Raw genomic sequence first — 109,325 nt, forward strand, 5'->3', positions numbered from 1 at the left:
GGTTTTCACCACGCAGCCGTCCAGGGCGATGTTGCCGTAGAGCACGGCCAGGCCGCCTTCTTGCGAGTAGGCGTGTTCGACACTGCGGATGCAGCCGTTTTCACGGTCGTCGTCCAGGGTTTCCCAACGGGTCGACTGGCTGAACGCGGTCTGGGTCGGGATGCCTGCGGGGCCGGCCTTGAAGAAGTGATGCACGGCTTCGTCGCTGGTCTGGGTGATGTCCCACTTGGCGATGCCTTCGGCCATGGAGGCGCTGTGCACGGTCGGCAGGTCGGTGTGCAGCAGGCCGCCACGGGCCAGGGAGCCGAGGATCGAGAAGATCCCGCCGGCGCGGTGCACGTCTTCCATGTGGTACTTCTGGATGTTCGGCGCGACTTTGCACAGTTGCGGCACGTGGCGCGAAAGGCGGTCGATGTCGCGCAGGTCGAAATCGATCTCGGCTTCCTGGGCCGCGGCCAGCAAGTGCAGGATGGTGTTGGTGGAACCGCCCATGGCGATGTCCAGGGTCATGGCGTTTTCAAACGCCTTGAAGTTGGCGATGTTGCGCGGCAGCACCGACACATCGTTGTCGCCGTAGTAGCGCTTGCACAGCTCGACGATGGTACGGCCGGCCTGCAGGAACAGCTGCTCGCGGTCACTGTGGGTGGCCAGTGTCGAGCCGTTGCCCGGCAAGGCAAGACCCAAGGCTTCCACCAGGCAGTTCATCGAGTTGGCGGTGAACATGCCGGAGCACGAACCGCAGGTCGGGCAGGCGCTGCGCTCGTATTCCGCGACCTTCTCGTCAGAAGCGCTGGAATCGGCGGCGATCACCATGGCGTCGACCAGGTCGAGGCCGTGGCTGGCAAGCTTGGTCTTGCCGGCTTCCATCGGGCCGCCGGAGACGAAGATCACCGGAATGTTCAGGCGCAAGGCGGCCATCAGCATGCCGGGGGTGATCTTGTCGCAGTTGGAGATGCAGACGATGGCGTCGGCGCAGTGGGCGTTGACCATGTATTCCACGGAGTCGGCGATGATCTCGCGGCTCGGCAGGGAATACAGCATGCCGTCATGGCCCATGGCGATGCCGTCGTCCACGGCGATGGTGTTGAATTCCTTGGCCACGCCGCCGGCACGTTCGATCTCGCGGGCAACCAGTTGGCCCAGGTCCTTCAGGTGCACGTGGCCCGGGACGAACTGGGTGAAGGAGTTGGCAATGGCGATGATCGGCTTCTTGAAGTCGTCATCTTTCATCCCCGTGGCGCGCCACAGTGCGCGGGCGCCGGCCATGTTGCGGCCGTGGGTGGATGTTTTCGAGCGGTAATCAGGCATGGAGCACTCCGGGCGGCTAATCAGGTATCAAAAGGGGAGTGAGCTTCTATTGACCTTGGGAACACTCAGAAATGGCCGTGTGTCCTAAAGCTGCCGATGACACTGCGGGATCGCCGCGCGCCTCAGCCTGAGCTCATAAACCCGCCGGGGGATGACTGGCGATGAATCTGGCGATTCTACACCGCTGGCGTCAGGAAGGAACGTTGTGGCCGCTCTGCGGCGTGCGATTGCCTGCTGCCGGGCGATAGGGCGCTGGGTTAGACTGCGCGCCCTTCGATCACTCTCCAATGGAACTGGAATGTCTGCGACCCTTCGAACCTTGAGATTTTACCTGGCGGTGGGGCTGGTGCAGGGCCTGCTGTTGATGGGTATCTGGCTCTCCAACACCGTATCCGGCGAGGTCATGATCGCCAGCAGCGCGGGGCTGTTGATGGGCGGCAGCCTGTTGCAACTGCTGCCGGAACGTCGCGGGCAAGGGCTGACCTGGCTGGCGACGGCGGTCCTGGGTCTGGTGGTGACGGGCCTGGTCCTGGCGTGTCGCGAGCTGCCGTTGACCTCACTGGTGCTCAACAGCGTGGCGGCGGTGCTGGTCCTGCTGACCCTGATCAGTGCTGCCGTGTTACCGGGGCTGGCGCACTTCTGGCGGCGCTTCTTCGGTCATGGGCTAGAGGTGGCGCTGGCCTTGCCGTTGCCCTGGATCGCCCAGGCCCTGTTCAAAGCCTGGACCAGCAGCCATTACCGCGACCCGTTCAAGGGCGGTTGGGAGGCGCTGGTGTTCTTTGCCGGGCCGACCCTGGCGTTCTCCCTGGGCCTGTTCCTGATTGGCCTGTGCATAAAGGCTCTGCTACGCCGCACCACCATCGCGGCGGCCTGCTAGCGCTGCCTGTCTCCACAAAAGGATGTGCAATGCCCGTGTTGAATCGCTCGTTGTTGTTCTATATCGCCATCGCTCTGGTCCAGGGACTGCTGCTCAGCGCCAGCCTGTTCTATCACCAGGCTGAGCTCTACACCTTCGCCCGCACCCTGGCGGTGGTGGCCGGGATCAACCTGCAACTGCTTGGCCGTGACGTGCGCGAGCGTGGCACCTGGGTACTGGTGGTTGGCTTGAGCCTGTTGCTGGCCGGGATGTCCAGCTGGGTACTGATGCGCGATGCCTACGGCTGGATGTGGAGTCTGTGGCCGTTCACGGGCCTGGTGCTGGCCTATATCGGCACCGCGTTCGTCCTCAGTTGGCCGACTCGCGAAGGCAGTCGCCCGCGCTATCAAGACCTGTTCCGCCACGCCTGGAATAACGGGTTCATTGTGCTCCTGGCCTTGCTGGTGACCCTGGCCTTCAGCCTGCTGCTGTGGCTGTGCGGTCGTCTGTTCAGCATTCTCGGCATGCCCCAGCTCGGCGACCTGTTCACCTCGTCGTACTTCCTCTGCTTCAGCCTGCCGCTGTTTTTCTCCCTGGGTATGCGCATGGGCCGGGAAAACGAAAAGGTCATCGGCCTGCTGCGCGGCATCTTGCTGACCGTGTGTCGCTACCTGCTGCCCTTGTGTGCGCTGATCACCGTGGTCTTCACCTTGGCCCTGGTGTTCACCGGTCTGCAGCCGATCTGGAGCACCGGCTACTCGACGCACATTTTGCTGAGCCTGGTGGCGTGCACTCTGTTTTTGCTCAATGGCGTGTTCCAGGACGGGCAGCAGGATGCCGGCTACGCCAAGGCGCTGAAAATCCTGATCAACGCCAGCCTGTGCTGTCTGCCGTTGCTGGTGGCGATGGGGGGCTACTCGAGCTGGTTGCGGATCGATCAATACGGCCTGACCCCATGGCGTTTTCTGGCGATGCTGCTGGTGGCCGTGGCCCTGGTCCACAGCCTCGCGGCGTTGTGGGCAGTGTTTGCCCGGCACTCGGTGTGGCTCGGCAGCCTGAGCCGCAGCAACCCCTGGATCGCCCTGTTGAGCTTTGTGGTGCTGTTGTTGATGTTCACCCCGCTGCTCGACCCGCAGGCCTTCAGTGCCCGTAACCAGGTGCAGCGTCTATTGGATGGGCGTACGCCGGTGGCCGAGTTCGATGCCAGGAGCCTGCGCCAGAAGCTGGGCGCACCGGGTCGCGAGCAGTTCGACGGGTTGCTGGCGCAGGTGCGCCAGGGGCAGATCCTGGATGAGCCGGGCAGGGCGCAGTTGCTGGAGATGCTGGAGTCGGTCTCGATCAAGGACCAGCCGCACGATTACCTGACGCCGAAACTCTATTGGTTGGGCCCGGTGCCCGAAGGCAGCCAGCAACTGATCGAGCTGCTGACCACCCATAACGACTGCAATCCACCCGGCTGCGCAGCCTGGGCAGTGGATCTGGATGACGATGGCGTCGACGAAGTGCTGCTGATCCAAAAGCAGAGTTGGGCGTCGTCGGCGGCGATGTACACCCGTGAGGATCAGGGCAAGGGCGAATGGCGGCATGCGGGAGTGCTCTCTGGCATCACCGATGCGCCGCAGCTGATCCGGCAGATTCGCGAGGGCAAGGTCAAACCGGTGCGCCAGCGCTACAAGACCCTGCGGATCGACGGCGTGGAACTGGACTGGCGGCAGATTCCCGGCCGTTGATGGGCCGACGGTGAACGCTCTATCTGTGGCGAGGGAGCTTGCTCCCGATGGGGGCGTCCGGCGTCCCGGGGCTCCGGCTATAAAGCCTGATTCCGCGATCTGTCTGAGCGTTCGCGGTGGCGGATTCTGGGGCCGCTTCGCGGCCCAGCGGGAGCAAGCTCCCTCGCCACAGGGCGGGTTCAGGCCTGAATAAAAAATCCCGGCACATGGCCGGGATTTTTGTCTTCACTGCACTCAGCTGTTAGGCAGCAGGCGGCAGGTGATGCTCTTGATGTAGCGGGTTTCGGCGATGGCTGGGTGCACCGGGTGGTCCGGGCCCTGGCCGCCGCGCTCCAGCAGCTGGATATTGCGGTCCAGGTGGCGGGCGCTGGTCAGGAGGATGTTCTGCAGGTCGTCCTCGGGCAGGTGCATCGAGCACGAGGCGCTGATCAGAATCCCGTCCTTGCTCAGCAGGCGCATGGCTTGCTCGTTCAGGCGGCGGTAGGCGCCTTCGCCGTTCTTCATGTCTTTCTTGCGTTTGATGAAGGCCGGTGGGTCGGCCACGATCACGTCGAAACGCTCTTCGCTGGCTTTCAGTTCTTTCAGGGCTTCAAAGACGTCGCCTTCGATGCAGGTCATTTTCTCGGCAAAGCCGTTCAGCGCGGCGTTGCGCTCGACGCCGTCGAGGGCGAAGGCCGACGCATCGACGCAGAACACTTCGCTGGCGCCAAAGGCTGCCGCCTGCACGCCCCAGCCACCGATGTAGCTGTACAGGTCGAGCACGCGCTTGCCCTTGGCATAAGGGGCCAGGCGGGCGCGGTTCATGCGGTGGTCGTAGAACCAGCCGGTTTTCTGACCCTGGATGACCGGGGCTTCGAACTTCACGCCGTTCTCTTCGAGGGCGACCCATTCCGGGACCAGGCCGAATACGGTTTCGACGTAGCGCTCCAGGCCTTCGGCGTCACGGGCCGCGGAGTCGTTCTTGAACAGAATGCCGCTGGGCTTGAGCACCTGGGTCAGGGCGGCGATCACGTCGTCCTTATGGGCTTCCATGGTGGCCGAAGCGATCTGCACCACCAGGATGTCGCCGAAACGGTCGACCACCAGGCCTGGCATCAGGTCGGAGTCGCCGTACACCAGGCGGTAGAACGGCTTGTCGAACAGGCGCTCGCGCAGCGACAGGGCGACGTTCAGGCGGTGCACCAGCAGCGACTTGTCCAGGGGCAGCTTGACGTCACGGGACAGCAGGCGCGCGCAGATCAGGTTGTTCGGGCTCATGGCGACGATGCCCAGGGCCTTGCCGCCAGCGGCTTCCAGCACCGCCTGGTCACCGGCCTTGAACCCGTGGAGCGGGGTGGCGGCTACATCGATTTCGTTGCTGTAGACCCACAGGTGGCCGGCGCGCAGGCGGCGATCGGCGTTGGCTTTGAGGCGCAGGCTTGGCAGGGACATGACGTCGCTCCGGAAAAAAGGGCGCGAGTATAACCCGTCAGCGTGCTTGCGCGGGTTTGGCTGGACCTGCGGCGTGTCACAGCTATGTAAAGATCCTGCCCAAGTGGCCAAATTCGTCTTTTTAGAGGTTAGAATCGCCGCCTAGTCCAGAGTGTGCACTCATGTCTCCAGAACTCTCCGAAGAACAGATTCAGCAGGCCCTGCAAGGCATCAGCGTGCCGCCTCAACCGCAGATCATGGTGGATCTGCAGATGGAGCAGTACATGCCCGATCCGGACCTGGAGGTGATCGCCAAGCTGATTTCCCAGGACCCGGGGTTGTCTGGCGCACTGCTGAAAATCGTCAACTCGCCGTATTACGGCCTGAGCAACAAGATCGCCTCGATCCAGCGCGCGGTGAACCTGCTGGGCAGCCGCTCGATCATCAACCTGATCAATGCGCAGTCGATCAAGGGCGAGATGAGCGATGAAACCATCGTCACCCTCAATCGCTTCTGGGACACCGCCCAGGACGTGGCGATGACCTGCCTGACCCTGGCCAAGCGCACCGGCTCGCAAGCGATCGACGAAGCCTACGCCCTGGGCCTGTTCCACGATTGCGGGGTGCCGCTGATGCTCAAGCGCTTCCCCAACTATATGGCGGTGCTCGAACAGGCTTATGCCCACGCCGGCCCCGAGAGCCGGGTGGTCGATACCGAAAACACCGCGTTCAACACCAACCACGCGGTGGTCGGCTATTACACCGCCAAGTCCTGGCGCCTGCCGGAACACGTGACCAACGCCATCGCCAATCACCACAACGCCCTGGCGATCTTCAGCGACGAGTCTTCGCGCAACAGCCAACTGAAGAACCTGCTGGCGATCCTGAAGATGGCCGAGCACATCTGTTCCTCCTATCGGGTCCTGGGCAATCAGGTCGAAGACCACGAATGGAACAGCGTCGGCCATCTGGTGCTCGATTATGTCGGCCTGTCCGACTACGACTTCGAGAGCCTCAAGGCCACCGTTCGCGAAATGGGCGCGCACTGATTTTTCATCCCGTATCGAGCACCTGAGGCGACCATGCCCGAATTACCCGAAGTCGAAACCACCCGGCGCGGTATCGCGCCGCACCTGGAAGGGCAGCGTGTCAGCCGGGTGATCGTGCGCGACCGGCGCCTGCGCTGGCCGATCCCGGAAGACCTCGATGTGCGCCTCTCGGGCCAGCGCATCGTGCTGGTGGAGCGGCGCGCCAAGTACCTGCTGATCAATGCCGAAGTCGGCACCTTGATCAGCCACCTGGGCATGTCGGGCAATTTGCGGCTGGTGGAAGTAGGCTTGCCGGCGGCCAAGCATGAGCACGTGGACATCGAACTGGAGTCCGGGCTGGCCCTGCGCTACACCGACCCGCGGCGCTTTGGCGCAATGCTCTGGAGCCAGGACCCGCTCAATCACGAACTGCTGCTGCGCCTGGGGCCCGAGCCCCTGACCGACCTGTTCGATGGTGAACGCCTGTTCCAGCTGTCGCGCTCGCGCTCGATGGCGGTCAAGCCGTTCATCATGGACAACGCGGTGGTGGTCGGCGTCGGCAACATCTACGCAACCGAAGCGCTGTTCGCCGCCGGCATCGACCCGCGCCGCGAAGCCAAGAGCATTTCCCGGGCGCGCTACCTGAAGCTGGCAATCGAGATCAAACGCATCCTGGCCGCCGCCATCGAGCGTGGCGGCACCACCTTGCGCGACTTTATCGGCGGTGACGGCCAGCCGGGGTATTTCCAGCAGGAGCTGTTCGTCTACGGGCGCGGTGGGGAAAACTGCAAGGTCTGCGGCACGGGCCTGCGCGAGATCAAGCTCGGCCAGCGGGCCAGCGTCTATTGCCCGCGTTGCCAGAGCTGAGCCATTCGGCAGCCGAGGTTTTTTGCTGTGGCGAGGGAGCTTGCTCCCGCTCGGGCGCGCAGCGGCCGTAAACCCTTAACCTGCAATCCGCCTGAAGAAAAAGGCGGGCGGTGATGGCGGGCTCAGCTCACGCCTTGCCGGTAATCTGCCGGTACTTTGCCATCAACTGTTCTTCAGTCTCGGGGTGTGCCTCGTCCAGCGGGATGCAGTCCACCGGGCACACTTGCTGGCACTGAGGCTCGTCATAGTGGCCAACGCATTGGGTGCACAGGTTGGGGTCGATCACGTAGATCTCTTCGCCCTGGGAGATGGCGGCGTTCGGGCACTCGGGTTCGCAGACGTCGCAATTGATGCAATCGTCGGTGATGATCAGGGACATGGGGCACTCCGGCCGGGGCGGCTGGCCCAGGCATTTGAAAAACCAATGGGCGCAATTGTGCCGCATTGGCGCCCGCAGTGCACGCGGGCGCGATGGGGGGCGCCGGGTTACTTCTTGAAGCGCAGGGTCAGCGCGTCGGCGACGACAGGATGGACGAACTTGGTGATATCACCGCCCAGGGCTGCGATTTCACGGACCAGCGTCGAGGAAATGAACGAATAACGCTCCGACGGCGTGAGGAACAGGCTCTCCACATCCGGCGCCAGCTGGCGATTCATGTTGGCCAGCTGGAACTCGTATTCGAAGTCCGAGACCGCCCGCAAGCCGCGCAGGAATACGTTGGCGTTCTGCTCCTTGGCGAAGTGCGCAAGCAGCGTCGAAAAACCGACGACTTCAACGTTCGGCAGATGTTTGGTGACCTCGCGGGCCAGCTCCACACGCTGTTCCAGGGGGAATAGCGGGTTCTTCTTGGGGCTGGCGGCGACGGCAATGATCACATGGTCGAACAGGCGCGAGGCGCGTTCGACCAGATCGCCATGGCCCTTGGTAATAGGGTCGAAGGTACCTGGGTACAACACTCGGTTCATCGCGTCGTCCTGGCGGGAATCCGTTGGGGAGTCGGATGGTATCGCAGCCTTTCCGGTCGGCCAAGTCGCCTGTCACGGAAGAAAGCACTATAGACGTGGCGAATAATCAGCTTTTTCACCCGGTTTTCAAGCGTTCGGCCAGGGCCGTGGCCAGTTGCGCGGTCAGCCCATAGACCGACAACTGGGGGTTGGCGCCAATGCTGGTGGGGAACAGCGAGCCATCGTGGATCGACAGATTGGCCAATTGATGATGGCGCCCGAGGCTGTCGGTGACGGCAATTTTCGGGTTTTCGCCCATGGCGCAACCACCCATCACGTGGGCGCTGCCCAGGCGCGTGCGGTACAGCGCCAGGTCCAGGCCGTCGATCTGGGCCTTGGTCTCGGCCAGGCTCTTCGCATAGCGCGCGTCACTGTGCAGCGGCATCACCGCCTTGGCACCGCCGGCGAACTGGATCTCGGCCATGCTGTGGAAGGCCCGGCGCAGTCCGTCCCAGGCATAGGGCGAGACCTGATAGTCGAGCACCGGGGTGCCGTCGCCGCGCAATTCGACGTTGCCGCCCGTGCTGTCCGGGTGAAAACCGTCACGCAGCAGCGCGAGCATGGCGTGGGTGTGGGGCAGTTGTTCCATGTTCAGCGCGCTTTGCGGGCCGAAACCGCCCAGCAGGGTGCTGGCCAGCGCCGGTTGCAGTGGCGGCACTTCGAGTTTGTAGGACATTTTGCCGGTGGTGCCGTCCAGCCACTGGAAATGGTCGGAGTAGATCGACTGCGGCGCCCCGTAGAACGGGTTGATCACCTCATCGAACAGCCCCGCGGAAAAATTCACCAGGTGCAGGAAGGTACGCTTGCCCAGGCGCGAATGGGGGTCGGGTGCATCGGAGCGCAGCAGCAAGGCCGGGCTGTTGATGCCGCCGCCGGCGAGCACGTAATGCCGGGCCTTGACCGTGATGACGCGGCCGGTAGGGGCCACGCAGCGCTCGTCCATGGCCACGCATTGCAGGCCCGTGACCTGGTCGCCCTTGATCTGCAAGCGCTCGGCGCGGGCCAGGTACAACAGCTCGCCGCCGTGCTCCAGGGTGGATGGGATGGTGGTCACCAGCATCGATTGCTTGGCGTTGGTCGGGCAGCCCAGGCCGCAGTAGCCGAGGTTCCAGCAGCCGCGCACGTTGCGCGGGATCACGTGCCAGCTATAGCCGAGCTTCTCGCAACCGTTGCGGATCACGTCATTGTTGGCGTTGGGCGGCATGGCCCAGGGCGCGACCCCCAGGCGCTGCTCCATCTTTTCGAACCAGGGCGCCATGTCGCTGGCGCTGTGGCCTTTGACTTCGTGCTCGCGGGCCCAGTGTTCCAGGGTCGGGTCCGGGGTGCGAAAGCTCGAGGTCCAGTTGATCAGGGTGGTGCCGCCCACGGCACGACCTTGAAGAATGGTGATGGCGCCGTCCTTGCTCATGCGCCCGATACCTTCCTGATAGAGGCTGGTATAGGCCTGGTCTTCGAGCATCTTGAAATCGCTGCTGGTTTTCAGCGGCCCTTCCTCGATCAGCAAGACCTTGTAGCCGGCGGCGCTGAGGATCTCTGCAGTGGTGCCGCCGCCTGCGCCGCTGCCGATGATGGCGACGTCGGCCTCCAGGGTCAGGTCCTGCTCCAGCTGTGCGCCGTTGTAGGTTTTCCAGCCGCGGGCCAGGCCTTCGCGGAACAGATCGGGTACGGGCATATCAGGCTCTCTGTCGTTTCTTATTATGGAAGGGCGCGGCGGCAGCTACGAGGGGCGATCAGACCTTGGGCGGGCCGGGGTAACCGCAGTGGGCCCAGGACTCGGCGCGGGTGTACCAGGCCATCATCACCAATTGCAGCAATGAGGCATGGCCCATGCGCAGCAGGGACAGCAGGCTGTTTTCCCAGCGCCTGAGGAAGTGGCGGATATCGTCGGCGCTGGCGTTTTCCCAACTGCCCCAGACCCCTGTCAGCGGGCCACGGGTAACGGCCATGCCCAGTACGTCGAACAATTGCTGGGTGAGCTTGAACATCTCCGGCGACAGGTGATTGAGGGCGTTGTCCAGGCTGGCCAGGGTGCCGTCGATGGCGGCAGGCATCTTGTCGGCGGCCACGGCGCCTTCGAGCATCACCGGGATCAGCGCCCGCAGGAATGGCAGGTCGTTGCTGCGCAATATCGCAAAGCCGCTGGCCGGGGTACTGGTAGAACAGCCGCTGAGGCTGGCGCCCAGACCGGCGGTGGCGAGGAAGGCACTGGCGCAGAGGCCGATTTTCAGCAAGCCGCGCCGTGACAGCGCGGGTGATTCAGACAGGCTAGGGGTCATTGTTATTGTTATCCGGCGATCGACTGGTTAGCGGACGAACATCTTCTGAATCAGTTTCTGGATCGATTTTCCGTAGGGTGGATAAATCAGCCGGGCCGCGTTCAGCCGCTGCTTGATCAGCACGCCCTTGGCCTTGCTGAAGGTCAGGAAGCCTTCATGCCCGTGGTAGTGACCCATGCCGGACGGGCCGATGCCGCCAAAGGGCAGGTCGTCCTGGGCCACATGCAGCAGGGTGTCGTTGAGGCACACGCCACCGGAATGGGTGTGTTCGAGCACGCGGTTCTGTTCGGCCTTGTTGTAGCCGAAGTAGTACAGCGCCAACGGACGCGGCCGCTGGTTGATGTAGGCAAAGGCCTGGTCGAGGGTCTGATACGGGACGATGGGCAGGATCGGGCCGAAGATTTCATCCTGCATCACGGTCATGTCGTCGCTGACATTGAGCAGCAGGCTGTGGCCCATGCGCCGCTCCTGGCCCTGGTCGAACAGCGGGATCAGCAGCGCGCCCTTGCTGGTGGCATCGCTCAGGTAGCTGTTGAGCCGCGCCACCTGGCGTTGATTGATGATTGCGGTGTAGTCGGGGTTGTCCGCCAGGGTCGGGAAGAACCCGCGCACGGCCTGGCGGTAAGCCTCGACAAAGGCGCCGATGCGCTCCTCCGGCACCAGCACGTAATCGGGGGCGACACAGGTTTGCCCGGCGTTCAGGGTCTTGCCGAAGGCGATGCGTTCAGCGGCGTCCTTGAGCGGTACGTCGCTGGAAACAATGGCCGGGGACTTGCCGCCCAGCTCCAGGGTCACCGGCGTGAGGTTTTCCGCCGCGGCGCGCATCACATGCTTGCCGATGCTGGTGGCACCGGTGAACAGCAGGTGATCGAAACGCAACTTGGAGAAGGCCATGCCCACTTCAGCCTCGCCGAGCACCACGCACACCAGGTCTTCAGGGAAAACCCGGGCCAGCAATTGCTTGAGCAACCGTCCGGTGGCCGGCGTCGATTCGCTGAGCTTGAGCATCACCCGGTTGCCGGCGGCCAGGGCGCCGACCAAGGGGCCCATGGCCAGGTACAGCGGGTAGTTCCAGGGCACGATCACCCCGATCACCCCCAGCGGTTGGTAAACCACCTTGGCCGAAGCAGGCTGGAAGGCCAGGCCGACTTTGCGCCTGGAGGGTTTCATCCAGCCCTTGAGGTGTTTACGCGCGTAATGAATGCCGTGCAGGCTCGGCATCAGCTCGGCGAGCAGGGTTTCATCGGCGCTGCGGTGGCTGAAGTCCTGGCTGATGGCCTCGATCAGTGCCTGGCGCTCGTTGCTCAGCAGCTCCAGCAGGCTCTTGAGCCATTGCTGGCGCTGGGCAGCGGGCGGCATCGGGTTGGCGGCATAAGCCTGGCGCTGGGCGCAAAACAGCTGTTGAAGCTCGTCCAGTTGCGAGTGGGATTCCTGCAGGTAGGCGATCTCGGCGGACATGAACGGCTCCGATTATTATGGGGTGGCTAGTTTTTAGAGCTTATACTCTAAATTGTCAAATGCCATCCCGGCCGGCTTTGATTTATCCCGCTTCGGATAGGTCGTAAGATGCCGGCCAGCCTTTTCAATGATTAAAGCCCAAGCCCATGGCCCCACGTATAAAAACCCGCGAACGGATTGTTCAGCACAGCCTCGACCTGTTTAACCAGAGTGGCGAGCGTAACGTCAGCACCAACCACATCGCGGCGCACATGGAGATTTCGCCGGGGAACCTGTACTACCACTTCCCGAACAAGCAGGCGATCATCGCCGTGCTCTTCGCCGAATACGAAACCCTGGTCGACAGTTTCCTGCGTCCGCCCCAGGGGCGCCCGATGACCGTTCAGGACAAGCGCTATTACTTGCAGGCACTGCTGGCCGCCATGTGGCGCTACCGCTTCCTGCACCGCGACCTCGAACACCTGCTCGACAGCGACAGCGACCTGGCTGCGCGCTATCGGCGCTTCTCCCAGCGCTGCCTGATTCAGGGCATTGCCATCTATCAGCGCTTTGTCGAAGCCGGGATCCTGCGCATGGACCGGGTGCAGATCGAGTCCCTGACCCTCAACGCCTGGATCATCCTCACGTCCTGGGTGCGTTTTCTCTGCACCACCCGGGAAAACTCCGCGCATTTGAGTGAGGAAGCCGTCAAGCGCGGGGTGTATCAGGTGCTGGTGCTGGAGGCCGGGTTTGTCACCGATCAGGCGCGGGAGGCGGTCGATGGCCTGTTCGACGAGTTTTATGTGCCACTGGCCCAGGCCTTGGAAGAAGTGCAGTAGGATCTACCACCGACTTGAATCACAGGAGCCCGCTATGCCCCTCGCGCAACTGATCAGCCCGCTTGCTCTGGACCTGCGAAAAGAGCAGCCCGGCCTGGTGATAGTGGATTGCCGTTTTGCCCTCGAAGACCCGGATTACGGGCAGCGCAGCTATGCCGAGGGGCATATTGCCGGCGCGCATTTTGCCGACCTTGAGCGTGACCTGAGCGGGCCGGTGGTCAAGGGCGTGACCGGGCGTCACCCCTTGCCGGAACCTGCGGCGTTGCAGGCGCGGTTGCAAGCCTGGGGCATCGATGCCGACAGCGACATCGTGCTCTACGACGACGGCCCTGGTTCTTATGCCGCTCGGGCCTGGTGGTTGCTGGCCTGGCTCGGCAAGCGCGAGGGCGTGTTCATTCTGGATGGTGGCCTCAAAGCCTGGCACGCCGCTGGACTGCCCCTGAGCCTGGATGCGCCGCCGAGCACCCCGGGAAGCTTTGTCGGCAGCCCCGACCACTCGTTGCTGCTCAGTGCCGAGCAGTTGCAGCAGCGCCTGGGCCAGCCCAGCCTGACCCTGCTCGATGCCCGGGCCCAGCCGCGCTTTCGCGGTGAGGTCGAACCCATCGATCCGGTGGCCGGGCATATTCCCGGCGCGCAATGCGCGGCCTTCAGCGAAAACCTGGGCAGCGACGGGCGCTTCCTGCCGGCCGAGCAACTCAAACAGCGTTTCGCCGCGCAATTGGGCAGCCGTTCTCCGACCGATCTGGTGGCGTATTGCGGCAGCGGTGTCACCGCCTGCCACAACCTGTTTGCCCTGAGCCTGGCCGGTTATCCCCTGGGCAAGCTGTACGCCGGCTCGTGGAGCGAATGGATCACCGATCCGACGCGGGCCGTTGCCAAGGGCGACTAAGCCTCAGCCGGACCGCGAATCCGCTTGTGGCGTGCGCTGCTTCAGCCCTCCAGCAGTGCACTGCGGTACGCCGCCGGCGCCACTCCATACACCTGCTTGAATTGCCGGCTGAGATGACTCTGGTCGGCAAACCCCAACTGAGTCGCCACCTCCAGCGGCAGGCAGCCCTCGCGCAACAGCGCCCGGGCCTTGGCGATACGCTGCTGCATCAGCCAGGTATGGGGTGGAATGCCGGTGGCCCGGCGGAACACCCGAGCAAAGTGGAACGGTGACAAATTCACCGCCGTCGCCAATTCTTCCAGTGACGGTGGTGCCGCCAGCTGTGAACGCAGCAGTTCCTTGGCCTGGACAATGGCCCGGTGTTCCTGCCCCGGTGCGCCGGGCGCCTTGACCCCGGCGTGGCGCTGCAACAGCAGGAGCATCATTTCCCGCCACTGGGTCTGCTGCTGCAGGGCGGTGGCCGGGCTTTCCAGCAAGTGGTGCAGGCGGGCGAAGCCGCTGACCAGGTCACTGTCGCGGTACAGGGTCGCGCCAAACGCCGGCAGGCTGCCGCTGGGCAGCTCCAGTTCGTCGAGCAGGGTCAGGATTTGGCGGTTATCCGGATAAAACGCCCGGTACAGCCAGCCGTCCTCGGCGCCCTTGGCCCCGGTGTGCAGCTCGTCGGGGTTGATCAGCACCAGGGTGCCGCTGGCCGCCAGGTGTTCGGCGCCGCGATAGCGGTAGCGCTGGGCGCCGGCCATGATCATGCCGATCACATAGCCATCGTGCACATGGGGCACGAAACGCTGCTCGATGTAGCGCGCGGCCAGCAGTTCGACCCCGGCCAATGGCGCGGTCTGCCAGAAACGGATTGATTCGCCGCCGGAGGCTGCCATGGCTATGGGCGATCCAGGGCGGTCAGCCAGCGCGGAATGCGGCGTTCGAGGTAATAGCCGGGGCGCTTCAGCGAGCCCTCGACAAACCCCACGTGCCCGCCCTTGGCTTGCAGCTCGAAATGGGTGCAAGCCGACAGCTCGGCGGCCTGCGGCAGGCTGTGGGTGAACACGAAGGGGTCGTCGGCGGCCTGGATAATCAGGGTCGGGGTGCGGATCTCGCCGAGAAAGTAGCGACTGGAGGCGCGGCGGTAATAGTCCTCGGCATCGGCAAAACCATGCAGCGGCGCGGTGACCCGGCCGTCGAACTCCCAGAAGGTGCGCATGTTCTCCAGGGAGCCCAGGCCCTCCAGGGTGGCCAGGCCTTCATGGCGCTCGTCGAGCCGGAACTGCCGCTGCTTGTGCTTGATGTAGGCCAGCATCTCGCGCATGAAGTGCGCCTGGTAGACCTTGGAGAACCCCTGGCCGATACGGTCGGCGCACTGGTCCAGGCGAAACGGCACCGACACCGCCACCGCGCCCTGCAACTGGCTGGCGCTGCCGCTTTCCCCCAGGTACTTGAGCAGCACGTTGCCACCCAGGGAGTAACCCACCGCATACAGCTGCGCCAATGGGCGCTTGGCGCGCAAGTGGGCAATGGCGGCGGCCAGGTCTTCGCTGGCGCCGGAGTGGTAGCTGCGCGGCAGCAGGTTCGGTTCGCCCGAGCAGCCGCGCCAGTTCAGCGCGGCGCTGGCCCAGCCCTGTTCGGCCAGCACTTTCTGCAGCCCGGCCACGTAAGGCGAATTGGAAGAACCGGTCAGCCCATGCAGCACCAGCACCAGCGGGGCCTGGGCGTTATGGGGGCCATGCCAGTCGAGGTCGAGGAAGTCGCCATCGTCGAGCCAGAGGCGCTCGCGTTCGCGTTCCAGGTGTGTGGTTTTGCGCCACAGCGGGCCCCACAACGTTTGCAGGTGCGGGTTGCCGAGGCCGAAGGCGGGGGTGAAGCGATCTGACGATGTAGGCACGCTGATTCTCGATGCAGCGCTGCGCAGACGGGCTGCGCAGCGTGTTCAGGCCGGTGCTTTAACCGGCGATCTCTGCCATACGGTGCCACAACGCGTAATGCACTTGCCCGGATTTTTGTTCACGGTGCAGGCGCCAACTGGCCGGCAGGCCCAGGGTCGAGGGTGCGCTTTCGCTTTCGGTGTAGATCCAGGCCTCGGCGGCCAGCCAGTTGCGCTCTTCAAGCAGGGCGCAGGCGGTCGGCAGCAGGTTCTGGTGGAACGGCGGGTCGAGGAACACCAGGTCAAAGGCGCTGGCCGGCTGGCTTTCGAGGTAGCGCAGGGCGTCGGCGGTCTGCACCTGGCCGACGCTGCAGCGCAGAGTGCCCAGGTGTTCGCGCAGGCTGGACACCGCGACATTGCTGCTGTCCAGGGCCTGGCCCATGGCGGCGCCACGGGACAGGGCCTCAAGGAACAGCGCGCCGCTGCCGGCGAACAGGTCGAGCACCTTGGCCCCGGCAACATAGGGCGCGAGCCAGTTGAACAGGGTCTCGCGCACACGGTCCGGGGTCGGGCGCAGGCCCGGCACATCGGGGAAGCTCAGGCGCCGGCTGCGCCATTCACCGCCAATGATGCGCAGGTGGCCGACGCCGTTGTGCTGGTTGTGCACGGGTTTTTTGCTGGGACGCGATGGGCTGGCCATTAATGCTCCGGAACCCCGAGCGGTTGCTCGGCGGGTTTGTCAGTGGGGGCCGGCAACGGCTTTTGCGGGACGGTCGGGCCAGCGCTGACGATCACCATCTTGTCGGCGCTCAGGTGTTTGTTCAGGGCGGTCTTGACCTGTTCCACGGTCAGGCTCTGGGACTGCTGCATAAAGTCTTCGAGGTAGCTCAGCGGCAGGTCATAGAAGCCCATGGCCCCCAGTTGCCCGACGATGTCGGCGTTGCTGGCGGTGGACAGCGGGAAGCTGCCGGCCAGTTCACGCTTGGCGTCTTCGAGCTCTTTCTCGGTCGGGCCGGTCTTCAGGTAGTCGGCCAGCACGTCCTGCACCAGTTTCAGGGTGCCCTCGCTCATTTCGGCGCGGGTTTGCAGGTTGATCATGAACGGACCGCGGGCCTGCATCGGGGTAAAGCCCGAGTAGACGCCGTAGGTCAGGCCACGTTTTTCGCGGACTTCGCTCATCAGCCGGGTGCCGAAGCCGCCGCCACCGAGGATCTGGTTACCCATGGACAGCGCGGCGTAATCCGGGTCGGCGCGGTCGATGCCCAGTTGGGCCAGCATCAGGTTGGTCTGGCTCGACGGAAACTCGATATGGCCGGTGCTCGCCTTGGGCTCGCTCGGTTGTGCGATCTTCGCCAGCGCCGGGCCTTTGGGCAGGGCGCTGGAGACTTGCGCGGCAATTGCCTCGGCGTCGCTGCGCGAAAGGTCGCCGACCAGGGCGATCACCACGTTGCCGGCGGCATAGGCCTTGGCGTGGAAAGCACGCAGTTGTTCCAGGGTGATCGGCGGGATGCTCTGGGCGTTGCCGTCGCTGGAGTGGGCGTAAGGGTGCTCGCCGTACAGGCGCTTCATCAGTTCCAGGCTCGCCAGCTTGCCGGGGTTCTGTTTCTGGTATTCGAAGCCCGCGAGCATCTGGTTCTTGATCCGTGCCAGGGAGTCGGCAGGGAAGGTCGGCTTGCCCACCACTTCGGCGAACAGCTTCAGCGCCGGTTCGCGTTTATCCACGGCGCTCAGGCTGCGCAGCGAGGCCACGGCCATGTCCTTGTAGGCGCCATTGCCGAAATCGGCCCCCAGGCTTTCAAAGCCCTGGGCAATCGCCCCCACATCCTTGCCGGCCACGCCTTCGTTGAGCATGGCATTGGTCAGCAGGGCCAGGCCCTGGGCCTTGCCATCCTGGCTGCTGCCGGCGGAGAAGATCAGGCGCATGTCGAACATCGGCAGTTCACGGGCTTCGACGAACAGCACCTTGGCGCCTTCGGCGGTGTTCCAGGTCTGCACGTTGAGGCTGCGGTGGCTGGGGGCCTTGCCGTCCAGTTCGGCCAGGGATTGCAGCTTCTGGCTCGACTTGGCCTGGTCCAGGGCCTCGCTGGCCTTGGAATCGCCTTGCGGGTACAGGTAGACGCCGGCGGCGCCGACCAGGGCAACGAGCACCAGGCCGATCAGGGCCGGGCGTGAGTTCTTGCGCTTACTCATGAGCGGACTCCTCAGGCAGTACGTGCGCAACGCTCAGACGTTCGCGGGTGAAGTAGGTACGGGCGGCTTTCTGGATATCTTCCGGGGTCACGCCCTGCAATTCGGCCAGTTCGGTGTCCATCAGCTTCCAGGACAGGCCGACGGTTTCCAGCTGGCCAATGGCGGTGGCCTGGCTGGTGATCGAGTCGCGCTCGAAGACCAGGCCGGCAATGACCTGAGCCCGCACGCGCTCCAGCTCCTCGGCGCTCGGCGGGGTGGTCTTCAACTGGTCCAGCAGGCGCCACACCCCGGCTTCAGCCTGGGCGATGGTCTTTTTCTTCTGGCTGTTGGGGGTCGCGGAGAGCATGAACAGGCTGTCGCCGCGGGTGTAGGCGTCGTAGTTCGACGAGCCGCCGGAGACCAGCTCTTCGCCGCGCTCCAGCTGGGTCGGAATGCGACCGCTGTAGCCGCCGTCGAGCAGGGCGGAGATCAGGCGCAGGGCATGCACCGAGCGTTTGTCTTCAGCGGTGGCGATGCTCGGCACGTTGAAGGCCAGCATCAGGCTCGGCAACTGGGTCTTCACGTGCAGGGTGATCTGCCGCTCGCCCGGCTCGGCCAGTTCCAGGGGGATCTTCGACGGTGGCACGTCACGCTTGGCGATCGGGCCGAAGTAACGCTGGGCCAGGGCTTTCACCTCGTCCGGAGTCACATCGCCGACCACCACCAGGGTGGCGTTGTTCGGCACATACCAGGACTGGTACCAGTGGCGCAGCTCCTCGACCTTCATCCGGTTGAGGTCGGCCATCCAGCCGATGGTCGGCGTGTGATAACCGCTGGCGGGGTAGGCCATGGCCTTGAACCGCTCGTAAGCCTTGGACATCGGCTTGTCGTCGGTGCGCAGACGGCGTTCTTCCTTGATCACTTCGATCTCGCGGCTGAACTCGTCGGGCGGCAGGCGCAGGCTGGCCATGCGGTCGGCTTCCAGCTCGAAGGCCACGCCCAGACGGTCGCGGGCCAGGACCTGGTAATAGGCGGTGAAGTCATCGCTGGTGAAGGCGTTTTCCTCGGCGCCGAGGTCCCGCAGGATCAGCGAGGCTTCGCCGGGGCCGACCTTTTCGCTGCCCTTGAACATCATGTGTTCCAGGGCGTGGGACAAACCGGTCTGGCCCGGGGTCTCGTAGCTGGAGCCGACCTTGTACCAGACCTGGGACACCACGACAGGCGCACGATGGTCTTCGCGCACGACGACCTTGAGGCCGTTGTCGAGGGTGAATTCATGGGTCGGTTGTGGATCGGCAGCCAGGGCTGAAAGGGGCAGACAAACTGTGCTGAGCAGCAGGCCTGCAGCGCGGCGGGCTAGAGCATTCATTCGTTTTTAAACCTGTTGGACTGCCCGCTTGGTCTTAGCCTGTACGGGCGAGGAGGTGCTAGGATACTGATCCGTTTTAGCGGCGGCCACGCCTATCGGGCCTTTGTGCTGGATCAGGTTGTATGGGTTTGCTGCGGAAGGTCGGTTTTTATCAGCTAAACTTCGCTTTTTCGCCGATTTTACCGTTCCAGTCCTGAGTGAAATCGTTCTTTGATGTGCGTGTGGGCACTTCAACAAAATGTTGCGCGTGAACAAGCTGGGTGAAACGCAGTCTGTTCTGCATCGAATATTTATTTACCGAGGCGCCACCTTGGCGCGTCGCTACCTTGAGATAGCCGTCCTCCATGTTTGGTTCCAACGACGACAAGAAGACCCCAGCCCCGGCTGGCGAGAAAAAAAGCCTGTTCGGATGGCTGCGCAAAAAACCGCAGGAAACCGTCGTCGAACAGCCGCAAGCCCTTCCTGAAGCCGCTCCCGAGCCGCTTGCCCAGCCCGCAGCAGAGGTTGAAGCGCCGGCGGCCGTGATCCTGCCGCTGGCCGAGCCGATTCTGCAGCCGGTGGCCGAACCTGCCCCTGAGCCTGCCCCCGCTGCCGAATTGCCGCTGACACCCGCCCCCGAGCACCAACCCTGGCTGACCCTGCCGGTGGCGGAAGAGCCGGTGGCCCTGGTGGAAGACGAGCAGGCCATTGATGTCAGCCCGCCGATCCCGGCCCCGGCGTCCAATGTTGCCCCTGCATTTGAATCAGAGCCGGTGCGGTCGGCGCCTGAAGCGGCGCTGCCGGAGCCGGTTGCACCGGTCTTCGTTGCCCCGCAACCTGCTGCACCTGCACCTGCACCTGCACCTGCACCTGCACCTGCACCTGCACCTGCACCTGCACCTGCACCTGCACCTGCACCTGCACCTGCACCTGCACCTGCACCTGTCGTTGAAGTCGTGGCCGCGCCTGTGGAAATTGCGGTTGCGGTCGAGCCCGCAGCCAGCCCGGCAGAAACCAAAGTCGGTTTCTTCGCCCGCCTTAAGCAGGGCCTGTCCAAGACCAGCGCCAGTATCGGCGAAGGCATGGCTAGCCTGTTCCTGGGCAAGAAAACCATCGATGACGAGCTGCTCGAAGACATCGAGACCCGCCTGCTGACGGCCGACGTGGGCGTTGAAGCCACTTCGGTGATCATCCAGAACCTGACCCAGAAGGTCGCGCGCAAGCAGTTGACCGACGTCGATGCGCTGTACACATCCTTGCAGGCCGAGCTGACCGCCATGCTCAAGCCGGTCGAGCAGCCGTTGCAGATCACCTCGCAGAACAAGCCGTTCGTGATCCTGGTGGTTGGCGTCAACGGCGCCGGCAAGACCACCACCATTGGCAAGCTGGCGAAGAAGCTGCAGCTGGAAGGCAAGAAGGTCATGCTGGCCGCCGGCGATACCTTCCGCGCCGCTGCCGTCGAGCAATTGCAGGTCTGGGGCGAGCGCAACAAGATCCCGGTGATTGCCCAGCACACCGGCGCCGATTCGGCTTCGGTGATCTTCGACGCCGTCCAGGCCGCCAAGGCCCGGGGCATCGACGTGCTGATCGCCGACACCGCCGGCCGCCTGCACACCAAAGACAACCTGATGGAAGAGCTGAAGAAAGTGCGCCGGGTCATCGGCAAGCTGGACGCAGACGCGCCCCATGAAGTGCTGCTGGTGCTTGACGCCGGCACCGGGCAGAACGCCATCAGCCAGGCCAAGCAGTTCCACCAGACCGTGGAATTGACCGGCCTGGCCCTGACCAAGCTCGATGGCACTGCCAAAGGCGGGGTGATCTTCGCCCTGGCCAAGCAGTTCAACCTGCCGATCCGTTATATCGGGGTCGGTGAAGGCATCGATGATTTGCGTACCTTTGAAGCAGAACCCTTTGTCCAGGCACTGTTTGCCGAGCGGGAGCGTTCATGATTCGTTTCGAACAGGTCGGTAAACGCTACCCGAACGGTCACGTCGGCTTGCATGAGCTGAGCTTTCGAGTGCGACGTGGCGAGTTTCTGTTTGTCACCGGCCACTCCGGGGCCGGTAAAAGTACCTTGCTGCGCCTGCTGCTGGCCATGGAGCGCCCGACCACCGGCAAATTGCTGCTGGCCGGACAGGACCTGGGCACCATCAGCAATGCACAGATTCCTTACCTGCGCCGGCAGATCGGCGTGGTGTTCCAGAATCACCAGTTATTGTTCGATCGCACGGTGTTCAACAACGTGGCCCTGCCGCTGCAGATCCTCGGGCTGTCCAAGGCCGAGATCGCCAAGCGTGTGGATTCTGCCCTGGAGCGCGTGGCGCTGTCGGACAAGACCGATCTGTACCCCGGCGACCTCTCCACCGGTCAGCAGCAACGCGTCGGTATTGCCCGCGCCATCGTCCATCGCCCGGCCTTGCTGCTGGCGGACGAACCCACCGGTAACCTCGACCCGCGTCTGGCCGCTGAAATCATGGGTGTGTTCGAAGACATCAACCGCCTGGGCACCAGCGTGCTGATCGCCAGTCACGACCTGGCGCTGATCGCCCGCATGCGCCATCGCATGTTGACCCTGCAACGTGGCCGATTGATCGGCGACGGGGAGGCCGGGGTATGAGTGCCACTCGCAGTCCGAAAGTTGCCGAGCGTGTGGCGCCTAAAGCCTCCGATCCGCAACCCTCGAAGAAAAAGCGCGATGAAGACGACGGCCCGGATTTCGGCACTCAGCTGCATGCCTGGATCGAAAACCACCGCGCCAGCCTGCTCGATAGCCTGCGACGCCTGGGCAAGCAGCCAATCGGCAGCTTTTTTACCTGCCTGGTGATGGCGGTGGCCCTGAGCTTGCCTATGGGTCTGTCGCTGCTGCTGAACAACGTCGAGCGCCTCGGTGGCTCGTGGCAGCGGGCGGCGCAGATTTCCCTGTACCTGCAACTCGACGCCAGCGCCACCGAAGGCGAGAAGCTCAGCGAGCAGATCAAGGGCTTGCCGGGCGTGGCGGATGCCGAGTTCATCAGCAAGGACCGCGCCCTGGAAGAGTTCCAGCAGCAGTCTGGGCTGGGCGATGCGCTCAAGGAGTTGCCGCAGAACCCGTTGCCGGGCGTGGTCCTGGTGACGCCGAATGAAGTCGACAAGGCCACCCTGGAAGCCCTGCGTCAGCGCCTGGCGGATATGCCCAAGGTGCAATTGGCGCAACTGGATCTGGTGTGGGTCGAGCGTCTGGCGGCGATCCTCAAGCTGGGCGACCGGTTTGTCTTCGGCCTGACGGTGCTGCTGGTTTCCGCATTACTTTTGGTGATAGGCAATACCATTCGTCTTCATATTGAAAACCGCCGCACAGAGATAGAAGTGATTAAACTCGTCGGCGGCACTGACAGCTATGTACGGCGTCCCTTCCTTTATATGGGCGCGTTGTATGGCTTCGGTGCGGGGCTTCTGTCCTGGGGGGTGCTGGCGTTTGGCCTTGATTGGCTGAACGATGCAGTAGTCGGGCTTGCCGGTTTGTACGGCAGTGATTTTGCCCTGGCGGGTGTACCGCCCGCCGACGGTCTGTCTCTCTTGCTTGGCGCGGTGCTGTTAGGGTATATCGGTGCATGGATTGCGGTCGCTCGACACCTCAGGGAACTGGCGCCGAAGTAGTGTCTTTTTGCTTGTATTGACCTTTCAGCATTTATGGGAACTTGTTCTTCGGTTTCTGGTCAATTTTCGCAGTGCTGAACTGCACGAGTTATGTAAGTCGGAGGTTTTTTCGTATGACCACTTCTTTGCAACCTGCTTATGCCCTAGTCCCAGGCGCAAACCTGGAAGCCTATGTGCACACCGTGAACAGCATTCCATTGCTGACACCGGAGCAGGAGCGTGAACTGGCCGAGAGTCTCTACTATGAGCAGGATCTTGGGGCGGCTCGGCAGATGGTGCTCGCCCACCTGCGTTTTGTTGTACATATCGCCCGTAGCTATTCCGGCTACGGTCTGGCCCAGGCTGACCTGATTCAGGAAGGCAATGTGGGCCTGATGAAAGCGGTCAAACGCTTCAACCCGGAAATGGGTGTGCGCCTGGTGTCCTTTGCCGTGCACTGGATCAAGGCGGAAATTCACGAGTTCATCCTGCGCAACTGGCGCATCGTGAAAGTCGCGACCACCAAGGCCCAGCGCAAGCTGTTCTTCAATCTGCGCAGCCAGAAGAAACGTCTGGCCTGGCTGAACAATGAAGAAGTGCATCGTGTAGCGGAAAGCCTCGGCGTCGAGCCGCGGGAAGTGCGGGAGATGGAAAGTCGCCTGACTGGCCAGGACATGGCGTTCGACCCAGCCGCCGAAGCGGATGACGACAGCGCGTTCCAGTCGCCAGCCAACTACCTGGAAGACCACCGCTACGACCCGGCGCGGCAACTGGAGGATGCGGATTGGAGCGACAACTCCAACCACAACCTGCACGAAGCCCTGGAAGTGCTGGACGACCGCAGCCGCGACATCCTCTACCAGCGCTGGCTGGCAGAAGAGAAAGCCACGCTGCACGACCTGGCGCAGAAGTACAACGTGTCGGCCGAGCGGATTCGTCAGCTTGAGAAAAGCGCGATGAACAAGCTGAAGCTGTCGATTGCGGCGTAAGCCCTGGCGCAATAAAAAACGCCCCGGTCATTGATCGGGGCGTTTTTGTTTGTGGGCGAGGGTCATCCTCATGGCCTTGGGTTACTGCTCCCAGGGCGCCTTGCGCGTGGTGTTGAGGCCGTTGAGGTAATCGACGCCGCCCAGTTGGCTCATCTGCCGGCGAATCCAGCCTGCGCGCTGCGACACATAAGTGGTCGGGTGACTGGCGCTCCAGACTCGCGGGTTGGGCAGCACAGCGGCCAGCAGGCTGGCCTGCTGGCGTGACAGCGAACCTGCGCCGATGCCGAAGTGATGACGCGCCGCGGCTTCAGCGCCGAACACACCTTCATCCCACTCCACGCTATTGAGGTACACCTCGAGAATGCGCTGCTTGGGCCAGAAAATCTCGATCAGCCCGGTAAACCAGGCTTCCAGCCCCTTGCGCAGCCAGCTGCGCCCGGACCACAGAAACAGGTTCTTCGACACCTGCTGGCTCAAGGTGCTGGCACCGCGAATCGAGCCGCCCCGTTCGTTATGGGCGAACGCCGCCTGAATGGCGCCGATATCGAAACCCCAGTGCTCGGAGAACTTCTGGTCCTCACCGGCAATGACCGCCACCTTGAGGTCGTCGGAGATCTCGGCCCAGGGTTTCCAGGTGCGTTGCAGGTCGATGGGCTCGCCGTCGACCCAGGATTCGATCTTGCGCTCGATCATCAGCGCCGTGCCGGGGGGCGGCACCACGCGAAATACCAGCACCAGCAGAACGCTGCCGCCTGCGAACCAGAGCAGGGCTTTTGTGACGCGACGGAAAAGTAAACGCAGCATAGAGATGGCTTGGCCGAACCCGTTGAGCGGGCCATTATACAGACCCTGCCCGATGATTCTGACTGGAGTTCCTCATGCTGCGTGGCTTCCTGATGCTGGCTGCCTTTTTCGGCTTTACCGGGGTCGCCCTTGGCGCCTTTGCCGCCCACGGCCTGAAAAACCGCCTGAGTGCCGACTACCTGGCGATTTTCCACACCGGCGTCACTTACCAACTGGTGCATACCCTGGCCCTGTTCGGCGTGGCCCTGCTGGCCGCGCATATTCCCGGGCGCCTGGTGAGCTGGGCCGGAATCTCGTTCGTGGTCGGCATTTTGCTGTTCTCCGGCAGCCTGTATCTGCTGACCCTGACCGGCGTCAGCAAGCTGGGAATCATTACCCCGTTTGGCGGCCTGGCCTTCCTGCTGGGCTGGTTTTTCCTCGGCCTTGCCGCCTGGCGCATGCAGCTTGCCGTCTGACGCTTGTAGCTGACCTTTGGGGCTCGATCGGGCTAGAATGCTGGCCCCTAAAAATGATGGCGGCCTTGAGCATGCGCATTCAGTTGAACGGTGAGCCCTTTGAATTGCCCGACGGTGCAACCGTCGCGGCCCTGCTGACCCGTCTGGACCTGACCGGACGCCGGATTGCGGTCGAACTCAACCAGGACATCGTTCCGCGCAGCCAGCACGCCGAGACCTCCCTCAATGAAGGCGATCAGGTCGAAGTGGTGCACGCCATTGGCGGCGGCTAGCCGTTAAGGTCCGACCCGCGCACCCCAGAATTCTGCAAGAACCTCACCCCAACAGAGGATTTCCGATGAGCAATGTTCGCAGTGACAAGCCCTTCGTCCTGGCCGGTCGTACCTACCAGTCGCGACTGCTGGTAGGCACCGGCAAGTACCGTGACATGGAAGAAACCCGCCTGGCCATCGAGGCCTCGGGCGCCGAGATCGTCACCGTTGCCGTGCGTCGTACCAACATCGGGCAAAATCCGGGTGAGCCGAACCTGCTGGATATCCTGCCGCCGGATCGCTACACCATCCTGCCCAATACCGCCGGTTGCTATGACGCGGTTGAAGCGGTGCGCACCTGCCGTCTGGCCCGTGAGCTGCTCGACGGCCACAACCTGGTGAAGCTCGAAGTCCTGGCCGACCAGAAGACCCTGTTCCCCAACGTCCTGGAAACCCTCAAGGCCGCCGAAGTGCTGGTCAAGGAAGGGTTCGACGTGATGGTCTACACCAGCGATGACCCGATCATCGCCCGCCAGCTGGCGGAAATGGGCTGCATCGCGGTCATGCCGCTGGCGGGCCTGATCGGCACCGGCCTGGGGATCTGCAACCCGTACAACCTGCAGATCATCCTCGAAGAAGCCAAGGTTCCGGTGCTGGTGGATGCCGGCGTCGGCACCGCTTCCGACGCCACCATCGCCATGGAACTGGGCTGCGAGGCGGTGCTGATGAACTCGGCCATCGCCCACGCGCAACAGCCGATCCTGATGGCCGAAGCCATGAAACACGCGATTGTCGCGGGCCGCCTGGCGTACCTCGCCGGTCGCATGCCGAAGAAACTCTATGCCAGCGCCTCCTCGCCGCTGGATGGTCTGATCAAGTAAGAGCCATTGATGACTGAATCAAACGACACGCCTATCCAGCCGCAAGAAGGCGAAGAACGCCAACACCGCCGCATCAAGAGCTTCGTGATGCGCGCCGGGCGCATGACCGAAGGCCAGCAGAAAGGCCTGGAACAGGGCACGCCGCTGTTTGTGCTGCCCCTGGCCGATGCGCCGGTGGACTTCGACCAGGTGTTCGGCCGCTCCGCGCCGCGCTCCCTGGAAATCGGCTTCGGCATGGGCCACTCGCTGCTGGAAATGGCTGCCGCCTCGCCAGAGCAGGACTTCATTGGCGTCGAGGTGCACCGTCCGGGTGTCGGTGCGTTGCTCAATGGCGTGCTGACTCAAGGCTTGACCAACCTGCGGGTCTACGATTGCGACGCGATCGAAGTGCTCAACCGCTGCATCGCCGACAACAGCCTCGATCGCCTGATGCTGTTTTTCCCAGATCCGTGGCACAAGAGCCGCCATCACAAGCGGCGCATCGTCCAGGCCTCGTTCGCGGAGCTGGTGCGCAGCAAGCTCAAGGTGGGCGGCATCCTGCACATGGCCACCGACTGGGAACCCTACGCCGAGTACATGCTGGAAGTGATGGACGTCGCGCCGGGCTACCGCAATCTGGCCGAAGACGGCAAATGCGTGCCGCGCCCGGCCGAACGCCCGATCACCAAGTTCGAACGCCGCGGCGAGCGCCTGGGGCATGGGGTGTGGGATCTGAAGTTTGAAAAGCTGAACTGAACAGCTTGAGTGGATCAGGCTCCCTTGCCACAAGGGAGCCGCTTTCCTACAGGGGTTTGATAAAGCTCACCGGCACCTGCTCGGTCAGCCACACCCCATTCTCCGCCTGATAGAACGTGAAGCCCTGGGCCTGCATGTCTTGCGCGGCAATCTGCAAAATCACCACCTTGCCGTAACGCTGGCCCACTGCGCTGGCGGTTTCCAGATCCTGAGACAGGTGCACGTGATGACGTGAACCCGGGATCAGCCCCTTCTCATTGATCGACTCCATGAACCGCGTGGCAGTGCCGTGGTAGAGGATCGCGGGTGGCTGTCTGGCTTCGAGCTGCAGATGCACGTCTTTGTTGGAGTGGCCTTGGACGGCGCGGATGCGCTGGCCATCGGCCGACAGGGAAAAGCGCTTCTTGTCGTTGCTGTCGACCACCTGCGCGATCAGTTCCCGGCTCAGTTGCCGCCCGTCCCGGGCCGCGCCGCTGATCAGTGCGTCGATATCGCCCCAGCCTTCAGTGTCCAGTTCAAGTCCTATGGCCTGGGGCTCATGGCGCAGCACGTAGCTGAGAAACTTGCTGGTTTCATCGATGACTTTCTTGCTCATATTCATCCTTGTTTGCGAACCCGGCTCAGCGGCGATCCGCCACCACCCCGATCAGCACCAGCACCACCAGCAGCACCGGCGCCAGGCTGTAATTGTTGAATTGACTCAGGCCGCGAATGATCCAGGGCGTGGCGTAGATCAGCGCCAGGCCGCTGCCGATCATGCACAGCAGGGCCATCAATGGCACACGCAGGGCGCCGGCCAGGCCGCCCAGGCGTTGCTCGACCCAGCCCTTGATGTCGGCGCCAAACAGCACCAGCAGGCAGCCCACCAGTGCCAGGGCGATTTCCGAGAGGTTGCTGCGACTCCAGCGGGACACCGTGGCGAGCAGATCGAGTACCAGATCCATGGGGTTTCCTTAAGTCAGAAAGTATTGCAGCAAGTCATTGAGGAAGAGTTGTCCGCGGGCGGTTGCCGCCAGGCGTGACGGTTCGACCTGCAACAAGCCACTTTGTTCTGCCTGGCGCCGGGCGTCGGCGAGGCTTTCCAGGCTGAGCCCGGTGCGCTGCGCATAGAGCGCTGCATCGACGCCCTGGGTCAGGCGCAGGGCATTCATCAAGAACTCGAACGGCAGCTCCTCGTTGGCCAGGAGTTTGTCGCCGGCCTTGAACTGTTTGGCCGGGTTCAGGTAGTCCTTGGGCAGGCGGGTTTTCCAGGTGCGCACGATGCGCCCGTCCGGGTGGCTGAGCTTGCCGTGGGCGCCGGCGCCGATGCCGATGAAGTCGCCGAAGCTCCAGTAGTTCAGGTTATGCCGCGCTGCGCGGCCCGGCTGGGCGTAGGCCGAGACTTCGTACTGGGCGTAGCCATGCTCGGCGAGCAAGGCCTGGCCGGCTTCCTGGATATCCCACAGGGTGTCGTCTTCTGGCAGCACGGGTGGCTGGTTCCAGAATACGGTGTTGGGTTCCAGGGTCAGCTGGTACCAGGACAGGTGGGTCGGCTGCATGGCGATGGCCTGGCGCAGGTCGCCCAGGGCATCGTCCAGGGACTGATCGGGCAAGCCGTGCATCAGGTCCAGGTTGAAGTTGTCGAAGCCGGCCAGGCGTGCCATATCGGCGGCGCGGATCGCTTCGGCGCCGTTGTGGATCCGTCCCAGGGCCTTGAGCTTGGCCTCCTCGAAGCTCTGGATGCCGATCGACAGCCGATTGATGCCCAGGGCGCGGTAGGCGATGAACTTGTCCTGCTCGAAGGTCCCGGGGTTGGCTTCCAGGGTGATTTCGATATCGGCGGCAAAGCGGATGCGCTGCTCCACCCCCTTGAGCAAGCGGCCCAGGGCTGCGGCGCTGAACAGGCTCGGCGTGCCGCCGCCAAAGAAGATCGAACTCAGCTCGCGGCCGTAGACGGCGTGCAGGTCCTGGTCGAGGTCGGCCAGCAGGGCGTCGACGTACTCTTCTTCCGGCAGCACGGGGCTGGCGGTGTGGGAGTTGAAGTCGCAATACGGGCATTTGCGTACACACCACGGGATGTGGATGTACAGCGCCAGGGGCGGCAACAGGGGAAGGGCCGCCCGAGGCGTGGGCGCAGTGCCGAGAATCAGCGGCTGCGCGGGTGTCTGTGGGGTCATTTCAGGCCCAGACGCTGGCGCAGCAGATCCATTGCACGGGCGCGGTGGCTGATCTGGTTCTTGTCGCCCGGGCTCAGTTCGGCGCTGGAGCACTTGCGCTCCGGGACCCAGAACAGCGGATCGTAGCCAAAACCGTGCTCGCCGCTGGCCGCATGCAGGATGCTCCCGTGCCACAGGCCTTCGCAGAGGATCGGCAGCGGGTCGTCGGCATGCCGCACCAGCGCCAGGACGCAGACGAACTGCGCGCCGCGCTGTTCCTCGGGGACATCCTTGAGAGCCTCGAGCAGCTTGGCGTTGTTCGCCGCGTCGCCTTGGCCATCGGCATAGCGCGCCGAGTAGATGCCCGGTGCGCCGCCGAGGAAGTCCACCGCCAGGCCCGAATCGTCGGCCAGGGCCGGCAGGCCGGAAATACGCGCGGCATTGCGTGCCTTGAGAATGGCGTTCTCGACGAACGACAAACCGGTTTCTTCCGGCTCGATGCTGCTGAACTCGCCGATCGAGCGCAATTGCACCGATGCGCCGAGCATGGCCTGCAGTTCCTTGAGTTTGCCGGCGTTATGGCTGGCCAGTACGAGTTGCGTGAGGTTCATTATTCGCCCGGGAAAAGCTCTTGGTTAAAACTGAAGCTGTTGCTGTCGCCGCCAGTTTGAACGTTGATGGTGAAGGTTCGGGTTTCCTGCTGCTCGACCGGGAACTGGGCGATGTAGTAGATCGCGCCTTGTTCGGTGATTTGCTTGAAGCTCAGCGGGATGCTCTTGCTGGTCAGGTCCTTGACCGTGCCACTGACCTGGGCGACCAGCGGTTTGCCGGCCTTGATCACGGAAACGTTGATCACGCCCTGGTTCTTGCTGCGGATCAGCTCCGCGCTTTTGGCGATGTCCGGTTGCAGGTAGGTCGAGTTGAACGTGTTGTAGTGCACGGTGACGTCACCGAAGACTTCCTTGCGCTCGCCCTTGATGGCCTCGGCGCCCACGGCGGTGAAGCTCAGGCAGGCGGCCAATAGAAAAGTAACCAAGCGACCCATGATCGTTCTCCTTGCTGTGACGTGGATTAAACCGCGACCTTGTGGTCCGCAAGCCCCGGACTGCTGACGCGGTAGATGCCGATCTCTCCTAAGAGATTAGGCCATAGCTTACTGGCCCACCCATGGCGGTGTTGTTGATCGACGGCAAGCCGATCGATGACCCGGGCTTCGCGTTCACGGCACAGCTCTTCGAAATCCTCGAAGGTGCAGAAGTGAATGTTCGGCGTGTTGTACCAGGTGTAGGGCAGGAACTCGGACACCGGCATCCGGCCTTTGCTCGCCAGGTACCAGCGGCAGCGCCAGTGGCCGAAGTTGGGGAAGGTGATGATGCACTGGCGGCCGACCCTGAGCATTTCGTCGAGGATCCGGTCCGGGTAGTGCACGGCCTGCAGGGCCTGGGTCATGACCACTACGTCGAAGCTGTTGCTGGCGAAGTTGCCCAGGCCCTTGTCCAGGTCCTGCTCGATGACGTTGATGCCCTTGGCCACGCACTGGGCAATGTTGTCCGGGTCGTTTTCCAGGCCGTAGCCGGTGACTTGCTTGTGGTCGCGCAGCCAGGTCAGCAGTTCGCCGTCGCCGCAGCCGAGGTCGAGCACGCGGCTGCCGGCGGGGATCCATTCCTGGATGATTTCCAGATCGGCTCTCATGCCGTCCTCCCCAAGTGATAGCGGCTCATATAAGCGCAATCCGATTCATGTAGTTGCTGAAGGCCTGCAAGTAACGCGGGATCGGGATCAAGAAGGCGTCGTGGCCCTGGGGCGCATCGATTTCCAGGTAGCAGACGTCTTTTTTCGCCGCCATCAACGCGTCCACCAATTCCCGGGAGCGGGCCGGGGAGAAGCGCCAGTCGGTGGTGAAGGACATCACGCAGAACTTGGCGGTGGCGTTGGCGAAGGTTTTCGCCAGGTTATCGTCGAAGTTCGCCGCAGGATCGAAGTAGTCCAGCGCCTTGGTCATCAACAGATAGGTGTTGGCGTCGAAGCGTCCGGAGAACTCCTCGCCCTGGTAGCGCAGGTAGCTTTCGACCTGGAACTCGACACTGTGGAAGTCGTAGTTGAGCTTTTCGCTCTTCAGGCCACGGCCGAATTTTTCGCCCATGGAGTCGTCGGACAGGTAAGTGATGTGCCCGACCATGCGCGCCAGCATCAGGCCGCGCTTGGGGATCACCCCGTGTTCCTGGAACGATCCGCCGTGGAATTCGGGGTCGGTGAGGATCGCCTGGCGCGCCACTTCGTTGAAGGCAATATTCTGCGCCGACAACTTGGGCGCCGAGGCGATCGCCAGGCAGTGGCGTACCCGATCCGGGTAGGTGATGGTCCATTGCAGGGCCTGCATGCCGCCCAGGCTGCCGCCGATCACGGCGGCCCATTGCTGGATGCCGAGACGGTCGGCCAGCCGGGCCTGGCTGTGTACCCAGTCTTCCACGGTCAGTACCGGGAAGTCGGCACCGAAGGGCTTGCCGGTTTCCGGGTTGATGCTGCTGGGGCCGGTGGAGCCGTTGCAGCCGCCGAGGTTGTTCAGGCTGACCACGAAGAACTTGTTGGTGTCGATGGGCTTGCCGGGGCCGATGCAGCTGTCCCACCAGCCCGGCTTACGGTCTTCGGCGCTGTGAAAGCCAGCAGCGTGATGATGGCCGGACAGGGCATGGCAGATCAGCACGGCATTGCTGGCCGTGGCGTTCAGTTCGCCATAGGTTTCGAAGATCAGGTCATAAGCCGGCAGCGAGCGACCGCAGGCCAGGGCCAGGGGATCGCTGAAGTGCGCCAGTTGCGGCGTGATCAGACCAACGGAATCGGGGGGAAAGGCAGTTGGCATCGACCCTGCTCTCATTTAAATGAGGCGTAAGTCTAAAGACCGCTGCCCCCAGCGGCAAGCAAAGGCCGGGCCTGATTATTTCGTGCGTTGTAGCCCCTGCCGAAGGCTCGGGCCGGGATCGGGCGCTGGCTGTAACTGGTGTCGCGGGTGTGTCTGGCAAATTGAGGGTGTTGGTGCGGGCCAGCGCAGTCTCGCGGGCTTGGCAACGGCTACAGGTGTGGACGCCGGAATCGAGGGTGCTGCGCAGAAACCGTACAGATCAGGTCGGGCGGGTCAGGTCGGGCAGGTCCGGGAGCTTTTTGGGGGCGTTGATCCGGACCCGCTTTTGCCGGTTCAGCTCGCCGCTGATCAGGCTGACCTGGCTTTTCGAGACGCCGAACGCCTTGGCTAGGAACGCCATCAGGTAGGCGTTGGCCTTGCCCTCGACGGGCGGCGCGGTCAGGCGGATTTTCAGCCGGTCACCATGCAGCCCGGCGAAGTCATCGCTGCGGGCCGCAGGTTGCAAGTGGCACTCCAGAATCAGGTCGTCACCGTCCCAGCGAAAGTAGCTCACCGGGTCAGATCAGCAGGCGCAGGATGTCCGGCATCATGGTCATCGCCGCCAGGTTGTTGATCACCAGCATGTCCAGCAGCTTGAGCACCATGAACGCCAGGATCGGCGAGATATCCAGGCCGCCCATGCTCGGCAGGATCTTGCGGAACGGCGCCAGGGCCGGCTCGCAGATCTGGTTCACCAGTTCAGCACCCGGGTTATGGCTGCCCGGAGCGACCCACGACAGGATCACGCTGATGATCAGGGCGAAGAAGAAGATCTTCAAAAACAGCGCGGTCACGCCAATGATCGACCAGATCAGCAGTTGCAGCGGGTTGCCAGTGGTGCCGTAGGTCAGCAGCAGGGTCAGCGCCATCAGTGCCAGTTGCACGATGATCGCCAGTACCAGCGACGACATGTCCAGCCCAAACAGGCTCGGGATGATCCGGCGCAGCGGCTTGAGCAACGGCTGGGTGGCGCGCACGATGAACTGGCACAACGGGTTGTAGAAGTTGGCGCGGACCAGTTGCAGCACAAAACGCAGCAGCACGACCAGCAGGTACAGGCTGCCAAGGGTTTGCAGCACATACACCGCTGCAGTATTCAATCCAATCATCAGTGGCTCCTTTATTGGCCCAGTTGTTCGGCCATTTCGGCCGAGCGGTGCGCGGCGGCACCCAGTGCTTTTTCCACCAGGGCTTCGAAGCCCCCGGCCTGGAACGATTTGATGGCGGCTTCAGTGGTGCCGGCCGGCGAGGTGACACGGCGGCGCAGCTCGGCGGCATCGACCTCGCTGGAGACGGCCATGTGCGCGGCGCCCAGGGCGGTTTGCAGGGTCAGCTTGGCGGCAATTTCCCGAGGCAGGCCGAGCTTCTCGCCGGCGGCGGTCATGGCTTCGATCAGCAGGAAGAAGTACGCCGGCCCACTGCCGGACACCGCGGTCACCGCGTCCAGTTGCTGTTCTTCATCAAGCCACAGGGCAATGCCGACGGCCGACAGCAGCTCTTGGGCCTGCTGGCGCTGTTCGGCGCTCACCTGGGCGGTGGCGAACAGGCCGCTGACGCCCTGGCGCAGCAGCGCCGGCGTGTTGGGCATACAGCGCACGATGGGCTGGGCGCCGAGCCAGTTGTTCATGCTGGCGCAGGTGATGCCGGCGGCGATTGAAACCACCAGTTGCGAAGCGTGAAGGCTTGGGCGCAAGGCCTCGCATACGGCCTTCATGGCCTGGGGCTTGACCGCCAGGACGATGACGTCGGCGCCCTGGATGGCCTCGGCGTTGTCGGCGAACACCTCAATGCCGTGTTCAGCCTGGACCCGGGCCCGGGTTTCGGCCCCCGGGTCGCTGGCGCGGATCTGCGCGGCGTCCAGGCCCTTGGCGCGCAGGCCCCCAATCAAGCTGGCAGCCATGTTGCCGGCGCCGATAAAGGCGATACGAGTCTTGCTCATGTCAGGTCCTTATAGAGAGGTAAGTCAGCCACGTCAGGGCTGGCCATAGTCGCGGGCACCAAACAGCGCGGTACCGATCCGCACCCAGGTGGCGCCTTGGGCGATGGCCGCTTCGAGGTCGTGGCTCATGCCCATGGAAAGTGTGTCGAGCGGCAGATTCAAACGCTGTTGCAGGTTGTTGTTCAGTGCCTGCACGGCAGCAAAGGCAGCATCCTGGGCGGCACGATCTTCGGTCGGCTCGGGTATCGCCATCAGCCCGCGCAGTTGCAGGCGCGGCAGGGCGCTGATGGCGCTGGCCAGGGCCGGCAGATCGGCTGGGGTGCAACCGGACTTGCTGGCCTCGCCGCTGACGTTGACCTGAATGCAGATATTCAACGGCGGCAGGTGTTCAGGGCGTTGCTCGGACAGGCGTTGTGCGATTTTCAGGCGATCCACGGAGTGCACCCAGTCGAAATGTTCAGCGATAGGTCGCGTCTTGTTCGATTGAATGGGGCCGATGAAGTGCCAACACAAGGGCAGGTCGGCCAGTTCGAGCTGTTTGCCCAGGGCTTCCTGCAGGTAGTTCTCGCCGAAGTCGCGCAAGCCGGCAGCGTGGGCTTCACGCAGGGCAGCGGCGGGTTTGGTCTTGCTCACGGCGAGCAGGTGAATGCTGTTTACATCTCGTTGCGAAGCCTGCGCCGCAGCGCGGATCCGCGCGCCGACCAGTGCGATGTTGTCTGCTATCGTGGACATTCAATGTGCGCCAGCGGGTCTTGGGGTTGCGGCATTCTACTGGAATTGGGAAGCACTATGGACATCCCTGAGTTGCTGGCCTTGTGCGTTGCACAGGGCGCGTCGGACTTGCACCTTAGCGCAGGTTTGCCGCCGATGCTGCGGGTTGATGGCGAGATTGTCCGCAGCGAGATGGCGGTGCTTGAGCCGCAGCAGGTGCAGGCCGCGCTCCAGGGGCTGATGAGCGAGGCGCAGCGGGCGGAATTCGCGGCAACCCTTGACCTGGATTTTTCCTACGAACTGCCGGGAATCGGGCGTTTTCGGGTGAATGCCTTCCATCAAAGCCGCGGCGCTGCCGGGGTCTTGCGCGCCATTCCCGCGCAGGTGCCGAGTATGGAGCAGTTGGGGATGGGCGAAGTGTTTCGCCAGATTACCGCCGTACCCCATGGCCTGGTGCTGGTAACGGGGCCAACCGGGTCCGGCAAGTCCACCACCCTGGCAGCGATGATCGACCACCTCAATCAACACCGCCAACAACACATTCTCACCATCGAAGACCCCATCGAGTTCATCCATTCGCCCAGGCAGTGCCTGATCAACCAGCGCGAAGTCCTGCGTGATACCCGAAGTTTTGCCGCGGCGTTGCGCGCGGCCCTGCGCGAAGACCCGGATGTGATCCTGGTGGGCGAGCTGCGGGACCTGGAAACCATTCGCCTGGCATTGACCGCCGCAGAGACCGGGCACCTGGTGTTCGGCACCCTGCACGCCACCTCGGCGGCGAAAAGCATTGATCGGCTGGTGGACGTGTTTCCGGCTCAGGAGAAGGCCCTGGTGCGTTCGATGTTGGCCGAGTCGCTGCAGGCGGTGATCGCCCAGGTGCTGGTCAAGCGCATCGGCGGTGGGCGGGTGGCAGCGCACGAAATCATGCTCGGCAGCCCGGCGATCCGTAACCTGATCCGCGAAGACAAGGTGGCGCAGATGTATTCGGCGATCCAGACCGGCGGCGCGGTGGGCATGCGCACCCTGGACATGAGCTTGAAGGCGCTGCTGAGTGCGGGGCTGATCAGCCCGGAACATGCTCGGGAGAAGGCCCGGACGCCGCAGGGGCTGTGAGCGAGGGATTTTGTGCGGCGCCAGAAACGCCATCGCCGGCAAGGCGACCCCGACAAGGCCATGAGACCTGTAGGGGCCGGCTTGCCGGCGATAGAGGTGTTGCGTTCGGGCTGGCGGTCAGCGCTGAACCACACGCAGTGCATTCTGCTCTTTAGGCAGGACGCGCTTGGCAACCACGTAGTGGTTATCCCAGTACGGCTTTTTCAGGGTGTCGATCGACACGGCCTTGCCACGGCGCGGGGCGTGGATAAAGCGGTCATTGCCCAGGTAGATGGCAACGTGGTTGACCTTGCGGCTCTTGATGTTGAAAAACAGCAGGTCGCCCGGCTTGAGGTCCTTGCGCTCGACCTTCTGCCCGTGGCCGCTGGCCATGGCATTGGACGTGCGAGGCAGATCCACCGCTGCCACATCATTAAACGCGTATTTCACCAGCCCGCTGCAATCGAAGCCTTTACTTGGGCTGCTGCCGCCCCAACGATAGGGAGTACCCAGGACGTTGACGGCGCGACTCAGTACGTTGCTGCTCTGCTTGGTCGCCATTTGCGGGACCAGCTTGCTGTCGGCCTTGCTCAGGTGAGTCGGGCCCTTGATGCTTTGCTTGTTCTTGGCGGTTACCGGCGAAACATGGGATTTCGGGGTGTAACCGTTAATGTTGGGAAGACGTTGCTCACGGTTGGTGGCGTGGGCGGCCAGTGGCATTAATAGGCAAATGGTTAGCCATGTCTTGAAAAATGGACGCATTAGGCAAGGCTCTTATGGGTTAGCGCGCAACTTTATAACAGCTTTTTTGTCTGTTCCGAGGCCGTTTGTCGATTCAACCTGGAGGTCAACTTCTGCAAAGTAGCGGCAAATTGACGCAATTGTCCGTCAGAACTCAGGCGGTACGGGGCTTTGGCGGGAGGGACTTTAACATTTCCCATACGTCGGCAGCCTGTAAAAAAGTCACAAAGAATTAAAGAATATTTATCTATTGCGTGGAATGAGGTCATCAATGAACACCTATCGTCAGGATGTTTCACCGCAGGACACCCACAGCAAGGTGATTGGTTATCTGTTGTGGATTTTCGGTTTTACCGGTGCGCACCGCTTTTATTACGGCAAGCCGGTGACCGGTACGATCTGGTTTTTCACCTTGGGCTTATTGGGGATTGGCTGGCTGATCGACCTGTTCCTGATTCCGGCCATGGACCGTGAAGCGGACCTGCGGTTTACCGCCGGCCCGGTCGAATACAGCGTGGCCTGGGTGCTGCTGACCTTTCTCGGGGTGTTTGGCGTGCACCGCATGTACCAGGGCAAATGGATCAGTGGCCTGTTGTACCTGCTGACAGGCGGGCTGTTCTTCCTGGGTGTGCTCTACGACTTCTGGACCCTGAACGATCAGGTCTCCCTGGAAAACGCCAAGCGGCGTTAACCTGACTCAAACAGCGGCTACAACCTGTAGCCGCTGTCGAGTCGTGCGAGGCTGCGCTGGCCCTCTGCATCAACCAGCACCCACCTGCCACACCACCGCGCCTACAGTCACGCCTGGTAGCTGATGCGCCCATCCACCAGGGTGTAGCGCACCATGCCGGGCAGGCTGTGGCCGAGGAACGGGCAGTTTTCGCCTTTGGACAGCCAGTGTTCACCGGCCACGGTGGAGCTGGTCGGGTCGAACAGCACCAGGTCGGCCGGGGCGCCTACCGCGAGCTTGCCGGCAGGCAGGCGCAGGGCATCGGCCGGGCCGGCACTGAGGCGGGCGAGCAGGGTTGGCAGGTCCAGCAAGCCATCTTCCACCAGGGTCAGAGCCAGTGGCAGCAATAGCTCGACGCTGCTGATGCCCGGCTCGGTGGCGCCGAACGGCGCCAGCTTGGCGTCGCGCTCGTGGGGTTGGTGGTGGCTGGAAATGGCCTGGACCACCCCGGATTTCACCGCCTCACGCAGCCCGTCGCGGTCCGCCCGCGAACGCAGGGGCGGCTGTACGTGATACAGGCTGGAGAAGTCGATCAAGGCTTCATCCGTCAGGATCAGCTGATACAGCGCCACATCGGCAGTCACCGGCAGGCCGCGAGCCTGGGCCTGGGCGATCAGCGCCACACCCCGGGCGCTGGTCAGCTGGCTGAAGTGCGCGCGCACGCCGCTTTGCTCCACCAACAGCAGGTCCCGGGCCAGGGCCACGGTTTCTGCGGTCTCCGGAATCCCCGGCAAGCCGAGGAAGCTGGCGGTGGCGCCTTCGTGGGCCAGGCCGCCTTCGGCCAGGTCGCGGTCCTGGGAGTGGAAAATCACGGTCAGGTCGAAGGTTGCAGCATATTCCAGGGCACGGCACAGGGTGCGGGTGCTGCGAAAGCTCTCCAAACCATTGCCGAACGCCACGCAGCCGGCGTCGCGCAACGCGATGAGTTCTGCAAGCTGCTCGCCTTCCAGGCCTTTGCTCAGGGCGCCGATGGGGAACACCTTGGTATTGCCGGCTTCGCGAGCACGGTCGAGGATCAGCTCGGTCACCGCCGAGGTGTCCAGCACCGGTTTGGTGTGCGGTGGGCAGCACAGGCTGGTGACGCCACCGGCAGCAGCAGCCCGGGTTTCGCTGGCGATGCTGCCTTTGCGGCTGTAGCCCGGTTCGCGCAGGGCGACACTCAGGTCCACCAGCCCGGGGGCGGCCACCAGGCCTTTGGCGTCGATGCGTTGGGTGGCGTTGAAATCGGCCGGGGCAGCGCCAATGGCGACGATCTTGCCGGCTTCCAGGTGCAAATCAGTGACTTGATCCAGCCCGCTGCTTGGATCGATGACGCGGGCGCCGAGAATGCTGAGCTTCACTGGGCGTTCTCCTGCTCGAATTGTCGCTGGGCGGTCTGCCCGCTCATGGCCATGGACAGTACGGCCATGCGTACCGCGATGCCGTAGGTCACCTGGTTGAGAATCACCGAATGCGGGCCGTCGGCCACCGCCGATTCGATCTCCACGCCGCGGTTGATCGGGCCCGGGTGCATGACGATGGCGTCCGGCTTGGCTCCGGCCAGGCGCGCGGTGGTCAGGCCGAACAGGCGGTAGAACTCGCCTTCGCTGGGCAGCAGGCCACCCTGCATGCGCTCGCGTTGCAGGCGCAGCATGATCACCACGTCGACATCCTTCAGGCCTTCGGTCATGTCGGTGTAGACCTTGACCCCGTACTGCTCGATGCCGATCGGCAGCAGGGTCTTGGGCGCGATCACCCGGATGTCGGGGCAGCCGAGGGTTTTCAGCGCCAGCATGTTCGAACGGGCCACCCGCGAATGCAGGATGTCGCCGACGATGGCCACCGACAGGTTCTCGAAGCCGCCCTTGTGCCGGCGGATGGTCAGCATGTCGAGCATGCCCTGGGTCGGGTGCGCGTGCCGGCCGTCGCCGCCGTTGATGATCGCCACTTGCGGGCACACGTGTTCGGCGATGAAGTGCGCGGCGCCGGAGTCGCCGTGGCGCACCACGAACATGTCGGCGGCCATGGCTTCCAGGTTGCGCAGGGTGTCGAGCAGGGTTTCACCCTTGCTCGCCGAGGAGGTGGACACGTTCAGGGTGATCACGTCCGCCGACAGGCGCTGGGCCGCCAGTTCGAAGGTGGTGCGGGTGCGGGTGGAGTTTTCGAAGAACACGTTGCACACGGTCTTGCCGCGCAGCAACGGGACTTTTTTCACCGCCCGGGCGCCGACTTCAAGGAACGAGTCGGCAGTGTCGAGGATTTCTGTCAGCAGCTCGCGGCGCAGGCCGTCGAGCGACAGGAAGTGGCGCAGCTGGCCCTGATCATTGAGCTGCAGCGGGCGCTTGGCGTCTGGAGGCGTCATCGCAATGGACTCTTTAAAGGGGCGTGTCAAAGGGCGAGGTCTTGCAGTTCGAGTTGCAGTGGAGCGGGGCCGGACAATTTTACCCGCTCGTGGGCGGCCAGCGACAAGGTCGCACCCACCACATTCGGGCGGATCGGCAGTTCGCCGGCGTCCAGGTCCAGCAGGCAGACCAGGGTCACGCTGGCCGGGCGGCCGTAATCGAACAGTTCGTTGAGGGCGGCGCGAATGGTCCGGCCGCTCATCAACACGTCATCGATCAGTACCAGGTGCTGGCCTTCAATCTCGAACGGCAGCTCCGAAGGCCGCACTTGCGGGTGCAGGCCGTTCTGGCTGAAGTCATCGCGATAGAACGACACATCCAGCGTGCCCAACGGTGAGTCGCTGCCCAGCGCTTCCAGCAGGGCCTGGGCGACCCAGACACCACCGGTGCGAATGCCGATATAGCGCGGCTCGCTGATCTTGCGCTTGGCCAGGTGGGCGTTGAGATCAGCGGCCATCTGGCTGATCAGTTCGACGGGATTGGGCAGGCTCATGGTTGCTCCTTCGTGGGCCCGCGCCCGGCTGCGTGGAGCCGGGTGCGGAGTCTTACGGCTGGTGTTGTGGCCAGGAGGCGTGTGGCTGGGGCAGCCACGCATCTTCAGGATCGGGCGGTTCAGTGTTCGAGCAAGGCTGCGTTTTCGTCGAGCCAGCCTTGCAGCAGCAGGGCGGCGGCGATGGCGTCGACCGGGTTGTCGCGGTAGCTGCCCTTTTGCCCACCCCGGGTCAGGCGTTCGCCCTTGGCCTCGAAGGTGGTCAGGCGTTCATCGTGGGTATAGAAGGGCAGGTTGTAGCGGCCGTTGAGGCGCCGGGCGAACTTTTCGGCGCGCACACACATGTCGCTGGGGCTGCCGTCCATATTCAGCGGCAGGCCGACGACTACGGCGTCGGGCTTCCATTCCTTGATCAGGGCTTCGACCTGGTTCCAGTCGGGAATGCCGTTTTGCGCCTTCAGCGTGCACAGCTCGCGGGCCTGGGCGGTGATCGCCTGGCCGACGGCGACGCCGATCTGTTTGGTGCCGTAGTCGAAACCGAGGATCAGTCGCAAGGCCATCAGGCGTGCCCCGCCTGGCTGGTGAGCAGGTTGAGGTTGATCCCCAGGTGCCGCGCGGCCGCTTCCAGGCGCATTTCGCTGCTGGTGTTGAACAGGATGTCGGCATCGAACGGGCAGGTCAGCCAGGCGTTGTCGGCCAGTTCGGCCTCCAGTTGCCCGGCTTCCCAGCCGGCGTAGCCCAGGGCGATCAGGCTTTTCTGCGGGCCTTCACCGTCGGCGATGGCGAACAGCACGTCCTGGGAGGTGGACAGCGCCAGGCCTTCGAGCTCGACCGTGGCCTGGAAGGTCAGGCCGCTAGGGTGCAGGACAAAACCGCGATCGGTCTGCACCGGGCCGCCGCTGAAAATCGGCACGTGCTCGCACAGCAGTGGCGTTTCAACATCGGGGCGCAGTTGCTCGAGGATGTCGGCAAGGCTCAGTTCCTGCGGGCGATTGACTACCAGCCCCATGGCGCCATTGGCGTTGTGCTCGACGATGTAAGTCAAGGTGTGCGCAAAGTTCGGGTCGGCCATATGGGGCATGGCGATCAGGAAGTGATGCTTGAGGTAACTGGGGCTGACGTTTTTCATGTGCGCTAGTGTGGCGTTGGAGGGGCAAACTGACAAGCTGGTGATCATTGCGGTTGGCCCGGTGGCATGGGGCCAGCTGCTGCCTTCGGTCCGAAGTGCCGGGTCGATCGCGAGCAGGCTCCCTGGCCACGGACAGGGCGTCAGTTGCTGGAAAGCTTGTCGCCCCGGGCAAACTTCCAGGTGCGAATGATTTCCAGGCGGTCGATATCCGACAGGTCACCGGTAAAAGGGGCAAAAGGTGCGGCCAGGCGCACGATGCGTTGCGCCGCCTGGTCCAGCAGCGGCTGGCCGGACGACTCCAGCACCAGCACTTCATATAGCGAGCCGTCGCGGTTGATCGAGACCATCAGTCGCAGGTTGCCGTAAATCTGCTTGCGTCGGGCTTCCTCGGGGTAATTGAGGTTGCCGATGCGCTCGACCTTCTTGCGCCATTCGTCCTTATACCAGGCGCCCTTGTCGCGCATGGTCGAGGCCGCGCTCAGGCGGTGGATGCGCGGGCGCTTGGCATACAGCTGCTGCTCATTGGCCAGTTCGGCTTCGAGGCTGGAGATCTCGCTGGACAGCTGCGAGCTGTCGAAGGTCGGCGCCGCAGGCTTGGGCGCGGCTTCGGCCTTGACCTCTTCGCGCTTGGTGACGGTCTTTTTCGGTTTTGGCGCGGTGGTGGCGACGGCGGCCTTGGGCGCGGCTTCCTTGACCTCGGGCTTGGCGGCGGGCGGCGGCGTGACCTTGTTCACCTGGTTGTCCTGGAACGGCGCAACCTCGGTGGTCTTGGGGATCGCCTTCTTGTCCAGGGTGCCGCTGCCCTGCTGGTTGTCCTGGGCCAGGAAATCGGCCTTCTTCGGCTTGGTCTCGCTTTTGAAGGTGGCGAGGGTGATTTCCAGGGTCTTGGTGATCTGCTTGGGTTCGGCGAAGGAGAAGCCCAGGCCGAGAATCAGTGCCAGGTGCAGGAGGGCGGCGAGAAACAGTGTGAAACCGAGACGATCAGCCGCACGCACACCGCTATGCGCGAGCTCGGGAGGGAGGTCGAGGGGCAGGTCGGACGGGAGTGTCATCGGTTCAACATCACAGGAGGCATCACAAAACCAACATCGCGCGTTTCACAGGCGGCGCATGATAACGCAATGTTGGTTTCAAGCTGCGAGCTTCAAGCGACAAGCGACAGGCTGTACATGATCCACATCAAGCTTGTGGCTTGCGGCTTGCCACTTGCAGCTTGGCCTCGATGGCATCCATCAGCAGCGCACCGATGTTGGTGCCAAACGCATTGTCGATTTCGCGGATGCAGGTCGGGCTGGTGACGTTGATTTCCGTCAGGTGCTCGCCGATCACATCCAGGCCGACGAACAGCAGGCCTTTCTCCCGCAGGATCGGGCCGACCTGAGCGGCAATCCAGCGGTCCTTGTCGGTCAGCGGGCGGGCTTCGCCGCGTCCGCCGGCGGCAAGGTTGCCCCGGGTTTCACCGGCGGCCGGGATTCGCGCCAGGCAATAAGGCACCGGCTCGCCGTCGATCATCAGGATGCGCTTGTCGCCATCCTTGATCGCCGGCAGGTAGGCCTGGCCCATGATCTGCTGGGCGCCCAGGGCGGTCAGGGTTTCCAGGATCACCGACAGGTTCGGGTCGCCGGCGCGGTGGCGGAAGATCGAGGTGCCGCCCATGCCGTCCAGAGGCTTGAGGATCACGTCGCCATGTTGTGCGGCAAATTCACGCAGCACGTCCGCGCGGCGGCTGACCACGGTCGGCGGCGTGCACTGCGGGAACAGCGTGGCGAACAGCTTCTCGTTGCAGTCGCGCAGGCTCTGCGGCTTGTTGACCACCAGCACTCCGGCGCGCTCGGCCTGCTCCAGCAGGTAGGTGGAGTAGACGAACTCCATGTCGAACGGCGGGTCCTTGCGCATCAGGATCACGTCCAGATCGCTCAGCGGGCTGTCGATTTCGTCTTGCAGCTCGAACCATTTTTCCGGGTTGGCAAAGACTTGCAGCGGACGCATGCGTGCCCGTGCCTCGCCCGCGCCCTGGTAGAGGTCGCGCTGTTCCATGTAGAACAGGGTCCAGCCGCGGGCCTGGGCGGCCAGCAGCATGGCCAGCGAGCTGTCCTTTTTATAGGAGATGCTGGCGATAGGGTCCATGACAATCCCGACGCGAACGCTCATGGGCTGTTTCCTCGAAAATTTAGTGGGCGCAATGGCTTGAAAAAGTGGCGTCAGAGTGGCGCTCGGGCGGTTCCCGGTCAAGGAAAAACCGCCTTGCCGGTCGGCCGATAGATTGCATTCTGAGAGTATGCTAAAAAGGCTCGCATGCCGCGCCCAGGCCTTGAACATCAAGGGTTTGGGGCTTTACCAGGCGGTACCGGCATTAAATCGATTCGCTGTGGCGATGGTAGAGCAGAATATGGAACAGCATTCCAGCGCCTTGAAGGTGATGGTGATCGATGACTCGAAGACGATTCGCCGCACGGCTGAAACGCTGCTCAAGAACGTGGGCTGTGAAGTCATCACTGCGGTTGACGGTTTCGAGGCCCTGGCCAAGATTGCCGATCATCACCCCGGGATCATTTTTGTCGACATCATGATGCCGCGCCTCGATGGCTATCAGACCTGCGCCCTGATCAAGAACAACAGTGCCTTCAAGTCCACGCCGGTGATTATGCTGTCCTCCAAGGACGGTCTGTTCGACAAGGCCAAGGGCCGCATCGTCGGTTCCGACCAGTTTTTGACCAAGCCCTTTAGCAAGGAAGAACTGCTGAACGCGATCAAGGCCCATGTCCCGGGCTTCGCCGCAGTAGAACAAGCACATTGACGTTCAGCCAAGGGGCCGAACGCCTATTCGTATGGGGAAGACCATGGCACGTATTCTGATCGTCGATGATTCGCCGACTGAAATGTACAAACTGACCGGCATGCTGGAAAAGCACGGTCATGAAGTCCTCAAGGCCGAAAACGGCGCGGACGGCGTCGCCCTGGCCCGCCAGGAAAAACCCGACGCGGTGCTGATGGATATCGTCATGCCAGGCCTCAATGGCTTCCAGGCGACCCGCCAGCTGACCAAGGACGCCGAAACCAGCCATATCCCGGTGATTATCATCACCACCAAGGATCAGGAGACCGACAAGGTCTGGGGTACCCGCCAGGGCGCCAAGGACTACCTGACCAAGCCGGTGGATGAAGAAACCCTGATCAAGACCCTGAACAACGTTCTGGCCGGCTGACGGCCAGCGCCATGGCCGAGTCGCAAACCGCGTTCGAGCTGCTGCTCGATATCGATCGGCGCTGCCGCCTGCTGGCGGCGGACCTGCCGTCCCAGGAAACCCGCCAGCACAGCTGGAGCGGGATCGGCTTTCGCATCGGTGAGCAGTGGTACGTGGCGCCCATGGGCGAAGTCAGCGAAGTCCTGCATGAACCGCGCTACACCGTCCTGCCCGGGGTGAAATCCTGGGTCAAGGGCGTGGCCAATCTGCGGGGGCGGCTGCTGCCGGTCATGGACCTGTGCGGTTTCCTCGGCCATGAGCTCTCGGCACTTCGCAAGCAACGCCGGGTGCTGGTGGTCGAGCACAAAGAGGTGTTTGCCGGGCTGATGGTGGATGAAGTCGTCGGCATGCAGCATTTTGCCCAGGACAGCCTGCAAGCCAGCGTGACCGAGCCGGCCCAGGGGGCGATCGCGCCCTACCTGCAAGGCCGTTTCGAACGCGACCAGGTGTGGCAGGTGTTCAGCCCCTTTGCCCTGGCCGGTTCCTCGGGATTTATGGATGTAGCGCTGTGAACCGCCAGGCATCGCCGCCGCGGGGCCCGTCATGAGCGCTGTGCACTTACAACGCGGGCATGCTCGCTCGCCACAGGCCTGATCGATGATAAAAGCCAAAACCGCCAAGCCCGTGGAAGGTTCGCGCAGCCGCTCGCAGATCATCGTGCTGTTTATCGCGCTGATCATTTTCATCATGCTGCTGTTCGCCAACTTCGCTTACCTCAACACCCAGGCCACCTACGACAAGCAGTACATCGGCCACGCCGGCGAGCTGCGGGTGCTGTCCCAGCGCATTGCCAAGAACGCCACCGAAGCCGCCGCCGGCAAGGCTGCCGCGTTCAAGCTGCTGAGTGATGCGCGCAACGATTTTGCCCAGCGCTGGGGTTACCTGAAAAAAGGCGACCCGGCCACCGGCCTGCCCGGCGCGCCGCTGGCCGTGCGCGATGAAATGCACGCCGTGCAGCAGGACTGGGAAAAACTGCTGAAGAACACCGACGCCATTCTTGCCAGCGAACAGACCGTGCTGTCCTTGCATCAAGTGGCCGCGACCCTCGCCGAAACCGTGCCGCAACTGCAGGTGGAGTACGAGAAGGTGGTCGAAATCCTCCTCCAGCGTGGCGCGCCGGCGGCCCAGGTGGCCGTGGCTCAGCGTCAGTCGCTGCTGGCGGAGCGGATCCTGGGCGCGGTGAACACCGTGCTCGCCGGGGATGAGAATGCGGTCCAGGCCGCCGATGCCTTCGGGCGCGATGCGGCACGCTTTGGCCAGGTGCTGAACGGCATGTTGCAGGGCAATCCGGCGCTGAAGATCAGCCAGGTCGAAGACCGTGATGCCCGCGCCCGGCTGGCCGAGATCTCCGAGCTGTTCGAGTTCGTCTCGGGCTCGGTGGATGAAATCCTCGAAACCTCTCCCGAGCTGTTCCAGGTTCGCGAGTCCGCGAGCAATATCTTCAGCCTTTCGCAAACCCTGCTCGATGAAGCCTCGCGCCTGGCCAACGGTTTCGAGAACCTGGCCGGTGGCCGCTCCCTGGACACCATTGGTGGTTATGTCCTGGGGTTGCTGGCGCTGATGTCGATCATCCTGATCGGCCTGGTGATGGTGCGCGAGACCAATCGCCAACTGCGCGAGACCGCTGAAAAGAACGAGCGCAACCAGAACGCGATCATGCGCCTGCTGGATGAAATCGAAGACCTGGCCGACGGCGACCTGACGGTGACGGCCTCAGTCACCGAAGACTTCACCGGAACCATCGCCGATTCGATCAACTATTCCGTCGACCAACTGCGCGACCTGGTGGCCACCATCAACCTCACCGCCGGCCAGGTGGCCGGTGCCGTGCAGGAAACCCAGGCCACCGCCATGCAACTGGCCGAAGCCTCGGAGCATCAGGCGCAGCAGATTTCCGAAGCCTCCACCGCGATCAACGACATGGCCCAGTCCATCGACCAGGTCTCGGCCAACGCCGCCGAGTCGTCGGCGGTGGCCGAGCGTTCGGTGGAGATCGCCAACAAGGGCAATGAGGTGGTGCACAACACCATCCACGGCATGGACAATATCCGCGAGCAGATCCAGGACACCGCCAAGCGCATCAAGCGTCTGGGTGAGTCTTCCCAGGAGATCGGCGACATTGTCAGTCTGATCGACGACATCGCCGACCAGACCAACATCCTCGCCCTGAACGCGGCGATCCAGGCCTCCATGGCCGGGGACGCCGGGCGCGGTTTTGCAGTGGTGGCCGATGAGGTGCAGCGTCTGGCCGAGCGCTCTTCGGCGGCCACGCGGCAGATCGAGACCCTGGTGCGGGCGATCCAGACCGACACCAACGAAGCGGTGATCTCCATGGAGCAGACCACCTCCGAAGTGGTGCGCGGTGCGCGCCTGGCCCAGGACGCCGGGGTGGCCCTGGAAGAAATCGAAGGCGTGTCCAAGACCCTGGCGGCGCTGATCCAGAGCATTTCCAATGCGGCGCAGCAGCAGACCTCATCGGCCGGGCAGATTTCCCTGACCATGAACGTGATCCAGCAGATCACCTCACAAACTTCGTCCGGTTCCACCGCGACGGCTGAAAGCATTGGCAACCTGGCGAAAATGGCCAGCCAACTGCGGCGTTCGGTGTCCGGCTTCACCTTGCCGGCCTCTCGGGAACTCGCCCCGGGTGACAAACGCTAAGGCAGACGAAGACTTTGACTGGAGTGGTTATGGTTGATCGGCACGACTATGTGGCCCTCGAATGGGTCAAGGGCGAAATTGCCGAGACCCTGAAGCAGGCCTATCAGGCGCTGGAGCATCTGCTCGATGAGCCGTTGGCGGCCGACGCCATCGGCCAGTGCCTGGAGGGCATCCATCAGGTCCATGGCAGCCTGCAGATGGTCGAGTTCTATGGCGCGGCGCTGCTGGCCGAAGAGATGGAGCAACTGGCCCTGGCCTTGCAGCAGCACCGCGTGTCCCAGCGTGACGAAGCCATCCGCCTGTTGTTGCAGGCCATCACTCAACTGCCGCAATACCTGGACCGGGTGCAAAGTGCGCGGCGCGACCTGCCGCTGGTGGTGTTGCCGCTGCTCAACGACCTGCGCAGTGCCCGTGGCGAGAGTCTGCTCTCGGAAACCAGCCTGTTCAGCCCCCTGCTGCCCAGCCTCGCGCCGCTCGACGCGGCGGCCCTGGCCGAGCTGGATCCGGGGCAATGGCAGGTCTTGTTGCGCAAACTGCGGCATATGTTGCAAACCGCGCTGGTGGACCTGCTGCGGGAACAGGATGTGGAAAACAGCCTGTCCTATATGACCCGCGTGTTCGAGCGCCTTGAAGCCTTGTGCCAGAACGCGCCGCTGGGGCCGTTGTGGCAGATTTCCCTGGCCCTGGTGGACGGCATGCGCCATGAGGTGGTGGCCAACAGCCCGGCGGTGCGCAGCCTGCTCAAGGATGTCGACCGCCAGCTCAAGCGCCTGTTCGAGGAAGGCATCGCCGGGGTCAACCAGCCGGCGCCGGACGAATTGCTCAAGAGCCTGCTGTTTTACATCGCCAAGGCCCGTCATCCCACCCCGCAGATGCAGATCATGAAAGAACGCTACGCCCTGGACGACGCGCTGCCCGACAGCGCCCTGGTCGATGAGGAGCGCGCACGCATGGCGGGCCCCGACCGCGACGCCATGCGCTCGGTCCTGGCCGCGCTTTGCGAGGAGCTGGTACGGGTCAAGGAGCGCCTGGATCTGTTCGTGCGCAGCGACCGGCAGCACGCCGATGACCTGGACAGCCTGCTGGCGCCATTGCGGCAGATCGCCGACACCCTCGCGGTGCTGGGTTTTGGCCAGCCGCGCAAGGTGATCATCGACCAGTTGGCGGTGGTCCAGAGCCTGGCCCAGGGCCAGCGCGAACCCAATGACGCGGTGCTGATGGATGTGGCCGGCGCCTTGCTGTATGTCGAGGCGACCCTGGCCGGCATGGTCGGCACCGTGGAGCCTGAAAGCCGCGAAGAAAGCCGCCTGCCCACCACCGACCTGACTCAGATCCACCAATTGGTGATCAAGGAAGCGCGGCTGTGCCTGCAACAGGCCAAGGACCTGATCGTCGAATACATCGACGCCGATTGGGACCGCGAGCACCTGTTGTCCTTGCCCGAGCTGCTGACCCAGGTGCGCGGGGCGCTGGCGATGATTCCCCTGAGCCGCGCCGCGAGCCTGCTCGAAGCCTGCAACAGCTTTATCCGTGAACACCTGCTGCCCGACCCGGTCCGCCCCGAGTGGCAGCAACTGGACAGCCTGGCCGACGTGATCACCAGCATCGAGTATTACCTGGAGCGCCTGAGCGAAGACCCCGAGGCCCCCGGAGAGAAAATCCTCGATGTGGCCGAGCAGGGCCTGGCCGTGCTGGGTTATGTGCCGGTCGAACAGGTGCCACTTCTCGACGATGTGCTCAGCCCCGGCGAAGCCCTGGTGATGCAGGACCTGCAGGAACTCGACGACCCGCAGGTGGTGCAGTCCCTGGCTGATGTGCTGGCCAGCCCGGTGTCGGCCCTCAACCCGCCGGCGCTCAACACCCCGGGCAGCCTGCTGCCGCCGCCGCGGGACGAAGCACCGGTGGACGATGAGCTGCGGGAAGTGTTCCTCGAGGAAACCGACGAGGTGCTGGAGGTGCTGCGCGAGTACCTGCCGCGCTGGTCGGCCGATCCCGCGAGCAAGGCCGCGCTGAGTGAGCTGCGCCGCGCCTTCCATACCCTCAAGGGCAGTGGGCGCATGGTGCGCGCGCTGGTCCTGGGGGAGCTGGCCTGGGCCGTCGAGAACCTGCTCAACCGGGTGCTGGAGCGCAGCGTCGAGCCCGGGCCCCAGGTCTGGCAACTGCTGGGCGAGGTGGTGCAGCTGCTGCCGGAGCTGATCGCCGAATTCGCCGCCCAGGCCCAGCGTCAGCGTGACGATGTCGACCAACTGGCGGCCCGTGCCCATGCCCTGGCCAAGGGCGATGACGCCGAGCCGGTGGAGCACACGGCGAGCTGTGCTCTCGATCCGCAGTTGCTGGAGATTTTCCGCAATGAAGCGCAAACCCACCTCGACAGCATCAATCGCTTTCTCGACCACGCCGCCGAGCACCTGCCGTTGCAGGCCAGCGACGAGTTGCAACGGGCCCTGCACACCCTGAAGGGCAGTGCCTCGATGGCCGGGGTCTTGCCGATTGCCGAGCTGGCGGCGCCTCTTGACCAGTTGGCCCGGGAGTATCGCGCGCACCTGATCGCCCTCGACCTGGATGAAGTCGAGCTGCTGCTGGAGGCCGAGGGCCTGTTTCGCCGTGGCCTGAAGCAGTTGGGCAACGATCCCCAGGCGCCCATCAACGGGGCACGGTCATTGATCGACCGCACCCAGGCCCTGCTGGGCGAACGCCTGGAAAAACTCCTCAATTCCCCTACCAGCGGGCTGCGCATCAAGCGTGACCCGCAACTGATCAACAACTTCCTGGCCCAGGGCATGGACATCCTGCTGGACGCCGAAAACCTGTTGCGCCGCTGGCAGCAGCACCCCGGCGCGCGTCAGGAACTGAGCGCGCTGCTGGATGAGCTGACGACCCTGGGCGAGGGCGCGCACCTGGCCGACCTGCAACCGATGGATGAGTTGTGCGAAGCCTTGCTCGACCTGTATGGGGCGGTGGAGGAAAGCAGCCTGGCGGTCAGCGAGCGCTTCTTTCACGAGGCCGAAAGCGCCCATGAAGCGCTGATCAATATGCTCGACGAGCTGGCCGCCGGGCAGGTGGTCAGCCCGCAACCGGCGCGGGTCAGGGCCTTGCGCGAGTTGCTCGAGGAAGGCCTGGACCCGACGGCCACCGGGCTGATCCGCAGCGACGGCAGCCGCACCCTGAGCATCAGTGAACTGGGGGCTGCCACCGCCGAGCTGGGGCAGGCTGCGGACTTGCCGGAGCAGGACGATGAAATTGTCGCGATCTTCCTCGAAGAGGCAGTCGATATCCTGGAAAGTGCGGGCCAGGCCCTGCAACGCTGGTTGTCCGACCCGGACAACGGCGCGCCGCTGTTGTCCTTGCAGCGCGACCTGCACACCCTCAAGGGTGGCGCACGCATGGCCGCCGTCGGGCCGGTGGGCGACCTGGCCCATGAGCTGGAAAACCTGTACCAGGGCCTGGTGGACCGCCGTTACCAGCACAGCTCGGAACTGGCGCAGCTGCTGCAGCACAGCCACGATCAACTGGCAGTACTGCTGGAGCAGTTGCAGCGACAACAGCCGTTGGATGAACCGCAGGAACTGATCGAGGCCATCAGCCGTTTCCGCCAGCGGGCGAGTGTCGCCCCCGAGGTCGTGGAGCCATTGGCCGACAGTGATTCGGCCGCCCATGACCCGGAGCTGCTGGAGATCTTCCTCGAGGAAGGTTTCGACATCATCGACAGCTCTGCTGCGGCGCTGGTCCGCTGGCAGGCCGAGCCCCAGGGGCGGCAGGAGGTGGAAACCCTGCTGCGTGACCTGCACACCCTCAAGGGTGGGGCGCGGATGGTGGAAATCGCCCCGATCGGCGACCTGGCCCATGAGCTGGAGTTTCTCTTCGAAGGCCTGTCCTCCGGGCTGCTGCACGCCACCCCCGCGTTGTTCAGCCTGCTGCAAAGCAGCCACGACCGGCTGGCGCAGATGCTCGATGCGGCCCGCGCGGGGCAGCCGATCAAGCCCGCCGACAGCCTGATCGAAGCGATCCGGGCGTTTACCCATCCTTCTGTCGAGCCCAGCCCGCCGCCAGCGCTGCTCAGCCTGCCGCCGCCGAGCAAGCCTGAGACGCCTGTGCCGGTGGTCGAGGCTCCGGCCGGGGACATGGTCAAGGTGTCGGCTGAACTGCTGGATGACCTGGTCAACCTGGCCGGGGAAACCTCGATCTTTCGCGGGCGTATCGAACAGCAGGTCAACGATGCGCGGGTGGCCCTGAGCGAGATGGAGACCACCATCGAGCGCATGCGCGACCAACTGCGCCGGCTCGACACCGAAACCCAGGGCCGCATCCTCAGCCGCCAGCAGGTGGAGGCCGAGCGCCTGGGCTATGAAGAATTCGACCCGCTGGAAATGGACCGCCATTCCCAGTTGCAGCAGCTGTCGCGGGCCCTGTTCGAGTCGGCCTCCGACCTGCTCGACCTCAAGGAAACCCTCGACCGCCGCAATCACGACGCACACAACCTGCTGCAGCAGCAGGGGCGAATCAACACCGAATTGCAGGAAGGCTTGATGCGCACGCGCATGGTGCCGTTCGAACGCATGGTGCCGCGCCTCAAGCGCATCGTGCGCCAGGTCGCCAGCGAACTGGGCAAGGAGGTCGAGTTCGTCGTCGGCAATGCCGAGGGCGAGATGGACCGCAACGTGCTGGAGCGCATGGTGGCGCCCCTGGAACACATGCTGCGCAACGCCGTCGACCATGGCCTGGAATCGGCCGAGGCGCGGTTGGCGGTGGGCAAGCCGGCCCAGGGCCGGATCACCCTGGACCTGGCACACGAAGGTGGCGACATCGTTTTCGACATGCGTGACGACGGTGCCGGGGTGCCGCTGGAGGCGGTGCGCAGCAAGGCGATCAAGCGCGGGCTGCTGGACCCGAACCTCGAAATCAGCGACCGCGACGTGCTGCAATTCATCATGCAGCCGGGGTTCTCCACGGCGGAAAAAATCACCCAGATTTCCGGGCGCGGCGTGGGCATGGACGTGGTGCATGAAGAGGTGCGGCAGTTGGGCGGCACCATGAGCATCGACTCGATCCCGGGGCAGGGCGTGCACTTTCGGATTCGCCTGCCGTTTACCGTGTCGGTCAATCGGGCACTGATGGTGCAGTGTGCCGACGAGCAATACGCGATCCCGCTGAACACCATCGAAGGCATCGTCCGCGTACTGCCGGTGGAGCTCGACAGCTATTACCAGCTCGATCCGCCGCGTTATGAATACGCCGGTCAGCGCTACGACCTGTGCTACCTCGGCGAACTGCTGCACACCGTCGGCCGCCCGAAACTGCTGGGCCAGAGCCTGCCGCTGCCGGTGCTGCTGGTGCATTACAACGAGCACCGGATCGCGGTGCAGGTCGATGCCATGGCCGGTAGCCGGGAGATCGTGGTCAAGAGCCTTGGCCCGCAGTTCTCGGCGGTACAGGGGCTGTCGGGCGCGACCATCCTCGGCGATGGCCGGGTGGTGCTGATTCTCGATTTGCTGGCCCATATCCGCGTCCAGCAGAGCTGGTTGCCGCGCCAGCAGGTGGCGGGCAACGAGGAAGGGCCGGTAGAGGCCGAGCCGCAACGGCCGATGCTGGTCATGGTGGTGGACGATTCGGTCACGGTGCGCAAGGTCACCAGCCGCCTGCTGGAGCGTCACGGCATGAACGTGCTGACCGCCAAGGATGGGGTGGACGCCATGCTCCTGCTCGACGAGCACCTGCCGGACCTGATGCTGCTGGACATCGAAATGCCGCGCATGGACGGCTTTGAAGTGGCGATGCAGGTGCGCAGCGATCCGCGCCTGCAGCACCTGCCGATCATCATGATCACCTCGCGCACCGGGCAGAAGCACCGCGACCGGGCCATGGCCATCGGTGTCAACGACTACCTGGGCAAGCCCTACCAAGAGTCGGTATTGCTCGAAAGCATCGCCCTGTGGAGCAAACCCCATGCTTGACCACCGCGCCAGCAACCTGACCGGGTTGCTGTTGCCCCTGGCCGACCGGACCCTGGTCCTGCCCAATGTCGCGATCGCCGAACTGATCGATTACCAGCCCGGCTCGTTCGACCTGGATTCGCCGCCCTGGTACCTGGGCCTGGTGAGCTGGCGCGACCGGCAGATCCCGCTGCTCAGCTTCGAATCGGCCTGTGGCGGCAAGACCGTGATTGGCGACCGGGCGCGGATCGTCGTGCTCAACGCCCTGGGCGGGCGGCCGAACCTGGCGTTCATCGCCTTGCTGGTCCAGGGCATCCCGCGCTCGCACAAACTCGACAGCCAATTGAGCTACGTCGATGTGCCCTTGTGCGCCCTGGAAAAAGCCGCGGTACAAGTGGCCGAACAAGTGGCCAAGGTCCCCGACCTGCTGGGGCTCGAAGCCTTGCTGGTGGCGTCGGGGCTGGTGCCGGGAGAGGGCTGAGCCTGCTTAGCCGGCAAGCAGGGCGCTGCGCACTTCCATCAGGGCAAACCCCAGCAGATTGAGCCCGCGCCATTTCTCCGGCTGCGAGGCTTTCTTGTCCTCGGCGGCCAGGCCGATGCCCCAGATGCGGTCCACCGGGCTGGCTTCCACCAGCACCTGCTCGCCAGTGGCCAGCAGGAACTCAGCCAGTGCCGGGTGCTGGCTGAACTTGGCCAGGTTGCCGCGCACCACGATATCGAAGCACGCCGCGTCCCACTGTGCCCCGTCAAACCCCTGCACCTGACGCCCCAATTGCTTGGCATCGGCCGGGGTTGCCGCGACGAGGATCCGCTCCAGGGTCTGGGCGTCATCGAACAGACGGGCCTTGCCCGCCATCATGTAATGCTCGGCGCTGGCGTAACTCACCCCGTCGACCTCGAACGGCGTGGAGAACCACTGGCTGAAGCAGCTGTGGGTGACACGGCCATCCCGCGCCGGCTGGTGGCCCCAGAACATCAGGTACTCGGGCTTGAAGCCCTGCTGGAGTTGCCCCAGCAACTGCTCGACCGAGCGCACAGGAGGGAATGCGGTTTTTGCCATGAGAGTTCTCGTCACGTCGATGCCGGCCATTCATCGGCCGGGTGATTCGGGATGCAACTGTGGTGGGGTGGCAGGGTACTCCAACATCGGCGGTGCAGGCACTGCCTTCATGGCTGCGGCTTGAATCATTACTCTGAGCGTAACGATCCGCCGCTGGGCTTGATTGATGCCCCGAGCATTGCCTCCTAAGGTGGCTCCACGACAGCGAACCCGTGGAGTGAGCATGACAACAATAATATCCCCCGACTCGCGCTGGACGCGGCGGCGCAGCGAAAAGCAGCGGCGCCTCGAACAGGTGCGGGCCCTGGCCGATGGTGTGGTGTTGCCCACCGACAAGATCGTGGCGGCCCTGGAGGCGTTGATCCTGCCCGGGGACCGGGTGGTGCTGGAGGGCAACAACCAGAAGCAGGCGGATTTCCTGTCGCGCTCACTGGCCAAGGCCGACCCGGCCAAGCTCCACGACTTGCACATGATCATGCCCAGCGTCGGCCGTTCCGAGCACCTGGACCTGTTCGAGCGCGGCATCGCGCGCAAGCTGGACTTTTCCTTTGCCGGTACCCAGAGCCTGCGCATCAGCCAGTTGCTCGAAGACGGGCTGCTGGAAGTCGGCGCGATCCATACCTACATCGAGCTTTATGCACGGCTGGTGGTGGACCTGATTCCCAACGTGGTGCTCTCGGCCGGCTTCATGGCCGACCGCGCCGGCAATATCTACACCGGCCCGAGCACCGAGGACACCCCGGCGCTGATCGAGCCGGCAGCCTTCAGCGACGGTATCGTGATCGTCCAGGTCAACCAGTTGGTGGATGACGTCAGCGAGTTGCCGCGAGTGGACATCCCGGCGTCCTGGGTGGATTTCGTGGTGGTGGCCGACAAGCCGTTCTACATCGAGCCGCTGTTTACCCGCGACCCACGGCATATCAAGCCGGTGCACGTGCTGATGGCGATGATGGCGATCCGCGGCATCTACGAAAAACACAATGTGCAGTCGCTGAACCACGGCATCGGTTTCAACACCGCGGCCATCGAGCTGATCCTGCCCACCTACGGTGAATCCCTGGGGCTCAAGGGCAAGATCTGCCGCAACTGGACCCTCAACCCCCATCCGACCCTGATCCCGGCCATTGAAAGCGGCTGGGTGGAAAGCGTGCACTGTTTCGGCACCGAATTGGGCATGGAGCACTACATCGCCGCGCGCCCGGACGTGTTCTTCACCGGCCGCGATGGCTCCCTGCGCTCCAACCGGATGTTCTGCCAACTGGCCGGGCAGTACGCGGTGGACCTGTTTATCGGCGCCACCTTGCAGGTGGACGGCGACGGCCATTCTTCCACCGTGACCCGCGGGCGCCTGGCCGGTTTCGGCGGGGCCCCGAACATGGGCCACGACCCCCGCGGCCGACGCCACGGCACCCCGGCCTGGCTGGATATGCGCGTCGATCAGAGCGACGCGCCCCAGGCCATGCTCGAACGCGGCAAGAAGCTGGTGGTGCAGATGGTCGAGACCTTCCAGGAAGGCGGCAAACCGACCTTCGTCGAGACCCTGGACGCGGTGGAAGTGGCGCGCAAGAGCGGCATGCCCCTGGCGCCGATCATGATCTACGGCGACGACGTCACCCACCTGCTGACCGAGGAAGGCATCGCCTACCTGTACAAGGCCCGCTCTCTGGAAGAGCGCCAGGCCATGATCGCCGCCGTGGCCGGGGTCACCGTCATCGGCCTGCGACACAACCCCAAAGACACCGCGCGCATGCGCCGTGAAGGCTTGATCGCCTTGCCCGAAGACCTCGGCATTCGCCGTACCGATGCCAGTCGCGAGTTGCTCGCGGCGAAAAGCGTCGCCGATCTGGTGGAGTGGTCGGGTGGCCTGTACCACCCGCCCGCCAAGTTCAGGAGCTGGTAATGCACGCATTCAATCTGCACGCGAAACCCCTGAGCCTGGCCGAGCGCCTGGCGGACCTGGCGGTCGACGCACTGATCGACGAGGCCGACCTGTCGCCCAAGCCGGCGTTGGTGGATCGTCGTGGCAACGGTGCCCACAGCGACCTGCACCTGGGGCTGATGCACGCCTCGGCCCTGTCCCTGTGGCCGGCGTTCAAGGCCATGGCCGACGCCGCCATTGAACTCGGCGCGATCGGTTTGCCATTGCGCGAAGCCCTGGGCCGCATCGGCCGTGAAGGCGAAGCGGCGATGCTGGTCACCACCGGCGGGGTCAATACCCATCGTGGGGCTATATGGGCCCTGGGCCTGCTGGTGGCGGCTGCGGCGCTGGAGCCTCAGGCCAACCGCGCCGGCAGCCTGGCCGTTCGCGCCGCACGCCTGGCGTTGCTCGATGATCGCCATGCCCCGCGTGCCCTCAGCCATGGCGCCCAGGTGGCGCAGCGCTACGGTGCACTCGGTGCCCGCGAACAGGCGCAGTTGGGGTTCCCAGCGGTGCTGCAACATGGCTTGCCGCAGCTTCAGCGCAGTCGCGCCCAGGGCCATGGCGAGCAGAACGCCCGGCTCGATGCCTTGCTCGCCATCATGACCACCCTGGTCGACACCTGCGTGCTGTACCGCGCCGGCGAGCAGGGCTTGCAGGCCATGCAGCGGGGCGCGCGGGCGGTGCTCGAGGCCGGTGGCAGTGCGAGCCTGGCCGGGCGTCGCCGCCTGCATGAGCTGGACCAACAGTTATTGGCCTTGAATGCCTCGCCCGGCGGCGCTGCGGACCTCCTCGCAGCCTGCCTGTTGCTCGACCGGATCGAGTCCGGCGACGCCTTTATCCAGGGAGCAGTGTGATGGAAACCTTGTCTTTTGAATTTCCCGCAGGGCCACCGGCTCGCGGTCGGGCGCTGGTGGGCTGTGTCGGCTCGGGCGACCTGGAAGTGCTGCTCGAACCCGGTCCGGCCGGCAAGCTGACGATCCAGGTGCAGACCTCGGTGAATGGCAGCGGGGCGCGCTGGCAGCATCTGTTCGAGCGTCTCTTCGACGGCCAGGTGCCGCCGGCGCTGGCCATCGATATTCATGATTTCGGCGCCACGCCGGGTGTGGTGCGCCTGCGCCTGGAACAGGGCTTCGAGGAGATCGGCCATGACTGACAGCGACCGCCTGTTGCACAAGCACAGCTTCGTCGAACTCGGCGCTCGCCAGCGGGCCAGGGCCTTGCTCGATGCCGGCAGCTTTCGCGAGTTGCTCGACCCTTTCCAGCGGGTCATGTCGCCCTGGCTCGTCCGCCAGGGCGTGGTGCCCCAGGCCGACGACGGGGTGGTGATCGCCAAGGGCAGCATCAACGGCCTGCCGGTGGTGATTGCCGCCATCGAAGGCACGTTCCAGGGCGGCAGCCTGGGTGAAGTGGGCGGGGCGAAGATCGCCGGCGCCCTGGAACTGGCCGCCGAGGACAACCGCAACGGCATTGCCACTCGCGCCGTCTTGCTCCTGGAAACCGGCGGCGTGCGCCTGCAGGAAGCCAACCTGGGGCTGGCGGCGATTGCCGATATCCACGCGGCGATTGTCGATCTGCGCCAGTACCAGCCGGTGATCGGCGTGGTGGCCGGCAGCGTTGGCTGTTTTGGCGGGATGTCGATTGCCGCCGGCCTGTGCAGTTACCTGCTGGTGACCCAGGAAGCGCGGCTCGGGCTCAACGGCCCGCAAGTGATCGAGCAGGAAGCCGGCCTTGAGGAGTACGACTCCCGCGACCGGCCGTTTATCTGGAGCCTGACCGGCGGCGAACAGCGCTTTGCCAGTGGCCTGGTGGATCGGTATGTGGCCGACGATGTGGCGCAGATCCAGCAGCAGGTCGGTGAACTGTTGGCCCTGGGGTTGCCGGCGCAGCAGCGCAGCCGCCAGGCCGAACACTACCTGGGCTGCCTGGCGCGGCTGGATACCGCGCCGCAAATCGAACCGGCGACGGTTCGCGACCTGTATCAAGGAGACCGCTCATGAGTGCTTATTCCCTGCGCGGCTGGCACTGGTTTCAGGCCCTGAGTGCCGGCGCCACGCCCGTCACTGATGTGCCGGCATCGTTGAGCGTCGCGGACGGCCACCTGGCCGGGCAAGCGGTGCGTTTTATCGCCGTGGTGGCCGATCCGGACAACCGTTTCCCCCGGGCCCGCAACGGCGAAGTCGGGTTGCTGGAAGGTTGGGGCCTGGCTCGGGTGGTGGATGACGTGATCGCGGCCGATGCCGCGCACACCGAAAAACGCCCCCTGATCGCCATCGTCGATGTGCCGAGCCAGGCCTACGGTCGGCGTGAAGAAGCACTGGGCATTCACCAGGCGCTGGCCGGGGCGGCCGACAGTTATGCCAGGGCGCGGCTGGCCGGGCACCCGGTGATTGCCCTGCTGGTGGGCAAGGCCATGTCCGGGGCTTTTCTGGCCCACGGCTACCAGGCCAACCGCCTGATCGCCCTGCGTGACCCGGGGGTGATGGTGCATGCCATGGGCAAGGCTTCGGCGGCGCGGGTGACCCTGCGCAGCGTCGAGGAACTGGAAGCCCTGGCCGCCAGCGTGCCGCCGATGGCCTATGACATCGACAGCTTTGCCAGCCTGGGCCTGCTCTGGGAAACCCTGTCGGTGACTCAGATCGAACAACCCACGGCCCATGACCTGGCGCGGGTCAACGAGTGCCTGGTGCAGGCGATAGCTGATGTGCGCGCCACCGGGCATGACCTGAGCGGGCGGTTGGGCGCGAGCAATCGGGCAGCGTCGAGCCGGGTGCGCCAGCTGTTGCGAGAACAGTGGTGAGCCGCTTGCCACCCCAGCCCCATGACCTGCTTTGGGGCCTGACGCCCGAGCAATTGCCGGGCGATGCGCCAGCCTGGGTGGTGGCGGCCATGGCCGACGGCCAGCCGGTGGTGGTGCGCCGGGCGTTGACCGCGCCGGGGCAGGTGGCGGTGGGTGTGCGCGGGCGCCTGCGCGAGCAGCGTTATCCGACCCTGATGGCGCTGGCCTCCATCAGCCGTTGCGTCACGCCCGAAGCCCTGTGCGCAGTGGAGTCGGATCAGCCCTGGCCGGCGTTGCGGGCCCTGGCCCTGTTGCGCCCGCAGTTGGACGCGTGCGGCCTGGTGTGGGGCGTCAGCGGCAGCGCCGGGTTTGAACTGGCCAGCGGTGTGGCAGCGCTGCACCAGGGCAGTGACCTGGACCTGATTGCGCGCAGCGCCGAACCTCTGCCCCGGGCCCAGACCCGGCACCTGCTGGCGTTGCTGGACAGCGCGCCATGCCCGGTGGACCTGCAATTACAGACCCCCAACGGCGCACTGGCCCTGCGCGAATGGGCTGCCGGCGCCCGGCGTGTATTGCTCAAATGCGCGACGGGTGCTCGGCTGGTCGAGAACCCGTGGCAGGCCCTGGAGCATGTGGCGTGAGCAGCCTGCTGGTGTTTCCGGGCCAGGGCGCGCAGCAGCCGGGCATGTTGCAGCGCCTGCCGCCCAACCCGCTGGTGCAGGCCTGCCTGCAAGAGGCGGCGCAGGTGCTGGGCGAGGATCCGCTGACCCTGGACTCCCCCGCCGCCCTGGCCAATACCCGGGCCGTGCAACTGTGTTTGCTGATCGCCGGCGTTGCCAGTGCCCGACTGCTGCTGGAGCAGGCACCGGCGCCGGAGTACGTGGCCGGGCTGTCCATCGGCGCCTATCCGGCGGCGGTGGTGGCCGGGGCCCTGGAATTTGCCGATGCGTTGCGCCTGGTGAGCCTGCGGGGCGAGCTGATGCAGCGTGCCTACCCCGAGGGTTATGGGATGACGGCGATCATCGGTCTGCAACTGGCCACGGTGGAGGCCTTGCTGGCCCAGGTCCACTGCGAGCAGGCACCGGTGTACCTGGCCAATATCAACGCCGACAGCCAACTGGTGATCGCCGGCAGCGACGCCGCGATGCTGCGGGTGGCCGAGCTGGCCCGCGGTTGCGGGGTGGGCGTGGCCAAGCGCCTGGCGGTCAGCGTGCCGTCCCACTGCCCGTTGCTGGCGCAACCGGCCCAGGCGCTGGCCGAGGCCTTTGCCCAGGTGCCGATGCAGGCGCCACGCCTGGGTTACCTGAGCAGCAGCCGGGCGCGGCCGCTGCGCCAGGTGGAACAACTGCGCGACGACCTGGCGTTCAACATGTGCCGGGTGGTGGATTGGCGCGGCACCGTGCAAGGCGCGTATGAGCGCGGCGTGCGGCTACAGATCGAACTGCCGCCTGGTGCGGTGTTGACCGGGCTGGCGCGCCGGGTGTTCGAACAGGGCAGCGTGATCGCCTACGACGGTGCGCGCCTGGACACCCTGCAGGCGCTGTTGCATGAGGAGGTACGCCGCGACCGATAGAGCCCCGACTCAAGCTGGCGAAGCACAAAAACAACAACTTCGACGATGCACTTTGAGGACTACAACAATGATTATTTACGGTGTGGCGTTTCTGGCCTTTTGTACCCTGGTGGGTATTTTTATCGGCGAGCTGCTGGGCAAGATGATTGGCGTGCCGGCCAACGTCGGCGGTGTCGGTATCGCGATGCTGTTATTGATCGGCCTGGGCAGCTACCTGAATCGACGCGGCTGGCTCAAGGGCAAGTCCGAGCAGGGCGTGGAGTTCTGGAGTGCGGTCTATATCCCTATCGTGGTGGCCATGGCGGCCCAGCAGAACGTGTATGGCGCGCTCAAGGGCGGGCCCATGGCGATTCTCGCGGGAACCCTGGCGGTGGTGGTTGCCTTTGCCTTGGTACCCGTATTAGTGCGGATCGGCAATAAAGATCCCGAAGTGGTCCTGCCGCCGAAGACAGTAGGGTGATCGCCATGTACGAATCGATGATGAAAGTTATTACCGGTTACGGGCTGATCAGCGGTTTTGCGATTGTCGGCATCACCATGTGGGTCTCGTACTGGATCTCCAACACCTTTACCAGGGGCCGCCTGCATGGTTCGGCCATCGCCATTCTGCTGGGCCTGCTCCTGTCCTATGTCGGCGGCGCCTTTACCGGCGGGCAAAAGGGCGTGGTGGATATTCCGTTGCTCTCGGGGATAGGTTTGCTCGGCGGCGCCATGTTGCGCGACTTTGCAATTGTCGCCACGGCCTTCGGGGTCAGTATCGAAGAGCTCAAGCGGGCAGGCTTTGTCGGGGTGCTGGCGCTGTTTGTCGGGGTCGGCTCGTCGTTTATCGCCGGGGTTGGGGTGGCCATGGCGTTTGGCTACACCGACGCGGTCAGCCTGACCACCATTGGCGCAGGGGCGGTGACCTACATTGTCGGGCCGGTAACGGGTGCGGCGATCGGCGCGAGCTCTGAAGTCATGGCGCTGTCGATTGCGGCGGGGCTGATCAAGGCAATTCTGGTCATGGTCATGACCCCCTTCGTGGCGCCAATGATCGGCCTGAACAACCCTCGCAGCGCGGTGATTTTCGGTGGCCTGATGGGCACGTCGAGCGGAGTCGCGGGCGGCCTGGCCGCGACCGACCCCAAGCTGGTGCCTTACGGTTGCCTGACGGCGGCGTTCTATACGGCCCTCGGGTGCCTGCTGGGGCCGTCGCTGTTGTACCTGATCATGCGCGGTTTGCTGGGCTAAACGCTCTTGCCGGGCCGGCTCCTACAGGGGCGCGGCCTGGCGATTGGCGTACATCCGGCACTCGGCCAGCAGCGCCAGCAGGTTCGGATCACGCTCCTTGGCCTTGAGAAACACCACGCCGATATGCTGTTGCAGGCGATAACGCGCTTGCAGCGGGATCAGCTTGACCCGGTTCTCATACACCGCGGCAATTCTTCCCGGCAGCAAGGCATAACCCACCCCTGAACTGACCATGCTCAGCAGGGTGAAGATGTCGTTGACCTGCATCGCCACCTTCGGTTCGAACCCCGCCTGCTTGAACACCCGGACCCCGTCCTGGTGCGTGGCGAAACCCTGGGTCAGGGTAATGAAGGTAGCGTCGCGCACATCGCTGAGGTCGACTTCTGCCTGCTGGGCGAAGGGCGAATCGGCGGGGGTGGCGAGAAAGATATCGTCGGAAAACAGCGGGATCTGCTCGCAGTCCGGGTCACTGATGCTGTCATCCAGGGACACCAGGATCGCGTCGACTTCCATGTTCTTGAGCTTGTACAACAGGTCGATATTCGACCCCAGGATCAGGTCGATATTGAGTTCGCTGCGGCGGATCTTCAGACCCATGATCAACTGCGGCACGGTCTTCACCGTCAGCGAATACAGGGAGCCGAGCTTGAAGCGTTCGGCGGAGAACCCGGCGGCTTCACGGGTCAGGCGCACGCTTTCGACCACGTCGCCAATCAGCTTTTGCGCCCGTTCCTCGAGGACATAGGCGCTTTCCAGCGGCGTCAGGTTACGCCCCTCATGCTTGAACAGCGGGCAGCGCAGGGCACTTTCCAGGGAATGGATGGCCCGATGCACGCTGACATTGCTGGTGTGCAACTCGGCCGCAGCCCGGGTCAGGTTGCCGGTGCGCATGAAGGCGAGAAACACTTCGAGCTTTTTCAGGGTCAACTCTTCGTCGATCAGCATGGCGGCCACTCTTGTTCGATGGGCAGGATTGTGCCCGACGAACAGGGCCTTGGCTGGAGCTTTTTTTGCCCCATCTAGTGTGGGTAATGTTGCGCTTTCAGGCTCCAGGCCTGAGCCTTGCGTCCTGTTGTAACCGCTTGAGGGAAAGTGACACATGTATCACGGGGAAAAATTCAACGCCTGGACCCATTTGCTGGGTGCGGTCGCGGCGTGTATCGGGGGCGTGTGGCTGGTGGTCCTGGCCAGCCTCGACGGCAACCCCTGGAAGATCGTCAGCGTGGCGATCTACGGGTTCACCTTGCTGGTGCTGTACAGCGTCTCCACCGTGTACCACAGCGTGCGCGGGCCGAAGAAAAGCATCATGCAGAAGCTCGATCACTTTTCGATCTACCTGCTGATCGCCGGCAGCTACACGCCGTTCTGCCTGGTGACCCTGCGCGGGCCCTGGGGCTGGACCCTGTTCGGGATTGTCTGGGGGCTGGCGCTGATCGGCATCCTGCAAGAGATCAAGCCGCGCTCCGAGGCGCGGATCCTGTCGATCGTGATCTACGCCGTGATGGGTTGGATCGTGCTGGTGGCGGTGAAGCCGTTGCTGGCGGCCCTGGGCTCGACCGGCTTCGCCTGGCTGGCCTCGGGCGGGGTGCTGTACACCGTGGGCATCATCTTCTTCGCCCTCGACAGCCGCCTGCGCCACGCCCATGGCATCTGGCACCTGTTCGTGATCGGCGGCAGCCTGCTGCATTTCGTGGCGATTCTGTTCTACGTGCTCTAGGGCTTCATTGGCCGTTAACGTGCCTAGGCGTGCTGCAACAGCCGGTTCAATTGCTCCTGGGCGCGGTGGCTGAAAATGTCCAGCAGGCTGCCCAGGGTATGGGGTTGCGGTTCGCTGGTGCGGGTCACGGCATACAGGGTGATTGGCAGCGGGGGCGTCAGGGGGCGGATCTCGGTGCTGGCGGTCGAGGCGCCGAGGGCGGTGAAGGGGTCGATCACCGCCAGCCCGGCACCGGATTCGACCATGGCCCGGGCCAGGGAATAGGTCTGCACCGCAATGCTCACCCGTGGCGCCGGCTGCACCGCCTCCAGGTAGCTGTCGAGCCGGGCCGACAACGGGTCGGCGCTGGACAGGCCGATCAACGGCGCCCCCGCCAGTTCCATCAGCGCCAATGGCGTACCCCTGGCGGCAGCCGGCCAATAGTCCCGCGGCGCCAGGGCCACCAGCACCCCCTGGGCCAGGGCCTGGGCCGCCAGCCCCGGGTGATCCGGGCGTTGCAGGGTCAGGGCGACGTCGATCTCGCGCATCAACAGGTTCTGCACCAGCTCGCGGCTGTGGGCGCTGGACAGCTCGCAGACCAACTCCGGATAGCGCCGGGTCCATTCGCTGATCGCCGGCGGCAGCAACGACAGGGCCAGGGCCGGGGTCGCGCCGATCCGCAGGCTATGGCCCGGCTTGCGGCGCAGGCTCTGCGCCAGGCGCCGCACGCCTTGCAGGCTCTCGCTGACCTTGTCCACTTCACGCTCCAGTTCCAGGGCCTCCGGCGTGGCCTGGAGCTTGCCGCGTACCCGCAGAAACAGTGGGAAACCCAGTTGCAACTCGGCGTGTTGCAGGACCTTGGTCACCGCCGGTTGCGAGACGTGGAGCAGTTGCGCGGCGCCGCTGACCGAGCCGGTCTGGCGGATGGCCTGGAAGATTTCGATGTGTCGCAGTCGCATGGCAAGTCCATAACCTTTGTTTATGGGTGGTCGATCTTTATTCATTGTTCGGCGCCTGTCACCTGCTCCTAACCTGAAGGCCGTTCAATACACAGGTTAAGGACTGATATGACGCAGCGGGTTTGCATCGTCGGCGGTGGCGTGATCGGCCTGGCCAGTGCCTATGCCCTGGTCCGCGAGGGCTTTGAGGTGACCCTGGTGGAGGCGCAGCAGTCGTTCGCCAGTCAGACCAGCTTCGCCAATGGCGGCCAGTTGTCCTACCGCTATGTGGCGCCGCTGGCCGATGCCGGGGTGCCCTGGCAAGCCCTGGGCTGGATGCTGCGCGGCGACTCGCCATTGAAGCTGCGTCCGCGCCTGGACCCGGCCCAATGGCGCTGGTTGCTGGGGTTCCTCGGCGCTTGCCGCAGCTCGGTCAACCAGCGCAACGCCGGCCACCTGCTGCGCCTGGCATTGCTCAGCCAGGCCACCTTGCAGGCCTGGCGCGACGAGGATGGGCTGGACGGCTTCGACTGGCGGCGCAATGGCAAGTTGGTGACCTTTCGCCAGCCGGGCAGCTTCGAGCACGCCCGGCGCCATCTGGCGGACAGCCGCCAACAGCAGGTGTTGTCCCACGCCGAGTGCGCACAGCTTGAGCCGACGCTGCAGGACGCACCCTTTGTCGGCGGTATCTTCACCCCGGATGAAGAAGTGGCTGACTGCCACGCCTTCTGCCAGCAACTGGTGGCGCGGCTCCAGGCCTCGGGGCGCTGCGAGTTCCTGCTGGGGCGCAGCGTGACCGGGATCCGCCACAGTGCCGGCACGGTGCAGGCCATCGAGCTGGGGCGCGAGACCCTGGCGGTCGAGCAACTGGTGCTCGCCGCCGGCCACCGCAGTGCCGAGCTGGCGCTGCCGGGCCTGAAACTGCCGCTGTACCCGCTCAAGGGCTACAGCCTCAGTGTGCCGATTGGCGAGCAGCACCAGGCGCCGCAGATCAGCATCACCGATTACAACCGCAAGATCGTCTATGCACGGATCGGCCAGCAGTTGCGGGTCGCGGCGATGGTCGACATTGTCGGCTTCGACCCGGCGCTCGACCCTAAGCGCCTGGCCCTGATGCGCCGCCAGGCAGGGGAAACCTTTGCCGACGCAGGCGATTACGCCGCGGCCATTGAATGGGCGGGCATGCGCCCGGCCACCCCCAGCGGGGTGCCGCTGATTGGGGCCACGGCCTACCGCAACCTGTGGCTCAACCTCGGCCATGGCGCGCTTGGTTTTACCCTGGCCTGTGGCAGCGGGCGCCTGTTGGGCGAGCTGCTGGGCCAGCGACCTACCGCTATCGATATGCAGGGCCTTGCACCCCGCGCTGCTTGACCCCTGACCGAAGACCCCGCACAAGGAATGCCCCATGAGTATCAACCGCATCAGCAGCAACCCGCGCCTCAGCGGCGCCGTGACCTTCGCCGACCTGGTGTTTCTGTCCGGCCAGGTGCCGAGCGCGGCGACCGAGGTCGGCGCTCAGACCCGCGAAGTGCTGGAGAAGATCGACGTCTTGCTGGCCGAGGCGGGTAGCGACAAGGATCATCTGCTCAGCGCGACCATCTACCTCAAGGACATCGGCGAGGATTTTGCCGCCATGAACGAGGCCTGGTCGGCCTGGCTGACGCCGGGCCAGGCGCCGACCCGCACCACCGTCCAGGCCGAACTGGCACGGCCCCAGGTGCGGGTGGAAATCACCGTCATCGCCGCCCGGCGCTGACCCCATGACCCACAACGGAGAATAACAATGCAAAAAATCACGTTGCTCGGCTGCACCCTGGGCCTGCTCCTCAGCACCCAGCTCCAGGCCGGCGAAGCGCCGCCCGGCGGGACCCTGGGCAAGATCGCCAACAGCGCCAGCATCACCCTGGGCTATCGCGATGCGTCAGTGCCGTTCTCCTATGTGGGGGATAACAGCGGCAAGCCGATGGGCTATTCGGTGGACCTGGCGAGCAAGATCGTCGAGCGCATCCAGCAGCAATTGGCCCTGCCGAAACTGGCGGTCAAGTACAACCTGGTGACGTCGCAGACGCGCATCCCCCTGGTGCAGAACGGCACTGTGGACCTGGAGTGCGGTTCCACCGGGGTCACCGCCGAGCGGCAGAAGCAGGTGGCGTTTTCCTATGGGTTCATCTACGTCAAAGGCCAGTTGCTGACGGCCCGGGACAGCGGCATCCAGCGCTTCGCCGACCTGCGGGGCAAGAACGTGGTGACCACCGCCGGTACCACCAATGAGCGCTTTCTCAAGAGCTATAACGTCGAGCACAAGATCGACATGTTCGTGATCAGCGCCAAGGACCACGGCGAGGCCTTCCAGATGCTGCAGACCGGCCGCGCCGCCGCTTTCTACATGGATGACGCCTTGCTCTACGGGGAACGGGCCAAGGCCCACGATCCGCACAAATGGGTGGTGGTGGGCGAAGAGCAGTCGCGGGAGATCTACAGCTGCATGGTGCGCAAGGACGATCCGCAGTTCCTGGCCCTGGTCAATGCCGCCCTGGGCGACCTGTACCGCTCGGGGGAAATCAACGGCATCTACCAGCGCTGGTTCCAGCAGCCGATTCCGCCCAAGGGCCTGAACCTGGAGTTCCCCATGACCAGCGAACTCAAGGCGATCATCGCCAAGCCGATCAGCGATCCAGTGGAGTAGCGCCAGGACGGGCCGGCCAGGGTTCTAGAAATCGCCCCACAGCTGCTGGGCCACGGCCAGGGCCACCACCGGTGCGGTTTCGGTGCGCAGGACCCTTGGCCCCAGGCGTGCCGGCAGAAAGCCTGCGCCGTGGGCCTGCTCGACCTCGGCGTCGGACAGGCCGCCTTCAGGGCCGATCAGGAATGCCAGGCTGGCCGGCTTGGCATGGCTCACCAGCGGCTCGGCCACCGGGTGCAGCACCAGCTTCAGCTCGGCCTGGGTCTGCTTGATCCAGTCCGCCAGCAGCAGCGGCGGGTGAATCACCGGCACCCGAGAACGGCCGCATTGCTCGCAGGCGCTGATTGCCACCTGGCGCCAATGCATCAGGCGTTTATCGGCGCGTTCGTCCTTGAGCCGCACTTCGCAGCGCTCGCTGAAGATCGGGGTGATTTCACTGACCCCAAGCTCGGTGGCTTTCTGGATCGCCCAGTCCATGCGCTCGCCCCGGGACAGGCCCTGGCCGAGGTGGATCTGCAACGGTGATTCAACCTGCCCGGCGAAGCTTTCATCGAGACGCACCGTCACGCGCTTCTTGCCGACTTCCAGCAAGGTGCCGCGAAACTCCATCCCCGAGCCGTCGAACACTTGCAGCGCATCGCCCTCGGCCATGCGCAGCACGCGCCCGATGTAATGGGCCTGGGCCTCGGGCAGTGGGTGTTCGCCGAGGCTCAGGGGGGCGTCGATAAAGAAGCGGGACAATCTCATGGGGGGTCTCTGTTGAAGATGAATCGGTGAACGGCGTTTCGCTGAGTGACCTGCTAGCCCGGATCGCGAAAGCCCGGATGGAAGTTTTCCGGCACCGCGACGCTCAAGGTGTCGCGGGTGGCGATATCGATGCCTTCGCTGGCCACTTCGGCGAGGAAGTCGATCTGCTCGGGGGTGATCACATAGGGCGGCAGGAAATACACCACGCTGCCCAGGGGCCGCAGCAGCGCGCCGCGCTCCAGGGCGTGCTGGAACACCTTCAGGCCACGGCGTTCCTGCCACGGGTAGGCGGTCTTGCTGGCCTTGTCCTGGACCATCTCGATAGCCAGCACCATGCCGGTCTGGCGCACCTCCGCCACATGGGGGTGATCCACCAGGTGCGCGGTGGCACTGGCCATGCGCTGGGCCAGGGCCTGGTTGTTTTCGATGACGTTGTCTTCTTCGAAGATATCCAGGGTCGCCAGGGCCGCCGCGCACGCCAGCGGGTTGCCGGTGTAACTGTGGGAATGCAGGAAGGCGCGCAGGGTCGGGTAGTCGTCGTAGAAGGCGCTGTAGACCTCGTCGGTGGTCACGCAGGCCGCCAGTGGCAGGTAGCCGCCAGTCAGGGCCTTGGACAGGCACAGGAAGTCCGGGCGGATCCCGGCTTGTTCGCAAGCGAACATGGTCCCGGTGCGGCCGAAGCCGACGGCGATTTCATCGAGGATCAGGTGCACCCCGTAGCGGTCGCAGGCCTCGCGCAACAGGGTCAGGTACACCGGGTGGTACATGCGCATGCCGCCGGCGCCCTGGATCAGCGGCTCGACGATCACCGCGGCGACGCTGGCGTGATGCTCGGCCAGGGTCTGCTCCATGGCGGCGAACATCGTGCGCGAGTGCTCCTCCCAGCTCACGCCTTCGGGGCGCAGGTAGCAATCGGGGCTCGGCACCTTGAGGGTGTCCAGCAGCAGGGCCTTGTAGGTTTCGGTGAACAGCGGCACATCGCCCACCGACATCGCGGCCATGGTTTCGCCGTGGTAGCTGTTGGTCAGGGTGACGAAGCGCTTCTTGGCCGGTGCGCCGCGGTTGAGCCAGTAGTGAAAGCTCATCTTCAGCGCCACTTCGATGCACGACGAACCGTTGTCGGCATAGAAACAGCGGGTCAGGCCTTCGGGGGTGAGCTTGATCAGGCGCTCGGACAGCTCGATCACCGGCTGATGGCTGAACCCGGCGAGAATCACGTGTTCCAGTTGATCGACCTGATCCTTGATGCGCTGGTTGATGCGCGGGTTGGCGTGGCCGAACACGTTGACCCACCAGGAACTGACCGCGTCCAGGTAACGCTTGCCTTCGAAGTCTTCGAGCCAGACGCCTTCGCCGCGCTTGATGGGAATCAACGGCAGCTGCTCGTGGTCTTTCATCTGGGTGCAGGGGTGCCACAGGACCGCGAGGTCGCGTTGCATCCACTGGTTGTTCAGGCCCATCGTTTATCTCCTCGAAGCGGTCCTGCGGCGGGCGCAGGCAAAACAGTCGCGCAAGCCTATGCAATGCCGGGCTGTGTCACAACCCATTGAGGTTCTGAAGGGCAAATTGGCAGTAAACGCAGGACGGTCTGTCACGTTTTTTGGGGATAGTCCTTAATCCATCGTTAACGTACTGTGCATACCCTTCAGATCATATTTCTCGATATTTCAAAGCGAAATTTTCCGCTTTAATTCGATAGGTAAATCGATAGTCTTGGGCAGCAGTTCTTACAGGATTCAAGTCATGCAGCTACGTAATTCCTCTTCGCGCTACGGTTGGGTAAGCATTGTTCTGCACTGGGGCGTGGCCCTGGTGGTGTTCGGCTTGTTCGCCCTGGGCCTGTGGATGGTCGGCCTCGACTACTACAGCACCTGGCGCAAAGACGCACCGGACCTGCACAAAAGCATTGGCCTGAGCCTCTTCGCCATCATGCTGCTGCGGGTGCTCTGGCGCTTTATCAGCCCACCGCCGCCGGCGCCGGCCAACCACGGGCGCCTGACTCGCCTGGGGGCCAAGTTCGGTCATGCATTCCTTTATCTCAGTCTGTTCGCTGTGATGATTGCCGGTTACCTGATTTCCACCGCAGACGGTGTCGGGATCCCGGTGTTCGGCCTGTTTGAAGTACCTGCACTGCTTTCCGGGCTACCGGACCAGGCAGATGTGGCAGGCGAGGTGCATCTGTACCTGGCCTGGATGGTCGTGATTTTCGCCGGGCTGCATGGCCTGGCCGCTCTGAAACACCACTTTATCGATCGTGATGCGACCCTGGTTCGTATGCTGGGGCGCAAAGCCTGATGTTCAACCTCGACTCAAAAGGAATAGAAGCATGTTGAAAAAGACTCTCGCCGCTCTGGCCATCGGTTCCGCCCTGCTGTCGGCCGGTCAGGTGATGGCTGCTGACTACGTGATCGACAAGGAAGGCCAGCACGCTTTCATCGACTTCAAGATCAGCCACCTGGGCTACAGCTACATCACCGGTACCTTCAAGGACCTGGACGGTAAGTTCAGCTTCGATGCCGCCAAGCCGGAAGACGCCAAGATTGAAGTCAATGTGCGTACCGCCAGCGTGTTCACCAACCACGCCGAGCGCGACAAGCACATCGCAAGCAAAGACTTCCTGGACGTGGGCAAGTTTGCCGACGCCAAGTTCGTCTCCACCAGCGTCAAGCCAACCGGCAAGAACGCCGACGGCAAGCTGACCGCAGACGTCGCGGGCGACCTGACCCTGCACGGCGTGACCAAGCCAGTCGTGGTCAAGGCCACTTTCCTGGGCGAAGGCAAGGATCCATGGGGCGGCTACCGTGCTGGCTTTGAAGGCACCACCAGCTTCAACCGCCAGGACTTCGGCAAGATGATGGACCTGGGCCCGGCGTCGAACAACGTCGAGCTGTACATCACCTTTGAAGGTGTGAAAGCGAAGTAATTTTCGCCGCGTGCCACAAAACGCCGACCTTGAGTCGGCGTTTTGCTGTGTGGCGATCTTCGATTGTCGGCCGTGCCCCTAGCGGTCCTGGCCGGTAACCGGCGCCCCATGCAAAACGCCCCCGATCTTGCGATCGGGGGCGTTTTTTTTACAGGCTCGGCTTAGCGATTACGCGTCAGCAGGGCCGGTTTTTCACCCCGTGGGCGGCTCGGCAGTTGATCGAGCTGCTCAGGTGTCGGGAAGCGATCGCTTTTCGACTCCTTGTGCATGATCTTCGGCTGAGTGCCACGTGGGTTCTGCACGGCCGGTTCCTGACGCGGCTGGTCATCGGAGCGAGCCGGGCGGCGATTGCGCGACGACTCTTCGCGACGGGCCTGGCCATCACGAGGAGCGCCGTTGCGTGGGCCGTTGCGCTTGGCCGGTGGGGTGCCGGTGGTCGCGCCGTTGCTGCTGCGCGGACCGTTCTGGCGACCTTGCGGCTGGCCGCCGCGCGGTGCTGCACCGGCGCCTGCACCTTGTGCCGGGGCGCCTGGACGGCGGCCGCGACCTTGAGCCGGCTTCTGTTGCGGGACGTAGTCGACGCGGTTACCGAAGTTATCGATATCGTCGTCCAGGAACTCGTCCGGTGCGCGGTCAGCGGCTGCACGTGGGGTTGGCTGGCGCTGTTCGCGGGCCGGGGTGCCTTCGCGAGGTTTCTGCTCGCGAGCCGGGCGGTCGCCACGAGCGGCAGGTTTGTCCTTGCCGCCCTTGTCCTTGCCCTTGTCTTTACGGCCACCGCCGCCGCCACCGCCGTTCGGGCCATCGCCACGCGGGCCACGGGCATTGCGCGGGTTGCGCACGTCCGGACGTTCACGCACTTCAGGCTTTTCGGCTTCTACGGCACTGGCGTCAAAACCCATCAGGTCGCCGTCGGCGATTTTCTGCTTGGTCATGCGCTCGATGCTTTTCAGCAGTTTCTCTTCGTCCGGGGCGACCAGGGAAATCGCTTCGCCCGAACGACCGGCACGGCCAGTACGGCCGATGCGGTGCACGTAGTCTTCGTCGACGTTCGGCAGCTCGAAGTTGACCACGTGTGGCAGTTGGTCGATATCCAGGCCGCGCGCGGCGATATCGGTGGCAACCAGGATCCGCACTTCGCCGGCCTTGAAGTCGGCCAGGGCTTTGGTGCGGGCGTTCTGGCTCTTGTTACCGTGGATCGCGACAGCGCTCAGGCCGTGTTTGTCCAGGTACTCGGCCAGGCGGTTGGCGCCATGCTTGGTACGGGTGAAGACCAGGACCTGTTCCCAGGCGCCGGCAGTAATCAGGTGCGCCAGCAGGGCACGCTTGTGGCTGGCGGCGAGGCGGAATACCCGTTGCTCGATGCGCTCGACCGTGGTGTTCGGCGGCGTGACTTCGATGCGCTCGGGGTTGTGCAGCAGCTTGCCGGCGAGGTCCGTGATGTCCTTGGAGAAGGTCGCGGAGAACAGCAGGTTCTGGCGTTTGGCTGGCAGGCGCGCGAGGACTTTCTTCACGTCGTGCACAAAGCCCATGTCGAGCATGCGGTCGGCTTCGTCCAGCACGAGGATTTCCACGTGGGACAAGTCGACGCTGCCTTGACCGCACAGGTCGAGCAGGCGGCCCGGGCAGGCAACCAGCACATCAACCCCACGGGCCATGGCTTGCACCTGTGGATTCATGCCGACGCCGCCGAAGATGCAGGCGCTGACGAACTTCAGGTCGCGGGCGTAGAGCTTGAAGCTCTCATGCACCTGGGCGGCCAGTTCGCGGGTTGGGGTCAGGACCAGGACGCGCGGTTGGCGCGGGCCGTGACGCTGGGATTTGTCCGGGTGACCGTTGGGAAACAACCGTTCCAGGATCGGAAGGGCGAAACCGCCGGTTTTACCAGTACCTGTCTGCGCCGCAACCATCAAGTCGCGACCTTGCAACACGGCGGGAATGGCCCGCTGTTGCACCGGAGTAGGCTGGGTATAGCCGGCGGCTTCGATCGCGCCGACTAAAGCCTCGGAGAGACCGAGGGAAGCAAAGGACATGAGTAATCCTGTTTTAGTTAGGGCTTGGCCCAGAGGGATAGTCTTGCCTGGCGCGAATGGCGTTTAAGAGGACGCAATCCCGTCCGGTCCAGCTTCAGTCCTGAAGACGTGCCCGAAAAAGCCCGCGCGGGCCGTATTGGCTGCGCTGTAGCGGTATCGAGATGCCTTGAACAGGAACGAGCGTCCGGGCGTGAGCCTGGCGGAAAGGCCGGAGTATAACAGAGCAATCACTGTGCGCTGCTTTCCTGCTGCTCAACGGTTTTATCGGAGGTGGAGTGCAGGGTCGCCTTCGAAGGTCCCGGGGCGCGAGCGCCGCCGTAGCGGGCATTGAGCTCGGCGTAGGCCGGTTCCTGCTTGAAGCGTTTGAGTTCGGCGGCGAAGCGCTGCACCAGCAAGTCCATGCCGGCGTTGCGGCGCACGGCCAGGAACTGCCCCTGGCGCACCAGCACCAAGGGGTTTTCGGTGATCTGGTCGCGCACTTTCAAGGTGTCGAGCAAGTACTGGCCGACCCGGCGATCGGTGATCACCAGGTCGATCCGTCCCAGCAGCAGCTTGCCGAAGTTGGCCTCCTGGGTGGGCGCGGGCTCGCGCGTGAACAGCGGTGAGTCGTTGAATTCATCGGTGTACAGGTACCCGGGGGAGGTGCCGATGGTCAGGCCGCTCAAGGTCTCCAGGCGGCTGAACGGGTGCGGGCGCTGGTTGGCGTAGAACATCACGAACTCCACTTCCGACAGCGGTTCGCTGGGGTAGAGCAGGCTTTTTTCCCGTTCTTCGCGATGAAAGATATCCAGCACCGCGTCGGCCTGGCCCTGCTCCAGCATGGCCAGGCAGCGTTTCCACGGCAGGAACTGCCATTGCACTTCGATCCCCAGGCGCTGGAAGACAATGGCCGTGGCCTCGTAGTCCAGGCCCATGGCCTTGCCGTTTTCCTCGTAGGCGTAGGGCGGCCAGGGATCAGTGACAATGCGCAGCTTCTCGCCATGGGCCGCAAGGCTCAGGCAAGTACAGAGGAGGGCGGTCAGCAACCGGAAGATGACAAACATGGCGCGAGATTACGCCGTGACCCGCTGAAATAGCTAGAGGCAGTGCAGACCGCTCTAGCTCAAGGACCCGGCATGAAAAAGGGCCCTGGTTTCGCCAGGGCCCTTGGGTGTTCAACCTGCGTCGATCAGCGTGGTAGCTTCAGGTTGTTCCACACTGCCAGGCTCGGCTCGGCCTGGTTCAGGGTATAGAAGTGCAACCCTGGCGCGTCGCCTTGCAGCAGGCGTTCGCACATTTCGCTGATCACCTGCTCGCCGAAACCCTGAATGCTCTGGGTGTCGTCGCCGTACGCTTCCAGCTGCTTGCGGATCCAGCGTGGGATCTCGGCGCCGCAGGCGTCGGAGAAGCGCGCCAGCTTGCTGTAGTTGGTGATCGGCATGATGCCCGGCACGATCGGAATGTTCACACCCAGCTTGCGCACGCGCTCAACGAAGTAGAAGTAGCTGTCGGCGTTGAAGAAGTATTGGGTGATCGCACTGTCGGCACCGGCGTTGGCCTTGCGCACGAAGTTGTTGAGATCGTCTTCGAAATTGCGCGCTTGCGGGTGCATTTCCGGGTAGGCAGCGACTTCGATATGGAAGTGGTCACCGGTTTCCTGGCGAATGAACTCCACCAGGTCGTTGGCGTGGCGCAGCTCACCGCTGGCCATGCCCATGCCGGAAGGCAGGTCGCCGCGCAGGGCGACGATGCGCTTGATCCCGGCAGCCTGGTACTGGTTGAGCAGGCCGCGCAGATCGTCCTTGCTGTCGCCGACGCAGGACAGGTGCGGTGCAGCGGGGACTTTTACTTCGCTCTCAAGCTGCAGCACGGTGTTGATCGTGCGATCGCGAGTCGAGCCACCGGCACCGTAGGTGCAGGAGAAGAAATCGGGGTTGTACGTGGCCAGCTGACGGGCAGTGGCGAGCAGTTTTTCATGCCCAGCATCGGTCTTGGTCGGGAAGAACTCGAAGCTGTAGCGACGGTCTTGGGACATGGAGGGGGCCTCCAGCCGCAAGCCTCAAGCTGCAAACTGCAAGCAGGCGGTGTGCCTGTTCTTGTAGCTTGCAGCTTGAAGCTCACAACTGCTTAAAGAGAGCAATGAAGGAGCAAGCCCCTCACCACAAGCCGCAAGTCAGCCAACCGCTCTAACTTGCTGCTTGCAGCTCGAAGCTCGGCGCTGCTTAGTACCGGTAAGCGTGCGGCTTGAACGGACCTTCGACGGTCACGCCGATGTAGTCGGCCTGGGTCTTGGTCAGTTGAGTCACGACGCCGCCGAAGCCGCGAACCATTTCCAGGGCCACTTCTTCGTCGAGTTTCTTCGGCAGTACTTCAACGGTCAGGCGCTCGGCTTTCTGGGCTGGCGACAGGTCGGCGTACTTCTGGCCGAACAGGAAGATCTGCGCCAGAACCTGGTTGGCGAACGAGCCATCCATGATGCGGCTTGGGTGACCGGTAGCGTTACCCAGGTTCACCAGGCGGCCTTCGGCCAGCAGGATCAGGTAGTCGTCGTTCTGGGCGTCGAACGCGCCAGGGCCGGTACGGTGGATCTTGTGTACCTGAGGCTTCACTTCTTCCCATGCCCAGTTCTTGCGCATGAAAGCGGTGTCGATTTCGTTGTCGAAGTGGCCGATGTTGCAGACAACAGCGCGCTTCTTCAGGGCTTTGAGCATGTTCGAGTCGCAAACATTGACGTTGCCGGTGGTGGTCACGATCAGGTCGATCTTGCCCAGCAGTGCTGCGTCGATGCAGGCGGAGGTGCCGGTGTTGATACCGTCGATGAACGGCGAAACCAGTTCGAAACCGTCCATGCAGGCTTGCATGGCGCAGATCGGGTCAACTTCGGAAACCTTGACGATCATGCCTTCCTGACGCAGGGACTGGGCCGAGCCCTTGCCCACGTCACCGTAGCCGATGACCAGCGCTTGCTTGCCGGACAGCAGGTGGTCGGTACCGCGCTTGATCGCATCGTTCAGGCTGTGACGGCAGCCGTACTTGTTGTCGTTCTTGCTCTTGGTCACCGAGTCGTTGACGTTGATGGCCGGGATTTTCAGCTCGCCCTTGGCCAGCATGTCCAGCAGGCGGTGCACGCCGGTGGTGGTTTCTTCGGTAACGCCGTGGACGCGGTCCAGGATCGCCGGGTATTTCTTGTGCAGCAGCTCGGTCAGGTCGCCGCCGTCGTCGAGGATCATGTTGGCATCCCACGGCGCGCCATCCTTGAGGATGGTTTGCTCCAGGCACCACTCGTACTCTTCTTCAGTCTCGCCTTTCCAGGCGAAAACCGGGATGCCGGCAGCGGCGATGGCAGCAGCGGCCTGGTCCTGAGTCGAGAAAATGTTGCAGGACGACCAACGCACTTCGGCACCCAGGGCAACCAGGGTTTCGATCAGCACGGCGGTCTGAATGGTCATGTGGATGCAGCCAAGAATCTTCGCGCCCTTGAGCGGCTGCTCGGCGGAGTACTTGCGGCGCAGACCCATCAGGGCCGGCATTTCCGATTCGGCGATGATGGTTTCGCGACGGCCCCAGGCAGCCAGGGACATGTCGGCGACTTTGTAATCGTTAAAATCTGCAGGCGTGATAACAGCGCTCATGAAGAGCCTCCATTCGTAGTTATGCGAATGGGCGCCGTTGTGCGTTTGGTATCTGGCCGACTGTGGCCAGCAACGCCCCATCCGAGCCTGACAGGTAAACCTGCTGCAGCGCCCCTCGGACAGGTGGCGGGAAAACGGTATCCGATACAGATGACCGTTTTGAAACGGTGGCGATTATAGCTGGGTTTGAGCGCCAAGTGGCAAGCTGCAAGTCAGCGCGGACCGGCTTTTAACTTGCAGCTTTGAGCTTGAAGCTAGAAGCTGGGGCCCATCCACAGTCATCACTAACCCCCCCTCCCAACCCCGGAGCCCCCCCATGAACTTCCACACCCGCAAATGGGTAAAGCCCGAAGACCTCAACCCCAACGGCACGCTGTTCGGCGGCAGCCTGTTGCGCTGGATCGACGAAGAGGCGGCCATCTACGCCATCGTCCAGCTGGGCAATCAGCGCGTGGTCACCAAGTACATCTCGGAAATCAACTTTGTCAGCGCCTCGCGCCAGGGCGACATCATCGAGCTGGGAATTACCGCCACCGAGTTCGGTCGCACCTCGATTACCCTGACCTGCGAAGTGCGCAACAAGATCACCCGCAAGAGCATTCTCACGGTCGAGAAGATGGTGTTCGTCAACCTCGGCGAAGACGGCTTGCCGGCCCCCCACGGGCGCACCGAAATCAAGTACGTGAAAGACCAGTTCCAGGACGACGCCGCCGTCGAGTGAAGCCTTTGCGACAAAACACCTGGTGCCACTGAACAGCCCTGAACCGCGCAGGTCGTAGCTAAATGACCCGCCTGGTTCAGGAGCCTTATGGACACCCAAAAAGACGGCAAGACCCCCGGCCTGTCGGCCGAAGAGCAGCACGACGTCGACCGCAACCAACCGCCTCGCGCGGCGGTCCTGCATGAAATCATCCGCACCCAGGGCGACCAGGAACTGGAGCGCAGCGTCGCCGCGCTGTGGTGGTCGGCCCTGGCTGCCGGCTTGACCATGGGCCTGTCATTGATGGGCATGGGCCTGCTCAATTCGCGCCTGCCCGACACCGAGGGCTTCAAGGTGATCGCCAGCTTCGGTTACTGCGCGGGCTTTCTTGCGGTGATCCTGGCGCGCCAGCAACTGTTTACCGAAAACACCCTGACCGCGGTGCTGCCGGTGATGAGCAAGCCGACCCTGAACAACTTCGGGCGCCTGCTGCGGCTGTGGAGTGTGGTGCTGGTGGGTAACCTGTGCGGCACCCTGCTGGTGGCCTACGTGATGCTGCACCTGCCGATTTTTGACAGCAAGACCGATATGGCCTTCCTCGATATCGGGCGCAAGGTCATGGAAAACGACAGCAGCCAGATGTTCGCCAAAGGCATTATTTCCGGCTGGATGATTGCCACCATGGTCTGGATGATCCCGTCCATGGAGAGCGCCAAGATCTGGATCATCGTCCTGATCACCTACCTGATGGCCCTGGGTGACTTCACCCATATCGTGGTCGGTTCGGCCGAGGTCTCGTACCTGGTGTTTGCCGGCGAGTTGCCGTGGAAGGATTTCTGGCTGGTGTTCGCCGGACCGACCCTGGCGGGCAATATCATCGGCGGCAGCTGCATCTTTGCCCTGATCAGCCATGCTCAGGTGCGCAGCGAGAGTGGCAAGCCCAATAAAACCGCGGACCAGGCGCCAGCGCCCGATCCGCGAGAGATCAAAAAATGATCAGTGAGCGTCTGCCTTGCTGGCGGGCGCCGGTGCATCGTTGGTCACGTGGCGTACCAGTTTGCCGATGCTCAGGCCCTGCAACAGGATCGACGACAGCACCACGATGTAGGTGATGCTCAGCAACAGGTCGCGTTCCGGGCCCAGGGGCAGGGCCAGCGCCAGTGCCACCGAAACCCCGCCGCGCAGGCCACCCCAGGTCAGGACCCGGATGGTGCCGCGCGGCACTGTGCGCCAGCGGCGCAGCAGGAGGATGGCCGGGGCCACGGTAAGCAGGCGCGAGAGCAGGATCGCCAGCGCCAGCAGGCTCGCCGCCAGCAGGTGCAGCCAGGAGAACGGCAACAGCAGCAGCTCCATGCCGATCAGGGCGAACAGCAGGGCGTTGAGCATGTCGTCGAGCAATTCCCAGAAACCGTCGAGGTAGCGCCGGGTCATGTCGTTCATCGCCAGGTTGCGCCCCAGGTTGCCGATGATCAGCCCCGCCACCACCATCGCGATCGGTGCCGATACGTGCAGTTCGGCGGCCATCGCCGAGCCACCGATGACCAGAGCCAGGGTCAGCATGACTTCGATCTGGTGCTGCTCGATGCTCTTGATCATCAGGTACACCAGGTAGCCGATCAGCCCGCCGAACACCACGCCGCCAATGGCCTCGTGGGCGAACAGCATGGCCGTAGCGCCAATCGTCGGGGTTTCACCCAGCTGGGCGATGCCGAGCAGCACGGTGAACACCACCACGGCGGTGCCGTCGTTGAACAGCGACTCGCCGACGATGGTGGTCTTCAGCGGTTTGGACGCGTTGGCGGTACGCAGCACGCCGAGCACCGCAATCGGGTCGGTGGGTGAAATCAGCGCGCCGAACAGCAGGCAGTAGAGGAAGCTCACATGCCAGCCGAACAGGCCGAAGATCCAGTAGGCCAGGCTGCCGATCACCACTGTGGCGACCAGAACGCCGACCGTGGCCAGCAGGCCGATGGGCCAGCGGTAACTGCGCAGGTCGCCGAGGTTGACGTGCAGGGCGCCGGCGAACAGCAGGAACGACAGCATCCAGTTCATCAGCAGGTCGCCGAAGTCGATCTGACCGATCAGTTGCTGCACGTGCTCTTCAAGCCCGGGGTAGCCAAGAAAGCTCAGGCCTTGCAGCAGCAGGGAAAACAGCAGTGCAGTCACCATCACGCCGATGGTCGGCGGCAGGCCGATAAAGCGGAAATTAACGTAGGTGAGCAGGGTGGTCAGGCAAATAAATGCAGCGACAAGTTCAAGCATCCGGACTCCTTTGGATGAACAGCGAGGGTGACAGGGGGCGGCAGCAAGCTTCGGGCCTCAAGCTGCAAGTTTCAAGCTTGAGGCTCACCGCTTGCCACTTGCAGCTGCTATTAGTCTGTAGTCTTGACGCGCTGATCAGGCATGCGCATGCCGGTTCCCGTCCCCGGAGGGTCGAGCGGCGGCAGGAATTATTGGAATAGGTATCTGCGCAACTGAGTGCGGCGTGGTCGGCGCCAGTATAAACAGCCGAAAGGGCTAGGTGAAACGTTTCTCCTCTATCAAGCAGGGAGTCTGAAGTGCTGGCGACAAGTCTGGTTCTGGTGGCGGCACTGCTGCACGCGGCCTGGAACACCCTGATCAAATTCAGTGCCGAGCGGTTGCTGGTGGTGGCGTGCATGGACAGTGTGGCGCTGCTGTTCGTGGCCTTGATGCTGGGCTTCGTCGAGCTGCCGCCTGCCGCGATCTGGCCATGGATCCTGGCCTCCGCCGCCTTTGAACTGCTGTATCGCTACCTGTTGATCCAGGCCTACCGGGTGGGCGACCTGGGGCTGGTTTACCCCTTGATGCGGGGGCTGTCGCCCCTGGTGGTGCTGGCCCTGACCCTGGTGTTTGCCGGAGAAGTGCTGAGCACCCAGCAGATCCTCGGCATTCTGCTGATCCCCTTCGGCATGCTTTGCCTGTTGTGGCAGGGCGGTGGCGGCGAGCGCCTGCCGTGGTCGATGCTGCCGGTGGTGGCGCTGATTGGCCTGTGCATCGGCTGCTACACCTTTATCGACGGCCAGGCCCTGCGGCGCTGGTCGCACCCTCTGGATTACCTGGTCTGGGTCACGCTGCTCAGTGCCTGGCCCTTTCCCTTGCTGGCGCTGGTCCGCAGGCGCCCGGCATTCGCCCTGTTCTGGCGTGAACAGTGGCGGTTGGGGCTGTGCGTCGGATTTTGCGTATTGTTCAGCTACGCTTTGGTGCTTTGGGCCATGCAGCTTGGCTCGATTGCCGAAGCCGCGGCGTTGCGCGAGGTCAGCGTGATCCTGGTGGTGTTGTTCGGCATGCGCTACTTGAAAGAACCTTTCGGGCGGCCACGGCTCTTAGCCTGTGGGCTGGTCCTGATCGGCATGCTGGTGATGAAGTTCTGATCCGTCCCCCCTAACTTTAAAAAAGGACCCTGCCATGACCGTTGCCTTCTGGTGTGTATTTATCGCCATCCTCCTGCCGTACCTGTGCACCGGTATCGCCAAGTTCAGTGGTGGCAAGTTCGGGCCACGGCAGAACCACGACCCGCGTGCGTTCCTGGCGACCCTTGAAGGCTTCGCCAAGCGTGCCCATTCCGCCCAGCTCAACAGCTTCGAAGTGACCCCGGCCTTTGCGGCGGCGGTGATCATTGCCCATGTCGCCAACGTGGCGCAGCTGGTGACCATCGACGTGCTGGCGGTGCTGTTTATCACCAGTCGCCTGCTGTACATCATCTGCTACCTGGCGGACTGGGCCATGCTGCGCTCGGTGGTGTGGTTCGTGGGCATGGCACTGATTGCCAGCTTCTTTTTCGTTTCGATCTGATCGCTGTTCCGCGACCCTGGGCTGCTTTCCCCGAGGGTCGCCGCCTGCGAAGTTGTGGGCGGCGTGGAGCTGAGTGGCGAGGTTATTTGCTGTCGGCCACTTCCGGAACGGCCGGCAGCGCCGCGCCCTTGGGCCAGAGCATCCAGATCTGTCCTTGCTGTTTCATGTCGCCGGCCAGTTGCCCGGCTGCATCCCCCGTACCCCAGAACAGATCCGCACGGACCTCGCCGGTGATGGCGCCGCCGGTGTCCTGGGCGGCCACCGGGCGCACCAGACTGCTGCCATCCGGGCGGGTGGTGGACAGCCACAACAGGCTGCCCAGGGGAATCACTTTGCGATCCACCGCCACGCTGTAGCCTGAGGTCAGGGGCACATTCAGCGACCCACGCGGACCTTCGTTACTGTCCGGGTTGCGGTTGAAGAACACATAACTGGGGTTGCTCCCCAGCAGCTCGGGAATACGTGCCGGGTGGGCCTTGGCCCATGCCGCGATGGCACCCATGGTGACTTCTTCCTTTTTCAGCTCGCCCTGATCCACCAGCCAGCGCCCAATCGGCCGATAAGGATGGCCGTTCTGGTCGGCATAACCGATGCGCAGTTGGCGACCATCGGCCAGCTGGATCCGTCCCGAGCCCTGGATCTGCAGGAATTGCAGGTCCATCGGGTCGGTCAGCCAGGCAATCACCGGCGCCTTGACGCCCTTGGTCTCGATGCTGGCAGCGTCGTCGTAGGGCTTGAGCACCCGGCCTTCAAGCCGGCCGCGCAGGCGCTTGCCCTTGAGTTCGGGGTAGAGGCTGTCCAGGGCGACGATGATCATGTCATCCGGCACGCCGTACACCGGCACATTGGCGGTCTTGGTCGCGGTCAGGCTGCCGGGGTAGACCGGTTCGTAGTAACCGGTGATCAGGCCATTGCTGCTGCCATTGGCCGAGCGCAGGCCGAAGACCTGAAGGTGTTCTTCAAGAAAGCCGCGAATGGCGGCGGGCGTCTGCGGCACAGTGGCCGCTGCGGCGCAGGTTGGTCCCCAGATCGTATCGGCCTTGAGTCGGGTGCAGGCACTGCGCCAGGAGCCGAAGCCGGCCAGCAGGTCATTGTCGGCGACCTGCGGAAGGGCTTCCCAGGGTGCGCTGACGTAGGTGGCGAGGGCGTGGGTCTGGGGCGTTTCGGTGTCGCTGCCATTGCACCCGGCCAGCAGGGCCAGGGTCGGCAGGGTCCAGGCCAGGTGACGGCGCCAGGCGCTGAAACTGAGATTCATGCGGTACTTCCTTTGACGATTGCGCGAGCCGTGCAGGTGCTCGGGCAACCCTTGTTTTTAATAGGGCTATTGGTCTTTGCCGGGCAGGCGAGGATACTGGCCGCCGTTTTCCCGAACCTTGAGCCACCATGATTCTTAAAAGACTTACTGTTGTATTGCTGGCCTGCCTGACGCTTTCTGCCTGCGGTGGAGTCGATCCGAACTCGCCCCTGGGGCAGCGCAAGGCGATCTTCAAACAGATGCTCAAGACCGGTGAAGACCTGGGCGGCATGCTTCGCGGACGGATCGCCTTCGACGGTGCGCGTTTCGCCGAGGGCGCGGTCAAACTCGACAGCCTGTCCCATGAGCCGTGGAAGCACTTTCCCCAGGTCAAGGAAGAGGAACATACCAGCGCCACCGACGATGTCTGGCGCAAGCAGGCGCGCTTCCAGGAGCTGGCGCGCAACCTTGAGGCGGCCACCGGTGAATTGGTGATCGCGAGTCAGGTCCAGCCCTACAAGGCCGCCAATCTCGGCCCGGCGGTGCAGAAGGTCGAAGATGCGTGCAGTGCTTGCCATAAAGAGTTTCGTGATCACTGATCCTGCTTTAAATCGGGCGACCTGGGCAGGACCGGGACGTCTGTCGCGACGGCAGTTGCCACCCCTGGGGCTTGAGGCGGTGCCTGCTGCGCTGGCAAGCGGGAGCAAGCTCCCTCGCCACAGACAGTCCTGAGTCAAGGTTTGGCGTGAAAGCCCATCAGCGGCTTATTTATCCAGCTCGTCCAGGGCTTGCTGCAGTTCCTTGCGGGATTCGGCGAGCTTGTCCTTGCGCTTGTTGATCTTCTCCGAATCGCCTTTTTTCATGGCTTTATCCAGGTCGGCCTGACGGCGGCTGACTTCGTGCTTGGCATCCAGTACCTTGTTTTCCCGTTCCTTCTTCAGCGAGGCGTCGGTGCAGTTGGCAGTGACTTCGCTCAGGGCTTTTTCCAGGCCAGCCTGCTGTTCGCTGTTGCCGTGAGCCTTGGCTTGCTCGATCTGGACGCTGATGGCCTGGCGCTTGGCGGCGCAGCCGGTGAGTTCCGGGGCCTGCTCTGTGGCCAGCACCGGGGCGGCCACCAGGCTGCAAAGGGTCAAAAGCGCGAGCGGTGAAAACAGTTTCATAAAGGCTCCGTAAGGTCGCTATCAGGTGGGCAGACGGTTGGGCTCTTGGAGCGTAGTCGTGCCCTTGGGGTTCAACACCACGGATCGATCAGTCTTCAAAACCCTTCGACCCCGGCGGCTCTCAATTCCTCTGTGACAGCCCGCATCTGCGGGCTCTGCAAAAACGCGCTCAACTGTGCGGCGCGCTTGGGGCCGATGTTGCCCTCGGCCTGCCATTGTTCGGTACTTTTGCTCGCCAGGACCTGCCACGGGCCTTGCAGGCTGGCCGTGCCACTGGGCGGCAAGCCCAGGGCCTTCAGCCAGCGTGCGAAAGGTCGTTGCCGGGCGCCTTGCAGGCTGTCGAGCAGGCGTGCGCTGCTGCGTTCGCCAAAGCCGGCAATGTTAGCAAGCTCTGCGTGGTCGAGGGTCAACCAATCGACCAAGCCTGTGATGCGACCTGTTTCAATCAGTTTCTCCCAGGTGCCGCTAGCGACATGGGGCAGGTCCAGCCCCTGCTTGCCGCTGAGCCAGGTCAGGCGTGCCAGGAACTGGCTTTCGCAACCGGGCAGCGGCTGCCAGCAGCTCAGGTAATCAAAGGCCCCGGGGTCGGGCACCGTGATTGGTGCCCGTTGCGCCGCACGCAGCACCACGCTGTCCAGGCGTGGCACCGTCAGCCCGGCCAGGCTGATGGCCACCTGGTCGCCTGGGCGGATATCCAGCGCTTGCCAGCGCTGTAGCGAGCCGCTGCTGACCCGGCGGATCTGTCGGTCATCCAGGCGCACCGGCTCCAGTTCCAGCAGTGGGGTGATGCGCCCGGTGCGGCCGATCTTGAATTGCACCTTGCGTACCGTGGCCAGGGCCTGCCGGTAGGGGTACTTCCAGGCCACCAGCCAGTACGGCGCCTTGACCTGCCAGCGCTGTGCGGGCGGGCGCAGGCTTTGGCGCAACACAATGCCGTCGCTGGCAAAGGGCAGGGGCGCGCGATACCAGTGGTCGCGCCAGCGCCGTGCGCCGTCGAGGTCGGTGACGGGGTGGCTGTACTCGCGGCTTTCAGGGAACCCCAGGCGGCTCAACTGCGCCAGGCGCTCGGGCAGGGTGTTCGGGCCCTGTGGCCAGTCCCAGACAAACAGGCCGATCTGCCGTGCCTCTTGCGCCCGCAGCTGTTTGCGTGCCATCAGCCCGGCGATCTGGCTGCGGGCATTGCGGCTGCCGGCCTCCGCCTGAACGTGGGCTTCCAGGCGCCAGTACAGCTCGCCTTGCAGCAGCAGGTCCACCGGCTGGGGCAATCGCTTGGGAATGGCCTCGATCAACTGCGCAGCGGCGCTCCAGTCCTGGCCACGCAGGCCGTCGCCACGGCTGATGGCCTGCTGGAACAGGCCGCGACGGTAGATCAGGGTCACCGCCACGCCGTCGACCTTCGGCTGCACCCAGACCTGGCGGCGGCCTTGCAGCCAGGCCTGCACGGCCTGGTCGTCGGCGAGTTTCTCGAGGCCGGTATGGGGGATCGGGTGGGCCACGTCGCCGGCAGCGCTGCGCAGCGGCTGGTCAGCAGTGGACGCGACGCCGAAGCACTGGCGCCAGGTGATCAGGCGTTGCCGTGCCTGGTCATACAGCTCGTCGGCCACTGCGGACTGGCCCTGTCGGTGATAGCCCTCGTCCCAGGCCCGCAGTTGCCGATGCAGGGCGCTGATTTCTTCAGTGGCGCGGGCGGTGGGCCAATCCGGGCAGGCGGCCATGGCCGGCAGGACGAGAAGTGCCAGGGCGAAACTGATCAACCATTGCAGTCTGGGCAACATGGGGAGCGTCCTTGCTCGGGCGTGATGTCGACCAAGGTTAGGCCGCTCCGCGAGGCGCGGGGCACTCGGCTGGTTGCCGGTTGTTTCGGGGTACGGGAGGCAGCCGGTAAGCCCCGGGCCAGAGGCCGGCAGGGAAACCTTCGGCTACAAAAAAGCCCCGCAGGACGAACCGTGCGGGGCTTTGGATGTTGCCAGGTGAAGCTTACAGACCGGCAGCGGCGCGCAGGGCCTCGGCGCGGTCGGTTTTTTCCCAGGTGAAGGTGGTGAAGGTGTCTTCGCCCACGGTCTTGGTTTGCGGGGTACGACCGAAGTGGCCGTAAGCAGCGGTTTCCTGGTACATCGGGTGCAGCAGGTCGAGCATGGTGGTGATGGCGTATGGACGCAGGTCGAACACGTCACGTACCAGCTTGACGATCTTGTCATCGCTGATCTTGCCGGTGCCGAAGGTGTTCAACGAGATCGAAGTCGGTTGAGCGACGCCGATAGCGTAGGAAACCTGAATCTCGCAGCGCTCGGCCAGGCCGGCAGCGACGATGTTCTTGGCCACATAGCGACCGGCGTAGGCGGCCGAACGGTCAACCTTGGATGGATCCTTGCCGGAGAACGCGCCGCCGCCGTGACGGGCCATGCCGCCGTAGCTGTCGACGATGATCTTGCGACCGGTCAGGCCGCAGTCGCCCACCGGGCCGCCAATGATGAACTGGCCAGTCGGGTTGATGTGGAACTGGGTGTCCTTGGTCAGCAGGTCGGCCGGCAGCACGTGCTTGACGATCAGCTCCATCACGCCTTCGCGCAGGTCTTTGTACGACACGTCAGGGTTGTGCTGGGTCGACAATACGACGGCGTCGATCGCCACCACCTTGCCGCCTTCGTAACGGCAGGTCACTTGCGACTTGGCGTCGGGACGCAGCCAAGGCAGCAGGCCGGATTTGCGGGCCTCGGCCTGGCGCTGCACCAGTTGGTGCGAGAAGGTGATCGGTGCCGGCATCAGCACGTCGGTTTCGTTGCTGGCGTAGCCGAACATCAGGCCCTGGTCGCCGGCGCCCTGATCTTCAGGCTTGGCACGGTCTACACCCTGGTTGATGTCGGGGGACTGCTTGCCGATGATGTTCATCACGCCGCAGGTCGCGCCGTCGAAGCCGACGTCGGAGCTGTTGTAGCCGATGTCCAGGATGACGTTACGGACGATTTCTTCCAGATCGACCCAGGCCGATGTGGTGACTTCGCCGGCGATGATCGCCACGCCGGTTTTCACCAGAGTCTCGCAAGCCACGCGGGCGAACTTGTCTTGGGTAATGATGGCGTCCAGCACCGCGTCAGAAATCTGGTCGGCGATTTTGTCCGGATGCCCTTCAGACACGGACTCGGAGGTGAAAAGGGAGTATTCGCTCATCTCGACGGTTTCCTAAATTTACCGATGGTGAGTGTCGCCAGCCGGTCGCTGAAAATGGCGGACCTGAATCTGGAAACCATTACGTAAGCCTACATACAGGCTTTCCCCGGGAACCAGTCCCGCAGCGGTGGCCCAACGGGCCAGATCTTCCTGTTCAAAGCCCAGCCAGAGATCACCGCAGGCCTCCCTGGCCCAACTCTGGTTGTGGCTGCACAACTCTGTCACTAACAGGCTACCGCCTGGTTGCAGCAGGCCGGCCATGTGTTTCATGGCTTCGGCGGGCGCTGCGAAATGGTGCAAGACCATGTTCAATACGACGCAGTTGGCGCTCAGGCCTACGCCATTCAGTGCATCGGCCAGCTGCAGGCTGACGTTAGCCAGCGCTTCGCGTTCACACAGCTGACGCGCCAGATCCAGCATCGCCGGGCTGTTGTCCAGCGCGGTGACCTGATGAAAGCGGCGGGCCAGATCCGGCAGAAAGCCACCGTCGCCCGGGCCGACTTCTATGGCCGTGGCGGTGCTGCCGAAATTCAGCTGATCCAGCAACGAAAGCAAGCTCTCGCGGTACTGGGGCAGTCCTGCGATCAGGTCCTGCTGGGCGCGAAACTTCTCCGCGACCCGGGAAAAAAAGTCCTGGCTGGCCGTCGCCCGTTGTCGATGCACCAGGCCGATCCGCGCCTGTACGTCAAAGGGCAGGGCCAGTTGGTCGACTTCATCGAGCAGGGCTGCATGCAATCTGCCACCCAATTGCTCGGTGTTGGGCAGGGCACGGCGATAGAAAATCGCATTGCCCTCGCGGCGGGTCGCCACCAGTTCGGCCTGGGCCAGAACCTTGAGGTGGTGGCTCATGCCGGACTGGCCGATGGCAAAGATCTGCGCCAGCTCCAGTACACCGAACGAGTCGTTGGTCAGCGCGCGCAATACATTCAATCGCAGCGGATCGCCGCCGGCCTTGCACAAGGCCGCCAGTTCATCGCAGTCGTCATGGCGAATGGAAGGCACACGTAAATTCATAGTGGCGCAGTCTAGTGACGCCCATAAAACCCCGCAAGACCAATATCAAAAAGTTTTGATATTGGTAGATAAGTGGCACTTGAAGCAGCCTTTGCTCTCTAAAGACGAAATGCAGAAAGGTTTCATCAGGCGATAAGCGCTTTATCCACAGGAAAAACGTGCCAGAACGACTATCTGTCATTGCCCCCGCCTACGGGCTGAGGGAAAATGCGCGTCTTTTTTCCGTTTCGTTTTATTCAAACCCTAGGAGATCAGCGATGCCCAGCCGTCGTGAGCGTGCCAACGCCATTCGTGCCCTCAGCATGGATGCCGTGCAAAAAGCCAACAGCGGCCATCCCGGTGCCCCGATGGGTATGGCGGATATCGCCGAGGTACTTTGGCGTGACTACCTGAAGCACAACCCGAGTAATCCGGCTTTCGCCGACCGTGACCGCTTCGTGCTGTCCAACGGCCACGGCTCGATGTTGATCTACTCGCTGCTGCACCTGACCGGCTATGACCTGTCGATCGAAGATCTGAAAAACTTCCGCCAACTGCACAGCCGCACCCCGGGTCACCCGGAATTCGGCTACACCCCGGGTGTTGAAACCACCACCGGTCCGTTGGGCCAGGGCCTGGCCAACGCCGTGGGTTTCGCCCTCGCAGAGAAAGTCCTGGCGGCGCAGTTCAACCGCCCGGGGCACAACGTTGTCGATCACCACACCTACGTGTTCCTGGGTGATGGCTGCATGATGGAAGGTATTTCCCACGAAGTGGGCTCCCTGGCCGGTACCCTGGGCCTGGGCAAGCTGATTGCCTTCTACGATGACAACGGCATCTCCATCGACGGCGAAGTCGAAGGCTGGTTTACCGATGACACCCCTAAGCGTTTCGAAGCCTACAACTGGCAGGTGATCCGCAACGTCGACGGTCATGATCCTGAAGAACTGAAGATCGCCATCGAGACCGCGCGCAAAAGCGAGCAGCCGACCCTGATCTGCTGCAAGACCACCATCGGTTTCGGCTCGCCGAACAAGCAAGGCAAGGAAGACTGCCACGGCGCCCCATTGGGTGACGCGGAAATCGCCCTGACCCGCAAGGCGCTGAACTGGAACTACGCTCCGTTCGAAATCCCGGCCGATATCTACGCCGAGTGGGACGCCAAGGAAGCCGGCCGCGCGGTCGAAGCCGAGTGGGATCAGCGCTTCGCGGCCTACTCCGCTGCCTTCCCTGAGCTGGCCAACGAGCTGGTCCGTCGCCTGGCCGGTGAATTGCCTGCCGATTTCGCCGAAAAGGCCTCGGCCTATATCGCCGAAGTCGCGGCCAAGGGCGAAACCATCGCCAGCCGCAAGGCCAGCCAGAACGCCCTGAATGCCTACGGCCCACTGCTGCCTGAACTGCTGGGCGGCTCCGCTGACCTGGCCGGTTCCAACCTGACTCTGTGGAAAGGCTGCAAAGGCGTGTCGGCGGAAGATGCCAGCGGCAACTACATGTACTACGGCGTTCGCGAGTTCGGCATGAGCGCGATCATGAACGGCGTGTCCCTGCACGGCGGCCTGGTGCCTTACGGCGCGACCTTCCTGATGTTCATGGAATACGCCCGCAACGCGGTGCGCATGGCGTCCTTGATGAAGAAACGCGTGGTGTTCGTCTACACCCACGACTCCATCGGCCTGGGCGAAGACGGCCCGACTCACCAGCCGGTCGAGCAATTGACCAGCCTGCGCAGCACCCCGAACCTCGACACCTGGCGTCCAGCCGATGCCGTGGAATCGGCCGTCTGCTGGAAGCTGGCCATCGAGCGCAAGGACGGCCCTTCGGCGCTGATCTTCTCCCGTCAGAACCTGCAGCACCAAACCCGCGATGCCGGCCAGATCGCTGATATCGCCCGTGGCGGCTACGTGTTGAAGGACTGCGCAGGCGAGCCTGAGCTGATCCTGATCTCCACCGGTTCGGAAGTGGGCCTGGCGGTTCAGGCGTTCGACAAGCTGACCGAGCAGGGCCGCAAGGTGCGTGTGGTTTCCATGCCGTGCACCAGCGTGTTCGATGCCCAGGACGCCGGCTACAAGCAATCGGTCCTGCCGTTGCAGGTCAGTGCCCGTATCGCCATCGAGGCCGCTCACGCGGACTACTGGTACAAGTACGTGGGCCTGGAAGGCCGCGTGATCGGCATGACCACCTACGGCGAGTCGGCGCCTGCGCCAGCCTTGTTCGAAGAGTTCGGCTTCACCCTGGAAAACATCCTGGGTCAGGCTGAAGAACTGCTGGAAGACTAAAACGCACCGCTCCTCTGTGTAGGAGCGAGCTTGTAGTGGCGAGGGAGCTTGCTCCCGCAGGGCTGCGAAGCGGCCCCAAACCGACCTGTCGAGAGGTATCAGATACACCTCGGCAACCGGTCTGGGAGCGCTGCGCGCTCCAGCGGGAGCAAGCTCCCTCGCCACACAAGCCTGCTCCTACAAGGGTTTGCGTATAACCCGTGTGTCTACCTGTACCTGATTGAGAACCCCATGCCTCAACCGCGTCCCTACAAAGTTGCACTCAACGGCTACGGCCGGATTGGTCGTTGCGTCTTGCGTGCTCTGTTCGAGCGAGGGGCCGCGGCCGGGTTCGAAATTGTTGCAATCAACGACCTGGCCGACATGGCCAGCATCGAATACCTGACACGCTTCGACTCCACCCATGGCCGGTTCCCCGGCGAGGTGAAGATCGATGGCGATTGTCTGCATATTAATGGCAACTGCGTGAAGGTCTTGCGCAGTGCTACCCCCGAAGGTATCGATTGGGCGTCCCTGGGCGTCGATCTGGTGCTGGAGTGCTCCGGCGCTTACCACACCCGGGCCGATGGCCAGCGCTTCCTCGATGCCGGTGCGCCGCGGGTGCTGTTTTCCCAGCCGATGGCCAGTGAGTCGGATGTCGACGCCACCATCGTCTACGGCGTCAACCAGGATTGCCTGACCGGCCGCGAGCTGCTGGTATCCAACGCCTCCTGCACCACCAACTGCGGCGTTCCGCTGTTGCGCTTGCTGGATCAGGCGATCGGCCTGGAGTACGTATCGATCACCACCATTCACTCGGCGATGAACGATCAGCCGGTGATCGACGCCTATCACCACGAAGACCTGCGCCGTACCCGTTCGGCGTTCCAGTCGGTGATCCCGGTGTCCACCGGTCTGGCCCGAGGCATCGAACGGCTGCTGCCGGAACTTGCCGGGCGAATTCAGGCCAAAGCAGTGCGCGTGCCGACGGTGAACGTGTCGTGCCTCGATATCACCCTGCAAACCGTGAGTGATACCGATGCCGGCGAGGTCAACCGGATCCTGCGCGAGGCCGCCACCAGCGGCCCGCTCAAGGGTTTGCTGGCCTACACCGAGCTGCCGCACGCCAGCTGTGATTTCAACCATGACCCGCATTCGGCGATCGTCGACGCCAGTCAGACCCGTGTTTCCGGCCCCCGGCTGGTGAACATCCTGGCCTGGTTCGACAACGAATGGGGGTTTGCCAACCGAATGCTGGACGTTGCAGGACATTATCTGCAAACAGCTGCTCCACTTTCTGCCCCTCTACTCCCTGCTTCTCAACAGCAGTAACCCAGGAATTGCGACCCATGACCGTGTTGAAGATGACCGACCTCGATCTGCAAGGTAAGCGCGTACTGATCCGTGAAGACCTCAACGTCCCAGTCAAGGACGGTGTTGTCACCAGCGATGCGCGAATCCTGGCCTCGCTGCCGACCATCAAGCTGGCCCTGGAAAAAGGCGCGGCAGTGATGGTCTGCTCGCACCTGGGCCGTCCGACCGAAGGCGAGTTCTCGGCCGAGAACAGCCTCAAGCCCGTCGCCGACTACCTGAGCAAGGCCCTGGGCCGTGAGGTGCCGCTGGTGGCCGATTACCTGAACGGTGTCGAGGTCAAGGCCGGAGACATCGTGTTGTTCGAAAACGTGCGCTTCAACAAGGGCGAGAAAAAGAACGCCGACGAACTGGCCCAGCAATACGCTGCGCTGTGCGACGTGTTCGTGATGGACGCCTTCGGCACCGCCCACCGTGCCGAGGGCTCGACCCATGGCGTGGCCAAGTTCGCCAAGGTCGCGGCGGCCGGTCCGTTGCTGGCCGCTGAGCTGGATGCACTGGGCAAGGCCCTGGGCGCCCCGGCACAACCGATGGCGGCCATCGTTGCCGGTTCCAAGGTGTCGACCAAGCTCGACGTGCTCAACAGCCTGAGCCAGATCTGCAATCAACTGATCGTCGGCGGCGGTATTGCCAACACTTTCCTCGCGGCTGCCGGTCACCCGGTCGGCAAGTCGCTGTACGAGCCGGACCTGTTGGACACCGCCCGTGACATCGCGGCCAAGGTCAGCGTCCCGCTGCCGGTCGACGTGGTGGTGGCCAAGGAATTCGCCGAAAGCGCCGAAGCCACGGTCAAGCTGATCGCCGATGTGGCGGCCGACGACATGATCCTCGACATTGGCCCGCAAACCGCCGCGCATTTCGCCGAGCTGCTGAAGTCGTCCAAGACCATCCTCTGGAACGGTCCGGTCGGCGTGTTCGAGTTCGACCAGTTCGGTAACGGCACCAAGGTGCTGGCCCAGGCCATCGCTGACAGCTCGGCATTCTCCATTGCCGGTGGTGGCGACACCCTGGCGGCCATCGATAAATATGGTGTGGCCGAGCAAATCTCCTACATTTCTACCGGCGGCGGCGCGTTCCTCGAGTTCGTCGAAGGCAAGGTGCTACCAGCCGTGGAAGTCCTGGAAGCACGGGCCAAGGGCTGAAGCCCCATTGGCCAGGCAAAGGAGTGTTCACATGGTCAAGACGTTAATGCTGTTGATCGGCGTCGGGTTGCTGGTGGGGTGTTCCAGCACCCCCGAGGCCAAACCTGCGGTCGAGCCAGGGGCGCCGGACAACGGCTGCTACCAGGCCGATTGGCAGGCCGAGACGGCGCCGGTGATTAACAAGCGTCTGGGCCCTGATGGCCTGGACAAATACGAAACCCCGTCCCGGACCAAGGAACATGGTTGTCCTTGACGGGTCTCATTGATTACGCGCTGTGCCGGCGGCCTGCTGCCGCCTGCCGAGGAACACCGATGAAAGGCTTTATCGCCGTGGCGGCGCTGGCATTGCTGGCAGGTTGCGCCAACCTGGATCTGTTCAAGTCACCACCCGCCGACACCTGGACCACCTGGGTCTGCGACAGCCAGGCACACGTGGTCTGGCGCTACACCGACAGCAGCCGCAAGGAAGTCGATGTGCGCCTGGGCGGGGCCGATCAGGTCTACCGCCTGAAGCTGGAGCCGGGCGGCTCGGGCGCGCTGTACAGCAATGAGATGCTGGCGTTTCACGAAAAAGGTGAGGAAGGCCTGGTTTACTGGGTCGCCACCAACGATCTGATCGGCCGCGGCTGCAAGGCTCAATAAAACCGGCCCCGGTGGCGACGGCCGAGCCGACAGGCTCGCTCGCTACAGGGGTTGGCAGGACACGAAACAGCGTTTTACTTGAATCAGGCAGGGCGGGCTGACCCCCGATCTGCAATAACTTGAATAGCAGCCGCCGCTACGGCAGGCTTGCACGATTAACGACCCTCGATCGGGAGAGACACACACAATGGCACTCATCAGCATGCGCCAGATGCTGGACCACGCAGCCGAATTCGGCTACGGCGTTCCAGCTTTCAACGTCAACAACCTTGAGCAGATGCGCGCCATCATGGAAGCCGCTGACAAGACTGACTCCCCGGTGATCGTCCAGGCTTCGGCCGGTGCCCGCAAATACGCCGGTGCGCCTTTCCTGCGCCACCTGATCCTCGCCGCGATCGAAGAATTCCCGCACATCCCGGTGTGCATGCACCAGGACCACGGCACCAGCCCTGACGTCTGCCAGCGCTCCATCCAGCTGGGCTTCAGCTCGGTCATGATGGACGGCTCCCTGGGCGAAGACGGCAAGACCCCGACCGACTACGACTACAACGTGCGCGTGACCCAGCAAACCGTGGCCATGGCTCACGCCTGCGGCGTGTCGGTCGAAGGCGAGCTGGGCTGCCTGGGTTCCCTGGAAACCGGCATGGCCGGTGAAGAAGACGGTATCGGCGCTGAAGGCGTGCTGGATCACAGCCAGATGCTGACCGACCCGGAAGAAGCCGCCGACTTCGTCAAGCGCACCCAGGTCGATGCCCTGGCCATCGCCATCGGCACCAGCCACGGCGCCTACAAGTTCACCAAGCCGCCTACCGGCGACGTGCTGGCCATCGACCGCATCAAAGAGATCCACAAGCGCATTCCCAACACTCACCTGGTGATGCACGGTTCGTCTTCGGTACCGCAAGAGTGGCTGGCGATCATCAACCAGTACGGCGGCGACATCAAAGAAACCTACGGCGTGCCGGTTGAAGAAATCGTTGAAGGCATCAAGCACGGCGTGCGCAAGGTCAACATCGACACCGACCTGCGCCTGGCGTCCACCGGTGCGATGCGTCGCCTGATGGCCACCAACCCGAGCGAGTTCGACCCGCGCAAATTCTTCGGCGCTACCGTGACCGCCATGCGCGACGTGTGCATCGCCCGTTACGAAGCCTTCGGCACCGCCGGCAATGCTTCGAAGATCAAGCCGGTTTCCCTGGAAGCCATGTTCCAGCGTTACCTCAAGGGTGAGCTGAACGCCAAGGTCAACTAAGCCCCCGGCGTTGTACCGAAAAAGCCCGCAGCGATGCGGGCTTTTTTGTGGGGCGGTTTCAGCCTTTGTTGTGGTCGATGTCCAGCTTGTAGAAGGTCACCTTGCCGCCTTCGCTGGTGTAGCCGGTGTTGTCCTGCACATAGACCCCGGCCTTGAAGTACAGCGGCTTGTCGCGCCAGGTGGCGCTGATCTTGTTGTCCCACTGGTAGCCGGCGGCGCTGATGCTCAGCGTGCCGCTGCGACTGAGGTGGATCAGGTAGGAGAACTCGCGGTCCAGCTTGACGTTCTCGGCGATGGTGATGACCCGGCCTTCCTTGTCGTCCGGACGCATGCGCACCTTGGCCACGATATTGCCGCTCAGCTTGCTGGTCTTGTACTGGTACTCGACCTTCACCAGCGGCTTGGTGCTGTTGTAGGCGTGGATCTGGCCGATGACGATCTTGCCCGAGGACGGCACCTGGTTCACCGCCAGGGTCGCGTACAGCAGGTTGTCGGCGTCGGGGTAGGTCCAGTTGCGCAGGGTGCCGTTGGAATAGGTCTCGCGCAGTTCGGTGCGCGGGTAGATGGCGTTCTCGGTCTTGGAGCCGGTCACGGGGGACCAGAAGAACAGGGTGCCGGTGTTGGAGTGGAAGTACTGATCCTTGAAACCACTCACCAGTCGTGGTGTGTCGATGGTGGCCGGCGGGTTGCCGACGGGAACGCTGAGGTTCCAGGTTGCCAGGTCGATCATGGTCGGGGGTTTCCTCGGTTGAGGCAGGGGCAGGCACGCAAGGCTTTAGCCTGCGGTTTTTCAGGGGTGGTCTTTATAGCGTAGAAGGCATCGCGGTTAACGCCCGTCTGGCGGATGCTTGACGTCAAGCCTTTGTCCTGCGGCGTTTTTTCCCTTGATACGGGGCTTTCGCGGGTGACCGTTAGTCGGGTGCCCGCTGCTTTGGCACGGTGATGTCCTTTTGACAGCTTCTGCTTTGCCGGATCCGGGTCTAGAGTGAAGACTCAGTTTTTGTCCGGTTTTCTTCGGTTTCCGGCCTTACGCACACAAGAGAAGCAGCATGGAATGCGCGCAACCCAAGCCAGGTGACGGCAGCTCAGTCCTTTTGATCGTTGATGACTACCCCGAGAATCTGATCAGCATGCGGGCGCTGCTGCAGCGCCAGGACTGGCAGGTCATGACGGCCGCATCCGGTATCGAGGCCCTCAACCTGCTGCTTGAACACGAAGTCGACCTGGTGCTGCTGGATGTGCAGATGCCCGGGATGGACGGCTTCGAAGTTGCGCGACTGATGCGTGGCAGCCAGCGGACACGTCTGACCCCGATCATCTTCCTGACCGCCAACGAACAATCCCAAGACGCGGTGATCAAGGGCTACGCCAGCGGCGCCGTGGATTACCTGTTCAAGCCTTTCGATCCGCAGATCCTCAAGCCCAAGGTGCAGACCCTGCTGGAACAGCAGCGCAATCGCCGTGCCTTGCAGCGCCTGAGCCATGAGCTGGAAGCCGCCCGGGCGTTCAACGCCTCGGTGTTGGCCAATGCCGCCGAAGGCATCCTGGTGGTGGGCGAGGGCGGGCTTATCGAGTTTGCCAACCCGGCGATTTCGCGTTTGCTCGAGTTCCAGGACAACAGCCTGGAAGGCAATGCGCTGCTCAGTTTTGTGCAAAAGCCGCAGATGCCGGTCTGGCGCGACTCCGAGTTCTACGCCAGCTATGCCCGGGGCGAAACCTATCGCCTGCATGACGCCACGCTCTGTACCCGCACGGGGCAGCAGGTCTCGGTGGCCCTGTCCTGCGCGCCGCTGTCCACCGAGCAGAGGGCCATGGTGGTCACGGTGCTGGACATGTCCGAGGTGCGCCATCTGCACCAGCAACTGGAATACCAGGCCGTGACCGATCCCTTGACCGGCCTGCTCAACCGCCGGGGGTTTTACCAGACGGTGGAGAACCTGCTGCTGCGCCAGGAGCGCCCGGAAAAGTCCCTGGTGCTGCTGTACCTGGACCTGGACGGCTTCAAGCGAGTCAACGATTCCCTGGGGCACGATGCCGGTGACCGGGTCCTGCGCTGGGTCTCGGAGCAGTTGCGAGCCTGCTTGCGCTCGTTCGATATCCTGGCGCGCATGGGGGGGGATGAATTCACCGCGTTGCTGGACCTGGAGCAGCCAGAGCAGGCAGCAAAGATCGCGGAAAAACTCATCGAACGGGTGTCGATCTGTCAGCAGATCGATGGCCTGGATATCGTCCTCGGCGTCAGCATCGGCATTGCCACGTACCCCGATTGCGGTGCCGATCTCGATGGCCTGCTGCGTGCCTCCGACATCGCCATGTACGAGGCCAAGCGCGCCGGACGCCAGCAGTATCGCTACTACGATCATGAAATGAACGGCCGGGCGCGCTCGCGGCTGATGCTTGAGGACAGCGTGCGCAACGCCATCAAGCACAAGGAATTCAACCTGGTGTATCAACCCCAGGTGGCGATTGCCGATGGCCGCCTGCGTGGCTTCGAGGCGTTGTTGCGCTGGCAGCACCCGAGTGTCGGCGACGTCCCGCCGGGGCTGTTTCTGCCGTTGCTGGAAGAGGCGCGGCTGATCAGCCGCCTGGGCAGCTGGATCTACCACCGCGGCGCCGCTCAGCGCCGGCGCTGGCAGGGCCTGTTCAGCGAGGACATGGTGCTGGCCATCAGCTTGAGCAACACGCAGTTCGGCTTGCCCAACCTGGTCACCGAATTGCGCCGGGTCCTTGAGCGTCACGGCCTGCAGCCCCGGCAGCTGGAGGTCGAAGTCACCGAGGAGGCCCTGCTCCAAAACCCTGACGAGACGCGCAAACAGTTGCGCCTGCTGCGTCACCTTGGGGTGCGGGTGGCGCTGGATGACTTTGGCTCGGGCGTCTGTTCCCTGGCCCATCTGCGCGACCTGGAACTCGATACCCTCAAGCTCGACCGGCACCTGATCGCGCGCTTGCCGGATTCGCCGCGCGACGCGGCGATAGCCCGCAGCACCATCGATTTGTGCAAGCAATTCGGGCTGCTGGTGATTGCCGAGGGCGTGGAAACCCTCGAGCAATATCAATGGCTGCAAGCCAATGGCTGCCAGTACGTGCAGGGCTTCCTGGTGGCACGGCCACTGATGGCCAGCGACGCCCGGCGCTTTGCCCAGCCCTTCGACTGGAGCGCGTTACCGGGCTGAATTCGCTACACTGGCGACCTTTCGTGACTCTGTTGCCGCCCCATGACCGCCTTGAAATACCTCCAGGCCTACCCGGCCGCTCTTCAAGAACAAATCCGCCAATTGATCGCCCAGGGGCGCTTGGGCGACTACCTGAGCCAGCGTTATCCGCAAAAGCATGGGGTGCAGAGCGACAAGGCGCTGTACGGCTATGTGCTGGAACTCAAGCAGGAATACCTGCGCAACGCGCCGGCCGTGGACAAGGTGCTGTTCGATAATCGCCTGGACCTGACCCACCGCGCCCTGGGCCTGCACACGGCGATCTCCCGGGTGCAGGGCGGCAAGCTCAAGGCCAAGAAGGAAATCCGCATTGCTTCGCTGTTCAAGGAGGCCGCCCCGGAGTTTCTGCGCATGATCGTGGTCCACGAACTGGCGCACTTCAAGGAATCGGACCATAACAAGGCGTTCTACAAGCTCTGCGAGCACATGCTGCCGGGCTATCACCAGCTGGAATTCGACCTGCGGGTCTACCTCACCTGGCGTGATCTGCAGGGCAAGGCGGACGTGGTGGGATAACCCAAGCAACAAGGAGTAGGCGATGGATGTGAGCAAGACCAAAAGCAGCTTTTACCGGCGCTTGTACGTGGCGTACCTGATCGACAGCGGGCTGGCCAGCAGTGTACCGGCGCTGACCGAGGCCACGGGCATGCCCCGGCGCACCGCCCAGGACACCATCGCCGCCCTGGCGGACTTGGACATCGTCTGCGAGTTCGAGCAGCAGGATGGCGCGCGCAACCACGCCGGGCGCTACCAGGTCCAGGACTGGGGCGCGATCGACAAGGGCTGGATCGCCAGCCACCTGCCGCAGATCAAGGCGGTGCTGGGCTACCCCTGAACACCGCCGAAGCCGCGTCGGCTCAAGCCTTGCGCATGCCGATGTGGGGGATGCCGTCCTCGACGTACTCCTCGCCCGCCACGCTGAAGCCGTAGCGGCCGTAGTAGCCCTGCAAATGTGCCTGGGCCGAGAGGTAGATCGGCGTGTCGGGCCAGTACTTCTCGGCCTGCACCAGGGCGTGCTCCATCAGCGTGTGGCCCAGGCCCTGGCTGCGTGCCTCGGGCGCGATGACCACGCGGCCGATCACCACATCGCCGCCCTGGGACGTCGGGTCGAGCAGGCGCAGGTAGGCCACCAGGCGGTCGTTGTGCCAGGCCATCAGGTGGCAGGTGTCGCCGTCCAGATCCTGGCCATCGACTTCCTGATAGGCGCATTTCTGCTCGACCACGAACACCTCGGTGCGCAGCTGCAGAATGGCGTACAACTGTTCCTTGCCCAGGTCAGTGTGGTGTTTGCAGACCCAATCGATTGTCATGTTCACGTCCTGTCAAAAACTGTGCAGCGATACTAAGCGTCCCTCTCCAGGATGTCTTGCGCGGGGCGGTGGGGGCGAGGATTTATGTGAGGTGGATCAAAATGCCATCATTGTCTTGGATGGGGTCTGTCTTCTTTGTGTAATCTGTAATCGAGCGCTTTGCATTGGCTCCCATGAGCTAATGTTAGGTCCGGGTTGTGGTCACGCAGTGACCAGCAGGACCTCGGGTTCCGCCGAAATCACGCAGGGCTCCGCGCCCGCTAAGGATCTTTGAGCATGCCGCGATTGCATCGAGCGTTTGCTTTGATTGGATTGCTGTTGCTGGGCCAGAGCGCGTCCGCGGAAAAATTGCGCCTGGTGGCCGACGTCTGGCCGCCGTTTACCGATGCCACGCTGGTCAATGGCGGGCTGGCCACGGATATCGTCAGCACCGCCCTGGCCCGTGCCGGGTACCCCAGCGAGTTCGAACAGGTGCCCTGGGCCCGGGCGCTGATGGGGGTGGGCGAGGGCCGCTACGACGTGCTGGTCAACGCCTGGTACAACGATGCGCGAACCCAGTTGGGGCAGTTTTCCGCCGAGTACCTGCTGAACCGGGTGCGCTTTATCAAGCGCAAGGACGCTCCGCTGGAATACCAGGACCTCAAGCAGTTGCACGAATACCCGATTGCCGTGGTTCGCGGTTATGCCTACGCCCCCGAATTCGACAACGACCCGCTGTTGCAGAAAGTCCCGGTGCACAACTTCGCCATGGCGGTGCGCATGCTGGCGGCCGACCGGGTTCAACTGACCCTGGAAGACGAGTACGTCGCCCGCTATTACCTGGCCCGGGAATCACCCCGAGTGCGCAATGCCGTGGAGTTCGTGCCCAAGCCCCTGAGCGAAAACAGCCTGCATATCCTGGTCAGCCTGAAAAACCCGGACCACGCCAAGATCGTCGCCGGCTTCGACCGCGAAATCGCCAAGATGAAAGCCGATGGCAGTTATGACCGGCTCTTGCGCGAACACGGTATGTAGGAGAGGGACAGCGGCAAGCGGGAAGCAGTCCGCGGACCACTTGCAGCTCGCAGCTTGCCGCTGCGTCACTCTGCTCTTATGAGGTGGACTGCCAGGGTTCGCAGGGGCCCCAGCTGCCGGCATATGAGCGCCAGTTGGCTTTGCACCAGGCGCTGGCCTTCGTCGATTTCATCCGGCATCTGTTCCAGCTCATTGGCCAGGGCTTCTTCGGCATCGCTCTGGATGGCGATCGGGGTTTTGCTGGCCAGGCCCTGGGCGATTTCGTCGATGCTGGCTGCCAGGCTGACCCCGGCGCCTTCGATCAGGTGTTCCCGGACTTCGGCCGGCAGCTGGGTCTCGCGGTGGGCACCGAGGCCCGAGAGGTAGCTGAGCAAGGTGTGGGACAGCACCAGGAAGCGGAAGCCCACGTCCGCTTCCTTACGAAAGTGCCCGGGCTCCATCAGCATATTGGCCAGGGTAGTGGACAGCGCCGCATCGGCGTTGTGGGCGTTGCGTCGGGCCAGGCGGTAGGCCAGGTCGTCGCTTTTGCCGGCGGCGTACTGCTGCATGATCTGGCGCAAGTAGATGCTGTTGCAGGTCAGGGTGTTGGCCAGCACTTTGTTCAGGCGTCGGCCCTGCCAGTCGGGCAGGAATAGAAATACCGCGAGGCCGGCGATCAGGCTGCCCAGCAGGGTATCGAACAGGCGCGGCAGGAATAGCCCATAACCGTCGCCGACCTGGTTGAAGCAGAACAGCACCATCAGGGTGATGGCCGCCGTCGCCAGGGTGTAGCGCGTGGTGCGGTTGATAAAGAACACCACGCCGGCTGCGATCGCGAACAACGACTGCACCAGCGGGCTCGGGAACAGATCGAACAGGGCCCAGGCCACGGTGAGGCCGATGGCGGTGCCGATGATCCGCTGGCCGAGCTTGCGTCGCGTGGCGCCGTAGTTCGGTTGGCACACGAAAAGCGTGGTGAGGATGATCCAGTAGCCCTGGGAGGGGTGAATCAAATGCACCATGCCGTAGCCGATGGTCAGCGCCAGCGGCAGGCGCAGGGCATGGCGAAACAGCAGCGACGTCGGCGTCAGCTGGGTGCGCAGGCGCAGCCAGACATCCTTCAGGTTGCGCGGTGAACGGTCCAGCAGGCTGCTGTCGGTGGCGTCGGCCAGGGCGTCGGGGTTGCTGGCATCGCTGAGCAAGCGGTCCAGGGTCCCGAGGTTCGCCGCCAGCGCCCGCAGCGAGCGCAGCAACCCGCGCCAGGCCGGGTTGCTCTGGATCCGCAGATGCTCCAGGGAGGCGTGCAGGTCGTTCAGGGCTTCGGCAAAGCTGGCGTCGTAGACGAACGGCTGGCGCAGCTGGATCGACTCGGCCAAGGCCCGGCAGGCCTTGCCTTGCTGGCGCAGCAGGCGCTGGCAGCGGAACAATACGTCGCTGTGGAAGAACGCATCGGCCAGGGCGTTGTACGGGTAGTGCGAGGAGCTGGCCCGCTCGTGGATGTCCTGGGCCAGGAAGTACAGCTTCAGGTAGCGACTGACCTTGGACCCCGGCCGGCCATTGCCGACCCGGTGCAGGATTATTTCCTTGGCTGCATTGAGCGCCGCCACCACCTTGCCGTTCTGTTGCGCCAGTTCCAGGCGCCGGGCTTCGACGTCCAGCTGGCGGATCGGCTCGAACAGCGACGATTTGAGCTTCAGGTAATACCCCAGCTCGCGAAACAGCCGGGCCAGGCTCTGTTGCACCGGCTGGTTGGAGAACAGCGCCTGCCACAGCACCGAGAGCAGGCCGTACCAGGCGGCGCCGGCCACCAGCAGCACCGGTTCGTGCCAGAAGTCGGTGACCGCGCCGCCGCGCTGATCCACGCCGATCATGGTATAGACCGACAGAATCAGGGTCGCCGAGGCAATCGCGCCGTAACGTTCGCCGAGGGCACCGAGCATGGTCAGGCCGAAGCTGGCCAACGCCAGGGCGATGACGAATATCCAGGGGTAGGGGAACAGCAATTCGACCGAGAAGGCCGCGACACTGAAGCACACCAGGGTCACGGCCAGGGCGTTGAGGCGACCCTGCCAGCTGTCGTCGGTCTCGGCCAGGGCGCTGGCGATAATCCCCAGGAACAGCGGGATCAGCAAGCCCATCTCGTCCTGGTACCAGCACAGCGCCATGCTGCCGGTCAGGGCGATAAACACCCGCACGCTGTAGCTGAATTTATCCAGTGCCCAAAGACGGCGCAGGGAGTGGCGAAAAGAGGTCGAGGACATGAAGTGGGGAGGGCCTTCCGGGGCGATCTGGGTAAATTGAGCCAGTATTGACGGCGGCGCAATGGCGTCGTCACATCCTGGAGCAAAATCTGTTCCTTCCTTGTACCGCTCACACCTCCCGAGGCAAGCGTCGCCGCCTCAGACGTACTGCGCGGCAGCGTAACCCGAAGCCCAGGCCCACTGGAAATTGAAGCCGCCGAGGTGGCCGGTCACGTCCAGTACTTCGCCGATAAAGTACAGCCCCGGGCTTTTCAGCGATTCCATGGTCTTGGACGACACTTCGCGGGTGTCGACGCCGCCCAGGGTCACTTCAGCGGTGCGGTAGCCTTCGGTGCCCGCCGGTACCAGTTTCCAGCTCGCCAGTTTCTCGGCGATCTCGGCGATTTCGGCGTGGGTGTATTGCTTCATCGGTTTGGAGACGAACCAGTTGTCCGCCAGCAGGTTGGCCATCTTCTTGGTGAAGATCTCGCCGAGCAGGGTTTTCAATTCGCTGTTGGGGCGTTCGGCCTGCTGTTGATTCAGCCAGTCGAGGGCATCGTGGTCCGGCAGCAGGTTGATTTCCACGGTGTCGCCCGGTTCCCAGAAGGACGAAATCTGCAGGATCGCCGGGCCGCTGAGGCCACGGTGGGTGAACAGGATGTTCTCGCGAAAGCTCTGTTCGTTGCAGCTCACCAGGCAATCCACCGAGGTCCCGGACAGCTCGCCGCACAGCTCCTTGAGCTGGTCGGTGATGGTGAACGGCACCAGCCCGGCGCGGGTCGGCAGCAGCTCGTGGCCGAACTGCCGGGCCACCTGGTAACCAAAGCCGGTGGCACCCAGGGTCGGGATCGACAGGCCGCCGGTGGCGATCACCAGGGACGTGCACTGCAACGGGCCGAGGGTGGTTTGCAGCAGGTAGCCGTGTTCGAGCTTTTCGATCTGCTCGATGGAGGTGTCCAGGTGCAGCGTGACCCCGGCCTGGTCGCACTCGTCGAGCAGCATGCCGAGGATGTCGCTGGACTTGTTATCGCAGAACAACTGGCCGAGTTTTTTCTCGTGATACGGCACGCCGTGCTTGGCCACCATGGCGATGAAATCCCACTGGGTGTAGCGGGCCAGGGCGGATTTGCAGAAGTGCGCGTTCTGCGAGAGAAAATTGCCCGGTTCGGTGTACATGTTGGTGAAATTGCAGCGGCCACCGCCGGACATCAGGATTTTCTTGCCCGCCTTGTTGGCGTGGTCGAGCAACATCACCTGGCGTCCACGACCGGCAGCGGTCAGGGCGCACATCAGGCCTGCGGCGCCAGCGCCAATGATCACGACTTCGGTAGAGCGCAAAACGGTGTCCTCTGAAATTCTGGGGTCGAGCAGTACAGCGTGTGTGTGGCGCGGGAGCTTGCTTGGGCAGCGCGGCGGGTCAGTCAAACTGTGGCCGCGGGTTTTGCGAGCGCTGCGCGCTCGAGCGGGAGCAAGCTCCCTCGCCACAGCAAGCTCCCATCTTGAGGCCCCCTATACAGGAGGGCCGCGATCAGAGAATCCGTACCCGCAGCGAACGGCCCTTGATCTTGCCGTCGTTCAGGCGTTGCAGGGCCTGTTTGGCGATCGTGCGGTCGACCGCCACATACGCCTGGAAGTCGAAGATCGCGATCTTGCCGACCTGGGCACCGGGGATCCCGGCATCGCCGGTCAGGGCACCGAGGATGTCGCCCGGGCGCACTTTGTCCTTGCGCCCGGCGCCGATGCACAGGGTGCTCATGGCTGGCAGCAGCGGACCGCCGCCCTGGGAAGGCAGGTTGTCCAGCTGGTCCCAGTTCAACGGGGACTTCTGCAACTGTTCGATGGCCTGGGCGCGATGGGCCTCGGACGGTGCGACCAGGCTGATGGCAATGCCTTTCTCGCCAGCCCGACCGGTACGGCCGACGCGGTGGATATGGATTTCCGAATCCCGCGCCAGTTCGACGTTGATCACCATGTCCAGGGCATCGATGTCCAGGCCGCGCGCGGCGACGTCGGTGGCCACCAGTACCGAAGTACTGCGGTTGGCGAACATCGCCAGTACCTGGTCACGGTCGCGCTGTTCCAGGTCGCCATGCAGGCCCACGGCGGACATGCCCTTGGACGTCAGGTGGTCGACGGTTTCCTGTACTTGCTGCTTGGTGAAGCAGAAGGCCACGCAGGACTGCGGGCGGAAGTGGTTGAGCACCTTGACCACAGCGTCCATGCGTTCTTCCGGGGAAATCTCGAAGAAGCGCTGTTCGATCTGGCTGTCGGCATGGAAGGCTTCGGCCTTCACTTGCTGCGGGTCGCGCATGAACTTGGAGGCCAGTTGCTTGATGCCCACCGGGTAGGTGGCGGAGAACAGCAGGGTCTGCCGGCGCTCGGGGGTGTGGGCGATGATTTCTTCGATCGGGTCGTAGAAGCCCATGTCCAGCATGCGGTCGGCTTCGTCGAGGATCAGGGTGTTGAGGCCGTCGAGTTTCAGCGAGCCCTTGCGCAAGTGCTGGGAGATGCGACCCGGGGTGCCGACGATGATGTGCGCGCCGTGCTCCAGGGACGCAATCTGCGGGCCGAGGGACACGCCGCCGCACAGGGTCAGGACCTTGATGTTGTCTTCGGAGCGGGCCAGGCGGCGGATCTCCTTGGCCACCTGGTCGGCCAGTTCACGGGTCGGGCACAGCACCAGGGCCTGGCAACCGAAGTAACGCGGGTTGATCGGGTTCAACAGGCCGATACCGAAGGCTGCGGTTTTACCGCTGCCGGTCTTGGCCTGGGCGATCAGATCCATCCCCTTGAGGATCACCGGCAAGCTTTGCGCCTGGATCGGCGTCATCTGGGCATAACCGAGGGAGTCGAGGTTAGCCAGCATGGCGGCGGACAGCGGCAAAGTATTAAAAGCGGTGGCGATGGTGGTCACGGGACTGGCCTGCAAAACAAAATGTCGCGCAGTGTAGCAGCCTCGCCCGCCGAACCTGCAAATTCTGGACGAGCAGCCATTGACGTTGCCGCTGTCGCCAAGCTGCGTGCCGGTGTACATCAGGAAGTATCGCGTTGTCAGCGAGGGCCAGCGCAGCCTCGCGCTACTCGGCAGCGGCTACGGGCTGTAGCCGCTGCCGAAGGCTGCGCTGGCCGGTATGGGCGCCGGTGTACGTCGGGCATATCGCGTCGAGTGCAGCGGGTCGCCTGTTCGCCGATCAATGCTCGATATGTTCTTCCACCGGTTTGCTGCGCTTGCCGTCCTTGGGCGATAGCTGCAGGAAGATGGCCGCGGCCAGCATCGCCATGATGCCCACGGTGAGGAACGTCAGCTGGAAGGCGCCGAGCACGGTATCCACCCCGTCGTTGCCGACTTCGGCGGTAAAGCCGCCGAGCAGGGCACCGGCACAGGCCACGCCCAGGCTCAGGGACAACTGCGCGACCACCGACAGCAGGCTGTTGCCGCTGCTGGCCGAGGCGTCGTCGAGGTCGATCAGGGTCACGGTGTTCATCGCGGTGAATTGCAGCGAGTTGATCGCCCCCAGCACCGCCAGCATCCCCAGCAGCAGCGGATAAGGCGTGTGCTCGGTGACCAGGCCCATGCTTGCCAGCATCAGCCCCAGGGCCAGGGTATTGCCGGTGAGGACCACGCGGTAGCCCAGGCGCTCGATCAACGGTCGGGCCACGGACTTGGCGAGCATGGCTGCGGCGGCCAGGGGCAACATGCTCATCCCGGCCTGGGACGGCGAGTAACCCAGGGCCACCTGCAACAGCAACGGCACCAGGAACGGCAAGGCGCCGCTGCCCAGGCGCGCGAACAGGTTACCGAGAATGCCCACGGCAAAAGTCCGCACCTTGAACAGCGAAGGCGCAAACAGCGGGTTATCGATATGCCCGGCGCGCAGCCAGTACGCGGCCAGGCAGGCCAGGCCGGCAAACAGCAGCAGCATCACCCGCAGGTGCGGCAGGTGCAGTTCGCCCAGGCCTTCCATGGCAATGGTGATCAGCACCATCGCCGCGCCAAACAGCAGGAAGCCCAGGCCGTCGAAGCGCGTGCGTTCGCTGCCGCGCAGGTCGGGGATAAACCGCCACACCGCGTAGCAGCCGATGGCACCCACCGGCAGGTTGATCAGGAAGATCCAGTGCCACGTCATGTACTGCACCATCCAGCCGCCCATGGTCGGGCCGATCAGCGGGCCGAGCAGGCCGGGGATGGTGATAAACCCCATGATCCGCACCAGCTCCGAACGCGGGTAGGCGCGCAGCACCACCAGCCTGCCCACCGGCAGCATCAGGGCGCCGCCCAGGCCCTGGATCACCCGGGCGCCGATCAGTTGGCTCAGGGTGTTGGACATGGCGCAGAGCAGGGAGCCGATGCTGAACAGCAGGATGGCGCCGAAGAAAATCTTCTTGGTGCCGAAGCGGTCGGCGATCCAGCCGGAAGCCGGAATCAGCAGCGCCACCGTGAGCATGTAGGCAATGACCACGCCCTGCATGCGCAACGGGTTTTCCGCCAGGTCCCGGGCCATGGCCGGCAGGGCGGTATTGAGGATGGTCCCGTCGAGGGACTGCATGAAAAACGCGATGGCCACCACCCAAGGCAGCCAGCGGGCGGTGGTGGCATCTAGAACCGGGCGTTCGGGCATAGGACCTCTAAAGGAGCAGCGCCAAGCTTTGAGCTACACGCTTGAAGCTTAGCGCTTGCAGCTGTTTTTCAAAGAGTGAGGGTCAGGCGATTGATCAGCGCTCCGGGCAGGTGCGTCGAGGCGGTCTGGCGCTGGCCGTAGGTACTGGGCGACAGCAGCAGCTCGCGCTCCTGGGTCAGGGCTTCGAGCTGCGTGCCCAGCAGACTGTAGACACTGTCATCGAAACGCATGGTGCTGACCGGGGCCTGGATCTCGCCGTTTTCCACCCAGAAGGTGGCGAAGCGGGTCATGCCCGTCAGGCGCGCGGCGGGCTGGTCCGAGTAGTTCAGGTACCACAGGTTACTGATGTACAGGCCGGTGCCGAGTTGCTTGAGAATCTCCTGCTGCGGCAATTGCCCGCCGCGCATGCTCAATGCGCCGGGGTATTCGCCGCCGCTGGCGCCGTTGGTGGTCAGGCCGTATTCGGCGGCGCTGCGCGAGCTGGTCAGTTGGCCGCTGGCGGCGCCCGCGGCGATCAGCGTCACGTCTTCGCTCGGGTAGCCCTCGTCTGAGAAGGCCGGGCTCAAGGAGCCGCTGACCTGTTCATCGAGCCACACCAGCGGGCTCAGGCTGGCCTCATTGGCGTAGAGCTTCTGCAGCGGGCTGTGCTTGCTGGCGATGGCCTGGGCCGAGAAACCGCCCCAGCTGAGCATGCCGACGATTTCTTCCAGGGCCGCTGGCGCCAGGTACGCGCGATATTGCCCGGGGGCCAGGGTGCGCAGCGGCCGCCCGAGAAACGCCAGTTGCTCCCGTGCCTGCTCGAAGCGCCTGGCGAAGTCGGCGCTGTTCCACAGATCGCCGGCGTAGCTGGCCTTTACCGCCTGGCCGTTGTCGTGGAACAGGCTGAAGTCGAAGTTGAAACTATTGGCCTGGTGCCAGCCAAAGGCCCCGGCCGAACTGGCAAAACCTCGACTGACGGGGCCTGCGGCGTAGAACCCCACCAGGTCCAGGCCCGTTGCGGCGCGGCCGATTTCCGCCACCACCTGCTCGGTGTCGGGCAGTGGGCGCTCCTGCACGTTCTGGCTGTGCCAGCCGTTGTGGTTGAGCAGCAGGTACGGGTCTGCGGGCAATAACGGCAGGGTTTCCCGCAGTTGTTGCAGGCCTTCGGCCAGGCGTTGCAGATCCACCTGCGGGTCGCCGGCGAGGGTGATGCTGAGGTCGGCGTGGCGGCCCTGGTCGATCAACTTGAACTCCAGGCTGGCCTGCTGCACGTGCCCGGCCTGGCGTACCCGGGCGTGGTTGAAACGAATGAACGCCGAGGACTCGGCGGCGTAGCTCAGGCTGAACTGCTCCGGCTCGCGCAGGGCGTTGCGCAGCCAGTCGACCAGGGCCTTGAACTGTTCGGCCTGACTCATATCGGTGCTCATCAGGCATCTCCCCCAAACACATCAATGTTGCTAAAGACACAGGCCGGCGAAGCATGGCCGACGCGGATCACCTGGTTCGGCTCGCCCTTGCCGCAATTGGGCGTGCCCAGCACCTTGAAGGTACTGCGGTCGCCAACGGCACTCAGGTTGCGCCAGAACTGCGCGGAGATCCCCCGGTAGTTGGGGTTCTTCACCACGCCCTTGAGCTGGCCGTTCTCGATCAACTGCGCCCATTCGCAGCCGAACTGGAATTTGTTGCGCGCATCGTCAATCGACCAGGAGCGGTTGGTGGACATCAGGATGCCGTGCTCGATCCCACCGATCAGTTGTTCCAGGGATTGCTCGCCCGGCTCGATATTGAGGTTGGCCATGCGGTCAATCGGTGCCCGGTTCCAGCCACAGGCACGGCTGTTGGCGACACCCTTCAGGCCGGCGCGAAATTGCGACAGCGCACCGCCCAGGGGCCGCAGCAGCAAGCCTTCGCGGATCAGAAACTGCTTGCTGGCGGCACTGCCGTCATCGTCGTGGCTGTAGCTGGCGAGCTCTTCGGGGATTTCCGGGTCGAAGGTCACGTTGAGCAGCGGCGAACCGTATTGCAGGCTGCCGAAGTCCTGGGCTTTGACGAAGCTGGTGCCGGCGTAGTTGCGTTCGTCGCCGAGGATCCGGTCCAGCTCCAGCGGGTGGCCGATGGACTCGTGGATCTGCAGCATCATCTGGTCCGGCATCAGCAGCAGGTCTCGCGGGCCCTGGGGGGTATTGGGCGCCAGCAGCAATTGCAGCGCCTGGTCGGCGACCTGTGCCCCGGCGCCCAGCAGGCCGCAGCGGCTGATGACATCGGCGCCGCCCTGCTGGCCAAAGTTGTCGCGGCCCAGGGTCCGGGTCTGGCTGTCGCTGCCGTCGTAGGCGGTCACATCCAGGCCTGGGTAGACGAAGCGCTGGGCCTGGCGCAACTCGGCGCCGGCGCTGTTGAGGTAGATCTGCTCGACCTGGGTGATGCCGATGCTCACCTGCCAGTTGACCAGGCGCTCGTCTTTGGGCACGGCCGCGGACTCTTCGCCGAGCATCTGGTAGCAATCGCTCAGGGAAGGGAAGGGCTGGTCGAGGTTGGGCGAAAAGTAGTCGCCGCGGTCACTGGACACCGCCTGCTCGCGCAAGTCGAGCAGGGCATGCCCGGCGATCAGTCGCGCTTGCTGTTCGGCCCGTTGCAGTGCGGCTTGCAGGCCGGCCTGGGACAGGTCGTTGGTGGCGGCATAGGCTTCGACGCCGTTGACCCGCACGGTGAGCATGGCGCCTTCATCACGGCTCAGGCTGGGCGGTTCGGCCACGTTCTTGCGCACCGACAGGTGCTGGCCGGATTCACGTACATACCGCAGCGAGAAAAATTCGCCGCCCGTGCGCAAGGCAGCGAAGCGCTGCTTGAGCTGGGGGTGAAAGTCGAACATGGGTGACCTCCTGGTGAAGCGCGGCGCGCTGCGGGCCCTATCGCCAGCAAACCGGCCGCGCTAGCTACAGGCGACGGTGGGCTCGGGATAATGTCCGCGGTGCGATGGGGATGGGCGAGACAGGTGCAGAACTGTAGCCGCTGCCCAAGGCTGCGATCAAGGACGCAGTCGGTGCAATGGGCTGGATGGGGTGTGGCGAGGGAAGCGGGGAGACCGCGATGGGGGGCGCCCCGGGGGGGGGGGGCCCCCGGGGTTTTTTGGGGGGGGGGGGGCGCCCCCCGCGGGGGGGGGCGCGCCGGGCCCCCAATCGCGGCAACCCCGTTTCTCCAGGCAAATCGCGAACTCTGGTTTACGG

At 63.7% G+C, this 109,325-nt stretch carries 108 protein-coding genes and 1 riboswitch (1 of these 109 running past the window's edge); of the genes, 52 read left to right on the top strand and 56 right to left on the bottom strand.

The window, feature by feature from the left end:
• Positions 1–1,308: the 5' portion of a dihydroxy-acid dehydratase gene (gene ilvD, locus ACOZJV_RS19705; RefSeq protein ID WP_421548277.1), read on the bottom strand. Its footprint begins 534 nt before the window's first position; only the first 1,308 of its 1,842 coding nucleotides appear in the window; its start codon is at positions 1,306–1,308; the stop codon falls past the left edge of the window.
• Between the two features lie 298 nt (positions 1,309–1,606).
• Between ilvD and ACOZJV_RS19710 the strand changes: the two genes are divergently transcribed.
• Together ACOZJV_RS19710 and ACOZJV_RS19715 are read left to right on the top strand one after the other, a co-directional pair.
• Positions 1,607–2,185 carry a hypothetical protein gene (locus tag ACOZJV_RS19710; protein ID WP_421548278.1) on the top strand — a complete coding sequence of 193 codons (579 nt, stop codon included), beginning with the start codon at positions 1,607–1,609 and terminating at the stop codon, positions 2,183–2,185.
• 29 nt (positions 2,186–2,214) lie between these two features.
• A complete protein-coding gene (locus tag ACOZJV_RS19715; protein ID WP_421548279.1) occupies positions 2,215–3,894 on the top strand; it encodes a DUF4153 domain-containing protein in 1,680 nt (559 codons plus the stop codon).
• A gap of 234 nt (positions 3,895–4,128) precedes the next feature.
• Here the strand turns inward: ACOZJV_RS19715 and ACOZJV_RS19720 are convergent, their stop codons facing one another.
• The gene (locus ACOZJV_RS19720) at positions 4,129–5,325 is read right to left on the bottom strand and encodes a class I SAM-dependent rRNA methyltransferase (protein WP_020295841.1); all 1,197 of its coding nucleotides are present in this window, start codon (positions 5,323–5,325) and stop codon (positions 4,129–4,131) included.
• A 215-nt stretch (positions 5,326–5,540) separates the two neighbouring features.
• On the opposite strand from ACOZJV_RS19720, the gene ACOZJV_RS19725 reads away from it, so the two are divergent.
• Both ACOZJV_RS19725 and mutM read left to right on the top strand, forming a co-directional pair.
• Positions 5,541–6,353, top strand: a complete 813-nt coding sequence (locus ACOZJV_RS19725; protein ID WP_178103000.1) for an HDOD domain-containing protein — start codon at positions 5,541–5,543, stop codon at positions 6,351–6,353.
• A gap of 33 nt (positions 6,354–6,386) precedes the next feature.
• Positions 6,387–7,199, top strand: a complete 813-nt coding sequence (gene mutM / locus ACOZJV_RS19730; RefSeq protein ID WP_020295839.1) for a bifunctional DNA-formamidopyrimidine glycosylase/DNA-(apurinic or apyrimidinic site) lyase — start codon at positions 6,387–6,389, stop codon at positions 7,197–7,199.
• A 127-nt stretch (positions 7,200–7,326) separates the two neighbouring features.
• Here mutM and ACOZJV_RS19735 read toward each other — a convergent pair whose 3' ends face one another.
• The 5 genes from ACOZJV_RS19735 to ACOZJV_RS19755 all read right to left on the bottom strand — a co-directional run bounded on the left by ACOZJV_RS19735 (position 7,327) and on the right by ACOZJV_RS19755 (position 11,938).
• Positions 7,327–7,578: a YfhL family 4Fe-4S dicluster ferredoxin gene (locus ACOZJV_RS19735; RefSeq protein ID WP_020295838.1), complete on the bottom strand. Its 252-nt coding sequence runs from the start codon at positions 7,576–7,578 to the stop codon at positions 7,327–7,329.
• Positions 7,579–7,685: 107 nt separating this feature from the next.
• Positions 7,686–8,165 (bottom strand): pantetheine-phosphate adenylyltransferase, encoded by a 480-nt coding sequence (gene coaD, locus ACOZJV_RS19740; RefSeq protein WP_008019993.1) that lies wholly within the window; start codon positions 8,163–8,165, stop codon positions 7,686–7,688.
• Positions 8,166–8,280: 115 nt separating this feature from the next.
• Positions 8,281–9,876 carry a GMC family oxidoreductase N-terminal domain-containing protein gene (locus tag ACOZJV_RS19745; protein ID WP_421548280.1) on the bottom strand — a complete coding sequence of 532 codons (1,596 nt, stop codon included), beginning with the start codon at positions 9,874–9,876 and terminating at the stop codon, positions 8,281–8,283.
• 58 nt (positions 9,877–9,934) lie between these two features.
• Entirely contained in the window at positions 9,935–10,480 is a 546-nt protein-coding gene (locus tag ACOZJV_RS19750; RefSeq protein WP_421548281.1) for a twin-arginine translocation pathway signal protein, read from the bottom strand.
• 27 nt (positions 10,481–10,507) lie between these two features.
• On the bottom strand, positions 10,508–11,938 hold the full coding sequence (locus tag ACOZJV_RS19755) for a coniferyl aldehyde dehydrogenase (RefSeq protein WP_078473513.1): 1,431 nt from the start codon (positions 11,936–11,938) through the stop codon (positions 10,508–10,510).
• 146 nt (positions 11,939–12,084) lie between these two features.
• Between ACOZJV_RS19755 and ACOZJV_RS19760 the strand changes: the two genes are divergently transcribed.
• Together ACOZJV_RS19760 and ACOZJV_RS19765 are read left to right on the top strand one after the other, a co-directional pair.
• The gene (locus ACOZJV_RS19760; protein WP_020295834.1) at positions 12,085–12,756 is read left to right on the top strand and encodes a TetR/AcrR family transcriptional regulator; all 672 of its coding nucleotides are present in this window, start codon (positions 12,085–12,087) and stop codon (positions 12,754–12,756) included.
• Between the two features lie 34 nt (positions 12,757–12,790).
• Positions 12,791–13,645: a sulfurtransferase gene (locus ACOZJV_RS19765; RefSeq protein ID WP_201128424.1), complete on the top strand. Its 855-nt coding sequence runs from the start codon at positions 12,791–12,793 to the stop codon at positions 13,643–13,645.
• Positions 13,646–13,686: 41 nt separating this feature from the next.
• On the opposite strand, the gene ACOZJV_RS19770 is transcribed toward ACOZJV_RS19765, so the two are convergent.
• The 6 genes from ACOZJV_RS19770 to ACOZJV_RS19795 all read right to left on the bottom strand — a co-directional run bounded on the left by ACOZJV_RS19770 (position 13,687) and on the right by ACOZJV_RS19795 (position 19,384).
• Entirely contained in the window at positions 13,687–14,520 is an 834-nt protein-coding gene (locus ACOZJV_RS19770; protein ID WP_201128422.1) for an AraC family transcriptional regulator, read from the bottom strand.
• 2 nt (positions 14,521–14,522) lie between these two features.
• Positions 14,523–15,521, bottom strand: a complete 999-nt coding sequence (locus ACOZJV_RS19775) for a hydrolase (protein WP_421548282.1) — start codon at positions 15,519–15,521, stop codon at positions 14,523–14,525.
• Between the two features lie 58 nt (positions 15,522–15,579).
• A complete protein-coding gene (gene rsmD, locus ACOZJV_RS19780; protein ID WP_078473517.1) occupies positions 15,580–16,200 on the bottom strand; it encodes a 16S rRNA (guanine(966)-N(2))-methyltransferase RsmD in 621 nt (206 codons plus the stop codon).
• The gene (locus ACOZJV_RS19785; RefSeq protein WP_078473518.1) at positions 16,200–17,690 is read right to left on the bottom strand and encodes a M16 family metallopeptidase; all 1,491 of its coding nucleotides are present in this window, start codon (positions 17,688–17,690) and stop codon (positions 16,200–16,202) included. Before ACOZJV_RS19785 ends, rsmD begins: the two co-directional genes overlap by 1 nt.
• On the bottom strand, positions 17,683–19,038 hold the full coding sequence (locus ACOZJV_RS19790) for a M16 family metallopeptidase (protein ID WP_421548283.1): 1,356 nt from the start codon (positions 19,036–19,038) through the stop codon (positions 17,683–17,685). The genes ACOZJV_RS19785 and ACOZJV_RS19790 overlap by 8 nt, the downstream gene beginning before the upstream one ends.
• Before the next feature lie 151 nt (positions 19,039–19,189).
• Entirely contained in the window at positions 19,190–19,384 is a 195-nt protein-coding gene (locus tag ACOZJV_RS19795) for a hypothetical protein (protein ID WP_078473520.1), read from the bottom strand.
• Between ACOZJV_RS19795 and ftsY the strand changes: the two genes are divergently transcribed.
• From ftsY to rpoH, 4 genes are all read left to right on the top strand, one after another.
• On the top strand, positions 19,383–20,966 hold the full coding sequence (ftsY, locus tag ACOZJV_RS19800; protein ID WP_421548284.1) for a signal recognition particle-docking protein FtsY: 1,584 nt from the start codon (positions 19,383–19,385) through the stop codon (positions 20,964–20,966). The two genes, ACOZJV_RS19795 and ftsY, sit on opposite strands and share 2 nt — an antisense overlap.
• Positions 20,963–21,634, top strand: a complete 672-nt coding sequence (gene ftsE / locus ACOZJV_RS19805) for a cell division ATP-binding protein FtsE (RefSeq protein WP_020295825.1) — start codon at positions 20,963–20,965, stop codon at positions 21,632–21,634. The genes ftsY and ftsE overlap by 4 nt, the downstream gene beginning before the upstream one ends.
• Positions 21,631–22,653, top strand: a complete 1,023-nt coding sequence (ftsX, locus tag ACOZJV_RS19810; RefSeq protein WP_020295824.1) for a permease-like cell division protein FtsX — start codon at positions 21,631–21,633, stop codon at positions 22,651–22,653. The genes ftsE and ftsX overlap by 4 nt, the downstream gene beginning before the upstream one ends.
• A gap of 113 nt (positions 22,654–22,766) precedes the next feature.
• On the top strand, positions 22,767–23,621 hold the full coding sequence (gene rpoH, locus ACOZJV_RS19815; protein WP_020295823.1) for an RNA polymerase sigma factor RpoH: 855 nt from the start codon (positions 22,767–22,769) through the stop codon (positions 23,619–23,621).
• An 81-nt stretch (positions 23,622–23,702) separates the two neighbouring features.
• Here rpoH and mtgA read toward each other — a convergent pair whose 3' ends face one another.
• On the bottom strand, positions 23,703–24,425 hold the full coding sequence (gene mtgA, locus ACOZJV_RS19820) for a monofunctional biosynthetic peptidoglycan transglycosylase (protein ID WP_020295822.1): 723 nt from the start codon (positions 24,423–24,425) through the stop codon (positions 23,703–23,705).
• Between the two features lie 74 nt (positions 24,426–24,499).
• Here mtgA and ACOZJV_RS19825 point away from each other — a divergent pair, with 74 nt between their 5' ends.
• The 4 genes from ACOZJV_RS19825 (at position 24,500) to trmB (ending at position 26,747) form a co-directional block, all read left to right on the top strand.
• Positions 24,500–24,880 (top strand): DUF423 domain-containing protein, encoded by a 381-nt coding sequence (locus ACOZJV_RS19825; RefSeq protein ID WP_421548285.1) that lies wholly within the window; start codon positions 24,500–24,502, stop codon positions 24,878–24,880.
• 71 nt (positions 24,881–24,951) lie between these two features.
• Positions 24,952–25,152 (top strand): sulfur carrier protein ThiS, encoded by a 201-nt coding sequence (thiS, locus tag ACOZJV_RS19830; RefSeq protein WP_020295820.1) that lies wholly within the window; start codon positions 24,952–24,954, stop codon positions 25,150–25,152.
• Positions 25,153–25,217: 65 nt separating this feature from the next.
• The gene (locus ACOZJV_RS19835; protein ID WP_078473523.1) at positions 25,218–26,012 is read left to right on the top strand and encodes a thiazole synthase; all 795 of its coding nucleotides are present in this window, start codon (positions 25,218–25,220) and stop codon (positions 26,010–26,012) included.
• A 9-nt stretch (positions 26,013–26,021) separates the two neighbouring features.
• Positions 26,022–26,747 carry a tRNA (guanosine(46)-N7)-methyltransferase TrmB gene (trmB, locus tag ACOZJV_RS19840; protein ID WP_421548286.1) on the top strand — a complete coding sequence of 242 codons (726 nt, stop codon included), beginning with the start codon at positions 26,022–26,024 and terminating at the stop codon, positions 26,745–26,747.
• 46 nt (positions 26,748–26,793) lie between these two features.
• On the opposite strand, the gene ACOZJV_RS19845 is transcribed toward trmB, so the two are convergent.
• From ACOZJV_RS19845 to ACOZJV_RS19895, 11 genes are all read right to left on the bottom strand, one after another.
• Positions 26,794–27,342 (bottom strand): RNA 2'-phosphotransferase, encoded by a 549-nt coding sequence (locus ACOZJV_RS19845; RefSeq protein WP_421548287.1) that lies wholly within the window; start codon positions 27,340–27,342, stop codon positions 26,794–26,796.
• Positions 27,343–27,367: 25 nt separating this feature from the next.
• A complete protein-coding gene (locus tag ACOZJV_RS19850; protein ID WP_020295816.1) occupies positions 27,368–27,691 on the bottom strand; it encodes a DUF3392 domain-containing protein in 324 nt (107 codons plus the stop codon).
• A 9-nt stretch (positions 27,692–27,700) separates the two neighbouring features.
• Positions 27,701–28,903, bottom strand: a complete 1,203-nt coding sequence (gene hemW / locus ACOZJV_RS19855) for a radical SAM family heme chaperone HemW (RefSeq protein ID WP_421548288.1) — start codon at positions 28,901–28,903, stop codon at positions 27,701–27,703.
• Positions 28,900–29,496, bottom strand: a complete 597-nt coding sequence (gene rdgB / locus ACOZJV_RS19860; RefSeq protein WP_201132081.1) for an RdgB/HAM1 family non-canonical purine NTP pyrophosphatase — start codon at positions 29,494–29,496, stop codon at positions 28,900–28,902. The genes hemW and rdgB overlap by 4 nt, the downstream gene beginning before the upstream one ends.
• Complete coding sequence (locus ACOZJV_RS19865) at positions 29,493–29,927, bottom strand: DUF4426 domain-containing protein (RefSeq protein WP_020295813.1); 435 nt, start codon at positions 29,925–29,927, stop codon at positions 29,493–29,495. Before ACOZJV_RS19865 ends, rdgB begins: the two co-directional genes overlap by 4 nt.
• 26 nt (positions 29,928–29,953) lie before the next feature.
• Positions 29,954–30,574, bottom strand: coding sequence for a methionine biosynthesis protein MetW (metW, locus tag ACOZJV_RS19870; protein ID WP_078473528.1), 621 nt, complete (start codon positions 30,572–30,574; stop codon positions 29,954–29,956).
• A 25-nt stretch (positions 30,575–30,599) separates the two neighbouring features.
• The gene (metX, locus tag ACOZJV_RS19875) at positions 30,600–31,742 is read right to left on the bottom strand and encodes a homoserine O-succinyltransferase MetX (RefSeq protein WP_078473529.1); all 1,143 of its coding nucleotides are present in this window, start codon (positions 31,740–31,742) and stop codon (positions 30,600–30,602) included.
• Between the two features lie 259 nt (positions 31,743–32,001).
• A complete protein-coding gene (locus ACOZJV_RS19880) occupies positions 32,002–32,295 on the bottom strand; it encodes a DUF167 domain-containing protein (protein WP_078473530.1) in 294 nt (97 codons plus the stop codon).
• Positions 32,296–32,299: 4 nt separating this feature from the next.
• Complete coding sequence (locus tag ACOZJV_RS19885) at positions 32,300–32,890, bottom strand: YggT family protein (protein ID WP_078473531.1); 591 nt, start codon at positions 32,888–32,890, stop codon at positions 32,300–32,302.
• Between the two features lie 11 nt (positions 32,891–32,901).
• Positions 32,902–33,720 carry a pyrroline-5-carboxylate reductase gene (proC, locus tag ACOZJV_RS19890; protein ID WP_201128412.1) on the bottom strand — a complete coding sequence of 273 codons (819 nt, stop codon included), beginning with the start codon at positions 33,718–33,720 and terminating at the stop codon, positions 32,902–32,904.
• 33 nt (positions 33,721–33,753) lie between these two features.
• Positions 33,754–34,452: a YggS family pyridoxal phosphate-dependent enzyme gene (locus ACOZJV_RS19895; protein ID WP_201128410.1), complete on the bottom strand. Its 699-nt coding sequence runs from the start codon at positions 34,450–34,452 to the stop codon at positions 33,754–33,756.
• 57 nt (positions 34,453–34,509) lie between these two features.
• On the opposite strand from ACOZJV_RS19895, the gene ACOZJV_RS19900 reads away from it, so the two are divergent.
• Positions 34,510–35,544 (top strand): type IV pilus twitching motility protein PilT, encoded by a 1,035-nt coding sequence (locus ACOZJV_RS19900; protein ID WP_421548289.1) that lies wholly within the window; start codon positions 34,510–34,512, stop codon positions 35,542–35,544.
• Positions 35,545–35,661: 117 nt separating this feature from the next.
• On the opposite strand, the gene ACOZJV_RS19905 is transcribed toward ACOZJV_RS19900, so the two are convergent.
• Entirely contained in the window at positions 35,662–36,285 is a 624-nt protein-coding gene (locus ACOZJV_RS19905) for a C40 family peptidase (RefSeq protein ID WP_078473535.1), read from the bottom strand.
• A gap of 250 nt (positions 36,286–36,535) precedes the next feature.
• Here ACOZJV_RS19905 and ACOZJV_RS19910 point away from each other — a divergent pair, with 250 nt between their 5' ends.
• A complete protein-coding gene (locus ACOZJV_RS19910) occupies positions 36,536–36,955 on the top strand; it encodes an NINE protein (protein WP_078473536.1) in 420 nt (139 codons plus the stop codon).
• Positions 36,956–37,062: 107 nt separating this feature from the next.
• Here ACOZJV_RS19910 and ACOZJV_RS19915 read toward each other — a convergent pair whose 3' ends face one another.
• From ACOZJV_RS19915 to gshB, 7 genes are all read right to left on the bottom strand, one after another.
• Positions 37,063–38,334, bottom strand: a complete 1,272-nt coding sequence (locus ACOZJV_RS19915; protein WP_078473537.1) for a dihydroorotase — start codon at positions 38,332–38,334, stop codon at positions 37,063–37,065.
• The gene (locus tag ACOZJV_RS19920; protein WP_020295802.1) at positions 38,331–39,335 is read right to left on the bottom strand and encodes an aspartate carbamoyltransferase catalytic subunit; all 1,005 of its coding nucleotides are present in this window, start codon (positions 39,333–39,335) and stop codon (positions 38,331–38,333) included. Before ACOZJV_RS19920 ends, ACOZJV_RS19915 begins: the two co-directional genes overlap by 4 nt.
• Positions 39,336–39,361: 26 nt before the next feature.
• Positions 39,362–39,868 carry a bifunctional pyr operon transcriptional regulator/uracil phosphoribosyltransferase PyrR gene (gene pyrR, locus ACOZJV_RS19925; protein WP_020295801.1) on the bottom strand — a complete coding sequence of 169 codons (507 nt, stop codon included), beginning with the start codon at positions 39,866–39,868 and terminating at the stop codon, positions 39,362–39,364.
• Positions 39,869–39,987: 119 nt separating this feature from the next.
• A complete protein-coding gene (ruvX, locus tag ACOZJV_RS19930; RefSeq protein WP_020295800.1) occupies positions 39,988–40,425 on the bottom strand; it encodes a Holliday junction resolvase RuvX in 438 nt (145 codons plus the stop codon).
• Positions 40,425–40,994 (bottom strand): YqgE/AlgH family protein, encoded by a 570-nt coding sequence (locus ACOZJV_RS19935; protein ID WP_421548290.1) that lies wholly within the window; start codon positions 40,992–40,994, stop codon positions 40,425–40,427. The genes ruvX and ACOZJV_RS19935 overlap by 1 nt, the downstream gene beginning before the upstream one ends.
• A 140-nt stretch (positions 40,995–41,134) precedes the next feature.
• Positions 41,135–42,046 (bottom strand): energy transducer TonB, encoded by a 912-nt coding sequence (locus ACOZJV_RS19940; RefSeq protein WP_421548291.1) that lies wholly within the window; start codon positions 42,044–42,046, stop codon positions 41,135–41,137.
• Between the two features lie 127 nt (positions 42,047–42,173).
• A complete protein-coding gene (gene gshB / locus ACOZJV_RS19945; protein ID WP_421548292.1) occupies positions 42,174–43,145 on the bottom strand; it encodes a glutathione synthase in 972 nt (323 codons plus the stop codon).
• A gap of 238 nt (positions 43,146–43,383) precedes the next feature.
• Between gshB and pilG the strand changes: the two genes are divergently transcribed.
• From pilG to ACOZJV_RS19975, 6 genes are all read left to right on the top strand, one after another.
• Positions 43,384–43,791, top strand: coding sequence for a twitching motility response regulator PilG (gene pilG, locus ACOZJV_RS19950; protein ID WP_020295796.1), 408 nt, complete (start codon positions 43,384–43,386; stop codon positions 43,789–43,791).
• Positions 43,792–43,834: 43 nt separating this feature from the next.
• The gene (gene pilH / locus ACOZJV_RS19955) at positions 43,835–44,200 is read left to right on the top strand and encodes a twitching motility response regulator PilH (protein ID WP_020295795.1); all 366 of its coding nucleotides are present in this window, start codon (positions 43,835–43,837) and stop codon (positions 44,198–44,200) included.
• Positions 44,201–44,211: 11 nt separating this feature from the next.
• A complete protein-coding gene (locus ACOZJV_RS19960) occupies positions 44,212–44,751 on the top strand; it encodes a chemotaxis protein CheW (RefSeq protein ID WP_201128402.1) in 540 nt (179 codons plus the stop codon).
• A gap of 85 nt (positions 44,752–44,836) precedes the next feature.
• Positions 44,837–46,900 (top strand): methyl-accepting chemotaxis protein, encoded by a 2,064-nt coding sequence (locus ACOZJV_RS19965; RefSeq protein ID WP_078473542.1) that lies wholly within the window; start codon positions 44,837–44,839, stop codon positions 46,898–46,900.
• Between the two features lie 29 nt (positions 46,901–46,929).
• Entirely contained in the window at positions 46,930–52,851 is a 5,922-nt protein-coding gene (locus tag ACOZJV_RS19970; protein ID WP_421548293.1) for an Hpt domain-containing protein, read from the top strand.
• On the top strand, positions 52,844–53,311 hold the full coding sequence (locus ACOZJV_RS19975; RefSeq protein ID WP_078473544.1) for a chemotaxis protein CheW: 468 nt from the start codon (positions 52,844–52,846) through the stop codon (positions 53,309–53,311). The genes ACOZJV_RS19970 and ACOZJV_RS19975 overlap by 8 nt, the downstream gene beginning before the upstream one ends.
• Before the next feature lie 6 nt (positions 53,312–53,317).
• On the opposite strand, the gene ACOZJV_RS19980 is transcribed toward ACOZJV_RS19975, so the two are convergent.
• Positions 53,318–53,890: an NADAR family protein gene (locus tag ACOZJV_RS19980; RefSeq protein WP_421548294.1), complete on the bottom strand. Its 573-nt coding sequence runs from the start codon at positions 53,888–53,890 to the stop codon at positions 53,318–53,320.
• 223 nt (positions 53,891–54,113) lie between these two features.
• Here ACOZJV_RS19980 and mdcA point away from each other — a divergent pair, with 223 nt between their 5' ends.
• From mdcA to madM, 9 genes are all read left to right on the top strand, one after another.
• Positions 54,114–55,790, top strand: coding sequence for a malonate decarboxylase subunit alpha (mdcA, locus tag ACOZJV_RS19985; RefSeq protein ID WP_078473546.1), 1,677 nt, complete (start codon positions 54,114–54,116; stop codon positions 55,788–55,790).
• Positions 55,790–56,665: a triphosphoribosyl-dephospho-CoA synthase gene (locus tag ACOZJV_RS19990; protein WP_078473547.1), complete on the top strand. Its 876-nt coding sequence runs from the start codon at positions 55,790–55,792 to the stop codon at positions 56,663–56,665. Before mdcA ends, ACOZJV_RS19990 begins: the two co-directional genes overlap by 1 nt.
• A complete protein-coding gene (locus tag ACOZJV_RS19995; RefSeq protein WP_078473548.1) occupies positions 56,665–56,964 on the top strand; it encodes a malonate decarboxylase subunit delta in 300 nt (99 codons plus the stop codon). Before ACOZJV_RS19990 ends, ACOZJV_RS19995 begins: the two co-directional genes overlap by 1 nt.
• Positions 56,957–57,808: a biotin-independent malonate decarboxylase subunit beta gene (locus ACOZJV_RS20000; protein WP_421548295.1), complete on the top strand. Its 852-nt coding sequence runs from the start codon at positions 56,957–56,959 to the stop codon at positions 57,806–57,808. Before ACOZJV_RS19995 ends, ACOZJV_RS20000 begins: the two co-directional genes overlap by 8 nt.
• Positions 57,805–58,608 (top strand): biotin-independent malonate decarboxylase subunit gamma, encoded by an 804-nt coding sequence (gene mdcE / locus ACOZJV_RS20005; protein ID WP_421548296.1) that lies wholly within the window; start codon positions 57,805–57,807, stop codon positions 58,606–58,608. The genes ACOZJV_RS20000 and mdcE overlap by 4 nt, the downstream gene beginning before the upstream one ends.
• Positions 58,605–59,228, top strand: a complete 624-nt coding sequence (locus tag ACOZJV_RS20010; protein WP_421548297.1) for a malonate decarboxylase holo-ACP synthase — start codon at positions 58,605–58,607, stop codon at positions 59,226–59,228. Before mdcE ends, ACOZJV_RS20010 begins: the two co-directional genes overlap by 4 nt.
• Positions 59,225–60,160 (top strand): malonate decarboxylase subunit epsilon, encoded by a 936-nt coding sequence (gene mdcH / locus ACOZJV_RS20015; RefSeq protein WP_078473552.1) that lies wholly within the window; start codon positions 59,225–59,227, stop codon positions 60,158–60,160. The genes ACOZJV_RS20010 and mdcH overlap by 4 nt, the downstream gene beginning before the upstream one ends.
• A gap of 67 nt (positions 60,161–60,227) precedes the next feature.
• On the top strand, positions 60,228–60,620 hold the full coding sequence (madL, locus tag ACOZJV_RS20020) for a malonate transporter subunit MadL (protein ID WP_421548298.1): 393 nt from the start codon (positions 60,228–60,230) through the stop codon (positions 60,618–60,620).
• 5 nt (positions 60,621–60,625) lie between these two features.
• A complete protein-coding gene (gene madM / locus ACOZJV_RS20025; protein ID WP_421548299.1) occupies positions 60,626–61,390 on the top strand; it encodes a malonate transporter subunit MadM in 765 nt (254 codons plus the stop codon).
• 21 nt (positions 61,391–61,411) lie between these two features.
• On the opposite strand, the gene ACOZJV_RS20030 is transcribed toward madM, so the two are convergent.
• On the bottom strand, positions 61,412–62,335 hold the full coding sequence (locus ACOZJV_RS20030) for a LysR substrate-binding domain-containing protein (RefSeq protein ID WP_421548300.1): 924 nt from the start codon (positions 62,333–62,335) through the stop codon (positions 61,412–61,414).
• A gap of 154 nt (positions 62,336–62,489) precedes the next feature.
• Here ACOZJV_RS20030 and trhA point away from each other — a divergent pair, with 154 nt between their 5' ends.
• Positions 62,490–63,107, top strand: coding sequence for a PAQR family membrane homeostasis protein TrhA (gene trhA, locus ACOZJV_RS20035; RefSeq protein WP_020296200.1), 618 nt, complete (start codon positions 62,490–62,492; stop codon positions 63,105–63,107).
• Positions 63,108–63,130: 23 nt separating this feature from the next.
• Here the strand turns inward: trhA and ACOZJV_RS20040 are convergent, their stop codons facing one another.
• The gene (locus ACOZJV_RS20040) at positions 63,131–64,045 is read right to left on the bottom strand and encodes a LysR family transcriptional regulator (RefSeq protein WP_078473555.1); all 915 of its coding nucleotides are present in this window, start codon (positions 64,043–64,045) and stop codon (positions 63,131–63,133) included.
• 108 nt (positions 64,046–64,153) lie between these two features.
• On the opposite strand from ACOZJV_RS20040, the gene ACOZJV_RS20045 reads away from it, so the two are divergent.
• The 3 genes from ACOZJV_RS20045 to ACOZJV_RS20055 are packed head-to-tail and all read left to right on the top strand — an operon-like array spanning position 64,154 to position 66,710.
• Entirely contained in the window at positions 64,154–65,395 is a 1,242-nt protein-coding gene (locus tag ACOZJV_RS20045; RefSeq protein WP_421548301.1) for a D-amino acid dehydrogenase, read from the top strand.
• Between the two features lie 34 nt (positions 65,396–65,429).
• Complete coding sequence (locus ACOZJV_RS20050) at positions 65,430–65,780, top strand: RidA family protein (protein WP_421548302.1); 351 nt, start codon at positions 65,430–65,432, stop codon at positions 65,778–65,780.
• A gap of 27 nt (positions 65,781–65,807) precedes the next feature.
• Complete coding sequence (locus ACOZJV_RS20055) at positions 65,808–66,710, top strand: transporter substrate-binding domain-containing protein (RefSeq protein WP_421548303.1); 903 nt, start codon at positions 65,808–65,810, stop codon at positions 66,708–66,710.
• A gap of 24 nt (positions 66,711–66,734) precedes the next feature.
• On the opposite strand, the gene ACOZJV_RS20060 is transcribed toward ACOZJV_RS20055, so the two are convergent.
• Together ACOZJV_RS20060 and ACOZJV_RS20065 are read right to left on the bottom strand one after the other, a co-directional pair.
• Complete coding sequence (locus ACOZJV_RS20060; RefSeq protein WP_078473559.1) at positions 66,735–67,454, bottom strand: 16S rRNA (uracil(1498)-N(3))-methyltransferase; 720 nt, start codon at positions 67,452–67,454, stop codon at positions 66,735–66,737.
• Positions 67,455–67,507: 53 nt separating this feature from the next.
• The gene (locus ACOZJV_RS20065) at positions 67,508–68,914 is read right to left on the bottom strand and encodes an adenosylmethionine--8-amino-7-oxononanoate transaminase (RefSeq protein WP_078473560.1); all 1,407 of its coding nucleotides are present in this window, start codon (positions 68,912–68,914) and stop codon (positions 67,508–67,510) included.
• Between the two features lie 283 nt (positions 68,915–69,197).
• Between ACOZJV_RS20065 and ACOZJV_RS20070 the strand changes: the two genes are divergently transcribed.
• Together ACOZJV_RS20070 and ACOZJV_RS20075 are read left to right on the top strand one after the other, a co-directional pair.
• Complete coding sequence (locus tag ACOZJV_RS20070) at positions 69,198–69,749, top strand: cytochrome b (RefSeq protein WP_078473561.1); 552 nt, start codon at positions 69,198–69,200, stop codon at positions 69,747–69,749.
• A 31-nt stretch (positions 69,750–69,780) separates the two neighbouring features.
• Positions 69,781–70,377 carry a YceI family protein gene (locus tag ACOZJV_RS20075; RefSeq protein ID WP_020296208.1) on the top strand — a complete coding sequence of 199 codons (597 nt, stop codon included), beginning with the start codon at positions 69,781–69,783 and terminating at the stop codon, positions 70,375–70,377.
• A gap of 161 nt (positions 70,378–70,538) precedes the next feature.
• Here ACOZJV_RS20075 and ACOZJV_RS20080 read toward each other — a convergent pair whose 3' ends face one another.
• From ACOZJV_RS20080 to ahcY, 4 genes are all read right to left on the bottom strand, one after another.
• Positions 70,539–72,407, bottom strand: coding sequence for a DEAD/DEAH box helicase (locus ACOZJV_RS20080; protein WP_421548304.1), 1,869 nt, complete (start codon positions 72,405–72,407; stop codon positions 70,539–70,541).
• 227 nt (positions 72,408–72,634) lie between these two features.
• Complete coding sequence (locus ACOZJV_RS20085; RefSeq protein WP_078473563.1) at positions 72,635–73,450, bottom strand: substrate-binding periplasmic protein; 816 nt, start codon at positions 73,448–73,450, stop codon at positions 72,635–72,637.
• A gap of 125 nt (positions 73,451–73,575) precedes the next feature.
• Entirely contained in the window at positions 73,576–74,421 is an 846-nt protein-coding gene (gene metF, locus ACOZJV_RS20090) for a methylenetetrahydrofolate reductase [NAD(P)H] (RefSeq protein WP_020295314.1), read from the bottom strand.
• A gap of 187 nt (positions 74,422–74,608) precedes the next feature.
• Positions 74,609–76,018 (bottom strand): adenosylhomocysteinase, encoded by a 1,410-nt coding sequence (gene ahcY, locus ACOZJV_RS20095; RefSeq protein WP_078473564.1) that lies wholly within the window; start codon positions 76,016–76,018, stop codon positions 74,609–74,611.
• Between the two features lie 22 nt (positions 76,019–76,040).
• Positions 76,041–76,141: riboswitch (S-adenosyl-L-homocysteine riboswitch) on the bottom strand.
• Between the two features lie 193 nt (positions 76,142–76,334).
• Between ahcY and ACOZJV_RS20100 the strand changes: the two genes are divergently transcribed.
• Both ACOZJV_RS20100 and ACOZJV_RS20105 read left to right on the top strand, forming a co-directional pair.
• A complete protein-coding gene (locus tag ACOZJV_RS20100) occupies positions 76,335–76,739 on the top strand; it encodes an acyl-CoA thioesterase (protein ID WP_020295316.1) in 405 nt (134 codons plus the stop codon).
• An 87-nt stretch (positions 76,740–76,826) separates the two neighbouring features.
• Positions 76,827–77,714 carry a formate/nitrite transporter family protein gene (locus ACOZJV_RS20105; protein WP_078472744.1) on the top strand — a complete coding sequence of 296 codons (888 nt, stop codon included), beginning with the start codon at positions 76,827–76,829 and terminating at the stop codon, positions 77,712–77,714.
• On the opposite strand, the gene ACOZJV_RS20110 is transcribed toward ACOZJV_RS20105, so the two are convergent.
• Positions 77,715–78,980, bottom strand: coding sequence for a cation:proton antiporter (locus ACOZJV_RS20110; RefSeq protein WP_078472745.1), 1,266 nt, complete (start codon positions 78,978–78,980; stop codon positions 77,715–77,717).
• 296 nt (positions 78,981–79,276) lie between these two features.
• Here ACOZJV_RS20110 and ACOZJV_RS20115 point away from each other — a divergent pair, with 296 nt between their 5' ends.
• The gene (locus tag ACOZJV_RS20115) at positions 79,277–80,110 is read left to right on the top strand and encodes an EamA family transporter (RefSeq protein WP_421548305.1); all 834 of its coding nucleotides are present in this window, start codon (positions 79,277–79,279) and stop codon (positions 80,108–80,110) included.
• 34 nt (positions 80,111–80,144) lie between these two features.
• The gene (locus tag ACOZJV_RS20120; protein ID WP_078472747.1) at positions 80,145–80,531 is read left to right on the top strand and encodes an MAPEG family protein; all 387 of its coding nucleotides are present in this window, start codon (positions 80,145–80,147) and stop codon (positions 80,529–80,531) included.
• A gap of 82 nt (positions 80,532–80,613) precedes the next feature.
• Here ACOZJV_RS20120 and ACOZJV_RS20125 read toward each other — a convergent pair whose 3' ends face one another.
• Positions 80,614–81,786, bottom strand: a complete 1,173-nt coding sequence (locus tag ACOZJV_RS20125) for a murein transglycosylase A (RefSeq protein WP_201128384.1) — start codon at positions 81,784–81,786, stop codon at positions 80,614–80,616.
• Positions 81,787–81,914: 128 nt separating this feature from the next.
• On the opposite strand from ACOZJV_RS20125, the gene ACOZJV_RS20130 reads away from it, so the two are divergent.
• Complete coding sequence (locus tag ACOZJV_RS20130) at positions 81,915–82,364, top strand: c-type cytochrome (RefSeq protein ID WP_421548306.1); 450 nt, start codon at positions 81,915–81,917, stop codon at positions 82,362–82,364.
• A gap of 165 nt (positions 82,365–82,529) precedes the next feature.
• Here ACOZJV_RS20130 and ACOZJV_RS20135 read toward each other — a convergent pair whose 3' ends face one another.
• The 4 genes from ACOZJV_RS20135 to ACOZJV_RS20150 form a co-directional block, all read right to left on the bottom strand.
• Positions 82,530–82,925, bottom strand: coding sequence for a DUF1090 domain-containing protein (locus tag ACOZJV_RS20135; RefSeq protein ID WP_078472750.1), 396 nt, complete (start codon positions 82,923–82,925; stop codon positions 82,530–82,532).
• Positions 82,926–83,020: 95 nt separating this feature from the next.
• Positions 83,021–84,700 (bottom strand): NAD-dependent DNA ligase LigB, encoded by a 1,680-nt coding sequence (gene ligB / locus ACOZJV_RS20140; protein WP_421548307.1) that lies wholly within the window; start codon positions 84,698–84,700, stop codon positions 83,021–83,023.
• A gap of 202 nt (positions 84,701–84,902) precedes the next feature.
• The gene (metK, locus tag ACOZJV_RS20145; RefSeq protein WP_078472752.1) at positions 84,903–86,093 is read right to left on the bottom strand and encodes a methionine adenosyltransferase; all 1,191 of its coding nucleotides are present in this window, start codon (positions 86,091–86,093) and stop codon (positions 84,903–84,905) included.
• An 18-nt stretch (positions 86,094–86,111) separates the two neighbouring features.
• The gene (locus ACOZJV_RS20150; protein WP_421548308.1) at positions 86,112–87,107 is read right to left on the bottom strand and encodes an ArsR/SmtB family transcription factor; all 996 of its coding nucleotides are present in this window, start codon (positions 87,105–87,107) and stop codon (positions 86,112–86,114) included.
• 257 nt (positions 87,108–87,364) lie between these two features.
• Here ACOZJV_RS20150 and tkt point away from each other — a divergent pair, with 257 nt between their 5' ends.
• The 6 genes from tkt to fba all read left to right on the top strand — a co-directional run bounded on the left by tkt (position 87,365) and on the right by fba (position 93,748).
• Positions 87,365–89,362, top strand: coding sequence for a transketolase (gene tkt, locus ACOZJV_RS20155; protein WP_078472753.1), 1,998 nt, complete (start codon positions 87,365–87,367; stop codon positions 89,360–89,362).
• A 231-nt stretch (positions 89,363–89,593) separates the two neighbouring features.
• On the top strand, positions 89,594–90,673 hold the full coding sequence (epd, locus tag ACOZJV_RS20160) for an erythrose-4-phosphate dehydrogenase (protein WP_201128380.1): 1,080 nt from the start codon (positions 89,594–89,596) through the stop codon (positions 90,671–90,673).
• Positions 90,674–90,690: 17 nt separating this feature from the next.
• Positions 90,691–91,854 (top strand): phosphoglycerate kinase, encoded by a 1,164-nt coding sequence (locus tag ACOZJV_RS20165; RefSeq protein WP_078472755.1) that lies wholly within the window; start codon positions 90,691–90,693, stop codon positions 91,852–91,854.
• Between the two features lie 31 nt (positions 91,855–91,885).
• Positions 91,886–92,107 carry a hypothetical protein gene (locus tag ACOZJV_RS20170; RefSeq protein ID WP_078472756.1) on the top strand — a complete coding sequence of 74 codons (222 nt, stop codon included), beginning with the start codon at positions 91,886–91,888 and terminating at the stop codon, positions 92,105–92,107.
• A gap of 59 nt (positions 92,108–92,166) precedes the next feature.
• Positions 92,167–92,496: an MliC family protein gene (locus tag ACOZJV_RS20175; RefSeq protein WP_421548309.1), complete on the top strand. Its 330-nt coding sequence runs from the start codon at positions 92,167–92,169 to the stop codon at positions 92,494–92,496.
• Positions 92,497–92,683: 187 nt separating this feature from the next.
• The gene (gene fba, locus ACOZJV_RS20180) at positions 92,684–93,748 is read left to right on the top strand and encodes a class II fructose-bisphosphate aldolase (protein ID WP_020295332.1); all 1,065 of its coding nucleotides are present in this window, start codon (positions 92,684–92,686) and stop codon (positions 93,746–93,748) included.
• Positions 93,749–93,806: 58 nt separating this feature from the next.
• On the opposite strand, the gene ACOZJV_RS20185 is transcribed toward fba, so the two are convergent.
• Positions 93,807–94,478 (bottom strand): polysaccharide lyase family 7 protein, encoded by a 672-nt coding sequence (locus ACOZJV_RS20185; protein WP_020295333.1) that lies wholly within the window; start codon positions 94,476–94,478, stop codon positions 93,807–93,809.
• A 319-nt stretch (positions 94,479–94,797) separates the two neighbouring features.
• On the opposite strand from ACOZJV_RS20185, the gene ACOZJV_RS20190 reads away from it, so the two are divergent.
• The 3 genes from ACOZJV_RS20190 to ACOZJV_RS20200 are packed head-to-tail and all read left to right on the top strand — an operon-like array spanning position 94,798 to position 97,795.
• Positions 94,798–96,921, top strand: a complete 2,124-nt coding sequence (locus ACOZJV_RS20190) for a putative bifunctional diguanylate cyclase/phosphodiesterase (RefSeq protein WP_421548310.1) — start codon at positions 94,798–94,800, stop codon at positions 96,919–96,921.
• Positions 96,922–96,963: 42 nt separating this feature from the next.
• Entirely contained in the window at positions 96,964–97,476 is a 513-nt protein-coding gene (locus ACOZJV_RS20195) for a M48 family metallopeptidase (protein WP_020295335.1), read from the top strand.
• Positions 97,477–97,498: 22 nt separating this feature from the next.
• Complete coding sequence (locus tag ACOZJV_RS20200; RefSeq protein WP_020295336.1) at positions 97,499–97,795, top strand: winged helix-turn-helix domain-containing protein; 297 nt, start codon at positions 97,499–97,501, stop codon at positions 97,793–97,795.
• Positions 97,796–97,817: 22 nt separating this feature from the next.
• Here the strand turns inward: ACOZJV_RS20200 and ACOZJV_RS20205 are convergent, their stop codons facing one another.
• The gene (locus ACOZJV_RS20205) at positions 97,818–98,270 is read right to left on the bottom strand and encodes a GNAT family N-acetyltransferase (RefSeq protein ID WP_078472759.1); all 453 of its coding nucleotides are present in this window, start codon (positions 98,268–98,270) and stop codon (positions 97,818–97,820) included.
• Between the two features lie 276 nt (positions 98,271–98,546).
• On the opposite strand from ACOZJV_RS20205, the gene ACOZJV_RS20210 reads away from it, so the two are divergent.
• Positions 98,547–99,284, top strand: a complete 738-nt coding sequence (locus ACOZJV_RS20210; RefSeq protein ID WP_078472760.1) for a substrate-binding periplasmic protein — start codon at positions 98,547–98,549, stop codon at positions 99,282–99,284.
• A 65-nt stretch (positions 99,285–99,349) separates the two neighbouring features.
• Here ACOZJV_RS20210 and yccS read toward each other — a convergent pair whose 3' ends face one another.
• The 6 genes from yccS to ACOZJV_RS20240 all read right to left on the bottom strand — a co-directional run bounded on the left by yccS (position 99,350) and on the right by ACOZJV_RS20240 (position 108,970).
• Positions 99,350–101,524, bottom strand: a complete 2,175-nt coding sequence (gene yccS, locus ACOZJV_RS20215) for a YccS family putative transporter (protein WP_078472761.1) — start codon at positions 101,522–101,524, stop codon at positions 99,350–99,352.
• A gap of 138 nt (positions 101,525–101,662) precedes the next feature.
• A complete protein-coding gene (locus ACOZJV_RS20220) occupies positions 101,663–102,841 on the bottom strand; it encodes an NAD(P)/FAD-dependent oxidoreductase (RefSeq protein WP_201128376.1) in 1,179 nt (392 codons plus the stop codon).
• Positions 102,842–103,031: 190 nt separating this feature from the next.
• Positions 103,032–104,369, bottom strand: coding sequence for an ATP-dependent RNA helicase DbpA (dbpA, locus tag ACOZJV_RS20225; RefSeq protein WP_238596211.1), 1,338 nt, complete (start codon positions 104,367–104,369; stop codon positions 103,032–103,034).
• A 325-nt stretch (positions 104,370–104,694) separates the two neighbouring features.
• On the bottom strand, positions 104,695–106,122 hold the full coding sequence (mdtD, locus tag ACOZJV_RS20230; protein ID WP_078472764.1) for a multidrug transporter subunit MdtD: 1,428 nt from the start codon (positions 106,120–106,122) through the stop codon (positions 104,695–104,697).
• Positions 106,123–106,190: 68 nt separating this feature from the next.
• The gene (locus ACOZJV_RS20235) at positions 106,191–107,528 is read right to left on the bottom strand and encodes a TldD/PmbA family protein (RefSeq protein ID WP_421548311.1); all 1,338 of its coding nucleotides are present in this window, start codon (positions 107,526–107,528) and stop codon (positions 106,191–106,193) included.
• A complete protein-coding gene (locus tag ACOZJV_RS20240; protein WP_421548312.1) occupies positions 107,528–108,970 on the bottom strand; it encodes a TldD/PmbA family protein in 1,443 nt (480 codons plus the stop codon). Before ACOZJV_RS20240 ends, ACOZJV_RS20235 begins: the two co-directional genes overlap by 1 nt.
• Positions 108,971–109,325 lie beyond the last annotated feature (355 nt).

Source organism: Pseudomonas sp. QD4 (assembly GCF_049199125.1).
GTDB lineage: Bacteria > Pseudomonadota > Gammaproteobacteria > Pseudomonadales > Pseudomonadaceae > Aquipseudomonas.

Bases quoted from the DNA above. Each gene is read 5' to 3' on its own strand.
- ACOZJV_RS19710 (WP_421548278.1), top strand. From the start codon at position 1,607: ATGTCTGCGACCCTTCGAACCTTGAGATTTTACCTGGCGGTGGGGCTG.
- ACOZJV_RS19715 (WP_421548279.1), top strand. From the start codon at position 2,215: ATGCCCGTGTTGAATCGCTCGTTGTTGTTCTATATCGCCATCGCTCTG.
- ACOZJV_RS19720 (WP_020295841.1), bottom strand. From the start codon at position 5,325: ATGTCCCTGCCAAGCCTGCGCCTCAAAGCCAACGCCGATCGCCGCCTG.
- mutM (WP_020295839.1), top strand. From the start codon at position 6,387: ATGCCCGAATTACCCGAAGTCGAAACCACCCGGCGCGGTATCGCGCCG.
- ACOZJV_RS19735 (WP_020295838.1), bottom strand. From the start codon at position 7,578: ATGTCCCTGATCATCACCGACGATTGCATCAATTGCGACGTCTGCGAA.
- coaD (WP_008019993.1), bottom strand. From the start codon at position 8,165: ATGAACCGAGTGTTGTACCCAGGTACCTTCGACCCTATTACCAAGGGC.
- ACOZJV_RS19745 (WP_421548280.1), bottom strand. From the start codon at position 9,876: ATGCCCGTACCCGATCTGTTCCGCGAAGGCCTGGCCCGCGGCTGGAAA.
- ACOZJV_RS19750 (WP_421548281.1), bottom strand. From the start codon at position 10,480: ATGACCCCTAGCCTGTCTGAATCACCCGCGCTGTCACGGCGCGGCTTG.
- ACOZJV_RS19755 (WP_078473513.1), bottom strand. From the start codon at position 11,938: ATGTCCGCCGAGATCGCCTACCTGCAGGAATCCCACTCGCAACTGGAC.
- ACOZJV_RS19760 (WP_020295834.1), top strand. From the start codon at position 12,085: ATGGCCCCACGTATAAAAACCCGCGAACGGATTGTTCAGCACAGCCTC.
- ACOZJV_RS19765 (WP_201128424.1), top strand. From the start codon at position 12,791: ATGCCCCTCGCGCAACTGATCAGCCCGCTTGCTCTGGACCTGCGAAAA.
- ACOZJV_RS19770 (WP_201128422.1), bottom strand. From the start codon at position 14,520: ATGGCAGCCTCCGGCGGCGAATCAATCCGTTTCTGGCAGACCGCGCCA.
- rsmD (WP_078473517.1), bottom strand. From the start codon at position 16,200: ATGGCCAGCCCATCGCGTCCCAGCAAAAAACCCGTGCACAACCAGCAC.
- ACOZJV_RS19785 (WP_078473518.1), bottom strand. From the start codon at position 17,690: ATGAGTAAGCGCAAGAACTCACGCCCGGCCCTGATCGGCCTGGTGCTC.
- ACOZJV_RS19790 (WP_421548283.1), bottom strand. From the start codon at position 19,038: ATGAATGCTCTAGCCCGCCGCGCTGCAGGCCTGCTGCTCAGCACAGTT.
- ftsY (WP_421548284.1), top strand. From the start codon at position 19,383: ATGTTTGGTTCCAACGACGACAAGAAGACCCCAGCCCCGGCTGGCGAG.
- ACOZJV_RS19795 (WP_078473520.1), bottom strand. From the start codon at position 19,384: ATGGAGGACGGCTATCTCAAGGTAGCGACGCGCCAAGGTGGCGCCTCG.
- ftsE (WP_020295825.1), top strand. From the start codon at position 20,963: ATGATTCGTTTCGAACAGGTCGGTAAACGCTACCCGAACGGTCACGTC.
- ftsX (WP_020295824.1), top strand. From the start codon at position 21,631: ATGAGTGCCACTCGCAGTCCGAAAGTTGCCGAGCGTGTGGCGCCTAAA.
- rpoH (WP_020295823.1), top strand. From the start codon at position 22,767: ATGACCACTTCTTTGCAACCTGCTTATGCCCTAGTCCCAGGCGCAAAC.
- mtgA (WP_020295822.1), bottom strand. From the start codon at position 24,425: ATGCTGCGTTTACTTTTCCGTCGCGTCACAAAAGCCCTGCTCTGGTTC.
- ACOZJV_RS19825 (WP_421548285.1), top strand. From the start codon at position 24,500: ATGCTGCGTGGCTTCCTGATGCTGGCTGCCTTTTTCGGCTTTACCGGG.
- thiS (WP_020295820.1), top strand. From the start codon at position 24,952: ATGCGCATTCAGTTGAACGGTGAGCCCTTTGAATTGCCCGACGGTGCA.
- ACOZJV_RS19835 (WP_078473523.1), top strand. From the start codon at position 25,218: ATGAGCAATGTTCGCAGTGACAAGCCCTTCGTCCTGGCCGGTCGTACC.
- trmB (WP_421548286.1), top strand. From the start codon at position 26,022: ATGACTGAATCAAACGACACGCCTATCCAGCCGCAAGAAGGCGAAGAA.
- ACOZJV_RS19845 (WP_421548287.1), bottom strand. From the start codon at position 27,342: ATGAGCAAGAAAGTCATCGATGAAACCAGCAAGTTTCTCAGCTACGTG.
- ACOZJV_RS19850 (WP_020295816.1), bottom strand. From the start codon at position 27,691: ATGGATCTGGTACTCGATCTGCTCGCCACGGTGTCCCGCTGGAGTCGC.
- hemW (WP_421548288.1), bottom strand. From the start codon at position 28,903: ATGACCCCACAGACACCCGCGCAGCCGCTGATTCTCGGCACTGCGCCC.
- ACOZJV_RS19865 (WP_020295813.1), bottom strand. From the start codon at position 29,927: ATGGGTCGCTTGGTTACTTTTCTATTGGCCGCCTGCCTGAGCTTCACC.
- metW (WP_078473528.1), bottom strand. From the start codon at position 30,574: ATGAGAGCCGATCTGGAAATCATCCAGGAATGGATCCCCGCCGGCAGC.
- metX (WP_078473529.1), bottom strand. From the start codon at position 31,742: ATGCCAACTGCCTTTCCCCCCGATTCCGTTGGTCTGATCACGCCGCAA.
- ACOZJV_RS19885 (WP_078473531.1), bottom strand. From the start codon at position 32,890: ATGATTGGATTGAATACTGCAGCGGTGTATGTGCTGCAAACCCTTGGC.
- proC (WP_201128412.1), bottom strand. From the start codon at position 33,720: ATGAGCAAGACTCGTATCGCCTTTATCGGCGCCGGCAACATGGCTGCC.
- ACOZJV_RS19895 (WP_201128410.1), bottom strand. From the start codon at position 34,452: ATGTCCACGATAGCAGACAACATCGCACTGGTCGGCGCGCGGATCCGC.
- ACOZJV_RS19900 (WP_421548289.1), top strand. From the start codon at position 34,510: ATGGACATCCCTGAGTTGCTGGCCTTGTGCGTTGCACAGGGCGCGTCG.
- ACOZJV_RS19905 (WP_078473535.1), bottom strand. From the start codon at position 36,285: ATGCGTCCATTTTTCAAGACATGGCTAACCATTTGCCTATTAATGCCA.
- ACOZJV_RS19910 (WP_078473536.1), top strand. From the start codon at position 36,536: ATGAACACCTATCGTCAGGATGTTTCACCGCAGGACACCCACAGCAAG.
- ACOZJV_RS19920 (WP_020295802.1), bottom strand. From the start codon at position 39,335: ATGACGCCTCCAGACGCCAAGCGCCCGCTGCAGCTCAATGATCAGGGC.
- pyrR (WP_020295801.1), bottom strand. From the start codon at position 39,868: ATGAGCCTGCCCAATCCCGTCGAACTGATCAGCCAGATGGCCGCTGAT.
- ruvX (WP_020295800.1), bottom strand. From the start codon at position 40,425: ATGGCCTTGCGACTGATCCTCGGTTTCGACTACGGCACCAAACAGATC.
- ACOZJV_RS19935 (WP_421548290.1), bottom strand. From the start codon at position 40,994: ATGAAAAACGTCAGCCCCAGTTACCTCAAGCATCACTTCCTGATCGCC.
- ACOZJV_RS19940 (WP_421548291.1), bottom strand. From the start codon at position 42,046: ATGACACTCCCGTCCGACCTGCCCCTCGACCTCCCTCCCGAGCTCGCG.
- gshB (WP_421548292.1), bottom strand. From the start codon at position 43,145: ATGAGCGTTCGCGTCGGGATTGTCATGGACCCTATCGCCAGCATCTCC.
- pilG (WP_020295796.1), top strand. From the start codon at position 43,384: ATGGAACAGCATTCCAGCGCCTTGAAGGTGATGGTGATCGATGACTCG.
- pilH (WP_020295795.1), top strand. From the start codon at position 43,835: ATGGCACGTATTCTGATCGTCGATGATTCGCCGACTGAAATGTACAAA.
- ACOZJV_RS19960 (WP_201128402.1), top strand. From the start codon at position 44,212: ATGGCCGAGTCGCAAACCGCGTTCGAGCTGCTGCTCGATATCGATCGG.
- ACOZJV_RS19965 (WP_078473542.1), top strand. From the start codon at position 44,837: ATGATAAAAGCCAAAACCGCCAAGCCCGTGGAAGGTTCGCGCAGCCGC.
- ACOZJV_RS19970 (WP_421548293.1), top strand. From the start codon at position 46,930: ATGGTTGATCGGCACGACTATGTGGCCCTCGAATGGGTCAAGGGCGAA.
- ACOZJV_RS19975 (WP_078473544.1), top strand. From the start codon at position 52,844: ATGCTTGACCACCGCGCCAGCAACCTGACCGGGTTGCTGTTGCCCCTG.
- ACOZJV_RS19980 (WP_421548294.1), bottom strand. From the start codon at position 53,890: ATGGCAAAAACCGCATTCCCTCCTGTGCGCTCGGTCGAGCAGTTGCTG.
- mdcA (WP_078473546.1), top strand. From the start codon at position 54,114: ATGACAACAATAATATCCCCCGACTCGCGCTGGACGCGGCGGCGCAGC.
- ACOZJV_RS19990 (WP_078473547.1), top strand. From the start codon at position 55,790: ATGCACGCATTCAATCTGCACGCGAAACCCCTGAGCCTGGCCGAGCGC.
- ACOZJV_RS19995 (WP_078473548.1), top strand. From the start codon at position 56,665: ATGGAAACCTTGTCTTTTGAATTTCCCGCAGGGCCACCGGCTCGCGGT.
- ACOZJV_RS20000 (WP_421548295.1), top strand. From the start codon at position 56,957: ATGACTGACAGCGACCGCCTGTTGCACAAGCACAGCTTCGTCGAACTC.
- mdcE (WP_421548296.1), top strand. From the start codon at position 57,805: ATGAGTGCTTATTCCCTGCGCGGCTGGCACTGGTTTCAGGCCCTGAGT.
- madL (WP_421548298.1), top strand. From the start codon at position 60,228: ATGATTATTTACGGTGTGGCGTTTCTGGCCTTTTGTACCCTGGTGGGT.
- madM (WP_421548299.1), top strand. From the start codon at position 60,626: ATGTACGAATCGATGATGAAAGTTATTACCGGTTACGGGCTGATCAGC.
- ACOZJV_RS20030 (WP_421548300.1), bottom strand. From the start codon at position 62,335: ATGCTGATCGACGAAGAGTTGACCCTGAAAAAGCTCGAAGTGTTTCTC.
- trhA (WP_020296200.1), top strand. From the start codon at position 62,490: ATGTATCACGGGGAAAAATTCAACGCCTGGACCCATTTGCTGGGTGCG.
- ACOZJV_RS20040 (WP_078473555.1), bottom strand. From the start codon at position 64,045: ATGCGACTGCGACACATCGAAATCTTCCAGGCCATCCGCCAGACCGGC.
- ACOZJV_RS20045 (WP_421548301.1), top strand. From the start codon at position 64,154: ATGACGCAGCGGGTTTGCATCGTCGGCGGTGGCGTGATCGGCCTGGCC.
- ACOZJV_RS20050 (WP_421548302.1), top strand. From the start codon at position 65,430: ATGAGTATCAACCGCATCAGCAGCAACCCGCGCCTCAGCGGCGCCGTG.
- ACOZJV_RS20055 (WP_421548303.1), top strand. From the start codon at position 65,808: ATGCAAAAAATCACGTTGCTCGGCTGCACCCTGGGCCTGCTCCTCAGC.
- ACOZJV_RS20060 (WP_078473559.1), bottom strand. From the start codon at position 67,454: ATGAGATTGTCCCGCTTCTTTATCGACGCCCCCCTGAGCCTCGGCGAA.
- ACOZJV_RS20065 (WP_078473560.1), bottom strand. From the start codon at position 68,914: ATGGGCCTGAACAACCAGTGGATGCAACGCGACCTCGCGGTCCTGTGG.
- ACOZJV_RS20070 (WP_078473561.1), top strand. From the start codon at position 69,198: ATGCAGCTACGTAATTCCTCTTCGCGCTACGGTTGGGTAAGCATTGTT.
- ACOZJV_RS20075 (WP_020296208.1), top strand. From the start codon at position 69,781: ATGTTGAAAAAGACTCTCGCCGCTCTGGCCATCGGTTCCGCCCTGCTG.
- ACOZJV_RS20080 (WP_421548304.1), bottom strand. From the start codon at position 72,407: ATGTCCTTTGCTTCCCTCGGTCTCTCCGAGGCTTTAGTCGGCGCGATC.
- ACOZJV_RS20085 (WP_078473563.1), bottom strand. From the start codon at position 73,450: ATGTTTGTCATCTTCCGGTTGCTGACCGCCCTCCTCTGTACTTGCCTG.
- metF (WP_020295314.1), bottom strand. From the start codon at position 74,421: ATGTCCCAAGACCGTCGCTACAGCTTCGAGTTCTTCCCGACCAAGACC.
- ahcY (WP_078473564.1), bottom strand. From the start codon at position 76,018: ATGAGCGCTGTTATCACGCCTGCAGATTTTAACGATTACAAAGTCGCC.
- ACOZJV_RS20100 (WP_020295316.1), top strand. From the start codon at position 76,335: ATGAACTTCCACACCCGCAAATGGGTAAAGCCCGAAGACCTCAACCCC.
- ACOZJV_RS20105 (WP_078472744.1), top strand. From the start codon at position 76,827: ATGGACACCCAAAAAGACGGCAAGACCCCCGGCCTGTCGGCCGAAGAG.
- ACOZJV_RS20110 (WP_078472745.1), bottom strand. From the start codon at position 78,980: ATGCTTGAACTTGTCGCTGCATTTATTTGCCTGACCACCCTGCTCACC.
- ACOZJV_RS20120 (WP_078472747.1), top strand. From the start codon at position 80,145: ATGACCGTTGCCTTCTGGTGTGTATTTATCGCCATCCTCCTGCCGTAC.
- ACOZJV_RS20125 (WP_201128384.1), bottom strand. From the start codon at position 81,786: ATGAATCTCAGTTTCAGCGCCTGGCGCCGTCACCTGGCCTGGACCCTG.
- ACOZJV_RS20130 (WP_421548306.1), top strand. From the start codon at position 81,915: ATGATTCTTAAAAGACTTACTGTTGTATTGCTGGCCTGCCTGACGCTT.
- ACOZJV_RS20135 (WP_078472750.1), bottom strand. From the start codon at position 82,925: ATGAAACTGTTTTCACCGCTCGCGCTTTTGACCCTTTGCAGCCTGGTG.
- ligB (WP_421548307.1), bottom strand. From the start codon at position 84,700: ATGTTGCCCAGACTGCAATGGTTGATCAGTTTCGCCCTGGCACTTCTC.
- metK (WP_078472752.1), bottom strand. From the start codon at position 86,093: ATGAGCGAATACTCCCTTTTCACCTCCGAGTCCGTGTCTGAAGGGCAT.
- ACOZJV_RS20150 (WP_421548308.1), bottom strand. From the start codon at position 87,107: ATGAATTTACGTGTGCCTTCCATTCGCCATGACGACTGCGATGAACTG.
- tkt (WP_078472753.1), top strand. From the start codon at position 87,365: ATGCCCAGCCGTCGTGAGCGTGCCAACGCCATTCGTGCCCTCAGCATG.
- epd (WP_201128380.1), top strand. From the start codon at position 89,594: ATGCCTCAACCGCGTCCCTACAAAGTTGCACTCAACGGCTACGGCCGG.
- ACOZJV_RS20165 (WP_078472755.1), top strand. From the start codon at position 90,691: ATGACCGTGTTGAAGATGACCGACCTCGATCTGCAAGGTAAGCGCGTA.
- ACOZJV_RS20170 (WP_078472756.1), top strand. From the start codon at position 91,886: ATGGTCAAGACGTTAATGCTGTTGATCGGCGTCGGGTTGCTGGTGGGG.
- ACOZJV_RS20175 (WP_421548309.1), top strand. From the start codon at position 92,167: ATGAAAGGCTTTATCGCCGTGGCGGCGCTGGCATTGCTGGCAGGTTGC.
- fba (WP_020295332.1), top strand. From the start codon at position 92,684: ATGGCACTCATCAGCATGCGCCAGATGCTGGACCACGCAGCCGAATTC.
- ACOZJV_RS20185 (WP_020295333.1), bottom strand. From the start codon at position 94,478: ATGATCGACCTGGCAACCTGGAACCTCAGCGTTCCCGTCGGCAACCCG.
- ACOZJV_RS20190 (WP_421548310.1), top strand. From the start codon at position 94,798: ATGGAATGCGCGCAACCCAAGCCAGGTGACGGCAGCTCAGTCCTTTTG.
- ACOZJV_RS20195 (WP_020295335.1), top strand. From the start codon at position 96,964: ATGACCGCCTTGAAATACCTCCAGGCCTACCCGGCCGCTCTTCAAGAA.
- ACOZJV_RS20200 (WP_020295336.1), top strand. From the start codon at position 97,499: ATGGATGTGAGCAAGACCAAAAGCAGCTTTTACCGGCGCTTGTACGTG.
- ACOZJV_RS20205 (WP_078472759.1), bottom strand. From the start codon at position 98,270: ATGACAATCGATTGGGTCTGCAAACACCACACTGACCTGGGCAAGGAA.
- ACOZJV_RS20210 (WP_078472760.1), top strand. From the start codon at position 98,547: ATGCCGCGATTGCATCGAGCGTTTGCTTTGATTGGATTGCTGTTGCTG.
- yccS (WP_078472761.1), bottom strand. From the start codon at position 101,524: ATGTCCTCGACCTCTTTTCGCCACTCCCTGCGCCGTCTTTGGGCACTG.
- dbpA (WP_238596211.1), bottom strand. From the start codon at position 104,369: ATGCTGGCTAACCTCGACTCCCTCGGTTATGCCCAGATGACGCCGATC.
- mdtD (WP_078472764.1), bottom strand. From the start codon at position 106,122: ATGCCCGAACGCCCGGTTCTAGATGCCACCACCGCCCGCTGGCTGCCT.
- ACOZJV_RS20235 (WP_421548311.1), bottom strand. From the start codon at position 107,528: ATGAGCACCGATATGAGTCAGGCCGAACAGTTCAAGGCCCTGGTCGAC.
- ACOZJV_RS20240 (WP_421548312.1), bottom strand. From the start codon at position 108,970: ATGTTCGACTTTCACCCCCAGCTCAAGCAGCGCTTCGCTGCCTTGCGC.